The following is a 112,021-nucleotide window of genomic DNA, read 5'->3' on the forward strand; positions in this document are numbered from 1 at the left end:
GCCGCCGCCGACGCGGCCGCCTCCGCCGGCAGCGCCAAGTCCCAGGCGGCCGAGGCGAGGGCGGCAGCGGCCGAGGCCGACGCGGCCGCCGCACGCGCGGCCCGGGCCGCGGCCCTCTCGCAGACCCTGGCGAACCGGGCCTCCGCCGCCGCCGGTGCCGCACGCGACGCCGCCAACAGCGCAGCCGACCACGCGGAGAAGGCCGCGGCCGCGGCGGACGACGCCGCGGCGAACGCGGGCAAGGCGATCGATTACGCCAAGCGGTCCACCGCCTACGCGGAGGCCGCACTGCAGGCCGCCAACACGGCAGCCAACGCGGTCAAGGAAGCCCAGGCCGTGGAACGGGCGGCGCGGGACGCGGAAACCGCCCGCATCGCCGAGGACACCGCGATGGGAGTCGAGGAGGCCCGCCTCAGGGCACAGGCCGAGACCGAGGAAATCGCCCGGGCGGCGAGGGAGCGCACGCAGGCCGACAGGACCGCCACCGACATCAAGGACCTCGTGGCGGCCGCCTCCGAGGCGTTGCGCGGCGGTGACCTGGTCGCGGCCGTCACGGCCGGCCGGAAGGCCGCCGTACGCCTCCTCGACTCACCGGGCACGTGGACGCGCGACGCCGCGGAGTTCGCCCTCGCCGGCGCCGAACAGGACGTCGTCAACTGGATCGACACCGACCGTCTTCTCGCCGAGCAGCAGGACGACCGGGAGACCGTGCTCGCCATCGCCGGGACGGCCGGCTCGGAAGTCGCCGCAGCCGCCCACCGGGCGCTGGCGAGCGACGACCCGAACGCGGCGCGCGATTTCCTCACCCACGGGGTCATCGAAGCCTCCGCCACGCAGAACCGCGTCATGGTGTTCGAGCTCCTGAACCAGAACCCGGGCAGCAACGTCAGGTCCAAGGCCGAGGCGGCCCTGGCCGACGGGAGCGCCGCTGCCCTGCACCGCTTCCTCACCGTCGAACTGGCGGACGCGGTGAAGGTCGACGACCAAGCCGAGGTGTTCGCCCTCCTCTCCGCCGGCGGCCCCTACATGAAGTCGGCCGCGCAGATCGTGCTGGAGGGCCCCGCCCGCATGCGGCGGTACTTCGTCCTCCAGGACAGGTTCAACATCGCCCGCCTGGACCAGGACCACGCCACCCACGTCTCCGCGATCCGCGCCTCGATCGCGCACGCCGCGAAGGTGGCGGCGAAGGCCCTGGAGGACGCGGCGCTGGCCTCCAAGGCTGCGGCCGAGGCCCGTCAGGCCGCGGCAGATGCGAGCACGTGGGCCTTGAAGGCACAGGGCCATGCCGCGGACGCCGAGACCGCGGCGCGGGACGCGAAGACGAACGCGGATGCCGCTGACCTGTCGGCGGCCGAAGCGGCCAAGTCGGCGGCGAGTGCCAAGCAGGCGGCCTCCGCAGCCCAGGTCGCCTCCCGTTCCGCGAACTATTCGATGCGCCAGGCCGTGGCGTCGGCGCGGCAGGCGGCCTCCTCCGCGTCGAGCGCCCAGGCGAGCGCCAGCCAGGCCCGTGCCTCCGCCCTGCAAGCCGGCCAGGACGCGCAGGCCGCCGCCGACGCGGCCACCGCCGCCCGCCTGACCGCCGAAGTCAAGCAGAGGGCCGAGGCCATCGCGAGGGCGAAGCAGGCGGTCGAGGATGCGCGCCAGTACGAGGCGAACGGCACCCATCCCTCGCAGACCACCGCCAACGACACGCCTTGGTACGTGGAATGGGGATTGTGGCCTTCGGACACGGGAAGCGACAAGGACTGGGCGAAGGTCACCAAGCGCTGGTCCACGCTCGCCGGCACGGCCTCGCTCATCACCATGGGGCTCGGTTTCATCCCGACGCCGGCCTCGCCCTTCCTGTTGGGGGCCAGTCTCGTGCTCGGCGGTGTCTCCGTGGCCCTCAAGGGGGTGAGCGCCTATTTCACGGGCCAGGCGTACGGCTGGGACAGCAGCGAGTTCCACACGTCGCTCGGGAAGTTCGTGCTCGGCGGCGTATTCCTCGGGAAGTCCGTCTTTCTCGAGCGGGCGGGCCTGGCCCACACGGTGGGCGGCAAGGTCTCGGAGTTCACGGGTGAAGCGGTGACCACGGTCATCGGCTGGCTGCAGTGGTAGCCCCCTCTACACCTCGGCGTTCACGGCCGCATCGGCGGCCCGCCTCCCTGCGCATGAAAGGAACAACGGAATGAAGCTCGTACGACGCGTCATCGCGACCACAGCGGCGGCCGCGGCCTGCATCACCCTCGCCGTCACCGCGACGCACGCCAGTGAGGCCCCCGCCCAGGGCACGGCCGCGGTGAGCACCGACCTGCCACCGCACGCGGTGGAGGACTTCGCGTACCCGGACGCCGCGAGGATCCAGGCCGAACTGGGCATCACCCTCAAGCGCGGCGACGGGCACATCGTGCTCGCCGACTGCGCCTCGGCCTCCGGGCTGATGGAGGTGTACTCCCGGACCCGGGGCAAGATCTGCTTCCGCGCCACCGGGAAGACCGGCCACCTCAGCCTGGAGGTTCCCGCGGTGTACGGGATGAAGGGCGACGCCACCCACGAGGCCGATGTGACGCTGACCGCCGAGGGCAGCAAGCAGAACGTGACGGTGGCCCCGAACGAGTGGAAGGGCGTGGGCGAGGCCGCCGACCCCGAGCGCCGCGATCACGTCCTCGTCGAGATCACCGTCTCCTCGTAGCCCTCCACCGGCGGCCGGCGGGGACATCCCGCCGGACCGCCGCATGCGACCACCCTTCCGTCCGCCGTCTCGCGCGGCCGGAACGCCCTGACTCGATTTTTCGGAGAACACCATGTCGAACGTACGTCGTCGCAGAGCATGGATCGGCGGCGCCGCCGCCGTCGCCGCGGTGGCCGGAGGCCTGCTGGCGTCGCCCGCCCAGGCCCTGCAGGGAACCCCGGCCGAGGCGGCCGCCCACTCCCACACCGCCGCCATCGTCATCGGCAACGCCGAGCGCGCCTGCACGGGCACCCTCGTGGCCCCCCAGTGGGTCCTGTCCGCCGCGAGCTGCTTCGCCGACGCGACCGGCGTCGTCCAGCCCGGCAAGCCCACGGCCCCCGTCACGGTCACCGTCGGCAGGACGGACCTGACCCAGACCACCGCCGGAGCCACCCGCACCGCGATCCGGCTCGTCCCGCACCCGGAGCGGGACCTCGTCATGGTGAAGCTGGACACCGGCATCGCCAACCTGAAGCCGGCCGTCCTGGCCACCACGCCCGCGGGCGCCGACGAGACCGTGCGGGCGGCCGGCTTCGGCCGGACCAAGACCGCCTGGGTCCCCGACCGCCTGCACACCGCTTCCTTCACGGCGGTCGCCAACGGCTCCACCGACCTCGCCCTGACCGCCACCGGCGACGGGGCCATCTGCCAGGGCGACGCGGGCGGCCCCGTCCTGCGCGAGAAGAACGGCACCCAGGAACTCCTCGCCGTCACCAGCCGTTCCTGGCAGGGCGGATGCCTCGGCACGCCGCCCACCGAGACCCGTACCGGCGCCGTCGCGACCCGCGTGGACGACGTGCGCTCCTGGGTCGCGAGCACGTCGTACGCCGTCCCGGGCGACCTGACCGGCGACAACAAGCCGGACCTCGTCGCGGTCGACGACACCGGCAAGCTGCGCCTGTACCCCGGTACGGGCACCGGCGGCCTCAGCGCGCCCACCATCATCGGCACCGGCGGCTGGTCGGGGGCGTCCGTGACGCACCGCGGCGACTGGAACGGCGACGCCATGGAGGACGTCGTCGCCCGCGTCGGCGGCGAGATCCGCGTCTACCCCAACCTCGGCGACGGCACCCTGGGCGCCCCCATCAAGATCGCCGGCGGTCTGCCCACCACCGCCCAGGTCGTCGGCATCGGCGACACCAACCGCGACGGGAAGCCGGACCTCGTCGTCACGCACACCAACAAGCTCTTCCTGTACCCGGGGGTCGTCGGCACCGCCGCGGCCGTCGGCGCTCCCGTCGTCATCGGCAACGGCGGCTGGGACGTCATGGACCTGAGCGCCCTCGGCGACGCCAACAAGGACGGCCGCCCCGACCTGCTGGCCCGCGACACCCGTGACGGCGTCCTCTACGCCTACCTCGGCCAGCCCGACGGGAAGACCTTCAGCGACCTCAACGAGTTCGGCCGCGGCTACACCGTCGCCAACCGGCCGCTCATCGCCGGCGCCGCGGACGCCAACCTCGACGGCACGGCCGACATGTGGGCCACCGCCGGCGACGGCACCCTCAAGTTCTACAAGGGCGGCACCGACATCCACGGCCCCATCGACGGCCCGAGCACCCAGGTCGGCAGCGGCGGCTGGGGCGCCATCAAGTCCATCAGCTGACCCGGCACCGGGCCCGGCCCGGACCCCGACGGCACCCGCCCACCGGCCCCGGCAGGAAAGTCCTGGCCGAGGCCGGTGGGCGCTGCGTCCCGGTGACGCGGTGCTCTTCGGCACGGATGAAGTCCGTCAACGCCGCGCAGCCGGACCGAGTTCAGCCGGCCACGCCCTGACCGACGTCCGCTGGCACGACCCCCACTTCCGCACCGGCTACGACAAGTGGCTGGCGTACGGGCAGTCCAAGACCGCCAACTCCCTCTCGGGCGTTCGCCCTTCACCCAGGGAAGATCATCACCGGACTCCAGCGGGAGATGACCTTCGAGGAGCAGGCCGAACGCGGCTGGGTGGACGTGCACGGCAACGTGGTCGGCGACGGCTTCAAGTTACCGTCCCAAGGCGCCGCCACCGGTCTGTGGGCAGCCACCTCCCCACTTCTCGACGACCGCGGCGGCCTCTACCTGGAGGACTGCGACGTCGCACGCGTCCTGCGCCGCGACGCCCCGATGGACGACGGCGGCGTACGCCCGTACGCGCGGCCAGAGCCGCCGCCGGCCCAACCGGCTCATTACCGTCTGTCTGTGCTCTGCTGCTGACAGCCCCGGCATGCGTAGGATGCAGGCATGGGCATGGGGAAGATCATTGAGGATCTGGCGGAGGAAGCCGAGCGGCAAATCCGTGATCAGGCGTGGGAGCTGTCGCCCACCGACCGTACCGTCGCCGCGAAAGCCGCCGCCGACCTCCACGCCGCCGTCGGCACCCCGCAGTCCCGGCAAGGCTTGCCCGAGGTCGACCGACTGGAACACCTGCGGGAAGCGCTCGCCGCTGTGGCCATCGCCCTCGCCCACGTCCACGGACGCCTGGCCTGGTTCCTCGGCGCAGCTGCCACCGCGCTCACGCCAGTCCTGCACTGGCGGGCGCTGCCCGCCGGAGGCGGCCCCACCTTCGGCGCCGTCCAGCCGACCCTCCAGGAGTACACGGAAGCGGAAGACGCGATCCGTCGGCTCCAGAGAACCCTCGCCAGTATCAACACCGCCTGACGCCTAGGGCTCGCGGGGGAGCGTCCGTCGCGTTCGGGGAGGGGGTCAGGGTGACGCCGCGTCCTCCGATCGAGCCGATGCTCGCGCAGGCGCGTTGACAGAAGGCGATCACTCCGTGACGAGTAGGCACTCGGCGAGCAGGTCGAGGACGTCGCGCCAGGCTCGCTGCGCGTGCTGGGGGTGGTAGCCGACGCCGGGGACCGTGGGGTGATCGACCGGTGGGTGGTGGAAGGCGTGCAGGGCGCCGCCGTAGACCGTGATGCGCCAGTCGACGCCCGCGGCCTGCATCTCGGCGGCGAACGCGTCCCGTTGCGTGGGCGGCATGATCGGGTCTTCCGACCCGACCCCGGCCCACACCGGGCAGCGAATGCGCGCCGCCTCGCCCGGCCGGCCCGTGGTCAGTGCGTTGACCGTCCCGATCGCGCGCAGGTCGACGCCATCGCGCCCGAGTTCCAGCCCGACGGCGCCCCCGGTGCCGTAGCCGACGGCGGCGATCCGGTCGGGGTCGGTCCGCGGTTCGGCGCGCAACACGTTGAGCGCCGCATGGCCGATGCCCCGCATCCGGTCGGGATCATCGAGCAGCGGCAGGCAACGGGCCAGCATCTCCTCGGGGTCACCCAGATAGCGTCCGCCATGAAGGTCGAAGGCCAGCGCCACGTATCCCAGCTCGGCGAGAGCATCGGCCCGGCGGCGCTCGACATCGCTGAGCCCCATGCCCTCGGGTCCGAGCAGCACCGCGGGCCGGCGGTCGACACCGGCAGGAAGCGCGAGGTGCCCAACCATCATCAACCCGTCGGCCGGGTATTGGATGGTGCGTGTGGTAACCATCGTCATGAGACCGGACGGTAGTGATCAGCGAGCCCGCTCGGGCCATTGTTCACCGCTGGCAGAACAGCCGGGTATGCCTGAAACGCGGCGATAGCTCACAAGGTCTCCCACAACCCCGGTCCCGCGCCAGCGCCCAAACGTCGCCGAGCGGCAGCCGGCGTGGCGCCCCCGCACCCGCCGCAGACCCCGGCGAGGCGGGCCGGCGCAGTGCCGGCCCGCCTCTTGTCACCGGGGCGGGGAAACCCGAAGCGTCAGGTCACACCCCACGACCACGTCCCGTCGGCGGTGACGAGACAGGCGAGGACCACCAGGTCCGCCACGCCCAGCGCGATGCCCAGGCGGGCCCGGCCCGGCCGGGCCGTGTGCCGCCGCAGGGCGAGGACACCGAGGACGACGGCGGCCGGACCGAGGAGCAGGTTCATCACGAGCAGGCCCACCAGGCCGAGGACGAAGGACGCGACGGCCATCGCGTCGCCGTCACGGACGCGGACCCGGACCCGGGTCGCGGCGCGGGCAGGGGACTCGGTCCGAGAGCTCATCGCCGGCCCCCTCGTCCGAAGTGCGGCCCTCCGGGCCGGCGGTGGTCCGAGAAGCGCTCGCGCGCGAGGAAGACGGCGAGCCAGAGGGCGATGGCCAGGCCGGCCACCACGCTGACGGGAACGGGAACGTGAGCCACGGTGCCGAGGACGACCCCGAACACCAGCAACGCACCTATGAGGAAGAGCATGAGACGTCCTCCTGTTCAGGTAACAGTTGTACACTGACTACCCAGTTCAGTTCGCCTCATGCTGGCGCCTGTCGAGGTGACGCGGTTGACTTCACGTCATGAGTCCGCACACCGGGGTCCGCGAGACCCAGCGCCGTCGCACCCGGCGCGCCCTCCTCGACGCGGCCCTGTCCGAGATGGAGGAGCGCAGCCTCGGCAGTCTCGGCCTCAGGGAGGTCGCCCGGGCAGCCGGCGTCACCCCCACGGCCTTCTACCGGCACTTCCGGGGCGTGGGCGACCTGGGAGCCGCGCTGGTCGAGGAGGCGCTGGCGAGCCTGCACGAGACGGTGCGCGGCATCCTCGCCGCGACCGGGGACGCCGAACAGCGCGGTGACGCCGCGGTGCTGCTCGTCGCCGAACTGGTGCGCAGCCGGCCGGCGCACGTCCGTTTCCTGGTGCGTGAGCGCCACGGCGGGGTACCGGCGGTACGCGAGGCCATCGCCGGGCAACTCGACGCCTTCGCCGAGGAGATGGGGGCCGCGCTCGGGGCCGACCCCCTGAGCGAGGACTGGGACGCCGACGACGTGACGATGCTCTCGCGGCTCCTGGTGGACCACATGTTCATGACCGCGTCGGCCTTCCTCGCCGCCTCGTTGCGGGGCGAGGACTGGTCGGCCACCCTCGCCACGGCCCGCCGCCAGCTCCGCCTGATCCATCTGGGGCGGGTGCACTGGGCCGGGTGACGCGGCGGAGCGGCCTGGGGACGCCCTTACGCCGCCCGGTCTCGCGCCGCGTCCGGGTCCGGGGCCACGACCAGGAAGGCGTCCCTCTCCAGGTCCATCACCACGGTCGCCCGCTCGCCCCGCTCCCGGCACCGGGCCGCGTACTCCTCGGCGAGCCAACTTCCGTGCGGATGACCGGCGGGAAAGGAGTCCAGCACCTTCGTAGCGCGCACCGCCACCACCTCCTGAGCGACGAACCGTCCGCAAGGGCCTGTGCCCCGAGCCCCGGGGCCCATGCACGTCACCCGCGAGGCGGCCCCGTTCCGGAAACGGGGGTTTACGGTCGCCGGACGCGAGCAAGAGAGCGTTCACGACCGAGCCGGTACATCGACGAGGAGGTCCCCATGTCGGGTGAACAGAAGGCCAAGGCACACGCCGAGCAGGCCAAGGGCAAGGCCGAGGAAGCCCTCGGCCGCGCCGTCGGCAACGACCGCATGGTCGCCGAGGGCCGTGCCGACCAGGCCAAGGGCGACGCACGTCAGGCCAAGGAGAAGACCAAGGACGCCTTCCGCCACTGATCCGGCGCAGGTGCCCTGGCACGACCGGGCCCCCGACCCCCTCCCCCCGGGTCGGGGGCCTCGCCGTGCCCGGGACACCCCGCGGCCGCCGGCCCCCGCGCCGCGGCTACAGCAGGCGCGCCTCCTCCACGCTGTCCACGACCCGGAAGAGGTCACCGGCCTGGGTCAGGTCGAACACCCGGTTCAGGCGGTGCGGAGTGGGACCGATCAGGACCAGACGTCCCGTACGCAGCAGCCACAGGAGCAGGTTGAGAAGGGTGGAGTCCGCGAACTCCACGCCGGTGACGTCCAGCGCGATCCACCGCACGGCCGCATCACCCACCGCCGCCTCCGCGGCCGCCCGCAGAGGCCCGAGGGTGCCCTGGTCGAACTCACCGGAGCAGATGATGACCCGCACACCGCGCTGGTCGGACAGGACCTCGACCCGCTGCTCCACCAGCCCCACCCCGCATCCGCCGCCGGTCCGGCCCCTCCCCAGGATGCCCACGGCCGGCATTCCACAACCAGCCGGTGGCGGCGGGTGGTTCCCCCGCGGTGAGGGGTACGCCGGCGGCCCGCACGGCCCACCCGGTGCCCCGCCGCGTACGGGAGGCCAGGGTGCGGCCGTCGGCCTGGCGGTGGACAGCACTGACGGCGCCGGCGCGGCGGCGGTCAGAAGCCGCAGGACGCCCGCGCGTCCTGGAAGCGGTCGGGGTGGCGCCGGCGGTACTCGACCAGGGACTGGGCGACCGCGGCGCCTTCGCCCACGGCGGCACCGACGCGCTTGACGGATCCGGAGCGTACGTCGCCCACGGCGAACACGCCGGGCACGCTGGTCTCCATCGGCAGCGCGTCCGGGCCGGCTCCACCGCTGCCGGTCAGCACGTACCCGCGCTCGTCGAGCCTCAGCGCGCCGCCGAGCCACTCGGTCGACGGCCGGCCGCCGATCAGCACGTACAGGCAGTGCGCGGCAACGGTGCTCTCGCCGCCGTCGCGGTCCCGCAGCCTGAGGGCGCTGAGGGTGCTCTCGCCGAGGCACTCGGCGACCTCGGTGCCCAGCAGGACCCGCAGGCCCGGGGTCCGCTCGATGCGCTGCACCAGGTAGCTCGACATCGACGCGCCGAGGTCGGTGCCCCGTACCAGCAGGGTGACGGAGCGGGCGTAGCGCGCGAAGTAGAGGGCGGCCTGTCCGGCGGAGTTGCCCGCGCCCACCATGAACACGTCCTCCCCGGCGGTGGAGGGGGCGTCGGACAGGCACGACCCGTAGTAGACGCCGGAGTTGAGGAGGCGGTCGACGCCGGGAGCCGTCAGGCGGTTCCAGTCCACGCCGGTGGCGACCACCACGGCGGCCGCGGTCACCGAGGCGCTCTCCTCGGTGCCCGCCTTGACGAACTCGACGGTGTGCCCGCCAGCCGCGGTCGGGGTCACGCCGCTGGCCACCCGCGTGGGCTGCCATTCGACGCGGGCCCGGCGGGCCTGTTGCAGGGCACGCTGGGCGAGGTCGCCACCCGTGAGGCCCACGGGGAACCCGAGGTAGTTCTCGATCCGCGAGGTCGTTCCCGCCTGGCCGCCGGGCGCGTCGTCCTCGATGACGACCACGCTCATGCCTTCGGCGGCGGCGTACACGGCCGCGGACAGGCCCCCGGGGCCGCCGCCGATCACCGCGACGTCGTAGTGGGTCCGCTCGGCCGGCCGGATGAGCCCGAGCCGCTCGGCCAGCTCGCTGATCGAGGGGTCCGCCATCTCGGTGCCGTCGCCGAGCCGGACGGTCACCGGGGCGTCGCGCACGTCCTCGTCGGGCAGCCAGCGGAAGATCACGCCGCTGCGGCCGAGGAAGTCGCGAACCGCGTAGGCGGCGGGTGAGAAGCGGCTGCCGCGCACTTCGGCGGTCGGCAGGTCCCCGTGGCAGTCGGCGTTCCAGGTGCACAAGGAGTCGTCGAGCGCGCCCCTGAGGTGCTCGGCCGGGCCGTCGTCGCTCCGGGCGGCGGCCCCGCCGGCCCCCTGGGGCACGGCGTCACCAGTGCGGGCCAGCGGCAGCCAGCGTACGCCGGGGGGCGCGGCACCCGGGTCGGGGGCTTCGTCGGCGAGCACGGCTGCGACGGGCACCTTGCGGTCGGCCAGCGACCTCAGCGCCCGGACCACCTCCGCCGGTCCCGCGACCTGTAGCACGCGGAACGACGTCCGGTACCAGCTCTGCACCAGCTCGGCCGTCTCGTGCCGGCGGAGCGGATCGGGGTCGGAGAGAACGATCACCGGCAGTGCGGCATCGGCCATCAAGGGGTCCTCCAGTGGGTGTCGGGGCGGCTTCGCCCGCCCCGTCAACGAGCGGGAACGCGATACGGATCGGCCCCGCGTGCCGCCGGGGCGGGCGGGGCAGCGGGGGCGGGGAGGCGCCCCCGCCCACCGCTCAGAGGCGGCCGAAGAACTGGTTGCCGCGGGCCGCGTGGTTCTCGCTCGTGTAGTACTCCTTCATCGCGGAGCTGATCTCGTCACGGCTCAGCTGCCCGTCGCCGTCGACGTCCAGCCGGTTGAAGGCCTCCTCGAAGGTCTCGCGGGGCAGGCGGAACATGCCGTGGAGCAGGGAGGTGTACTCCTCGCGGCTCAGCATGCCGTCGCCGTCGCGGTCACCGAGCTCGGTCCAGGCGTTGCTCATGGTCCTGATGCGGTCCCAGATCCGGTTCTGGTCCGTGACGATCCGCGCCCGGAACGCCGACCTGAACTCCTGCCGGTCGACGCCCCCGTCGTGGTCCTTGTCCATCTTCTCGAAGACGGTGTCCCACAACTGCGCCAGGGAGTCCCGGAGTCCGGCCACGGCGTCCGGGGCGTAGCCGAGTGATTCGGCGAGCTTGTCCGAGAGGCCAATGACGTCCGACTTCTCGAGCCGCCCGTCGCGGTCCGAGTCGAACACGTCGAACGCCCGCTCCAGCTTGATGTCCAGAACGCTCACAACATCCCCTTCACTGGGAGTAGTCGTCTCGCTACAGTGCGAGGCGGCCCCAGGAAACCACACGCCCCGGCCCCGCCGCACCGAAGGAGCGGGCCTGGTACGCATTCGGGTGACGAAGCCCGCCACCGCGCCGGGCTCCGAGGCGAAGGGCCCCCATCTGCACGCCGACTCCCCCCGCCGCATCACCGGCACCCCCGCCCGTGCTCCGACTCCGCCGGACGCACCCTCCAGCCCGTCGGCGACGGGCTGTGCTGCCTTGGGCCACGGTCTGGACCTGATGAGCCGCATTGTCAGTGCGGTGCGCTTCACTGTCCGCCATGGAGCTCACGCAAGCGGCCGTCAGCGACCTGTTGGCTCGACTCGGCCCGGGGGACAGCTATGTGTACCTGCCCGGCGATCTGGACCCGCAGGAACTGACCGACCTCCTCGCAGGCAGGTACGGCGTCCCGCGCACCCTCGTCCTCGATGGCTTCACCGATCCGACGGTCGACGAGTCCAGGGGCGCGGCCCTCCTCGTCCCCTTCGAGGACCGCGCCGTGACGCTACGGGCGTGGGCGTACGGGGATCAGTGGGTCGGCACGGGGACGGCGCGGGACGCCGAAGGGACCGAGCGGTCGGTGCTGGTAATCGCTGGCCGAGAGGTGCCCGAAGCCTTGGGTGTCGCTCCGGACGAGGAGGAGGATGAGGGTGAGGACATCGACTGGATGGAGCGGCTCAGACTGATCACCGGCTGGACGCAGTCCGACCAGCGGCCGGACATGGACTGGGTCGAGATGGAGTCCCGCCTGGGCACATCGCTGCCGAGCGACTACAAGCGCATGGTCGAGACGTTCGGCAAGGGCGCCTTCGACGGATTCCTGGGCCTGAACCAGGAGCCGTGGACGGACCTCATGGAAGACGGCCTGCTCATCTGGGCAGGCACGGAGCACGAGAACCTGTATTGCTGGAGGGCCGACGGCGGCGACCCCGACCGCTGGCCTGTCGTGGTCCGGTCCTTCGACGGTGAGGACGTCCCCTTCGACTGCCAAGCCGCTGAGTTCGTCTGCCGCATCCTCATCGACCCGCACCACCCGTTCACGATGGCCCGCTTTTTCGACACTCACTGGTTCATGAACCACGGGTAGCGGCTGACCGACCCCTGCCGCCGACGGCAACGGTGGCCGCAGGTCACGGCGCAGACCTGCCGCCGCCGCATTCGCGGGCCTGATGACGCCGCATCGCGGGCAGTTCGCGCGTGTTGAGCCCCCGCGCCGGAGAACGTCGGTGAGAACTGACGCCGCTGCCGGGCGTCTGGAGTGTCAGTGGCTGCTGAGAACATCGAGTCATGACTGACCGCAATGCTTCGATCACAGCCTACTGGGATGCCGCCGCAGCCGCCTTCGACGACGAGCCCGACCACGGGCTGAGGGCTGACAACACACGCGCTGCGTGGACCCGGCTCCTGCACTCCTTGATGCCGACCGATCCAGTCGACGTTCTCGACATCGGCTGCGGCACCGGATCAGTGTCCTTGCTGTTGGCCCAGGCCGGGCACCGGCCGACCGGGGTCGACCTGGCGCCGCGCATGGTTGAGCAGGCGCGCACGAAGTTCGAGACCGCCGGCCTTGCCGGCCGTTTCCTGGTCGGTGACGCCATGATGCCCCCGACCGGGGAACAGCGGTTCGATGTCGTGCTGTCGCGCCACCTGCTGTGGACGCTGCCCGATCCGGAGGCCGCCTTGCGCGAGTGGGTGACCCGCTTGCGGCCGGGAGGCCGGCTGGTACTGGTCGAGGGGCGTTGGCGTGAGGCAGGCCAGAAGGGCGTCCCGTATGTGGCCGGCGCCGAATCGCTGCCGTGGAACGGCGGAATCAGCGCCGAGGACCTTGCTGCGGCCGTGCGCCCTCTTGTTGCCGCTGTGCGAATCGAGCCGCTCAGCGGCGATCCCGATCTGTGGGGTGGTCCGGTGGACGATGAACGGTATGCCCTGATCGCCGACGTGTGAGGGGCTGAGGAAGGCCAGCCCGCGGCGGCTTCATGTTCGGCGGCGCGGGCGCGGCTGGTGGCGAGGCGATAGGAGTCGGTGCCGATCTCGATGATCTCGCCGCCGAAGACGAGACGGCCGACGATGGCAGCGCAGAGCTCAACGCGGCCGTAGCGGGCGATCGTGCAGGCGGAGCCCGTCGAGCCGGCCGAGCCCGCGCACCCGGCAGCAGGCGGCTGCCGGTGCGCGGTCCGTTCCGGACCCGCTAGGTGACGTACGGGCGGAGCCGGACGAACCCGGCCCGCCCCCGCGGCCGGGCCGCGCCGGCGCGGAACGGGTGGGCGGCCCGCCGGGTGGCCTGCTGCCTTGCGGCACGGCCGGCCCCTCGCAGGAGGGCGTGGACGGCGCGCTGATGGCGTCGGAGTCCGGGCAGTTGGGGCCGGGCGGCGCGACCGCGTACGGGGCGGTGGCCCGCTCGGGCACGGTCGGCGTCTTCCAGCCCGCGCGGGGCCGACGGACCTGCTCCGGCAGGGCCGTCGGCACGGTCCGACCGCCGTGGTCCGGTTCGTCACGCGCCGCCCGGAGCCAGGGATGCGTTCCAGAAAGCGGCGTAGCGGCCGCCGAGGCGCAGCAGTTCGTCGTGGCTGCCTTCCTCCACGATCCGGCCGCCGTCCAGGAAGACGACGCGATCGGCCCGCTGGACGGTCCGCATCCGGTGGGCGACCATCACCACCGTCCGGCCGGCCATCAGGTGTTCGATGCCCTCGTGGACGGCTGCCTCGTTCACCGGGTCCAGCGCCGAGGTCACCTCGTCCAGCAGCACGACGGGCGCGTCCTTCAGCAGTGCCCGCGCGATCGAGACGCGCTGGCGCTCCCCGCCCGAGAGCAGCGCCCCGCCCTCGCCGACACGCGTGGACCATCCACCGGGCAGGCGCTCGATCACCTCGTCCAACCGCGCCGCCGCCGCTGCCGCCCGTACCTCGGCGTCGTCCGCGTCCGGGCGGCCCAGACGCACGTTCTCCTCGATCGTGCCGTCGAAGAGATAGACCTCCTGGAAGACGATGGCGAACTGCGCCGCCAACACCTGCGGGTCGACCGCACGAACGTCCACACCGCCCACGCGCACGGCCCCCGCGTCCACGTCGTAGAACCTCGCGAGCAGCTGCAGGAACGTGCTCTTGCCGGAACCCGAGGGTCCGACCACGGCCAGCCGTTGTCCCTGCGGCAACGACAACGACAGGTCGTCGATCACCGTCCGGTCGCCGCGCCGGAAGGAGACGGACTCGAACTCCACGTCGTGCCGTACCGGCTGGACCGGCTCTGCGGCTTCCGGCAGTGGCTCGGTACGCAACACCGCGTCGAGCCTCTCCAGCTCGTGACGTGCGCCGCGCATCCGGCCGCCGAGGTCCGCCAGGGACAGCAACGGATCCGCGCAGCGGGCGGCCAGCACCAGGAGCGACAGGACCTCCGCCGCACCGATGTCCCCGCCGAGCGCGAGGTAGGCGCCCAGGGCCAGCACCACGGTGAACGCCGTCTGCACCGTGAGCGTCAACCCCACCACGCCGGGCAGCGCCGACAGCGCGGAGCGCCGGGACGCGCGCTCGACGTCCCGCAGCGAGTCGTCGAGCAGCCGGAAGCGTTCGACGGTCCGGCCTCCGGCGCGCAGCACCGGCTGGGCCTGGAGGTACTCGATGACCCGCCCGGTGGCCTCGTGGTCGCGTGCGTGCCGCTCGGCGTCGGCGGCGGCCATCGAGCGGCCGGTCCGGTTCTGGATCACCGCCACGATCGGTACGGCGGCCGCCGCGGCCAGACCGATCTGCCAGTTGAAGGCCAGCATCACGACGACGATCGTCAGGGGGGTCACGCAGGCGGAGATGAACGGTCCCAGCAGGTGCGCGATCGCGCTCATCGCCTGGAGGACGCCGCGGCCGGCCAGGACGGACACCTCTCCGAGGCGGCCCGCGTCGTACCAGCCCAGGGGCAGTCGTGCCAGATGATCGCCGAGACGGTGGTACGTGCCGCGCAACAGCGTGGCCCCGGCATGGAAACCGGACCGGTCGCTGACGTACCGCAGTACCGCGTAGCCCGCGACCGCGGTCCCGAACGCGATCAGCCAGAGCCGGGCGTCTTCGGGCGTGCTGCCGAAAAGGGCCCGCAGCACGGGAACCAGCAGGGCGTAGGACAGGCCCTCGACCACCGCGGTCGCGCTCATCAGGGCCACGGTGCGACGCACCGGCCGGGCGTATTCGCGGCCCAGTACGCGCAGCAGCATTCGGATCATCGGGGCCCGCCTCCTCGAGGTACGTCATCCGGCGTCGCGACCTGATCGGCCGGCGTCGTCCGCCGGGATTGCCAGAACGCGGCGAACCTTCCGGGGCGCGCCAGCAGTTCGGCCGGTCTGCCTTGTTCGACGACCAGTCCTTCGTCCAGCATCACGACGGTGTCGGCGTCGGCGATCGTCTCCAGGCGATGGGCGATGACCAGGACCGTCCGGTCACCCCCCAGCGTCGCCAGTGCCCGGCGCACCGCCTGTTCGGTCTGCGGGTCCGCGAAGGCGGTCGCCTCGTCGAGCACGAGGACGGGCGCGTCGGCGAGCAGTGCGCGTGCGAGCGCGATCCGCTGTGCCTCGCCACCCGACAGACCGGCGTCCTCACCGACCACCGACCGGTATCCGCGGGGCAGCTCGAGGATCCGGTCGTGGATGTTCGCCAGTCGGGCGGCGCGCACCACGTCGTCGAGGTCGGCGTGCGGTACCGCCAGGGCGATGTTGTCCACGACCGATGCACGCAGCAGGCGGACGTCCTGGAAGACGAAGGAGACCGTCCGGTAGAGCTCCCGGCTGCCGAGCTCGCGCAGATCCACACCGCCCAGGGTCACCGAGCCGTGGGTCGGGTCGAAGAACCGCGGCAACAGCTGCACCAGCGTGGACTTCCCGCTCCCCGACGGCCCCACGATCGCGGTGGTCGTCCCCGGTTCGAGCACCAGGTCGACGCCGCGCAGGACCTCGCGATCGGCGTCGTAGCCGAACCGGACGCCCCGCAGTTCCACCCGGTGGCCCCGCGGCGCCACCGGGTGCGCGGGCTCGGGCAGCGGCCGCACCGCGAGCACCTCCCGGATCCGGCCGACGGCGCGGCGGGCCGCCTGCATGTCGTCGAACCCGTGGCCGAGGGCCGCCACCGGAGCGGTCAGGCCCAGTCCGAGCAGCAGGAAGGGCAGCAGGTCGGCCGGAGCCATGCCACCGGTGGTGATCAGAGCCGTACCGCCGATCAGGACGACCGACAGTACGAACGGCGGCGACAGCACCACCTGCACGGCGGCGGCGACGCCGGCGAGCCCGCGCACCATCCCGAGGAAGCTGCCGACGAAATCGTCCACGGCCGTGAGGAACCGACGGTGGGCGCGCCCCGACGCGCCGAACGCCTTGACCACCGCGATGCCCTGGACGAACTCGACGACGGAACTCGAGATCCGTCCCATGGCCGCGTCGAACTCCTCCTGCTCGCGCAACCGGGCCGGGGTCATCATCAGGGGGACCAGCGCCACGGCCAGCACGACCGGTATCAGCGTGATCAGCGTGAGCCGCCAGTCGATGGTGAACAGGTAGACCAGCGACGCCAGAGGAACCACGAAGGCGGAAACCAGCTCCCCGGGGGCGTGGGCGATGAACGGGTGCACGGCGCTGACGTCGTCCCCCACCACCTTGGCCAGCTCACCGGTCCGGCGCCGGGAGAACCAGCCGATCGGTACCCGCCCGAGCCGCGCGGCCAGTCGCCGGCGGAGCGTCAGCTGCACCTGGCCGTCCACGACGTGTCCCAGTCCTGACGAGGCGGCCGTGAACAGAAGCCGGAGGAACAGGCCCGCGGCACCCTCGATCACGACGATCCGGACATGGCCGGCGTCGACCGGGCCGGGTGCCAAGAGGGTGCGCCCCAGCTCGACGACGGCCAGCAGCGGCATCAGACCGGCGAGGGCGCCGATGACCTGTAGCGTCACCACGGCGGCGAAACTCGCGTAATGGGGGCGCAGCAGCCCCGTCGTGCTCTCTTCCGCCGCGCGATCGGCAGCGGGCGGTGGTGCGGACCGCTCCCTGGCCTCGGTGAGGTCGGTGGTGGTCATGCTCCTCCTGTCTTCGTCGATCCCGCCGCGACCCGGGCCCGGAACCGGGCCTGCGGTCATGGGGATGGGTGGGGGAGTGGCGGTGGCCACATGCGTGATCAAGGACGCCCGGGCGTGCCTGTTTTCGGCCGGTCGGGCCGGAACGGTTCGGCGAGCTGGGCGAGGTAGGAGACCGGGTAGTCGGGCTTGGCGGCCATGCCCAGGTCCTCGGAGGTGAACCGCCGGTCCGGGTCGTAGGTGTAGGTGCGCATCGCGTGGTCCCAGACGAGGGTGAACAGGCCGAAGTTGACGTCTCCGATGCCGGCCCATTTCAGGTGGTGGAACCGGTGGCCCTGGTTGAGGGCGAGGACCTTGGTGAGCGGCCCGGTGCGGTAATCGGCGTTGGAGTGCTGGAGCAGTAGCTGGACGGCGACGGCGAAGGCCAGGACGGAGGCGACGTCGAGGGGCATGCCGAGCAGCAGCAGCGGGGTGACGCCCCCGAGGGTCTCGAGGCTCTGGTGGAGGGGGTGCTTCATCAGACCGTTGAAGCCGTAGAAGCGCGTGACGCTGTGGTGGACGGCGTGCAGCCGCCACAGCCAGCCGACGTGGTGGCTGGCGCGGTGTACGAGGGTGATGCCGACGTCGGCGACGGCGACGGCGAGCAGCACCTGGCACCACAGCGGCCAGCTGTCCGGCCACGCCCCCGAGGCCGGTGCGAGCGCGGCGGCCGCGGGTACGACGGCGAGTCCGGCCAGGGTGAACACCTCGTTGACGAACGCGTGGACGGTGTCGCGGCGGCCGTCCCCGCGCGGGGTGTTCCAGGCGGGCAGGTACGGGAGCACGCGTTCGGCGGCGAACGAGCAGCCCACCGCGAACGCCAACAGCACCAGCAGCCACGGTTTCGGGGCTCCGGCGCTCACCAGCCAGATGGCGGCACCGTTGACGCCGAGCAGCATGAAGGGCACGTACGCGTACCGGACCAGGAAGCGAGCGGGGGCGGCAGCGGGCGCCGCGGCGGTCGTTGTGGGCATACCGGCAGCCTCGCGGCCGAGGTGCCCGGCGGGCTTGAACGGATCCGCTACCGGCCCCGCCGCGTATCAGGGCCGTCGGCCGCCGGCGTCCAGTGGGCGGCGGCCAGGGCCTGGGAGGGGGTGATGCCGAACATGGCCTTGCACACCCGGGTCAGGTGGGCGCTGTCCGAGAACCCGGCGGCGTGCGCGGCCTCGGTGGCGTTCGCCCCACCACGCACCGAGACGATCGCGGCCTGCAGCCGCGCCCACCGCACCGCCGCCGGAAACGACCAGCCCAACTGCTCGGCGAACAGGTGCCCCAGCCGGCTCGCCGACACCCCGGCCCGGGCGGCGACCTCGCCCACCCGCACCGGTCCGTCCGCCACCGCGCCCGGCAGCGCCGCCAGCGCCGCTGCGAGGGCCGGATGCCGGGGCTGCCCGGGGGCAGCGGCGCCGAGCCTGTCCAGCGCCCGCAGCACGCCGGCCGCCGACACGGCGACGGGCGGCGACTCGGCCTCGGCGAACACGGACGCCGCGGCGGCCCAGCCGGCCACCCCACCACGGGCCGCGGTGTCGTGCAGGGCACGTCCGGCGGTGGTGTCCGCGTCGAGGTAGACCATCACCCCCATCGGCGGCGGCCCCGGTGCCGGACGCACGCGATGCGTGTGCCCGGCGGGGATGACGGCGGCTCGTACGGGCAGTTCCTCCCGCCCGTCGCTCAGCAGCACTCTGCCGGACCCGCACGCCAGTACCTGTACGGCGGCGTGCGCGTGCTCCCGGGCCTCGCCGATCACCCCGGCCACGACCAGGTGGCCCGGCGCCGCATCGACCTCGACCCGCCACGCGTCGGCACCGCCCCCGGACGACGCCACGGACCCCAGGGTGCCCGTGCTCAAGGCTGCCGCGCCGGCGTGGACACGGGCGGCGCGGTCGGGACCCCGGCGGGTACCCGTACGCCACCACCCGCGGCGGCGCGCGCACGGCGGCCCGCGGGCTCACGGAGCGAACGCGGGACGCCACCGCCCCCGCCGATCCGCGGGCGCCGAGCCACCCCGACGGACCGATGCGGACCGCCGAGGTCCTTTGCCAAGCCCACGCGCGTGATCCCCTCCACCCGTCCTCGTCCGCCCACGAGAGCCGACGACGGCCACGTACGGACCGGCCCCCGCCGGAACACCGGGAGTATACGGAGGGAGCGAGCGCCATCTGCACGCCCTGGAGCCGTCCTCAGCGAGGGCGTCATCGCCGCCGACGGGCCGACGGGCGGGATCGTCGCCGACGAGGAGCTCACCGCCCGGCATCGCCTGGAGCTGCCGTTCGCCTTCGTCCTGAGCTCCCCACCTGACTTTGGTCCGACCGGCTGGATGTGCCGGTGGTTCGTGCCGGGGTGCTCCGCGGCGCGGCGGAGTCGAGGTTATGAAGGGAATCGAACGACATCGGATGGCATTTCGCTATCCGGTCATTCCCGAACATCAACCTCAGGAGTCGCATGATGCGCCCCATCAGAGCGGCCGGCATCGGCACGGCCACGCTGGTCACCCTCCTCGCCTGCACCACCGTCGCGGCCGCCGCGACGGACACCGGTTCCGCCCAGGACAGGGACAAGACCCGGGTCATCACGGTCCTGGGCGAGGTGCAGCAGCTCACCCGCTTCCCCGTCACCCCCGGCAGCGTCTCGCAGGGCGATGAAGTCGTCGTCCGCTCGGACCTCTTCGACGAGGACCACAACAAGGTCGGCGAGACCCACGGCACCTGCACCACCACCCGGGGCGGCGCCGATGAAGCGGAGCAGTGCCTCGTGACCTACATCCTCCCGGGCGGCCAGCTCACCGTGCAGGGCGTGTACTTCAACTACCTGGACCAGGGTCCCTTCGACAACGCGATCACCGGCGGCACCGGGGAGTACAAGAAGGCTCGCGGCTGGGTCCACGCTGACACGATCGCCACGACCCCCAAGGTCGTGAGGCGCTTCACGATCCACCTCGTCTGACGCACCCGGACGTCGCACAACCCCGGAATCCGGCCTTCTCCCCTGGCCTCGCACCATCGGAGCCGGTCGTACGAAGGCCGGCTCCGGCTCCTCCAGCACGCCGCGGAAACCCCCTCCGCGCGCGGGCGGCGGGCCCCCGACCCGGCTGCGTACAACAGCAGTCCAGGCAACTAGTAGAAAAATCAACGTACTTGGGGTTGACCGGCTCAGCTCTACGCGGGTCATCATGCCGCTATGCAGATTCCCCCACGCTTTCTCGCCATCGGCGGCGCGACCGCCGTCGCCGCCGCTCTCCTCGTCCAGCCCGTCGCCGCCGCGGCTCCTTCCGCAGCGGCCTCCGTCTCCGCCAAAGCGGTCGGCAGCATCTGCTCCTCCGCACTGCCGTCCCAGGCGCACGACACCCTCAGACTCATAGACGCGGGAGGCCCCTTCCCGTACCGCCAGGACGGTGTCGTCTTCCAGAACCGCGAACAGGTGCTGCCCAGCCAGACCAGGGGCTACTACCACGAGTACACGGTCATCACCCCGGGCTCCCCGACCCGCGGAGCGCGCCGCATCGTCACCGGCCGGCAGAGCCGGGAGGACTACTACACGGCCGACCACTACGCCACCTTCAAGCGGATCAACTTCGGCTGCTGATCCACCAGGGCCCATCCCCCGTCGGGGCCCGTCGTCGCAGTGATCGCGGGTTGCGGATCACGACGTCGCGATACGTCACCGCGAACTGTCCGATGCCGTACGGCAATTCGTGCAGCCGTCGCTGGGGCAGCAGCGGCTGCACGACCGGACGGCCCTGAACGGGATCGTGCGGAAGCACACGCCGGCGCGGTCGGCAAGAGCCTGCTCGCCCAACCGGCACGGTGCTGTACGGGCGCGGCCACCTCCGCCGCGTCGCGCTCGGCGGGCCGGTGGACGGACTCGGCGGCCTAGGGGGTGTCCGCCATGTCAGTTCGGGAGCCAGAGTCGTAGGCACGCGAGGGTGACCAGGGCTTTGTAGTGGCGGACTCGTTTGTCGTAGCGCGTGGCGAGAGCCTTGTTCTGCTTGAGTCGGTTGAAGCAGCGCTCGACGGCATTGCGGCGCCGATAGACGGCGCGGTCGAGGCGGCACAGATTCTCGCCTCGTCGGAGCCATCCGCTGATTTGGTCCGCACGTTCCGGAATCGTGCAGGCGATGCCGCGTTTTCGCAGGTAGGCGCGAATCTTCCGGGACGAGTAGCCCTTGTCGCCGACCACCCGCCCGGGCCGGGTTCGGGGCCGGCCGGGCCCGCACCGCTTGATGCGGATGCAGGCCATGACCGGCTCGAACTGCATGCAGTCGTTCACGTTCCCACCGGTGATGGTGAACGCGAGGGGCGGTCCCCGGCCGTCGCAGGCGAGATGGATCTTGGTGCTCAGTCCGCCGCGGGAGCGTCCGAGTGCCTCGCTGGTCCATGGCCCCCTTTTCGAGCCCCGGCCGCGTGCTGGTGGTCCCGACAGCCACGTTCTCGCGGATGCCGCGGGCGGTCCGGGCGGAGAAGGACGCGGCCGGTGACATCGACTGGCTGGTGTCGGTCGACTCGACGATCGTGCGAGCCCACCAGCACGCCGTGGAGGGCTTCCGAGGGTGCTTCGGATCGGTCACCATGGAGGTCCGTCGGCGATCCGAGGGTGGAGATGAACGAGGGTGGGGACGTTCTGGACGGGCAACCGGAGCAGGTCGGACCCGCGCCGTGGCTGGCGTTGGCCTGTCTGTTCGGGCTGCTTCTGGCCTCCGTCGTGCTGACGAACTTCACCGGCGAGCTACGGGCGGCACTGTGGGGCGAGTCCGGGACCGTGACCGACGCCAGCTGCCGAACGTACGACAACACCGTGGCCAATGCGGGAACGTCGACGTCCTGCTCGGGCGCCTTCACCCCGGACGACGGTGGCTCGTCGTTCGACGTCCCCGTCGAGGGCGACATCAATGCGCAACCGGTCCACGCGTGGCTGGTGGACGGTACGTCCGGCACCGCGTACGTCTCGCCAACGGCGTGGGCGGGGGTGCTCCCGGTGGGGCTGGCCCTCCTCCTGGCAGGTCTCCCGGCGGCGGTGACGGTGAAGCGCATGCGCGGCAACCACGCACAGCACCCAAGAGAGCCTCTTCAAGGATCAGATCCAGAGTCGAGTGCGTGATCGACGACAGGTACAGCAAGCACATCACCTGGCTCGACATCGACAAGCCGGGCTTCTGGCTACGGGAGCGGCCCGCGGCCCAGAGCCCGGCTCCTCCGTGCGCTCCGTAGCGACGCCGGCCTGCGACAAGTCGTCCGCCAAATACGCCGCTCAGCCCTGCCAAGTGGCGCATTCATCTGCCAACCGAAGCGCTCAGTCACAACCGGTTGTGACCGTGCACCGTATCTGGCACCGATGGACAACTTCGATGCGCACACGACGGCGGCATGGCCGAAGGCAGCGACTCAGCGCAGGAGTCCCGGTTCACGGGTTCCGGCGGCGAGGGTCATCCACGGCAGGGCGTCCATGGCATGCGCGAGTTGGGTGGTGGCGAGAGCGTCGCACGCGTGGTGGAGGTCCTCAGAGGCGGGTTCGTCCGTAAGGCAGAGCCAGCCGATCGCTGCGGCCATGCGGGTCTCGGTGGCCTGTGCCCGGTCTGCCACCGCTCGCGGATCCACGAGACGGTCGGCGGGTGCGTGTGGGCCCGGGTGATCTCGGTGGCGGCAAGGATCAGGGCTGCACGGACCAACACGTAGCGCTCCGTGGTGATCTTGGTGGAGAAGGTGGTTCGGACGGTGTGGTCCGGGTCGGCTGCGGTGGCCAGCGCGTAGGCCGCGTCGATGCGGAGGGTGGGGTCGGGATCGTCGAGAAGGGGGCAGGAGGGTGTGAGTTTCGACAGTGATCGCGGCGCGGGCAGCGGCGACCGACCAGCCTGCGGGGTACCCGGCCACCTCGACACCGAAGTCGTCATAGTCGCCTGGGGCAGGGTGCCGAGGACCGGTGCGGCGGAGAAGGAACTCCTCCCGGGAAGCGACGCCGAAGTACCGGGCACGGCCGGGCCTGACAGTGCGCCAAGGGCAGCGGCACGGCGTGGGTGACGGCCGTCCGCGGCGATGGAGATCAGGAACCGGACGGCAAGGGCGACGGCAGCTCGGCTGTCGTTGGCCACAGCCCGTCCAGCCCGCCCGCCGTTCGGCGAGCGGGGCCGTCGCCGGCGTGCAGTAGGTGAACAGCCTCCCGGACCTCATCGCCGTCCGGGAAACACCCCCAGGGGACAGCGTCGAGACGGAACTCGCGTATGGTCTCGGGCTCGACAGCGGCCACCGCGGCCCGCACACCTTCAAAAAACGGACGTGAGCTGCGCCGGCGGATCCCCGTGCGCGGCGGCGAACACGTGGTGGAGCCGCCGCTGCGCGTCACCGTGCTCGCGCGGAACGCGGCGGGATGGAGCCGCCTGTGCCGTCTGCTGTCCGCCGCATACGCCGGTGCGGCAGACGGGCCGCCGGTGGCGGCCCTTCCCCGAGCCGGAGATCGTCGGCGCCGAGCCGGTGCTCGGCGGGGCGATGCGGCTGCTGCGGCAGCGGTGTGAGGCGGGCATGTTCGCCCGCGGCCTCGACCGCGACCGGCGGGCGGACGAGCAGCTGGAGTACGAGCTCGGCGTGCTCGGGCAGCTGGAGTACGAGGCCTGCTTCCTCGCGGCCGCCCAGGTCGTCGCGGACGTGCGGGCGATGGGGATCCGGATCGCCGCCCGCGGCTCCGGGACCGGCTCGATGGTGCATCACTCGCTTTTCGTAGCGATGGCGAACCCGCTCGATCACTACCTGCTGTTCGAACGGTTCCTGTCCGTGCGGCGCCGGTCCCTGCCGGACATCGACGTGGACGTGGAGTCCGCCCGTCGGCTGGAGGTCTACGACCGGATCATCGAGCGGTTCGGGAGGGAGCGGGTCGCGGTGACCGGGATGCCGAAGACCCACGGCCGCCGAACCAGAGCTGGTCGGCGCCGTCGAGGGCGATTCGGTCGAGGTCGTGCTCGGTCTCGGCGAGCAGAAGGACGCATCGGCGGCAGTGGTCGTCGCGGACCGGGAGGAGGCGTCCGCAGCGGTGGCAGGGGCCGATCGGGTGCGCCCGGCGCCAGTTCAGGCATCGGGCGCACCGCTGATCTTCGTCGTTCGTCCAGGCCAGGCAGGCAGTCGGCGCAGCTGCCCGTCGTCCGTGACATCCAGCGGGGCACGATGCGCGGCCGGGTTGGCGCGAGGAGTCCGGCGCGCTGCAGAGCCAGGAGGATGGTGGGCCGCATCTGTGGGAGGTCGGCGAGGGCCTCAGGGCGGACCAGGTGCTCATCGGGCGGGCGAGAAACGAGTGCGAGGCGGCCCCGCCGCCGGTGTGAACCATCCAAGCCGGTCCGGTCCCACGGGGTTGGCTGCGCGGAGTGGGCTCAGGAGGCGATGCGTTCGCCGGACGGATCGGCGACCACGATCTGGATGTGCGGCGGGCCGTACTTGCGGGCCTTGGAGACCATCTTGGCCACATCGACTTTGTGCCGTGGAACGGATACATACATCGGGGCCGGCATGGCCGGGTTCGGCGGCGGTACGTTCGATCCGGGCGGCAGGGTCATGCCCTGCCGCAACCGCACCCCGATCAAGGCGTGCTCACCGTTCGGGGGCGTTGCCGTGACGAACTGGGTGACATCGCGCCACGGCAGGATCACGTTCCCGACCTGCACTCTGGCCGGGCTGAAGTAGAACAGGATGCGCCGGGAGTCGTACCAGGACGATATGAGCGGGATCGCGAAGACGATCACCGCACCGCCCTTCACCTCGAGCGCCCACCCGAGGAACACAGCGAGGCCCACCACGGCCGCGATCGCCCCCCACAGCCCGAGCAGGTCCTTCGGGGAGGCCGGGCGCGACACCTTGTAGCACTGCCATCGCATACCGCGCCTGGGCCGCCACTCGGGGCCCGCCGGCGCATTCGGATACGGCGAGTTCGGATACGTCATTCCGGATACCTCTGCACTTGGCGGACTGCCTTCGGGGACGAAGATCACTGCCGGGGATCCTAGCGACGTGCGGACGGCCTGGCTTGGACAAAAATGACCTCGCCACTCACTGGGCGAGGGCACCCTCCGCGATGCGAGCCGCCGCCACCTGGCCCGGGGTGGTCCCGGCCAGGGCACGGAACTCTCGATTGAGGTGGGCCTGGTCGTAAAAGCCACAGGAGGCCGTCACCTCGGAGGGACTCGCACCCTTGTGCCCGAGGAGGTGTACGGCGTGACGGAAGCGCAGGACCCGGGCGGACACCTTGGGTGTCAGGCCGATCTGTTCGGTGAAGCGGCGGACCAAGTAGCTCTGGCTCCAGCCCACTTCGGCGGCGATCCGCGCGACCGGGATCGCCCCGTCCGCGCGGGCGAGCAGCCGCCAGGCGTGGCTCACCTCCGGCGCGGGCTCCGGGCCCCGCTCGAGTCGGGTCAGTAACACGAAGTCGAGAAGGTCGAAGCGGGTCGCCCAGTCATCGGTGGCCGCCATGCGCTCCGCCAGCTCGCCGGCCTCGGGACCGAGCACGTCACGCAGTTCGACCGCCCTGTTCGTCAACTCGCGCATCGGTACGCCGAGTAGCCGGTAGGCGCCGAGCGGCGTCAGCTCCAGCCGTATCGCCTCCTGGCCGCCGGGGTGGTCACACAGCCGGGGCCCGTCATCGAGGCCCACGACCAGCGAACCGATCGCTCCGCCTGACGGGCTCGCTTCCCGAAGTCGACGGACCTGGGTGAACGGCTGCCCCAGGTTGATCACCAGGACGGCTCGGCCGGTGGGCACGAGGCGGACCCGAAACGGCGAGGCCACGGCTTCCCAATAGCCGGCATAGCTGTGCAGATACGGCTGCAGCCCGGCGGGCCAAGGCCGCGTCACCCGCCACCGGTCACCCACCCGAGTCATCCCGACTCCGTCGGCCACACTCCTGCTCACAGCACCCGGCACATTTCCCCCTCCCTGAAGGCCAAGACCTCACATCGGGCCAGTCCTTGGCAGAGGGTTATCACGCCCCAGACGTTCGGTCGACAGGCACCCGCCGACGTACCGGGTGGCCACGCTCGGCCCGCTCCTCGCCCTGATCCCCGGGGTCTCGCACACGACCCTGGCGATGGCCCGCGACATCGCCAGCGCCTCCGCATGGACGCTCGCCCCGGACGAGGGCCGACCGGCACGGATCATCCCGGTCGTCGGGCTGGCCGACTGCCTCGTCCTCGCCTTCGCCCTCCCGGCACCGTCGGTGCCTTCCGGCGCCGTGGTGCTGGCCGCCGGAGCCGCTGCGTACGCGGTACGTCGCGCGGTGACCGGCTGGCCGCGGGAGGAAATCGTGGACGGGGCGCTGCTGATGTCGGATCACGGGCAGTTCGGCCCGGACGGCCGGTCCGAACAGCGAAGGGGCATCGATGAACACGGCAGAGCGACAGCCGTGACCGATGTGCTACATCCTGGCGATCAGCGCTCTCTGACCCGGCCGGGTAGCCGAGAGGGATCTCACTCCTCGGCCACCCGGCCGGGTCTGACGGGCTCCGGCGGGATCGCCACGTGCAACGCGGTGACCCGGCTCGGAGCTCAGACCGGGCTCTGTGGGCATGGGGCGAAGTCGTAGTCGGGGAGCAGCGCACATCCAGATCCCTGCCCGCAGCGCGTGGGCGACTCCGGCCGGGTCGATCTCGGAGATCAAGGGCTCCAGACCCGGGTGGTTGTCCGCGAGAGCGGTCAGGACGGGGGCAGCAGGGCTCTGACCGCGGTGGGGAAGGCGCCGATGCGGACTGGGCCCCTCGGGCCGGTGCGGAGGTCGACGAGTTCGGCGGCGGCCTGTTCCAGCCGCTCCAGCAGCGGCACCCCCGCTTCCCGTCCGAGGATGTTGGGCTGCTGCGAGACGGCGGACGGGGTGAAGGACAGCGCTTGGGCGACTGCCGCGATGGTGCCCCCGTAGGAGAGTTCCCTCAGCTCTGAGGGTGTGGGGGCGAGCCGCGGGCGCGAGAACCGGTGCGGCTCTCGGACGGCGGGCGAGGCTGTTCCCCCAGGGGAAGTGGTGCCCGCCCGCCCCGGTGTACCCGGCTGCTGTCAGCTGCGCGCCCGGATGAAGTCCACGAGCCTGCGGGTTTCTCCTCGGGACGTGAAACGCGGCCTTGAAAGTGGCGGTTCCCGGGGTCAGCCTGTGGCGCGGCGCAGGAGTGCTTCGGAGGCGTCCAGATAGCGGTCGCTGTAGGCCGTGTCGAGTCCGGCGCTTGGCCGGATGACCTGGGCTCTGTTGTTGAACATCAGGGCAGTGCGACCGTTGAGGCCGTCGGTGAACAGCAGGGGGACGATCCTCGCCGCGTAGGTCTCCGGGGAGGGGCCGGCCAGCCCGACCACGGCTTCGGCCAGACGGTGCAGGAGGCTGCCCTCCCCCAGGTAGTTGGAGCGGATGTCGGTCTTGATCAATCCAGGGTTCAGGCCGAAGTACGCCGGCCCGGGGAGTCTGCGGTCGCCCGCGAGTACGAGGACCTCGTTGCCGGCGACGGTGTTCATGTGCGCGGCCATCGGTCTGTAGCCGTGCTCGGAGTTCAGGTCCTCGAGCCGGCCGGTGTTGCCGGCCCCCGGTGCTCCCATGATGAACACGCGGGGCTGGGGCGCGCTGTCCAAGGGCGGCCGGTTCCCAGCCTGGGGCTGAGGCCCTGCAGGATCGCGAGGCGGCTGAGGTAGCTGACGGCCATGTCCCGCTCGATGCCTTCGGCGGTTACCTCGCGCGTCTTGGCGGCCATGATGCCCAGCGAGAAGAAGGCGACGTCGTAGGTTTCAGCGGGAAGCTCCCTGCCCAGCCGGACCGCTTCGTGCATCGAGGACAGGTCCGCCTGGACGAAGGTGAGCCGGTCCGTGGCGTGGTCGCGGAAGGTCCGCCCCACCACGGTCACCTCGGCGCCGAGGGCCAGGGCCTGCTGAGCCACGGCTCGGCCCAGGCCGCCCGTCCCGCCGACGACGAGCACCCGCTTGGACGTGAGATCCAGCTGCTCGAGGGAGGGGACGCCGATGGTGGTCGTGCGGTCGACGGTGCCGTTCAGCCGCGCTTTGGGCTTCTTCGGGGCTGCCGAACTGTTGGGGCCAGCGTTCATTGCGGGTGCCTTCGTTCGTTGTGCCGGTTGAGTGTGTCGGGTCAGGGCAGGGCGGGGTAGTCGGTGTAGCCGCGCTCGTCGCCGCCGTAGGTGGTAGCCCGGTCGGGGGTGTTGAAGGGGCCGCCGCGTTCGAGGCGCTCGGGCAGGTCGGGGTTGGCCAGGAACAGGGATCCGTACGCGATCAGGTCGGCGGTGCCGTCCTCGATCAGGTCCAGCTCCTGGGGGCCGGTGGGCTCGGCGCCGGTGAACGGGTTCAGGATGAAGGTGCCCGGCCACTGCCGACGCAGCCGGACCGTCAGCTCGCGGGCCCCGGCGGACTCCATCTGGTGCAGGTAGGCCAGATTCAACGGGACCAGGGCCTCCACCAGGGTGGAGTAGGTGGCCTCGAGATCGTCCTGGTCGGTCTCGGCGATGTCGTTGAAGGGGTTGCCGGGCGACATGCGGAAGCCGACCTTCTCCGGACCGATCGCCTCGACGACTGCCTTCGCCGTCTCCACCGCGAACCGGATGCGGCGTTCCGGGGAGCCGCCCCACGCATCGGTGCGTGTATTGGAGTTCGGGGCGAGGAACTGGTGGATCAGGTAACCGTTGGCGCCGTGCAGCTCCACGCCGTCGAAGCCGGCCGCGACCGCGTTGCGCGCGGCGGCGGCGTAGTCGGCGATGGTCCGGGCGATCTCCGCCTCGGTCAGCTCGCGAGGAGTGACGAAGTCCTGCGGGCCTTGGTGGGTGTAGACCTGGCCGGCGGCCTTGACCGCAGAGGGTCCGACCGGTGTCAGGCCCATCAGGCTCGGGTGGCCCACTCGCCCGGTGTGCATCAGCTGCAGGAAGATCACCCCGCCGCGCTCGTGGACCGCGCCGGTGACCTTCTTCCACGCCTCGATCTGCTCGTCGGAGTGGATGCCGGGGGTGTCCGGGTAGCCCTGACCGACCGCCGACGGCTGGGTGCCCTCGGTGACGATCAGGCCCGCACCGGCGCGCTGACCGTAGTAGGCGGCCATGAGCTCCGTGGCGGACAGGCCGGGTCCGTAGGCCCGGCTGCGGGTCATCGGCGCCATCACGATGCGGTTGGCCAGGCGTGTGCCGGACAGGTCGTAGGAGGCGAAAGCCTTGTTCATGTGGTCGTTCCTCGTTCATACGGGGCCCCTCGCAGGACCGCTGCCATTCCGACATTACCTGCTCGAACAAGTAAAGTCGCCGGGGCATTCCGCCTCGCGTCACTCGACGCAAGAATGGGTGGATTTCGTCCTGAACCTCGCTCGATCCTGGCCGGTCTGGAGCGATAGACTCGGGATATAAGTGTTCGAGCAGTTACATGAAGGAGCGCAGCATCACATGATCGGCCCAGACCCCGAGGCTTCCACGCCTGACGCTGCCGAGGCGGCCGGCATGCCGATGCCACCCTCGGTCCAGGCCGGGCCGATGGCCCATGCGATCTTCCGGGTGGCCCGGCTGCATCGCATGCTCGCCGGGCAGCTCCTTCGCCGGGTCGGCCTTCACCCTGGCCAGGAACTGGTGATGATGCAGTTGTGGGACCTCGGGCCGCAGCGCCAGATCGACCTGGTCCGGCTGCTCGGTTCCGACGCGGCCACCATGACCCGCACCGTCAAGCGGCTCGAACACGCGGGCTTCGTTCGCCGCCGGCCCAGCCCCACCGACAAGCGGGCGACCATCATCGAGCCCACCGAGGCCAGCCTCGCCCTGCGCCACCAGGTCGACGAGGTCTGGGCGGAGCTGGAGGAATGTACCGCCGGGCAACTGTCCGAGGAGCGGCAGGCCGAGGCTGTCCAGATCCTGGAGCAGATCGAGTCGAGCCTGGCCGTCGCCGCGACCCGGCATGCGCAACAGGAGACCGGCGGCCAGGCGGCCTCGCCGACGGGGGAGGCCGGTCAGGTGTAGCCGACGCTCGGGTGCAGGGGCGAGCGGTGCCTCGGCCCGCGTTCCGACAGCCCGTGCCCGTGTCGCGTCGCCGACGTCGTCGTACCGGGGCCGGCCGCATGCGGCCGGGTCTACGGTCTCGCTGAGCCCGCAGACGGCCCGGCGGCGACACCTGGCTGCCGTCGGCCTCGGGGCTTCCCGGCCGGGAGTGCGGCTCGCTCCGGCGTAGGGGAGTGGTGACGTCTTGGACGTGGTGACCGGCGTCTCAGGTGGCGGCGTGGGTGAGGCGGCGGTCGATGTGTCCCCAGTGGTGGTCGAGGTGGTGGAGGGCTCGAGTGCGGTCGCCGGTGGCGCAAGCGGTCAGGAACGGGCCCCAGTCGGCGTCCCCGACACCTGATGGGGACAGGTGGACGCGGTGGGCTCGTTGCCATACGGGCTTGAGGTGGCTGACGGCGTCATGCAGGGGCGGGTTGGCGCAGGTATGGAGGACGGTGTCCCACAGCGCCAGTGCGCAGGCGAGGGCTTCGGCGCCATCGCCTGCGGAAGCGGCGCGGGTGTGCGCTGCGGCGCAGTTGCGCACGGCTTCGACGCGGTCGCCGGTGAGGGGCCAGGGGGCCGTGAGGAGGGCGGTGCGGTAGAGGCCGTGCAGGACGGTCGCGGTGTGCCGGGCCTCGGCGGTGCTGGTGTGGGTGACGTGTGCACGGTCGGGGCCGCTGTACTCGATCAACCTCTGTGAGGCCAGAGTCAGGAGGGCTTCCCGCACGCGAACCTGGGCGACGTCCAGCCGCCGGGCGGTGTCCCCTTCGCCGAGCAGTGTGCCCGGCGGCAGCTCACCGCTGGTGATCTCCACGAGCAGGGTCTCGTGCACGCGTTCGCGCAGTGCGTGGGGATCGTCGGTGCCGTAGTGGGCGTCGAGCGGTGTGCGGGCATCTCGGGGCACGGCGTCCTCGCTGGTGGTGTCGGTCCGTTCGTTTCGGCAGCAGCCGCGGTTCCTCGGGGCGGCTGCCCTGGGCAGGGCGGGCGACGCCCCGCCCCCACCGGTGTTATGCGCTGCTCCTCTCCGTATGCATGGCGTCGTCGCGGTGGGCGGCGAGGCGCTCACCGAGCGGGATGTGCGCGCTGACGCGGTAGCCGCCGGTGCCATCGGGCCCGGCGGTGAGGTGGCCGCCGAGCATGGTGCTGCGCTCGCGCATGCCCAGGAGTCCGTGTCCGGAGCCGGGGGAGGGCGGAGCGGGTGTGGTGGGGGCGGTGTTGGTGATGGCGAGTTCGAGGGCGTCGTCGGTGTGGGCGAGGCGCAGGTGGACGTGGGCGCCCGGGGCGTGGCGCAGACAGTTGCTGAGGGCCTCTTGCGTGATGCGGTAGAGGGCCAGCTGCGCGCCGGGGTCGAGGAGTCGGACAGGACGGCCCGTGATCTCGGTGGTCACGTTCAAGCCGGCGCCGCGCACGTTGGCCACCAGCGCATCGAGGTCCTCGAGGGTGGGCTGAGGGCCGTGGGGGCTTTCGGCGTCGTCGGAGCGCAGGACTCCGAGCATGCGACGCAGTTCGGTCAGGGCGTCCAGTGCGTTCTGCCGGATGCCCGCCAGGTTCTCGGCCAGCTCGGTCGGATTTTCGGTGAGGTGGGGTGCGACCTGGGCCTGGATGGAGATCACCGACATGTGGTGGGCGACGACATCGTGCAGCTCGCGGGCGATTCGTCCGCGTTCCTCCAGCAGCGTGCGCTGTGCCCGTTCCACGGTGGCCAGCGCCGCCTGCTCGGCCAGCTGCGCCCGGGCTGCGCGCCGGCCGCGCAGGGTGGCACCGAGAGCGACAGCGAGCGAGAACAGCACCAACGTCAGGAAGGTGGTGCGCTGGTACCGGCCGGCGTCCGCAGCGAGTTCGATCAGGAAGGGCAGGAGGACGGAGGCGGCGAGGGCCGTGCACGCTGCGGGAGCGCGGACACGCAAGGACAGCAGCAGCAGGACCGCGGCATGTGCGCACAAGCCCGGGATGGTCCACGGCCAGGGCGTGTTTTCAAGGAGATGAGGAGTGCTGGCCGCGGCGGCGATGCCGGCCCCCGTCAGGGACAGCCACCAGGCGGGGGCGGGATGGGCGAGAGCGAGCAGGAGCGCGCCGCCCTGGAGCAGCGCGAGGAGGATGCCGTGGCCCAGGCCGAGCTGGTTGCGGTGGCCGAGCTGATCGCTGGTGGCGATCACCACGACCACAGCGGCCGCGGCAACGCATGCGTGGGGCAGCCGGCCGAGCCGACGGGGCTGACGCAGGGGCGGCAGCGGGTCGGCCCTGAGCGTCAGCAGATCCTGCACCAAGGAGCGCGCACCCGTTCGGAGGGCGTTCACTTCTCGGAGCCGGTCTGCGGGTGGCTCGTCGTTCACGTTCACCTCTATCGAGTGAGGTCGGCCGTCACCGGGGGCGGCGGTGCCAGGCCGGGAGTGGCGTCCATGGTCTGAGCGGTCGGGAGGGAGACTCAACCGACGTTAGGGATGAGGGGCCGTGGTCGGCGTCACCCTGCAGAGCTGCTCTGCTGCGTAGCTCTGAAGTATGACCAGAACAGGGCCGCCCCCGCGCGTGCGCCGGGGCGGCTCTTCAGCCTCCCCGCGCGGATGCCGCCGGTGGGTAGGCGGCTGGTCTCACGGGTCGGGCGTTGCCGTGGGACCGGCGGTGGGGGGCAGGGCGCCGGGGTTGAGATGGGTGACCAGACGGTGGAGGAGGTGATGCACCGAGGCCTGCTCCTGGGGCTCCAGAACCGCCAGTGCCTCTTCATTGACCCGGCGGACCACATCTCGTGCCTGCTCCAGGAGGCGGGAGCCGTCGGGAGTGCTGTGCAGGCACAGGATGCGGCGGTTGGTGGGGTGGGGCGAGCGCGTGAGCAGCCCGCGGTCGGTGAGGCTGGCCACGGCAGAGCCCATCGACTGGGCGGTGATGCCGGCGTGACGGGCGGCGTCGGCGCTGGAGATTCCCGGCTGGCGCTCGGCCCGCTGGAGCGCGTTGTACTGCGCGAGGTTCAGGTCGAGAGCGCGCAGTTCTCTCTCCAGACGGGTGGCCATGGCCTGGGCGAAGTGCCAGGCCAGATAGCCGGTGTGGATGGGTTGCTCGCTCACAGGGACCCCACTTGTAAGGCAACTTATGTTTTACTGCTTCGGTTATCAGTCACCTTACAACTTGTGGACGGTTCTCTTCATGCCAGCCCCCACCCCCCTCCATCTCGCCGACACCCTGCCGGCCACCCACGGGGACATACCCGACCCCGCCCCCGAACCGCATCCCACCTCGGGCCTCAAGGGCGTCCTGCTGCCCGTCGCCGTGGTGCTCGCCATCGGGACGATCTTCGTGAGCGTCTACCTCGCCGCCTTCCACGCTCCCCGCCCGCATGGCCTCCCCGTCGCGGCCGTCGGCACCGCCGCCGAGGCGCACCGCCTGGAAGCCGACCTGGAGCGGGCCCTGCCCGGCGGCTTCGAAGTCCGGCCCTACGCCGACGAAGCCGCGGCCCGCGAGGCGGTCGAACACCGCGAGGTCTACGCCGCCCACCTCCCCGCCCACGGCCAGGGCAGCGGCAAGCTGCTCTACGCCGGCGCCAACGGCCCCTCCGTGACCGGCACCCTGACCGCCGCCTTCGCCCAAGCCGCAGCGCAGCACGGCCCGCCCCCGGCCGGCGAGGACATCCTGCCGGTGTCCGCCGGCGACACCCGAGGCCTGTCGGTCTTCTACGCCGCCTTCGGCCTCGTCCTGGCCGGCTACCTCTTCGGCATGATGACCTACCAGGCCGCGCCCGCCCTGCGCTTTCGCCAGCGCATCGCCAGCCTGACCCTCTTCGGCGCCCTCGGCGGCATCATCGTCGCCCTCCTCGCCGGCGACACCGGTTTCGGCGCCCTCCCCGCCTCCTTCGCCGGCACGGCCGCGGTCACCGCCCTGATGGCCATGGCAGCGGGAGGCGCGACCATGGCCATCGTGAAATGGACCGGATCCGCGGGCGCCGCCATCGCCTCGGTGATCCTGCTGATCTTCGGCAACGCCACCAGCGGCGGCGTCATGCCCCCCTTCTACCTGCCCGACTGGCTGCATCCGCTGTCCGGCGTGCTGCCCGTCGGCGCGGGGGTGCGCGCCCTCCAGGGGATGTCCTACTTCCACGATGACGGCCTGTGGTCCGGCCTCGCCGTGCTGGCCGCGTGGATCACCGCCTGCGTGGCCCTGCTCTACCTGCACGACACCCGCAGCACCCGCAAGGCCCGGCTGCGCACCGCCTGACCCCGCCGGCCCCGCGCTCTGCCGAAGCCCGCGGGGCTTGCGGGACTGCCTGCCCGGCAAGAAGAACACAACGCCTCCCACCGCAAAGTCCGCGCCGGATCGAATGCGTGACCCAGCCCTGTCCCGACCGCGCAGGCCGGGACAGGGCCCGCACAACCGGGCGACCGCAGTACCGGCAAAGGCCGGCCGCCCGCTCCTGCGCCCGGTCGGGCCGGCGGGTGACGCGGGCCCGACGTGACCCCAGCGATCGGCATGAACGGTGCGGACTTCGAGACGCCGAACAGCGGGGCGAGCTGGCGCAGTGTCAGGTCGGTACGCCAGCACGCGCCACCAGGAGCAACCGGGGCACCGCCGGGAGCAGTGGGACACCGCCGGGCCACTCCGCGCGTTCGCCATCCGGATGAGCGCCGACGAGGTGCTCGCGGACACGATCGACTTGCGGTTCGCAGGGGAAGGTGGAGCTCCACGGAGAGCGCTCAGGTCCTGGACGAGCTGCTGCGGGCGGGCGCGGACGGCTCCCAGGGCCTCACAGGCCGGCCGCGGCCTTCTCCCGCAGTGACGCCCAGGCCCCCGCGCTCACCTCGGGGCGCAGCAGCACGTCCGCCGCTGTGCAGGCGAGCGCTTCCGCTGCCGCGAGCAGGACGTGTCGCCCGCGCGGCGACGCGGCCGCGGCGGCGAAAAGAGGCGTGTGGTCGGAGCCGTCGGTGGCGTCCATGATGGCGATGAACGGGTGGATGGCCGGTACGTACGTGCTCACGTTGCCGATGTCGGACGACCCCAGGTACACGCCCGGCTCCGGTTCGGTCAGCTGGATCCCGACCCGCGCCAGGTGCCCGGCGAACCGGCCGGAGAGTTCGGGGTTGTCGCGGAAGTGCTCGTAGCGATCGCCCACCCGCTCCACGGTGACCTTGGCCCCGGTGGCCGTGGCCGTCCCCGCGGCGCACCGCTCCAACTCGCCCGCGAGCTCCTCCAGTGCGGCCGTGGTCGCGCCGCGGAGCCCGAACAGCCCCTCGGCGTAGTCGGGCACGATGTTGGTGGCCCGTCCGCCGTCGGTGATGATGCCCTGGATGTGGGACCCGGACGGGAGCCGGCGGTGCAGCACACCGAGGGTGTTGAACAGCTGGATCAGGGCGCCCAGCGCGTCGATGCCCTCGGTCGGGTTGCCCGTGGGGTGCGCGGCGCGACCGTGGAAGCCCACGCGCACCTGCGCGCTGGCCGTCAGCGGCGCCGAGGACCAGCTGTATACGCCGGGATGCACCATCAAGGCCGCGTCCACGCCGTCGAACACCCCGGCTTCCACCAGCGTGACCTTGCCGCCGCCCCGCTCCTCCGCCGGGGTGCCGACGGCCAGCAGGGAGCCCTGCGGCTCGCCGACAGCGGCCCGTAGGGCGAGGGCCGCCCCCAGGCCGGCGGCGGCGATCAGGTTGTGCCCGCAGGCGTGCCCGAGCCCCGGCAGCGCGTCGTACTCCATGAGCAGCGCCACCCGGGGTCCCCGGCCGCTGCCGGCGGACGCGGTGAACGCGGTGGGCAGGCCGGCCGTCCCGCGGTCGACGCGGAAGCCCTCCCGTGCCAGCTCCGACGTGAGCAGCCCGGCCGCCCGGTGTTCCTCGTACGCCGGCTCGGGGTCGCGGTGGAGGGCCAGGGCGGTGTCCCACAGGCGGTCGGCGCGGGCCGCGACCTCCTGGTGGATCCGGTCGTACACCGCGCCCAGGCCGTCCTCCCGATGGGAGGCGGATGACACCGGGCCGGGGTGGCCGGGCACGGAACGGTCGAGGTGGTCGGGCACGGAATGCCTCCCTGGGGGTGCCGGTCGTTGTCCGTACGTGTTCCACGGCGGCGGCCCCCGATGCGCCGTTCCCCGGCTTCGTATCACTGCCGGTCGGCGCGGGGACTCAAAGCGCCCGGACAGAGTCCGTGCCGGCAAGACGTGCGGCTCCCGGAAGAACCGCGCCCTCAATCGCCTCAAGCACCACCGAGCCGTGGCCACGAGACACGACAAGCTCGCCGTCCGCTATGGAGCAACAGCGCTGGTCGCGGCCACCAACGAGTGGCTGTGGCCTAGCTACCCGGACCGTGAGCGTGTCAGCTTCAAGAAGACATCGCTGCGCGGTCGGCCTCGCTGCGGAGAACACAGAATTCATTGCCTTCAGGGTCCGCAAGGACGGCCCAGCCGGCACCATCGGGTTCCCGGCGATCGGCGACGAGGGTGGCCCCGAGGTCCAGCAGCCGCTCGACCTCCTCCTCGCGCGAGGTCTCGGGGCGCAGGCACAGGTGGATCCGGTTCTTGACCGTCTTCGGTTCTGGCACCTGATTGAAGTACAGCAGCGGGCCCTCCGGCAGCATCACCTCAGTCTCCAGGTCACCCGGTTTGCTCTCCGGATGCAGCGGACAGCCGAGCGCCTCGCTCCAGAACCGAGCCAGCTCATAGGCATCCACACAGTCAACCGCCACGTTCTGCACTACCGAAACCATGCACGAGATCCTGCCTGGAGCTCCGTCCGGTCAGCAAACTGCGGCCAGACCACACCAGCACTTTCGCAACAGGCCCTCAAGGGTGTTGCAGAAGGCTCATCTCCGGGCAATTTTCCGATGGCGACGGTGCCCGGCCCGGGCTGGCTGCCAGGCTGGCTCCGTCTCACCTGTGGGTTGAAAAGCCGCCCACCACACCGGCCGCTTCACCAAGGTGCCCTGGCTCGCGAAGCACCTGCGCGTGCCGACTCCGGCCGACCGGGGGCCGCGGGACACCCGTCGCGGCCGGAACGCAGGCGCCCGTGCCCAGCGACCGGAGGCTGTCGAGCAGGCGCCCGCCGGCTTTGCCGCCCTCCAGAGCGCCGGGAGCATGCCGGGCCAGAGGGCGCAGACCATCAGTACATGATCTACGCAGCCCACAAAGCGGCGTCCGGCAGCACGAAGGCCCCGACCGCTCGGGGAGAAATCGGGGGCCGCGGACTGCACCGGCCCGGCGTGGGGGGCCAAACCAGTGCACGCGTCGCAGGGCACAACGCACCGCCCACCCGCAAGGAAACGTTCCGCGTCAACGCAAAGCGCTTCCCGCCTCCTGGGAGGTGCTCCTCATGCAGCCGCTGCCTACATCTCGGACGCCACGGGCCTGGAACGCCTTCAACACCGCGTACAGGGCGGCCGAACAGCGGCGGTCCGCGGTCAGCGCAGTCGAGCGTATTCCCGAGCGGCTTGTAGTGGGTCCAGCAGGGAGAGTCGAACCTGAGGAAGCCGGTGCCGCCGGCACCACCGTCGCAGTAGGCCGCGGGGTCCGAGGAGTTGAGGAATACCGCAGCCGGGTCGACGTCGATGCCCTGGTACGGCGCGCCGGGGAAGGTCTGCGCTCCGACTTTCAGGCTGTCGTAGGGGCAGCCGGTCGGGGCGCTGTCGCACGGTGCACCGGTGCCGATGGGGTTCGCCCCAGCGTGTGTCGTGTTGTACGCCACCGTCCAGATGACCCTCTCGGGCAGGGTGGTGCCGGCCGGGAAGTCGAACTTCAGCCGGAACGCGAAACCGTTGTGGCAGGTGCCGGTGGCGGTGTTGAACCACCTGCCGCCCGTGGACCGGGCGGTCGTGATGTCGAGCTGGGCGTGCGAGAGCGGCAGCTATGCGGTGGACGAATCCGACACCACTCCGGTGCCGGGTGCCCCTGCACTGACCTCCGCCCCGTGGACCTCTGGAGCCAGGAAACAGCGGCTCCCTGGTCCGTGCTGGCAAGAGGGATGAGGCCGTCACAGGAACCGAAGGTGATCTGCGGACGGTTGCAGATCACTCGGGCATCGGCATCGGTTCCAGGTCGTCGGACTCCCATGCCTGCCACTCACTGCTCTCGTCGCGCTCTCTCGTCCGGCCGACGAGTACAGCCGCGACGGGTGTCCTCTCCGCGGGCGGGCTCGGTGTTCGGCTCATGGGCCGCGGACTACACAGCCGGACGCCGGCCCGACCCGCCCCGCCCCGCCCGGGGGGATTCCCTGGTTCCGGGGTAGGGCTGGCCGCACCCCCGGCCGGGGGGCCGTCGGATGCCCCTGTGATCAACAGCTACGTAGCGTCGTCGTCATGACCCACACCACGACCCGCGCCCCCTTCCGACAGGCCGTGCAGCGCAGGCGAGTGCGCCGGTCCCTGGCCGCCGCGACCGCCGTCGTCCTCACCGCCCTGGCAGCCGCCCCGGCGGTCGCGGCGTCCGAACCCCGCCCAGCCCAGCAGAGCACCGGGCGCGGGGCCCTTCTCGGAGTCACTCCCGTCGCCGACCTGAGCCGGGCCGAGGTGGCCGCGTTCCTCAAGGGCGCCGACATCGACCCGGCGACCGTCCGCCACGGTGTGCGCGGATACCGGCTCAGCTACCGGACCCTGACACCTGGGGGCGAACCGACCACCGCCACCGGCCTGTTGGTGCTCCCCAAGGGCGGCGAGCACCGGCTCGACCTGGTGGCCGACACGCACGGCACCATGGTCCACCGCGACTACGCGCCGTCCGTCGCCGAGGACTTCGGTCTCTACGCGCCCTATCTGCACGCCGCCGCGGGACGCGCCGTCGCCGCCCCGGACTACCTCGGGCTCGGCAAGGGCCCCGGCCTGCACCCGTACATGGACACCGCCTCCTCCGTCTCCGCCTCGCTCGACATGCTGCGGGCCTCCCGCACCGCCACGCGTGCGCTCGGCAGGCCGCTCACCGGAGACGTGTACGGCACCGGGTTCTCACAGGGAGGCCAGGTCGCCATGGCGCTGGGCCGCGAGCTGGCGCGGGGAGCGGACGGGCACTTCCGGCTGCGGGCACTGGCGCCGGTCGCCGGACCGTACGACCTGCAGGGCACCGAGATCCCCGCCCTGCTCGACGGCCGTGTCAACGACATCAGCGGCGTCTTCTACATGTCGTACTTCCTCACCGCGCAGAACCGGCTACACCCCGTCTACGGCAACCCGGCCGACGTCTTCCGGCAGCCGTACGCGGGATACGTGGAGGAACTCTTCGACACCCGGCACACCGAGGAGGACATCGTGACGAAGCTGCCCGGGTCGGTGAAGGAACTGCTGACGGACGGCTTCCACGAGCGGCTGCGGCGCCCGGACGGCGGCCTGCTGACCGCGCTCAAGATGCAGGACGGGACCTGTGACTGGAAGCCCGACGTTCCGGTACGGCTGCACAGCGCGGCCGGTGACACGGACGTGCCGATCGCCAACTCCCTCTCCTGCGCGGCCGATCTGGCACGCAACGGTGTGACAGCCCCCGTGGTCGACCACGGGAAGGCCGACCACAACGGGTCCTTCAAGCTGGCAGGGCCGCAGATCGTGCACTGGTTCGACACTCTCGCGCGCGGCTAGGCTCGTCCGGTCGATCACGTCCGAAGCCAGATGATGAGGGTTGCGGCGGTGGCCGGTGCCGAGGTAGACGTAGCTGCGCCTCTTCGCCGGCTCCCGGCTAAGAGGCGCAGCGGGCACGGGGGTGCTGGGCCTTCTCCGCTGACGGCTGCCTGCCCTGTCCGGGACCACGCCCCCGCCGCGGCTGCGGTCGCGGCTCGAGGGCCTCCCAGGGTCGGGGCTCCAGCGCGCGGTGGGATTCCGGGCTCGGCACGCTGTCCTTGCACTGGCGCTGCAAGAGCGTTGAAGCGCTGAAAGGTAGCGGTCGGACGCCCGGGGCGTCCACGCCCTTCGCGATCCCATCTCGCCGGCCAGGCGGGGCTTGGTGGCGAAGGCCACCTCGTCGGGTATTCCGGCGCCCGGCGACGCTCGAGGTCGGTGCACCAGGAGTGCTCGGGCAGGTAGAGCCGACGGTCGATCAACGCCCTCCCCGCCGGGTGGCATAGGCGAGGCGTACTGCCGCTGAACGCCCGCCGAGGCAGAACCCCAGGTACCTCCGGAGACGGGGTAGCGGGCGGCCAGGCGCGCCGAGGACATGGCATTGCAGCAGGCCACGGCATCGAACACACCCAGGTGCCGCTGCAACTCACTCGTGCCCGAAGGCCCCGACACCGCGCCCATCACTCGCTCCCCAACCACACTCCGGCAGACGTACCGGCGCACCGTTTGCGAACAAAGCGACGGAACAGGGACCACACCCGGATGAGCCAGAGACGGCAACGTGCTACCCAACCCTGCAGGAATAGCGCTGCCCACGAATCGATCAGCGGTTCGGCCTACCGGGCTGGGGCTGCCCGGCGGGTGGGGACGCTCGCACGGGCGAGGACGGACAACTCGAACGGGCGGAGCGCGTCGGTACGTTCCCACTCCGCAGGGGTGATCGTCTCGCGCTGCCGGGCGTACTCGATCGGCTGGAGCCGGTGCTCAAGCAGGAGGGCGTTCATCTGCTCGATGCTGAGGAACGTTTGCCAGGGCTCGCCCTGCTCGGCCGCCGCTGCCATGACCAGCTCTGCATAGGACTGGCCTGCCTCGTCGCGGAGTCCGGCCGGGAGGAGGTGCTCCACGATGAGCTCTGTGCCGGGTGCGAAGCCGCTGATGACGGCCAGGGTCTGCCTGATCGCCTCCGAGGTCAGGTACATCGTGACCCCGAGCCAGCTGACCAGCGCGGGTCGGCCCGGGTCAAAGCCGGCCCGCACGAGGTGATCGGTGAGTGACCGGGCCGACTCCTTCTCGAAGTCGACCGGGACGAGGAAGGCGGACGGTGGCGCCGGTGTCCCCGTCTCAACCAGCAGCGCCCGCTTCCAGTGCTGGGTCGTCGGCTTGTCCACTTCGAACACCCGTACGCCGTCGGCAAGTTCCGACCGGTAAGCGAAGGAGTCCAGCCCCGCACCGAGGATCACGTACTGGTCGACGCCCCGGCCGGCCAGCTCGGCCAGTCGGTCCTCGGTGAAGCGGCTGCGGGTAACGGCCGTCGTCCGCGCGCCGGACAGGACCGGGTGCCCAGGATAGGACCGGTGGTAGCCGAGGAGTTCTTCGGCACGCTCACCCAGGAAGGTCTGTGCCAGGGTGTCGGCGAAGATCGAGGGAGTCTCGTCGACGAGGAGGTGTGCCGCGCGTGCTGCGGCCGACATGAGAGCTGTCTGGCTGGGCTGTCCCTTGTTCATCATGATGCCGGACATTAGTCCGGAAATCTGACAGTATATCAAAAAAATAAAACTTTTGGAAGCGCTTCCGGGTTCTGTTTTGGTAACGAATGCGCTCCTTGCGATCCCCGGAACAACCTGCGGGTCAGCAGCCACTAGCTCGGGACGAACGAGGGTCACCTCCAGCAAGTCCCGCTGCGGTCAACTGCATGCCCGTCCGGCGCGGCCGCCACACGGTCAACGGCAAGCTCAGATTCTGATCAAGAAGCTTGTAGGGCCGAACGGACCAGGGCCGCGCCGTGTCGACTTCGGTAGCGCACAGGGAGGTGCCAGGTATGGCGCTCGACAACGGTGGCGCCCAGGCCAAGACCCTGGGACAGCGCGTGGCCGACAGCCATGCCATGGAGGTCGCATCCAGGGTCGGGCTCTGCGCCCGGGGAGTGATCTACGTCTTGGTAGGGCTCCTCGCCGTACGGATCGGATTCGGCGGTGACAGAAGGACTACACCGCCCGAGTGCTGGAACTGCCCTATGGCCGGGTCCTCGTCGGCGTGTTCGGTGCCGTGCTGGCCATCGTGGGCGTGGTGATCGTGGTGCGCAGCCTGCTGCGGAAGTTCGAGAAGAACCTCCGCACGGAGCGGATGAGCCAGCCGACGCGGCGTATCGTCGCGGCCCTGGGCATCATCGGCGGCGTGGCGTGCGGGGTGGTCGCGGTGGCGACCGGCCTGTTCAGCCTCCTGGCCGCGGTGCGCTTCGACGCCGGCCAGGCAAAGGGCCTGGACGAGACGCTGCGCTCGTTCGCTGACACGCCGGCCGGGCCCGTGCTGCTGATCGCCGCCGCGGTGGGCCTTCTGTTGTTCGGCCTCTACTCCTTCTGCGAAGCCCGCCGGCGCATAGCCCCGGAACACGACGCCCCGGCGGAGCAGCAGGTCAGGAGCCACGGTGCAGGCTGACAGACCGGTGCGTGGCCATGGCGACGCTACGCGCATCGCCCTCGACGGAAGTGGCGCTCAGCGCGTGAACGCGGCCTCCCCCTGGCCGCGCCGGAGGCGCAACGGCGCGGTCACCGCATTGCGGCTGACCATGGACACGCATACGACGGGAAGCCGCCGAGAGACGACGCCACCGTCCTGTGCCTCGACTGGCACGGCCCTGAAACCGGAGCCCCTCCGCACGAATGCCCCGACAGAGATCTGACCGGCTTCAACGTCGGGGGTGGGCTCGATGTGGACGCGGGTGGGGAGGTGGTTGACCAGCAACCACCCCCAACCGCCGGTTCCGTCCGTGTGAGGCTGCCGGGGGGTGGGGGCTGGTGTCCGTGACACAGATTTCGAGGTGATCCCCGTGCAGTTCCAGGTGCAGGGTGCAGGGTCCGTCGGTATGCCGGATCGCGTTGGTGATGAGTTGGCCCCGACCAGTAGGACGCCGTCGGCTTGGGCTGAGTAGGAGGCCTCCTGGGTGGCGTGGTGGAGGAAGTCGCGGGTGGCGTCGCGTACTGCTGTTGCGGAGTGGCCGGTGCGGGGCACAGGCTGGTTGAGGACGGTTGTGACCATTGCGCCTCCTTGCGCCGGTGGACCCGCAAGGCGCCTGTCCTTTTATGGCCTGTTTGGCCTCTCTACGGCTGAAAGCCTCGTTCTGCCCCCAAGCAGGGGTTTTGTATGCGAGCGTGCTGGGTCGACGATGACGGCGGCCGTTCGGCGCAGCCGGGATGGCGGAGCGTCCGGAGGAGGGCGAGGGTGGCTGCTGTGCCGGCACTGGCGCCTGCGCATTTCCTCGTTCTCCTCAGGAGCCCCCATGCCCGAGCGCAACACCGTCCTCCGCAGCATGCACGATGTGGGCCTGGCCGCGTGGTTCGGCGGGTCGCTGATGGGCGCGGTCGGCCTCAACGGCGCGGCCAAAGGCCACAGTGACAGCTGGCGTGACAACGCCCGGATCGCCAGCGTCGGCTGGGCGAAGTGGACGCCCGTCAACGCCGCGGCGATCGGCGCCCATCTCGTCGGCACCAGCGGACTGCTCGCCGCGAACGCTTCCCGGGTGGCGACCCAGCAGGGGGTGGCCGCCTCCACTCTGGCCAAGACCGTCCTGACCGGCGCCGCCCTGGCCGCCACGGCCTATGCCCGGATGCTGGGCAAGAGGATCGAGCTCGCCTCGTCGATGGACCCGCAGGACGCCGAGGAGGCGGCCGGCTCCTTCGACACCGGCAAGGCGGAACGGCGCCTGTCCTACGCGCAGTGGCTGGTACCGGCGGTGACCGGTGGCCTGCTGATCCTGGGCGCCCTGCACGGAGAGCAGCAGCGCCCGGCCGAACAGGCGCGGGGCATGTGGCAGCGTGCGCGCGACCTGTCGCCGCACATGCCGTCCGGCGACCACTGGTACTGGTACCACCAAGGCGCCTGAGGGCAGCTCCGCTGCGTCGCCGGCCTCTACGCTGTAGTTCATCGTCCGGGAGCAGGCGGTGTTGTCCTTGACGGCTGTGAGGCGTCGGTGAGAGCGGCGCCGTGGGCGGCGTCGCGCTCGGAGTTGGCGACGCCGTGCCAGACCAGGCACATGACGGTCGCGTCGTCGTCGAGGTGGCCGTGGCCGGCGTCGACGATCGCTTTGATGAGGGTGCGGGCCGCTTCGCGGGGGTGCAGTGCGCGGGTGCGGATGATCAAGTCCGACAGGTCGAGGTTCTCGGCGTTGCGCTCGAGCATGCCGTCGGTCAGCATGACCAGCCGGTCACCCGGGCGGAGGTCCAGCGTGTGCACCCGGTAGGTGTTGGCCTGCGATGTCTGGGCACTGAGGCCGAAGGGGAGATCGACTTTCGGGAGGATCTCCTGGACTGCCCCGTCGCGCATCCGCAGCGGCCAGGGATGCCCCGCGTTGACGAACTCCGTCTCGCCGTCGATCAGGCTGATGCGCAGCAGCTGGCCGGTGACGTAGCCACTGCGGCCGTGATCGCGCATGGCCAGGTCGGCCTGGCGGGCCTGTTCCGCGAGGTCGGCACCCGCCCGCCGCGCCCGCCGTAGGGCGCCCACCGCCAGCGTGGCCAGCAGCGCGGCGTCGACGTCGTGACCCATGGCGTCGGTCACGGAGAGCTGGACCGTATCCCGGTCGACCGCGAACTGTGCCGCCTCGCACGCCAGCGACGCCGGGAGCAGCCGGTGCTGGATCTCCGCGGCCAGACTCAGCGGCTTGGTACGCCGGCCCCACTGGTACACATCGGTGTGGGACCGGTTCGCGATGACGATGTACGCCAGCGCGTGCGCGGTCTCGCCGATCCCCCGCATGACCTGCGCGCTCGGTGCCGCGGGCAGGGACAGTTCGAGGAGCCCGACGGCATCCCCACGGTTGGTCACCGGGGCGACGACCCGCACCAGCTCACTCCCGCCCCTGCCGTCCACCCTCGGCCGCTGGCTGCGGATCACGTCGTCGTACAAGGTGCCCCGCAGCCGAATGCGCGGGCCGGCTCGCCAGACTCGACGCTGCCCGCAGCCCCCAGCCGCACGACCGAACTGCCGGAGAAGTCAGTGATCAGAAAGACACCGACGCGGCCCCGAGGTGCTCCTTGAGCAGGCGCGCGACCACGTCGAGTGACTCCACAGGTGCCGCGGCCTCGGCCGCTTCCAACGTCCCCGCAAAAGTCATTGCCCTGCCCCGCTGACTTCCCCCCACGGGAGGGCGAGAGACTTGCCCGTCGTCAGGCTCTCCTGCGGTCACAGCGACCCCTAGCTGCTTGCTGCCGGCCGGGACTCCGTCCCGGATAACGCGAAAATCCGCGCCGAGGCGGCACCGGACAGGTCGTATCGCACCACGAGCCCCCGGAGACCCAGCCTGCACAGCATCAGCCGCAGGACGGGAGCCCGGTCAGGGGCGCGCGGGTTCGACGTGTACCGCGGGCGCGGCTCCGCACCACGACAGCGGGGGACTGCCGGCGCCGCATCAAGAGCCCGGGCCCGGCCAGGACCCCGTCAGCGCTGCGCGATCGGCACGCACTGGCCGGCGCCGGCGGACTGCTCGGCGCAACGCTGCCGGTGTCATCACCCAGCAAGGTGGCGCCGCCTCCACCCGGCCAAGACCGTCCTCACCGCAGCCGCTCTCGCCGTCACCGCGCCGGCCCGCTGGGCAAGAAGCTCGAGCTGGCCTCCGTCGGCCTTCCCCGAGCGCAGAAGAAGCCGAACGCCAGCTTTCCCACGCTCAGGGTGCGGCCCCGCTCCCCCGGGCAGTCTGCTGGTCCTCATGGCAGAGGACGGTGGCGTCGTCTTTGGGCGGTCGGCTGTCGTAGGCGCCGGTGACCGCGCCGACCAGGGTGCGTATGACCTCGCGCGGATGCTCGGCTGCGGTCTTGCGGAGCAGAGCGGGCAGGTCGACTATTTCAGCGTCGCGTCTTGCATGCCGCCGGTGCGGAGCAGGAGACGGTCACCGGGGCGCAGGTCGAATTGTTGCATCTGGTACCCGCCCTGCACGGCGACGCCGAAGGGCAGGGCCACGGCCAAGCGCAGGACGTCGACCCCCACGCCCTCGCGCAGCCGCAGCGGCCAGGGGTGGCCTGCGTTGACGAGCTGGGCGCCGGGCCCGTCCAAGGCGATGCGCAACAGCTGGCCGGTGGCGAAGGTCGGGCGACCTTGGTCGACGAGGGCCTGGTGGATCCGGCGGGCCTGTTCGGCAAGGTCTGCCCCGGCGCGGCGGGCGCCGCGCGAGGCGTTGACCAGCAGGGTGGCCATGAGCGGGGCATCGACGTCGTGGCCCATGGCGTCGGTGACGGACAGGTGCAGGGTGCCGTTGTCGAGGCTGTAGTCGTAGGTGTCACCGGCGATCGGAGGCCGGGACCAGGGCGCCGGCGAGGGTCAGCCGGGCCGATCAAGTCTGCCGGACCGGGTCGGTCCTACGGGCGCGGGCGCTCAGACCGCCGGCGTAGGCGTCTACGGCTTCACACGGGTGGGAGTGGGGGTGAGACCGACTTGGGCGACCGCTGCCGCCTGCTCGCAGTGGCTTCGCCTCAGCGGCAACGCCGTGTCGGCCATGCCGCCGCCCGGTCGCCGGGGGAAACGGAACGGAAAGGGCGGACCGAGGCGTACGTCGATCCCGTTATCCCGGGTATGCGGTATGGGGAGCACCACCCAGGTGCCAGGTGGAGCCTCGCGGATAGGACGGGCTCCGCCCGTGCCCTGGCCTGCTCCCCCTCAGACGGAACGGATAGTGACTCCTGATCATGAATTCCTCCCAGTCGGTGCGGCCTCCCATACGGGCGGATTCGGGGAGCGACTTCGCCCGGCTCTCCCGGAAGATCCAGGAGGCCGGACTCATGGCCAGGCGCCCCGGATACTACGCACTGCGCATTGCGGCCGTGACGGCCCTGTACGCCGCCGGGTGGACGGCGTTCGTCTTGATCGGCGACAGCTGGTGGACGCTGTGGGTGGCCGGTTTTCTGGCCTTTGTGTTCGGGCAGGTGGCGCTGCTCGCGCACGACGTCGCCCACCGGCAGGTCTTCCGGCTGCGCAAGGGCAGCGAGGTGTCCGGGCGCGTCGCCGGCAACCTCGGTATCGGCATGGGGTACGGCTGGTGGCAGGACAAGCACACCCGCCACCACGCCAATCCCAACCACGAGGACCTCGATCCCGACCTTGACCCGGACATCCTCGTCTGGACGCAGGACCAGGCCCGCGCGGCCAGGGGACTGCCGCGGCTGCTCGGCCGCTCGCAGGCGTTCCTCTTCTTCCCGCTGCTCACGCTGGAGGGGTTCAACCTGCACGTGTCCGGGATGCGGTCGCTGTTCGACCGCTCGCTCAAGCACCGCATGTGGGAAGGGGCCCTGCTCACTGCGCACCTCGCCGCCTACCTCGGCACGCTGTTCCTGGTGCTACCGCCCGGCATGGCAGTCGTCTTCCTCCTCGTCCACCAGTGCCTCTTCGGCATCTACCTCGGCTCGATCTTCGCCCCGAACCACAAGGGCATGCCGATCCTGCGAGGCGCCGACCGTCCCGACTTCCTGAGGCGCCAGGTCCTCACCTCCCGCAACGTGCGCGGAGGCCGGTTGACCGACATCGTCCTCGGCGGTCTCAACTACCAGATCGAGCACCACCTCTTCCCGAGCATGCCCAGCCCGCACCTGCGCAGGGCCCGCACCATCGTCCGCGGGTATTGCCAGGAGCTCGGGGTCAGCTACGCGGAGACCAGCCTGATCGACTCCTACCGGCAGACCCTCGCCAGCCTCCACGCGGCTGGAGCCCCGCTGAGAAGGCCGCGGACCACCTGACGCCGGCGCATCCAGCCGGCACGCGGGAGGCCAGCCGGTACGCGGGACACCGTGGCCGGAGTCAGGGGTGCGGCCGAATCGCCCATGCCGACGCTGGAGCGCGCAAGAGGGCCGCGCATGGGCGGTAGCGTCATGACCCACCTGTGTCCGCTGCGCCCGGTCCGACCGCTGGGTACCGCAGCGGGCCGGTCTGGCCCGGTTTGCTCTCTGGGTCCCAGCATGGCGTGGGCAACGGGCCGATCCGGGTCCTCTTCGGCCGACTGGGCGTTCACTGCTCATTCGGTCCTGGAGACCGACGCGAAGCCGCAGCCCGCCATCCGCTACGACGTCGGCCGAGTCCTGTCTGGCGGCGAGTTCATCAACGGGGTTTGTGATGAGGCCCGTCACCGCGTTCGCGCATTCTGGTGCGGTGCACGGTGGTGCGCATCGTGGTGCGGTTGCGGTGCCGGCGGTGGTGCCCATCCGACGGGCGCGGTGCGCACCACCGCCGTCCATGATGCGCACCACCGCCGTCCACGATGCGCACTACACGATCGAGAGGCGCACCGGGTGCGCACCGGACGGTGCGGGGTGGGCAGCGAGGGCCTGGCCCACTGCGACGGCCTCCAGCTGGCGCAGGCTTCGCGGGGGTGGCCGGGTCGGGCTGCTCGGCCGGCAGGTCGACTTCGGCTCGGAGGGGTGACGTGGAGGCTGGCGGATCGTTTCAGCGGATGTGAATGACAGATTCCGTTTGTTGGGGGGCTCCCGTGGTCCGGCCCGCGTCGGCCTGCTCGGCACTGGCCTGCCGCCCCCGGCCCTCGCCTGGGTCCCGAGTCGGCGTGAGTGGGTGCTGTGATGGGCCGGTCCTTCTACTGGTGTCGCTCCTGCCTCCAGCCGCTCTACGCCACCAGTTCTCTCGCGGTTCCGGCCGGGCGGGACTGGGAGATCGACCATCAGCAGCCGGGCGATTGCGCCAACGGGCACCTGATGCCCCTGGCCGGCACTGCCGCTGTCCCTGAAGACCTGCCCGACGCTCCGCGGGTGCTGCGCGTCTTCGGATCCTGAGCACTGGCCGATGCCGCCCGGGGGAGGCGCAGTCGCCGCTGGTTACGGCCCGCCATCGCGTCCGGTGTGGGGTCGTACCAGAGAAACGTTCCGGCGCCGAGAGGTTTAGCCGATACGGGGGCGGGCGCCGGTTGGGTTTCGGATTCGCCGATCTACGACGCCCTTGAGCGGCAGTGGCTACAGCAAGGCCGGGCGGTGGCAGGCATCGGGCCGGGGTGGAGACCTGTTCCGTCGCGGCTGACCGAACGAGCGTCGAGATTCACCGCCGGCTTCGGAACGAACTCCCCCGCAGGACTGCCGGCAGAGGGCCTGCATCGTCCGGCCGCGCGTCCGGTCTCCAGCGCATGACGTCGAAAGCGCCGGAGCTCTGCGCACCCCAGGCGTGCCCTTACCGGTCGTCCGATCCGGACACAGGCGTCTTCCGCGCGTGACGGTGGCTTCCTGTCGTGGGGTCGCCGTTTTGCATGACCCATCAACGCGAGCTTGGGGCCCGGCCCAGGATCCGGCACCGTCGGTGGCAGCCGGCCCGGCCGGCCGCCTGCATCAGAGCGGGCGCCCCCGACGTCGGCCTAGAGCCATACGGCGTTCCGCTTCTGTAACTCCTTGTCGGCGCGGGGGCAGTCCCAACGTGCGTACGACTCCAGGTCCCGCAGGACGTTCTCGGAGCGGTTCGGGTGGGCCACCGCGGTCACGTCGGCACCTCTCTCACCCGTACCACTCAGCTGCGGCTGCTCTCCCTGGTGCGGTCGGCGCCGCCGACATCCGGAGCGGAAGCGGCCCGGGCGGTGGGGGCGGGCAAGGCGCCCACCGCCGGGGATCCGCCTCCGCCCCGGGGCCGCGCCCACCGGCGCCCCAGCGTGACCTTCGCCTCCGCGCGGGCCGCGGGCGGGCACCTGCACGGAGGCCCCGCCGGCGAGAACCTCACGCCCCGCGGAGTGGCGGAACTCCAGGCGGCCCTGAGGCCACCGCCGGCACCCGGGGACGGGCGCCGGCGCAGCAGTTCTGCGGGTTCACGACATGTACGTCCTGCTGGACGGCCTGCTGAGCCTGGAGGGCGAGCTCGCCAAGGGCTCGTACACGAAGGTCGGGAACACCCGCGCGGTTCAGGCCACCGCCGGCGGGGACAGGGCGGCTAGCTCGCCGTCTCCCTGGCGGGCACCCCGTACCCGCTGCTCCTGGAGCGCGCCGGGGGCGCCGGCCGGGTCGAGCCGGCGGAGTGGGGCCAGGCCTTCCCGCTCGATCCGCCCGCCCAAGACCAGACCGGTGGACTACGGCTCCCAGCTGCCGGCGACGAAAGACAGCGAGACCAAGGGCGTCGGGCAGGGCTCGAACCCCGCCAAGTCGTAGCCCGGCCCGCCCGTCGCGCCTCGTCGGCGGCGACGCTAGCGCCTGGTCTGCTGGAGACCCCGGTCCGGCGAGCCGGCTTCCGCATACCGGCGGTGGGCAGGGGCAGGCGTTGACCGATGGGTGAACAGCACGACGAGGCGATGGGCTGCTGCATGCGAAGCGTGGGCGTGGAGGAAGAACTGCTGCTGGCGGACGCGGAGACGGGGGAGCCGCGAGCCGTGGCGGGAGCCGTTCTCGCTGCGGCCGACCGGGCCGGAGCCGGCCCGGACCGGGCCGCCGAGGAGGGGGAGGAGCCGAGCCACACCTTCGAGGCGGAGCTCCAGGAAGAGCAGGTGGAGTTCGCCACGAAGCCGGTGACGGAGATGGGCGAGCTCCACGAGGAGATCGTCCGGTGGCGCGCGGAGGCCGCCAAGCACGCGGCGACGGCCGGCGCGGTCGTGGCGGCGCTCGGCACCTCCCCGCTGGCCGTCCGGCCGTCCCTCTCCCCGGGCCACCGCTACGACTGGGTGTCGCGCCAGTTCGGCATGACCGCCCAGGAGCAGCTGACCTGCGGCTGCCACGTCCACGTGTCGGTGGAGTCGGACGAGGAGGGCGTCGCCGTACTGGACCGCATCCGCCCCTGGCTCGCCGTACTGACGGCGATGAGCGCGAATTCCCCCTTCTGGCAGGGCGAAGACACCCGCTACGGGAGCTACCGCAGCCGCGTGTGGAACAGGCTCCCCGCCGCCGGCCCCGTGGACGTCTTCGGTTCTGCGGACCGCTACCACGCGGAGGTCCAGGCCATGGTGGACTCCGGTGTCCTGCGCGACAAGGGCATGATCTGGTTCGACGCACGGCTCTCCGCCTCCTACCCCACGGTGGAGGTCAGGGTGGCGGACGTCTGCCTCGACGCGTCCACGCCGGTCCTGCTGGCCGCCCTCGTACGGGGCCTGGTGGAGACCGCGGCTCGGTCCTGGAAGGCAGGCGAGCCCGCGCCGCGGGTGAGTACGGGACTGCTTCGGCTCGCCTCCTGGCAGGCCGGCCGCTCGGGCCTCGACGGCCCGCTGCTGCACCCCGAGACCATGCGGGAGACCGCGCCCGCGACGGCCGTCGAGGCGCTGTACCGGCACGTCGCCGACGCGCTGGCCGACGCCGGCGACGAGGAGTTCGTACGGGCCGGCATCGCGGGCCTCCTGGAGCACGGCAACGGGGCGCGCGTCCAGCGGGCCCTGCTCGCCTCGGAGGGGAACCTGGCCTCGGTCGTCCGGCACTGCGCAGGGCGGACCACGGAGGGGTGACCCGGGTCGGGCAGGATCGGAAGAAGACGCCCTAGGTGTGCTGTCTCGGGACGTTGGTGACACGCGTGCTGGGTTCTTGGAATGGGTGAGGGCCTTCTGGCTGGGTGGGGATTGCGACATCTGCACCTAGCTCAGGAGGCCCTCGTGGTCCACCGAATGCCGCGCTGACCGAGACCGGACGTCTGCGTCTTGCCCGTTGTGTCAAGAAACTGGGCCGGATCCCCGACGGCGGCGGCCACAAGACCCTCGGACGGGCCGAAGGCAGCCGCAACAAGACCGGCACCGGCTGGGCCTACCTCCACACCGCCCTGGACGACCACAGCCACCTCGCCTACACCGAGGACCTGCCCGATGAGACCGCCGCCACCTGCGCCGCCTTCCTGGCCCGCGCCACCGCCTGGTTCGCCGGCCGGGGCATCACCGTCGAACGGGTCCTGACCGACAATGCCTCGGCCTACAGCAAGAACACCTGGCGCGACACCTGCCGCGACCTGGGCATCCAACCACGCTGGACCCGGCCCTGGCGCCCGCACACAAACGGCAAGGTGGAGCGCTTCCACCGCACCCTGCTCGACGAATGGGCCTACCACCGGCCCTACACCTCAGACCACCAACGCCAGGAAGCGTTCACCGACTGGATCCACTGGTACGACTACCACCGACCCCACACCGGCATCGCAGGCCAAACACCCGCCAGCCGCGTCACCAACCTGCCCGGACAACACACCTAGGCCGTCTCGTGGGGATCTTGCCAGGCCAGCAGGATCCCCAAAGACGACCCGGGGCGCGGAGAGAGAGGTTCCGGCGCCGAGCCGGTGCCGGAAGGCTTGACGAAGGCCCCGGGAGTCTCAACATCCCGGGGCCTCCACTTCGCTGACCTCCCCGCTCAAGCGACGGGCCGGGCATCCTGTCACGCCCAGTCCACGCCCAGACCCCGCGGCGCGTCCAGCTGGTCGAGGGTGAGTTTGTCGCGTCGGCTTTTGGTGTTGGAGACCCACACCCCGAGCTTCATCACCACCAGCTCCGCCTCGTCCTCGACCGCGACCTCCTCGGTGGGCGCCTTCCCGCTCGACCCACTGCGGCAAGGCGCAGCAGGAGCTGTACGGATCATCGGGTGGCCGGTCCCTTCAGTCCCAGCCGGGCCGGGCGTCGGCGCCGCGCCTGCTCCGGGGTCGCCGCGTACGGCTCGATCGGCGCGGCGAGCGGGGACAGGGCCTGGAAAGGCTGCTCGGCCCGGTGCGCCCACTCGGCCGCGGACGCCGTGAGCTCCCAGCCGGGGGGCCCGACGCGCCCCCGCGGGAGGTCACCGGACCCGCGTCTGGTGGCACAGCGCGGCCACGGAAGTTCTCCGGTTTCCCGCGCCCATTCAGCGGGGCCGCTGCCGCGCCACTCGACGTGAATGCATGCCGGTCGGCAGTGAGAGCCCTGTGGTGGGTGGAAGGGGGAGGACAAGCGGCGAGAGCACCTACTGGGCGTGGACGGTGCGGTACGGCGGCGCTGAGATGACGTATGTCGGGCTGTCGGAGTGCCGGGGTGTTGCCCGACCCTGCTTGCCGGGTGCGCTGCTGCCCGGGCTCTTGGAAGATGTGGGCCGTCGCTATCCCCACCTACGCGGCCGGGACCCTGAGGACTGGTCGGCGTCGAGCTGACTAGGGACCAGTTCAGGGCGAGGCAGGCCCAGGTACTGCGCGAGATGGTCGACGCTCCGGCGCCGGGACTGCGGGTGCCGCTCACGACGATGGTGGGCATCGTGGTGGGTGTGTGTCTCCTGGTTGTTGCAGGGTTCCTGCCGGGAGGCTCTGGTTCCACCCGGCCGCTGTCCGGAGTCGGCCTCCTCTTCTGCATCGCCGGCGGGCTCTCCCTGCTCCGGCCAGCATCCGACCCACACCACGCTCAGGCCTGCGTGCTCTCGGCTCGCAGGCCGCCGATCCGAGCCTTGCGCGCGTTCGTCAGGAGCCAGGGTTCGGGTCGAAAAGATCGCCCTTGTCCTCGACCTCTTTCCATTTATCGGCGTCCGGGAGAGCTGCGCGCTGTTCGCTGATGCCGGGCCACTTCTCGGCGTAGGTGGCGTTGAGCTCGGTGTATTTGGCCCACTTCTCGGGCACTTCGGTCTCTTCATAGATGGCGCTGTTCGGGCATTCAGGCTCGCACGCTCCGCAGTCGATGCACTCCTCCGGGTGGATGACGAGCATGTTCGCGCCCAAGCGGAAGGCGTCGACCGGGCAGACTGCCACGCAGTCGGTGTACCGGCACCTGATGCAGGGTTCAGTTACTACGTAAGCCACGGGCACTCCCGGTTCGACGTCATGTGGTGGGTGCCAGCGTCCTGTCCCGGCGACATCCAGTCACTGCTGTACACATTTTGTGACCGCTTGTAGTCGACTTTGCGCGAGTGATGGAGCGGTCGAAGCGGCGCCGTCATACGCCACTCCCTGAGCCGGCCCGGCGGGCGCGGTGTTGGCGCACGAGAGCGGCGTGCATGCGTGCTACGGCAGCGCGGTCCGGTACGTGATAGATGCGCGCGTCATGGCCGTAGTTGTCGAGCAGCTGCTGACCCACGGCCATCTTCTTGTCCAGGTCCTTGCCGCAAGCCATGAACAGTCGGCGATAGTGGGCCTGGTACTCCGGGCGGCTCTTCTTGCGGCTGGGCGCTGCGGCCGCGGGTTGTCCGAGACCTGCGACGCATGACGCGACGAGGCCGCCGAACGCGACCCGGAGCACTAGGCGGCGCGTCGGTTCAAGAGTCATGCACGGAAAGTAGCAGATCGACTACGCACGATGACGCTGACCGCAGGCGGAATAGGTACTCAGCCCTCGCCTTCCTGGTGCAGAGAAGGTGGCACCGGGCGCAGGGTCCGGTCTGGGACGGTGTCCAGGTGACGGGGACGGCCTGGGGCGTTGTGGTGGTCTGCTCGGTCATGCTGTGGCCTCCCGTCCGGCAGGGGTGTGGGCCAGGGCGGCGCACCGCAGCTCGACGCCGCCGGACCGCCATCCGACGGGCTCGCCCCAGTAGGGGTGGGTACACAGGCGGGTCGACAGAGCGATCAGCCGGCGCCGCGGCACTGTGGTGCCGACCTCGGCGGGGGCCTGGGCGAGGTCGGCTGGCGGGTGTTGCAGCCGTCAGCCGGAACGTCACCGGCATTCCAGTGCTTGAAGGCGGTGCGCTGGTAGCCGGTACGGTCCTCGGTCGCGAGCGGCAGCGCGGACACCGCCAAGGAGGTGCTGCTGACTGAGGCGGGTGGTCTCTCCGGAGATCGGGCCGGGCTGCACCCTGACCGGCGGGGTGGGGTGGTCGTACTACGACGACACCACCGTCACCGAGGCGTCCAGGCTGGACATCAACCACATGGTTCCCCTCGGGGAGGCGTGGGACAGCGGGGCCTCGCAGTGGACGGCGAAGCGGCGTGAGGCGTACGCGAACGACCAGGGCCAGCCTGCCTCGCCGGTCGCGGTGACGGCCCGCTCGAACCGCAGCAAGGCGGACCAGGACCGGACGCAGTGGTTGCCGCCGTCACCGGATGCGCTGTGCCGGTACGGCGCGGAGTGGACCGCGACGAAGCTCCGCTGGGGCTTGGCGGTCGATGAGGCGGAGCGGGAGCGGCTGTGGGAGATCGCGGCCGGCCGCGGCGGCACCGACGTGCAGTTCACGCCCGCCCCCTAGGCCAGTACGTGAGCAGGGCCGCCACCGCGCCCGGGGTGGCGGCCTTTCCCATGCCCGGGCCCAACGCGCCGGGTCCGGCTCCAGGAGAGCTATGCGTGGCCGGTGGCCACCGGCCGTGACCGGCTGCCCTCGGCAAGCCGCCCGGAGGCCCGTCTGGGGCATGAGCCTGCCCGGGTTCCGGCTTCCGGTGGTCTTGTGGGTGGCTGGTTTCGTTCCGCTCGTGCGAGTGAATGCGGCATGAACTTACTTTCCGGCGCTAAAGCTACCGAGAGGGAAAACCCTTCCCAAAAGCCCCGAGTGGTACATCGGATTGTCGAGTGTGGAGGTAACAGGTATGCAGGCGAAGTGGGTGCGGGCGGCCGGGATCACGGCGGCAGGAGTGTGCCTGGCCGGGCTCGGCCTGGCCGGCGGGGTAGCGATCGCGGCGTCGGCGGGTTCCCAGGCCCCTTACGCGCGGGCTGGCGCCCTGGTCAACGCCGACGGATCGATCGTCCACTCCAAGCACGTGGCTTCCGTGACCAAGCCGGCGCCCCACAACTTCTGCGTCGAGGTCGACGACGAGAACATCGACCTGTCCAAGGCGCTGGTGACGGCAACGCCCCGCGACGGCATCAGCACGAGCATCCGCGCGGTCTCGGGCGGCTGCGCGAACGGCAAGGGTGTCCTGGTCGGCACCTACGACAACAACAACCGTGGAAGGGCCGAAGGGTTCTACCTCGCCGTGCTGTAGCCAGCCGCTCCTTATGCTGCGGCCCGCGCGGACAGCTGCCGCGCGGGCCGTTCAAGAAGGGGCCGACCGGCCCTCCTGTAACGCCCCGTCCCGGCTCGCGGTGGAGGCCTTCCAGGACGGCCGCCGGAGGCCGGCTGTGGGGAACGGGGCGCTGGAGGCGGCGCGCCCGCGCTGAGCGGTGGCCGGGGTGTTGGCGATGTTGCGAACCCCGGCGTGCCGTCAGCCCTGCGCGTGCCGGTTGCCGTTGCTCTGGTCCGAGGCGTTGGTGTCGGTGACGCCGCTCTTGATACCGAGGGCGTTGAGGTTGTTCAGGGCATCGATGTTGTTCAAGGTGTCGGTCACGACCGAGGCGTGGGCGGGGGCGGCCAGGAGCAGGGGGAGGGCGGCGGCGAACGCGGCGGCCCTGCGTGCGGTACGAGAAGACATGCCTGATCAACGCATCCGGTTGATCACAGGACACGTGGGGTCGGCGACACGCGCTCCCGGTGACCTCGCCGATCAGCTCACCACGGTACGTCGCACGCTTCACCGCCGACGGCCGGCCCCCGGCCGTGTCCTGGCGGCCGAGCGGCTCGTGCGGTCTTCGACGGAAGCCCGGCCCATCACTGGCAGGGGCGGCGCGTCTCGCCAACCGCGACTTGACTTGGTGCGGTGAAGCTTCTTGTTTGCGGTGAACGGGATGTCGCGGCCCTGCCGTCGCGGCCGGGCCGGCCCACAGTTGCGCAATCGGGGGTCTCTCATACCGCGAGCAGCACGTGGTGGCCGGAGCGGCCCTCGGGAAGGCGCAGGGTGTGGGGGAGGCGGGGTTGCCGGGGGAATGCCCGTCGGGCTGTCTGCAGGGAGTGGACACCACCTCGTCCAGCCGTTCGCGGCACCCTGGTGCTCCGCCATCCGGTGCCAGAGGGCAGGACCCAGGCCCCGGGGGTCGCAACGTCCCGGGGCCTTCCCTTGTGGGGCGGCCTACGAAGTATCCGTCTGCGTCGGTCCAGTAAGTCTTGTCGGAGGTGTAGATGTAGGTGCCGTCGTAGGTCCAGCTGTAGGTGCTGCCCTCACCGTTGCGGGCCCCGCAGCCGTACAGGCGGGTGGTGGAGTCGGAGGCGATCACCGGGGGGACGATGCCTTCCTTTGCCGTGGCCTTCAGGTATTTGTCCAGCGCGGCGACGATGCGCTCGTCCTCGCTGGTGTTGTACCAAATGTTGGTGAGGCGGATGAGGCCGTCTGGGTGGACCTTGCAGAAGGCGCACCTACGGTGCCAGTCGTGCAGATCGTCCAGCGGGATGGCGGCCAGGGCGGCGGCGGCGCGGCGCTCCTTCACTTCGGGCAGCAGCTTCTCGGCGCGCTCACGGCCTGTTGGGCGCGCGGGCCGCGCTCCAGGCGCTGGAGCACTTCCGTCGTCTGCTTGTCGATCCCCGCCCGAAGCGCCTGCTGCTTCTCCGGGGAGAAGTTCATCAGCCACTCTTCCCGCATTTCCTCGGATAGGCGGGAGAATTCGAACACCTCGCGCTGGCTGGGGATGGTGCCCTCGATGATTCCCAGTCGGTAGGCGCGCAGCAGGGTGAGGTCCTTGGCGCTGGGAGGGTTTTCCTCGGCGGCCCCTGCCTCCACCTCGGCGTCCGCGCCCGCCCGGGCTTCTGGCTGGCTGCGTGAATCCGCGCCTGCAACGCATCAGCTCGGCTGTGCAACATGGGCACCGCAACGCGCCTACGCGTTGCACCTCGCGCTGCGCCTCACTGTCAGCCGGTATGCCAGCAGAAGACCCCGGGCACTGTCGTGACAGCGCGGGGTCTTTCTGTGTCCTTCGTCGTGCGCCGTGCCGCCGGGGCGGTGAGGGGGTTACGGTTCCAGGGCCAGGGCGATGCCGACCTGATGGCCACCCGCCTTCGTCGTAGCTGCCGGCGCAGCCTCTCCGTCGGCTCCGTGGGTTCGGACTCCAGCTCCACAGGCTTGTTCTCTTCCGGCATGCCACCGTTCCTTCCGCTCACGAGGACGTCACTGGAGAACACACGCTACCCACCTGGCAACCCAGAAACGCGCGTCCCAGCCCAGGGCGCATCTCACTTGCGGACAGCGGTGTCACGCCCAGTCCATGCCCAGTCCATGCCCAGCTTCACGAGCGAAGCGAGCTGGTCGGCGGTGAGGTTGTCGCGTCGGGTTTGGTGCTGGTGATCCATACGCCGAGATTTACGATCAGCGGCTCAGTCTCGCCTTCGACCAGCTGCGGCGCGGGCAAGGCGACGGTCTTCGACGGGGCCAAGCTCCGAGTGCAGATCAAGCAGTCCCGCCAGGCACCGACGCTGTGGTGTGGAGCGGGACTTCCCCGGCCTGGAGGGCCGGCTGGAGGGCAGCACGTCCAACGGGACACGCAGCACCGACCGGACCCCAACCACCAGCCACCGCGCCGGTGCCGGGGCCCTGGCGGACTCGATGCTGCTCTTGGACTGGCAGGGCGACGGCCGCGGCTACCAGCGCCACGCCTACACCGCCTCGCCAACCGTCTGACCTGGCTGGCTTCCGTTCGGTCGGTGGGGTCGGGCACGTCCTCCTGGCCGTTGCGGAGGATCGGCAGCAGGACCTCGGCGGCGTCGCACCCGGTGCACGCCGCCGTCCCGGGCCGCGCGAGGGCATCGAGGGCCGCCACCCTGGTGCCCAGCGGGCGCGCCCGGTCGGTTGCCAGCCGGCATCCCTCGGCCTTGACGGTGGCGGCCCCGCCGGGGGTGCGGCTGTCCAGCAGCCAGGCCCACCGGCCGGCGGGCGCCGCCGCCGACGCGGGCTGGCGGTGCTTGGGTAGGGACGCATGCCGCCCCCGAGCCGCACGGGGCCGCCAGACTGGCTCCGACGGCCCCGCCGTGCCCTAGGACGGATGATGCCGCTGCCGCCCTGCCCGGCAGCCCGCGGTTGTCCTGCTCTGTGGCTCTGTTCACGAGTTTGAGCTCTGGATCGACTTCCGTGAAACGGCGCCCGCTCGCCAGTGAACCGGTGAAGGCTCAGGCTGGCAGCGAGACCAGGTGGTCGCCTGGGATTCCGGCCAGGCCGGGCGTGTAGTAATCGCGGATGCCGTCGGCCCACGAGGTCACCGTGATCCGGTCGCTGGCGTCCGGACCGAACGCGTCGAACAGCGCGTTGATGTTCGGCACGTCGAAGCCCCACGCGGTCATCAGGGCGAGGAAGCGGGGCCGTTCGATCAAGCCGTCGCCGTCCGGGTCGCCGAGCGTGGCAAGCGCCTCGGCGAAAGCGTGAATGGTGGGACCGAACCGCTCCGGGTTGAGTACGGAGGCTTCGAACTCCTTGGGGCTGATCACGCCGTCACTGTCGGTGTCCAGTGCGCCCGCCAGTACGTCCCACCAGCGGCGCATGCTGTCGGCCAGCGCCTGCCTGGCCTCCGGTGCCGAGTCCGTGGCGGCGGCCAGCACCCTTTCGGCGTTCAGCTCGAAGTCCTGGCTGTCGAGCACCCCGTTCTTGTTGGCGTCGAGCAGCTTGAAAATCAGAGCGGCACGCTGAACGGCTTCGTTTCGCATGGATGGCTTTCTCTTGACGGTCGACCTGGGCCAGGGTTCTGGTCAGGCCTCGGACCTGGGCGTCCTGCACGCCCTGGGCCGAGGGTCTCCCACCCTCGGGCGCAGTCCGCCGGCAATTCTCCTAAAGCAGGGATCCGTCACCCGATAGTACGAATTGATCGGATGAGATTCCGTGGCCGGGAATGCGTCGCTCCAACGGAGCCGAGGGTGCACTGACGTGCGTCAACGCGCGATGCTCCACACCGCGTTCAGCGGATTCCAGCAGCTTGGGAAGTGCGGCGCGAGCCGCCGTTCCTACGATGCCCGAGTAGCCACCGAACGCCCTCGCCACACAGCGAGTGACAAGTGCCGCTGCCGCGAAACCCGGTCACCGCGCGGCACTGCTCCAGGAACCGGCCGGACGGCGAAGCATTACCCGCTGGCGGCGAAGAGCAAGGAAACGGAACCACAATGACGTATCGCAACGCACCCGAATTCGGCGCGGACGGACGTGATCGGGAAGTCGGTGAACAGTACGGCGATGTTCTGGGACACCAGCGTCCCGGCGAGCGGGTCCGCCTCGACGCGATTGCCCGCACGTTCGACGCGCAGACCCGACAGCGGCTGGAGGCCGTCGGGGTCGCGGCCGACTGGTCCTGCCTGGAGGTCGGCGCGGGCACCGGCACCATCGCCCACTGGCTGGCCGGACAGTGTCCCCGCGGACGGGTCACCGCGACCGACCTGGACGTGACGCTCGTCCAGGAGCCGGTTCCGGGCAATCTGACGGTGCTGGTGCACGACATTGCGAACGACACCTTCTCCGAAGGGTCCTTCGACCTCATCCACGCGCGCGCCGTTCTGATGCACCTGCCCCAGCGGGAACAGATCGTCGCACGGATGCTGGAATGGCTCGTCCCCGGCGGCGTGCTCGTGCTGGAGGAACTGGTCCACTTCCCCCGTCACGGACTGCCCGCCGCCTCCCCGTTCCGGCGGGTCATCGACGCCTGGTGGGACTTCCTCAGCGCCTCGTTCGGCATGGACGACGCCTGGGGCGGTCGCGCACCCCAGGTCATGCGCGACGCCGGCTACGAGGACGTACAGGTCGCAGCGGACCTGCCGGCCTTCCATGCGGGATCGCCGATCGCCCAGTTCTCCCGACTGACCGTCCTGTCGGTCGCACCCCGCCTCATCGCCGCCGGAATGCTGAGCGAGGCCGATGTGCGCGCAGGCCTGGAGGAGATCGACGACCCCGGGCACCTCTCGTTCCCCATCGCCGTCATCGCCACCTCCGGGCGCCGACCCGGAAGCTGAGGCGCAACTGAAGGGGTCTGCCGCACGAATCGGGTGACATCCGTTAGCGTGCCGTGCGCCATCCGCAGGTGTCTGGTGTGCGTGACCTGCCAGGTGTCCGATGCGGGCGAGCCTGGCCGCCGGACCGCCACGGAAGTTGAGCCGGAACCCGTTCTCGAGAACAACGCCAGACTCTGGAAGTGGGGCGACTGCGGGGGAGGCTGCGGGGGGATGGTGGTCGGGCCGCGGGTGGAGCTGATGCTGGCGCAGGCCGCGGAGCGGCTGCCGGGGCCGGCTGTGCTGTGGTCGGGGGTGGCCTTTGAGCAGAAGTTGGACGGGCACCGGGCGCTGCTCTTCACCCGGCCGGCCCCGGCGGTTGGGTGCTGCTTCAGACCCGGCACGGGTCCTTGGTGCAGGACCGTTGGCCGGGCCTGGTGGCGGCCGCCGAGCAGCAGTTGCCGCACGGCCTGGTCCTCGATGGCGAACTGCTCGTGTGGGATGCGGAAGCGGGTCGGCTGTCGTTCGAGGCGTTGCAGCGCCGCGCCGCGGCCCGCGGCCGCAGTGCCGCCGGCCTGGCAGCGCGGTGGCCGGCCTACTTCGTGGCCTTCGACGTCTTGCAGCAGGACGGGGTGCAGCTCTTGACGCACCCGTACTCGCAGCGGCGCGCGCTGCTCGAGGACCTGTTCACCACCCGTGCCCTGACGGCCCCGTGGACGCTGTGCCCGATGACGACGGACCTGGCCACGGCGGGGGAATGGCTGGAGTCCTGGAGGGACGTGTCGGGCGTCGAAGGCATCGTGATGAAGCCCCTGACCAGCCGCTATCGCCCCTCGTACCGCGGGTGGACCAAGATCCGCCGCCGGGACACCACCGAAGCGATCATCGGCGCGATCACGGGCACCCTGACCCGCCCGCAGCTGCTCGTCCTCGGCCGCCACGACCAGGACGGCCGGCTGCGCGCGGTCGGCCGCACGGTGCCCCTGCGCCCGGACGCCGTCCGGCAGGTCGCCGAGCACGTGGTCGCGGCCGGTCCTGGGCATCCGGGGGCCGGGGTCACGTTCGCCTCGGCGTGGGGGAGCCGTGAGATCCTGGACGTCACGCTGGTCCGTCCGGACCTGGTGGCGGAGGTGAGCGCGGACAGGTCCATTGACCAGGGCGTTTCCGGCACCCGCTCCGGTTTCAGCGGATCCGTCTGGACGTGACGGTGGACGACGTCCCGCCCTTCGGCCGGGGGTTGGCCACGGCTGTCGGCTGACCGCCCCGCCACGCGCTGGCGAACCGGTTCCGCGGGGGCCGGCACCGATGGGTGCCGGTCCCCGCTTCGTGCCCTCCGCAGAGGTGAATCCGGGCCTCGCGTACGCGTAGGCGGCTTGTGCGGTGTGCTTCCAACTCACGTCGCGATCAGGGCTATTGACAGCTAACAAGATCTTTCCCGCATGTCTCCGGCGCGGCCTGATCGTCGGGCCGCCAATGTGCCATCGGAGTGCAATTCATGGGGCGTACGGTACGTGAGAGCTACGACGAGAACCAGGCCGCGGGCTGGCTGCGGGTGCCGTTGGCGGCCTGGCGGTGGGCGGTCGGCACGGGCCTGGTCCCGCCGGCGGACGCCGGCCCGGGGGTGTGGCCGCGGGCGGTGGTGGAGGCCGCCGACCCGGAGCAGGTCCGCGCGGCACTTCGGGGCCCGACCGGGGCCGGGGTGGCGGCGGACCGGCTGACGCAGGCCCTGGGGGAGCCGTTGCGGTGCCAGCCGCGGGTGACCGCGGCGGCGGTCGGCCACCTGGCCCGAGCCGGCCTGCTGGTCCGCCTCGGCGGGGAAGCGGCGTGCCCCGACGTCCACCCGGACCAGGTGGCCGCCCTCGCCCGCCGCCGCCTGCCGGCGCTGCTCAACCGCCACGTCCCCGGGTGTGAGTAGTTGACGTACAGGAAATCCCGGTGAGAACGATCATGGCCCGGCCGGTGCGAGCGCACTGACGCGGTTCTCGTACTCGCGTCGAGCAGCCCGTTCGGGCCCAAGGCGGCTAACGATCCGCCGGACGTACCTCTCGCGGCGCCGGCCAGGGCGGTGTTCACCGGTGCCCAGGTGAGCCGGGCGGTCGCCAGGCGTGAGCCATAACTGTCGTCAAAGGATGGCGAGCTCAAGCGGTCAGCGCATCACTGCTGTTCAGGAGGTCAGCGTAGACCTCCGCCGGGGTGCGGTAGCCGTGTGTCTTGCGCGGGCGGTGGTTGAGCTCGTGGGCGATGGCGTCCAGGTCGGCCTGGCTGAACGTGCGGAGGTCCGCTCCCTTGAAGCTCGAAGCCCTGTGCAGCCCGAGCAAGCCCCTCTCAAGCCGGTGGCATGCACTCAACCCGCCCATGCTGGTACTGGCCGTTCATTACGGACGCACCTTGGTGTTCACCCTCACCTCCTCGACCAGCGAAACCGAGATCGAGGCGGCCGTCAAAGCCAGCTACACCGGCTTCGCCGGAGCCAGCGCCGAGGCGAAAGCCCGCTACCAGTCAGTCCTCAAGAACTCCTCGATCCAGATCATCGCCCAAGGAGTCGACGTCGACGTCCTACGCGAACTTGCCAACGGATCGATCGCCAAGATCTTCGACAAGACGCACAAGTTCAAGGAGTACGTGCCTCTTGGCTACACGCTTGCCACGCTCAAGGGCGAGGTGACGAAGATGAGCGAGGCAACGGAGTACGACGCCGTGAGCTGGGGAGGCATCCGAGTGGAACTGGAGATCCCCTCGATCTGCCTGGGCATGGCTACCACTCAAGAGTTCGACATCACTATCAACGGCACTGTCTACAAGGCGAAGAAAAACCAGCCGGCCAAGGTCACCCGGACCTTCGAGAACGACGGGACGGGACCCCCATTCCATGTCACCAGCCTTAAGGGCTCGGGCGTCGACTGGAAGCTCGGACCCTACGATCTCAAGTGGTTCCAAAACGGCCCCACCTACTCCGGAAAATACCCGGCAGGCGAGGAGCTCGCGACGTCGATGACGTATACAGCAAGGCGGGGATAAAGCCGGATCTCAACGCGGTTCGATGACGTCGGGCAGGGAGGGGCGATACCGCTCGCAGTCGCCCCGTCGCAGTTCCCCCGCGTAGCGGTTCTCGCGCGCCCCCACCATCGGCGGGACGCACGTCGACGTGGAGGGGGAGAGGCAGGCGATCTCAGCGCAAGTGCTGTACCGATGTTCTCCAAGGTCGTCGCTCCAAACGGGCGGACGACATCGCAGACCTGCAACCTTCCGCCCGCGACACTGTGCCCCGCCGTACGACACGGCGGGGCACCTCCGCCCGGACCGTCGCCTCCGCGCTCATACGACGCGAGGGACTCCGCGTCCAGGGCCTCTGAAACAGCGATCGACCTTGCGGGGCTACTTCGTCGGGCCGTTGAGGTTCAGGTTGAGTTCTTTGGCGATCTCAACCATTTCATCGGTGATTTTGGCACCCACTCCCGCGTCTACGACTTGGCCCGCAAGGTTGCTCGCCCCGTTGATGGGTTGAAGGACACCATCAGTGGGCCCGTCAGACGGGCCGAGACTGGTGGTCCCGTGTGTGTCTCCAGCCATTTCGATTCCCTTCCACGTCGACTTACGCCTGAGTGCGACAAACGGGGCTTCTCCGTCATGTCACTCCGGCCTTCTTTTCATCCAAGGGGCCGAACCTGGGCTTCGCCATGCGAGGCGCCGACGATCACCTGTCTGGCGGTGCACGCGGTGTACCCCGCCCGCCTTCCGCTGGAGGTATCAGCGATGACGTTCCTGCGAGTGGCAGGCGCCTCTTCCCGTGTTACTCAAACGTCGTCGGGCGACCCTGCCTGTCGAACACCTCCGTCCCAGCCCGCGCCTGATCATGCGCCGGGTTCGCTCCGGAGTGCGCTCCGCTGGTCGAACGAGGTGATGCTGCAATGGGCATATGCCGGGGAAGGGACGAAGTGCACCGCCGGACGCTCGGCGGGGCCAGTCCGCGGGACGGGCCAGCCGCGATCATCGCCCGTCCGCTTCCTCGACCAGAAGGGACACCTGCCATGCCCAGCGCTTTCGGCGACATCCAGATCGGCCCGTACAACGTGATGCCCCCGGACTACAAAGGCCACAACGCACCCCCGTACACCGCACCCGAGACGATGTACCTCGACCACATGCCCCACACCTACTACAACCCCTGGACCGGCCCCGAGATCTACTTGGGCTGGTCTCCGGACTTCACCCTCAAGCAGGTGAAGGAGTACTACCCCCTGTCGGAGGCGTACGCGGAGCTGGCCAAGCAGACCAAGGACGGCCGCAAGCAGTGGGACAACGAGCCCTTCGACGAGAAGAAGGTCGCCGTCGTCCACGAGACCTGGAAGGAGAGGCACCTCGGCCAGGCATTTGAACCCCCCTACCGTGACTTCGCCGGCTTCAATGGCAACTGGGTGGTCTTCGCCGGGAAGCTGGTGGGCAGCGCGCCGAAGGTGTGCGGGGGCAATACGTGGCAGGGCCCGGTGACCAAGCACTACAGCGACAGTGTCCGGGTGTCGGTCACCAGCACCACCACGCAGGGCTGGGAGTTCGGGCTGACCGCAGAGGCCGGTATCGACGCCAAGGGCGCCAGCGTCAAGCGCGGGTCCTCCTTCCGCTGGTCCAAGACCACCAGCGAGTCCACTGAGGTCACCAAGCAGCACGATGAGGACACCACCCTCCCCCTGAAGGAGAACCAGTGGGGGCGCCTGGACATCCGCATGTGCGCCGGCCTGTATGCCGGGTACGTGGCCTACCGGGGCATCGGCGATGGCTCGGGCAAGTTCGGCATCTACCCGATGCTCGCTCCCGTCCACGTGCCCGGCTTCGGCTCCGTCGTCGCCGAACACACCATGCTCGCCACCAGCAGCCAGCTCTCCCCCGAACAGATCGACGCGCTGAAGGCCGTCGCTGCCTACGAGGAAGCCGCTGAACGCGTCGCACAGGCCGACGGCCAGCTCACCGACGCCGACCTCGACCACCTGCGCACCTCCTGGGCCGAAGCCCAACCCCACCTCCCCACCCCCATCACCATCGCCCCCTGACCTGCCCCTGCATGGTCATGTCCGTCAGGGTGATCCTTTGCCTGCTTCCGTGCGCCCGTGACCGTGCGGTCCGGGGGTAGGGCCGGATACCGGCTCACTCCTGCACGGCGCCGTCGTCGTCCTCGTCCAGCTCGATCGCGTCCGGGTCGCGCAAGGGGCGCAGGGCGCCGGCGGCCGGGACGCTGGCGGTGAAGCTGTAGCGTCCCAGCAGGTTCAGATTGCGGTGCTTGAGCGGGGACAGGCGGGCGATGTCCTCGTCACGGATCTCGTGGCCTTCTGCCCGGAGCTGGGCGATGGCGGCGTCGATGTAGCGGGTCGTCCAGAGCACGATGGCGTTGAGGACCAGGCCGAGCGCGCCGAGCTGGTCCTCCATGCCGTCGCGGTACGCCTGGTGGATGGTGCCGCGCTTGCCGTGGCACACGTCCCGGGCGAGCTTGTGGCGGGACTCCTGCACGGTGAGCTGGCGGTTCATCTGACGGCGGTAGGTGTCGTCGACCGGGTCGACGACGCGCAGCAGGTGCTCGGTCTTGGCGATCCGGCCGTATTCGGCGAACGCCTGCCCCAGTGGGGTGGGGCGGCCCTCACGGCCGAACATGCGCAGCAGGTCGTAGGCGCGGACCTGGTTGGTGACCAGGGAGCCGGCGACCTTCAGCATGTCCGGCCAGTGCGTGATCACCTTGTTCAGGTTCACGCGGTTGCGGGCCAGGTCCTCCAGCGCGCCGTAGTGGCCGGTCTCGACGCCGGGCATGGTGGCCCGCCAGAACCGCTGGTCGTCCAGGTCGCGGAACCGGGGGCTGAAGTTGTAGCCGAGGATCTTGAACAGGCCGAACACCATGTCGGAGTACGAGGCGTTGTCGGTCGCCACCATCTCCGGCTTCACGCCGCCGTCGAGGTTCAGCAGCGCGTCCAGGATGTGCAGGGAGTCGCGCGGGGTGCCGGGGACGACCATCTGCCCGATGCCCGCGACCTGGTCGTTCACGGCGTTGAGCCAGGTGATGCCCCGCTTGAACCCGAAGTACTTCGGCGACGGCGCCGAACTGATGGTGCGGACAGGGACGACGAACCGCAGTCCGTCCACCGAGGCGAGCAGGCCCTCGCCCCAGAACTTCACGATGGGCACCGCAGCCTGGGCGGCGATCAGCGAGGCGTTCGCCGCGGCGATGGTGTCGGCGCGCAGGTAGTACTGGTCGACGTGCACGAGCCGGGCCCGGGTCAGGGCCTCGTAGCCGGGATTCACCACCGGGGCCAGGCCGATGTTGCACGCCTCGGACACCAGCAGCGCGACCACCGACGTGGGCAGGTCCTTCATCCGCGTTCAGCTTCACCCGCCCGTCGTCTTGCATCTCGATGGACACCTTCGCCGCCGGCCCCGCCTCCTGAAGCCGCTCGGCGAGCTGCTTCCACCCGGCGTCCAGACCCCGCACCAGCTCCGCCAGGTGCTCGGTGACGGCCATGTCCAGGCTCAGCCCGGCCAGGACGTCCTCCTCGACCGCGTCCCAGTCGGGCCCGTCCAACAGGCGGGCGCGCGGGTTGGACCAGCGGTGCGAGGGCGAGGCGAAGACGTCGCGGTTGTTCAGGGCCCGGTGCAGCTGCTCCAGCACGCACACCACGTACGCGTCCCGGTCCACCGCACCCTGCGGCAGATCGGGGTTGGCATACACCGCCTTGCGCCACGCCGGCGGCACGAGCCTGTCGTCCACCTCACGCGGCAGCAGCGGCTTGACGCCCGTCTTCCGCCGCGCCAGCGCCGGAAGACCGCGCACCCCGGCCAGGACCCGCTTGCCCGCGCTCGCCGCGTCCAGCGCCTTCGACTCGCCCAGCAGCGACAGGAAGGGGCGGACCGTGGCGTACCGGTTCGTGAGCGCGGCCCGCAGGGCGATCTCGGCCGAGTTCTCGTCCTCGGGCACCAGCGAGACGGCCGTGGCCGCCGCGGTCATCACGGCGGCGCGCGGGGCAACCTCTTCCACCGCAGCCCACAGCGCGGCCACGTCCAGCTCCGCGTCCTGTTCCTCGACCAGCTCCAGTTCCTCGAACAGCACCTTCGCGGCCCGCGCGAGCACCCGCGACGCCTTCTCAAGCTGCGGCAGCGTCGACAGCCGTTCCTTCTCCGTCTTCCGTTCCGCCGTGTTCAGCAGCCGGGTGGCCATCAGGACCTGGAAGAGGTCCAGGGCCTCATCGATCGCCTTCGCCTCGAGGTGCCGCATCACCGCGGTGAGCATCGCCGTGCGCTTGGGCTCCGCCGCCCGCTCCAGCAGCGGCGCCTTCGACCCCAGCGCGTACCGGGCCAAAGCAGCCATCCGGTTCGGCGGGACCTGCGACAGCCTCAACCGCCCCAGCCGGTACGCGCCGATCTCTTCCACCCGCTCCAGCGCGCGGGCGAACGCCGTGCCCGTCGTCCGCGTCGGTGGCCGGCGCAGCCGCTCCAGCTCCGAGAACCGTGAGCCCTCCGGCGTCTTCAATGTCGCCACCAGATCACCGGGCAGCGCCGGGTCCGCGCGGCGGGCCGCTCCCGCGACGGTGGCGTGCAGCCGCTTGTCCGCGACCTTCCGCACCTCCGACACCTGCCGGGCCAGCACGCTCACCCCAGGCAGCAGCACCCGGTTGCGGCGCAGCCAGCCCACCGCGTGGTCGAACAGCGCTTTGGGGCCCTCGGCGTGCGTCCAGGCCCGGCCGTGCAGGAACGTACGGAACCGCCGCGACCACTCCGCATCGTCGTACTCGTGGTACTCGTAGGCGTCCCGGATCTCCCACGCGTGCTCGTACGCCGTCTTCGACCGCTCGGTGTACCGCTTCACCACCGACGCATCCTCGATACCGAGCTGCGCGGCCAGATGCTCGACCACCGACCACGGCGCATCCAGCGGATCGTCCGGGAGAAACCGGCCGATGTAGCGAACCGTGCACATCTGGAGCGCGAAGCCCAGCTGGTGGTGCGCGGAGCGTCGCCGGGCGATCAGATCGCGGTCGACATCGTCCAGGAAGAAGAACCGCTCCAGCTCGGGGCGGGTCGGTTCCTCGGCGCACTTCCCGTACGCCTCAGCCTGCTCATCAGTCAGAAACTCCACTGGCACGAGCGGACCGTAGCCAGCCCTGGCGCCCGTCCGGCGATCTTTCCGCGAACCCCAGCGGAGCCTCCAGCCGGTGTGCTAGCCGACCATGATCATTCTCAGCGCCAACGACTGTACCGATGTTCCCCGAGGCCGGCCAAGGGCTCGCACCTGTTTAGGCCTCGGGCGGGAGGCTCTCGTCGTGGGCATCCGCCTTTGAGGTGCCGGGGGCGGGGAGGCACTCCATGAGTAGTTGGCTTCCCTGCGGGCTCACCGGGTGGAAGCCCGCCTTGGCCCAGGCCCGGATGGCGTGGGTGTTGGACGCTTCTGGGTCGACGGTCACTCGCGTCCAGCCCAGAACCGTCTGGAGATGCCGGACGAGCGCGCAGGCGGCGTCGGGTCCGAGGCCTCTGCCCTGAGCCTGGGGCAGAAGGACCATGTCGATGCCGCCCTGGCGGGGGCCGTCGGGCGCGTACTGGACATAGCCGACCGGGATGGTCTGGGCGAGGATCAGGAAGGACTCCACCTCGGGGCGGCGTCTTCCTGTGTACTTCGCGGCGACTTCCTCGCGGGTGAGGGCCTGGCCGCCCCAGTTCCGCACGAATTCGGGGTCGGCGAACCAGCGGGCGAGCAGAGGCAGGTGTGCCTCGGTTGCCGGGGTGAGGCAGGTCAGATCGCCTGCGATGACGCCGTCATCCGGCTTGCCGTGCATTGCTGTGCCTCTTTCGGCGGGGGTTCTTCCGGGTTCATTGTCCCAAGAAGAGGGCGTCCTGGGTGGCTTGGAAGCGGTAGGACTCGGTGCCGGTCTGGATCAGGGTGCAGCGGAAGGTGATCCGGTCGGCGATGGCCGCGCAGAGACGGGCGTCGCCGAAGGTCTTGTCCCATTCGGGGAAAGGGGAATTCGTGGCGACCGCGGGCTCAGCCCATACCCCCGCGCAATCCGATGGCGCGACGCAGCTCCGGCGTCAAGAATCGCCGGATGCATGAAGTGAAGCTGTCCGACGGGATCATCGCTCTGTCTCCCCTGTGCTTGGACGATGCCGAGGCGCACCTCGCGGGGGAGGATGAGCCGCTGGTTCGCTGGCTCAGCGGCGGTCCCGGCACACGCGAGGGCGTGGAAGCGTACATCCGCCACTGCCGGGAACAGTGGGAGACCGCCGGGCCACTCCGCGCTTTCGGCATTCGGGTAGGCGCCGATGAGACGCTCGCGGGGACGATCGACCTGCGGTTCGCAGCAGAGGGCTTGGCTCCCAGCCAGGTGAATGTCGCCTACGGCCTCTACCCGTCGTGGAGGGGGCGCGGCCTGGCCACCCGCGCGGTCCTCCTGGTCTCCCAGTACGCGGCAAGTGAGGGCGGGAAGGAGGCAGTGATCCGGGTAGAGCCGGAGAACGCCGCATCTGCCGCAGTCGCCCAGCGGGCGGGGTTCATCCCCGGCAAGCACACGCACGGCGAGGACGGGACACGTCTCGACTGGTACATCCGGGACCTGTGCATCGAGGCTCAGTGACGACCCCGCTGCCCCCAAGCCGACATGAGGGCGTTTCGCAACGCGCGACCAGCGATTAGGGGACAAGCCTTAGGCGACCTGCGTCGGCACCGGTTCCCTTCACGGTGACCGCAGCTCACCTCGCTCCGCTCGTCGTCGGCGTAGGTGAAGCCGGTGACGTACGGATGTCGGTCGGTGAGTCGTTTCGGTCCAGGCCGGGCACGGAGCCAGGGTCTGCATCATGCACACGACGTTGTCCTTCGCGGAGCAGGTCGAGGCCGCCCTCGGCCACCCGCACCGCCCATGTCCCCGTCGGCGTCCTCCAGGCCGCCGTCGCCGTCGCCCTGGCCGCCGAGTCCCTGGCGCAGGACCAGCACACCCGGGCCGCAGCCGGGGAGACCGTAGCAGCACTCCTCAACGCCATGGACAACCTCTGTCCCAACCGGCCGACGCAGCCGGGCAGGCGGACAAGACCAGCTGCTCCGCGCCCGCGCCCGGCGCCTCCCGTTGGGTACGCTGCTGCACCCCTCACCTGCACCCCACTTCTCCGCACTCCACGACCCCGGCCGCAGAACCTCTGCCCCCCTACTGCCTAAAGTCTGGGAACTCACCGGCCGTTCCAGGGCCGGTGACCTGCGGAGATACCTGATGAGTGAGGAACAATGTTTCCCCCATGCATCCCCTCTGGGAATCCCTTCTTGGATCCCCCGATGCATCCCCTCCTTGTCTCCCCCCTGAGTTCCTCGGCCGGGGCCGGCGGGCGCCTGTACGGTCTTCGCCGTGCCGAATTACGAGTCGGCGGCGGGCTCGTGGGCTGGGGCGGAACCGTGGTTCTCAAACGCGCGGGTTGCATCCGTGGGCGACCAGAGCGTCGGCGTAGCCGTGGCTCCAGTTTGCTCTGAGATGACGGGAAGAGGGTTGGGCGCTGTGCTGTCAGGTGACACTGAGCCTTTTCCAACCTCAGGTTGAGGCGTGGTGAAGGACAGAACGGTCTTCCCGGGCCGGCTCCGACCACCCGTGGACCGGCACGGGGGCCGGGTGACGGCCCCGGCTAAGGCCGTCACCCGGTAGCGGCGTCCGATCTCAGCGCCGGGGGCGGTCATGGGTGCGCCCCGCACGGGCGCTCGTTCCTCGTGGCTCCATCACCGATCCGCTCACGCCCGTCCGCTCACGCCGGAGCGGACGGGCCCGGGAGCGTTGCAAGGTCGGCCAGGACGCGGGCCGCCGGCGCCGGGTCGGCCAGCCACTTCAGGTGGCTGCTCGCCAGCGTGCGGACGTCGTACGGGTTGTCCGGCGTCAGCGCGTCGCCCTCGCGGATCAGACGGTCCTGCAGGGCGAGAGGCAGGCTCGTGTCGTCGGCCAGGCGGATGTAGGTCTTGGGGATGCGGCCCCAGGTCGCGGCCTCGGCCCGGTCGGCGGAGCTGCCGACGTCCAGGTTCTCGTCGGGCTGGAAGGTGTTCAGGAAGGTGAGGAACTGCTCGTCGGTGCCGTCGGCGAAGAAGGCCGCCTTGAGCGCGGCGAGCACCTCCGGGTTCGCGGTGCGGAAATTGACGCGGAGCAGGCCGAGCTCGGCGGGGTTTCCGGCCAGCACCGAGGCGAGGGCGGTGAGGTCGACCGTGGCCATCTCCGGCTGGGCGTAGTAGTCGTTGACGTCGAGGTCGACCGGGCACCAGGCCGAGACGTAGACGATGCGGTCGATCAGATCCGGGCGGGCGTTGGCCGCGGCCGTGGCGGTGACACCGCCGCGGCTGTGGGCGAGGAGGATCACGGGGCCGTTCCGCTTGGCCCGTTCGAGGATCCCGATCAGGTGCGCCGCGTTGTCGGCGAGCGTCACGCCCTTGATCGAGCCGGGTGCGGTGGCGAGCCCCCCGGGGTCCTGAGGTGCCTGGTAGGCGCGGGTGAAGGTCGCCTGGAACCCGTGGCCGGGCAGGTCGACGGCGACCGAACGGTGCCCGAGGAGGCCGAGCTCCGCCTGGAGGGGCGCGAAGGAGAAGGAGTTCGCGAAGGCTCCGTGGACCAGTACGAACGTCGGTTGCATCTGTGTATTCACTTCCGGGTATTCACTTTTCGGTCGTCATGACAGGTGTCTCACGCAGGACCAGGCAGAGGAAGCCGAAGCTGTCCCGGTACCCGTGCAGCCAATGCGAACGCTGAGCGGTAGCTGTCTCCAGCACCTGGGCGCCCGCCGGATCCGCCGGGTGGTCCAGCGCCCAGCCGGCCAGCGAGCCCCAGCAGGCCCACTCGTAGGCGTCCAGCTCGCTGCGGGTGCTGACATGACCATGGACAGGGGTCCAGCCGTCGGCGACGACGCGGTCCACCGTGGTCGCCAGGTCGTCGAGGTCACCGAACGCCTCGACCGCCGCCGGCGAAGGGGCGCGGTCCCAGAACGACTCGCCGATCAGGACGCGGCCGCCGGGGGCCAGGTGCTTGCGGGCCGCCGCGAGGGTGGGGAGGAGACCGCCGAAGGCATGCGTGGCGCCGATACTGATCACCACGTCGAACGGCTGCTCGGAGACGAAGTCCGCGGCCTCCTGGTGGTGGAGGACCAGGCGCTCCTCGACCTCGAGTTCGCTCGCTGCCCGACGGGCCCGGGTCAGCGCGACCTCGGAGACGTCGACGCCCTCAGCGTGCAGGTGCGGGCGGGTCGCCAGGGCGCGCAGAAGCCATTCCGCGGTGCCGCATCCGAGGTCGAGCACGCGCTCGTCGCCCTGCGGGAGGGCGCGTTCGAGCAGCGCGCCGACCGAGTCGTCGTCGAGCGGGGCCTTGATCGGGTGGTCGGCGTGCGCGATGTCGGAGATCTGTTCGCGGCTCACCGGTGCGGCGGGTGCCGTGTCAAGGAGTAGTTTCGCGGCCACCGCCGTTCCGTCGCCCCGGACCGTGCCCGCGACGGCCTTCGCTCTGGCTGCGGTCTCGGGAGCCAGCGCCGTGCTGAGCGCGGCCGACAGGGACTCGAAGGTCGGGACCGGGCCGTCGTGGGCCGCGCCGATGCCCAGTGCGGCGACCTGGGCGGCCCAGTGCGGCTGGTCCACGAACTGCGGCACCACGACCTGGGGCGCGCCGGCCCGGGCGGCCGTCGTCGTGGTGCCCGCGCCGCCGTGGTGGACGACGGCGGCCACCCGGGGGAACAGCGCCTGGTGGTTGAGGTCACCGACGGCGAAGCAGTCGTCCGCGTCGTCGACCAGGCCCAGGTCGGCCCAGCCGCGCGAGACCAGTACGCGCCGGCCCTGCGCGCGGACCGCCTCGACGGTCACGCGGGCGACGTCCGTCGCGGCACGCATCGGCATGCTGCCGAAGCCCACGAACACCGGCGGTGTGCCGGCGTCCAGGAACTCCTCCAGGTCGGTCGGCAGCGGGCGCTCGTCCGGCAGGATCCACGCGCCGGTCTGCACGAGTTCGAGGTCCGTCAGCTCCTGCCACGGCCCCAGGACCGGATCCGCCGCCAGCCACGGCCGGTCGCCGAAGACGTGGTCGCGGACGTTGTCCACCGGCGGCAGCCCGATCTCCGCCCGGTGGGCGTTGAGCGGCGCGAGGTACAGCGCGTTCACCTTCCGGACGTCCAGGTCCCACAGCGCCCGGTTGTCGGTCATGTCGATGCCGTCGGTGGAGATCTCCGGGCCCGGCCGTGACCCCGGCGGATAGTTCGTTGACGGCATCTCGAACGGGTGGAAGCAGGCGTACACGTAGCGGATGCCCAGCTTCTCGGCCACCGACCGGGCGCCGGCCGGCATCAGGCCGCTCGCCACCAGCACGTCGCATCCCTCGGCCGCCGTGGCGACCGTGCCGAAATGCTCTGCGACCAGCTCGGCCGTGAACTCGGTGGCGAAGTCGGGAGACGGCGGTGTGCCGGTCACCAGCGGGCGCACCGGCCGGCCGAACGGCACGTGTTCCACGCCGACACCGGCCAGCAGCTGGGCGAACTCCTCGTCCGGAGGCGCGCACACCCGTACCTCCGCGCCGAGTTTCCGCAGCTGTGCCGCGAGGGCGGCCGGCGGCATGATGTCGCCGCGTGACCCGTAGGCCATGATCAGCACACGCATGTTCGTCGTTCTCTTTTCTGTGTACTCCGGCCTCGGCCGGTGATGGTGCGGGACGGCTCCGGTTCGCTCCGGAAGCCGCCGGGAGACGGGCTGGGCTGGTGTGCGGCGGCCGCGGTCACCGGGCCCAGGGAAGCTCGCGGTTGCCCTCGGTGCCGGGAACCGAGGCGACTCCGTCGGAGCGCATCGAGACGTGGGCCTCGGCCCGCTCCGGGGCGTGGATCCGGCGGACGAGGGTCGGCGGCAGGATCAGGCTCTGGCCGGCCTGCACCTTCTCGGTGCGGCCGTCGCAAATCACCTCCAGCGCGCCCGCGGTGACCGTCCAGACCTGCTCGCGGCTGATGGAGTGCTCGGGTCCGGTCGCACCGGCTTCCATCACGACCGTCCAGTGCTGAGTTCGGCGCTGCCGCGGCTGGGGGCGGCGAGGCCGGTCATGGTGGCGTTCGGGGAGACGGTGACGTCGTCGGCCGAGGGAGTGATCACCTGAACGACGGTGCCTTCGCTTCCGCCTGCGCTCCCGTTCCCGTCCGCGCCGGGACCGGGAACGGCCCATTCGACAAGCTGGACGACGATCCCGTTGGGGTCGGTCATCTGGAACAGCCGCTCACCCCAGGGCTCTTCCCGCAGGGGCATGGTGATGGGGGCGCCCGCCGCGCGCAGCCGGGCCTCCTCCGCGGCGAGGCCGGTGACCGTGAGCGCGACGATCAGCCCGCCCGCCTCCTGGTCCCGCTGCTCGGCGGGTAGGACGTTGGTCCCCTTGCGGAGCAGGACGATGTCGACGGCGGCGCCCTCGCGGGTCAGCGAGCAGAAGCCGTCTTCGGCCATGGCGACTTCGTAGCCGAGGTGAGTGCGGAAGAAGTCGCGGGAGGCGTCGACGTCGGCGACGGTCAGGGAAAGGGTGGATGCGGACACGTGCATGACAGCTCCTGGGAAGGTGTGCGCTGTGGTGAGTGAGGAGTGGGGGCGGTACGGGGATCAGGCCGCGGGTACGTCGAGCTGGAACTCGCGGGTGCGCCGGTAGGAGCGGAACCCCAACCGGTGGTTGACGGCCAGCATGTGGACGTTGTCCTCGGCGTTGTCAGTCTCGATCTCGACGACACCGGGGTGCTCGGCGCGCAGCCTGCGCACCATGGCGGCCTTGAGCCACAGCCCGAGGCCATGGCCGCGGTGCGCGGGCACAACCGCCGTGTCGTACTGCTGCGCCCGGGGCGCCGCGCCCTGCGGGAGCAGGATCTCGGTGTATCCGGCCATGGCGCCGTCGTCGTGGACGGCGGCGAGGGTCAGCAGGGTGTCGCGCGCGGTCGGCTATCAGCTGGGCCATGGCCCGTACCCGGTCGGCGTCCCAGTGCTCGGTGCCGTAGTCCAGGTCTCCGGTGGGCATGTCGTTCATCGCGTTCTTGGCAGTGGCGAAGGCGGCGGCGAGGTCGGTGGGCACCGTGCCGGTCCAGCCCGTCAGCCGGTAGCCGGCGTGCTCGGCCTCGGCAGTCTGGAGAACGGCCTCGTCCAACTGGTCCAGGTGCAGGATCAGATGGTTCAGGGCCAGTGCCTGGCGGAAGTGCCGCTCTTCGCAGAAGGCTTCGCCCGGGCTGTCGGCCGCCGTTTCGACGATCAGGCTGCGCCGGTCCTCGGCCCGGCAGGCCGCCACGACCGCGGACAGCAGAAGGGAGCCGGTGCCCAGGCGCCGGTGTGCGGGGTCGACGTGGAGTTCCAGTTCGGCCAGGTGATCCCGCCCCGGCGAGGTGAACAGCCGCAGGCCCGCGACTCCGACCGGGCTGCCCTCCGCCCTGGTGGCCAGCCAGGTCAGCCGGTGGCTGTTCAACGTGGGCTTGGTGAGTTGGGCGTGGATCTGCTCAGGGCCGGGAGGCGGTACGTCCGGCAGGTCGTGAGCCATCGAGGCGGCGACGACCCGGTGCCAGGCGGCAGCGTCGGCGGCCGAGACGTCGTGGAGCGGGGTGAGGCGGATGTGCTCGGACAAGGGGATGACTCCAGGATTCTTCCGGGGGAACGTAAGTCCGGGTTTCGGACGTTGCGCAGGCATGCTGTGCGCACGACTGCGGGGCCGGAGAACCACCCACGGATGGCGTCGGGCCCTGCGACATCGGCCGACCCGACGCTCTGCGGGGCGCGGCATTCGGTGTCAGTGCGTCGGGGCGGTGCCAGGACTCCAGCGGTCCAGGACGGTGTAGACCGGGGCCCACTCGGCGGTGTAGGCGGTGCGGACGGATGCGGGCAGGGGAGCGAGCAGCTTCGCCGCTGTCCGCTCGTCGGTGCCGTCCAGCAGCCACGGCAGCATCAGCGGTGCGTCCGGGTAGATCAGCTGGGCTTGGACCTGACGGAAGCGGCCCCAATGCTCGGCCGTCAACGCCCGCCGGACCAGCGGCAGGGCCGCGTCCTCCTCGTGCTTGAGGTGCCCTGCCAGGCCGGTGGCCAGTGCGTCGATCAGTATGCCCAACCCCAGCTGGTCGACCTCGGGCTCGGCGAGCGCCGCGTCGATGGCCTTGATCAGCGGGACGATGGCGGCGTGTTCGGCCTCCATCGCCTCCAGAAGAGCCAGGTCCTTCGGGCGGCCTGCCAGACGTCCGCGCAACACCGGCCACAGGGCCTCGTCCTCGGCCGTGTGGTGGGCGTGGAGAGCCTTCTTGAACAGCACCCATCCGGCGGTGGCCGGTAACTGCCCGGGGTCACGGTCCGCGCCGGTGGTCATCCGGTCCAAGTGGGCCAGCTCCCGGCGCAGGGCATCGTGCATCGCGTACATCACGGTCAGGTCGAAGGCATCGCTCATGGCCGGCGTCGGCTCCAGGACACGCTGGCCGGTTCACGGACCGCGATGGTGCGGCAGTCGAACATATTGGTCACGCCGATCGACAGGATCAGGGCGGACAGCTGCTGCTCGTCGAAGTGCGCGGACAACTGCTCCCACAGCTCGTCCGGCACGGCGTCCCGCACCGCGTCGGGTACGGCGTCCGAGGCCAGGTCGGCCAGCCGCGTGACCTCCTCGGCCAGCTCCAGCGCGGCCCGCTCGGCATCGGTGAAGAACGGTGCCTCCCTCCAGGCGGCCACCGCCGCCACCCGCTCGTCGCTCTCGCCCGCCCTGCGCAGGTTCCGCACGTGAGTGTGCACGCAGTCACCGCAGCCGTTGACCTGGCTGGCGCGCAGAGCCACGATCTCCGGCAGCTGCTCGGAGAGGGCGCCCTGGTTGACCGACTTGAAGTAGCTGCCGATGCTCGTGAGCGCGTCCGGCAGGACGAGTGCCGGGTCCTTCACTCGTGATTGCATGCCCTCAACCTTCCTGCGGGCCGCAATGATGATCAATGTAAACTTCCGCGCGGTTCGATAACCGCTGGGTTATCGACGGGGGGCTGGGGGGCCGGTGGAGCTGCGGGACATCGAGATCTTCCTGGTGCTGGCGGAGGAGCTGCATTTCGGCCGGACGGCACAGCGGCTGCACGTCTCCCAGGCGCGCGTCAGTCAGGCCATCAAGAAGCAGGAGCGGCGCATCGGCGCCGAGCTGTTCACCCGCACCAGCCGCAAGGTGTTCCTGACGGAGGTCGGCCGACAGTTCCGCGACGATCTCCAGCCGGTCTACGCGGGCCTGCACGAATCGCTGGAGCGCGCCCGGCTTGCTGCCCGCGGCATCACAGCTCAGCTCCGCGTCAGCATGATGCCGTTCAACATGGCTGATCTGCACCCGTACTGGACGGCGTTCCGCGCGCGGAATCCGCAGTGCGAACTCCAGATACGCCTGGAGACCTTCAACGATGTGTTCGGCCGGCTGCGTTCCGGCGCCACGGATGTCCTTGTCGTCTGGCTGCCGGTGGAAGAGCCGGACCTCACCGTCGGTCCGACCTTCTGCACCGACTCCCGGGTCCTGGGCGTGCCCTCCAACCACCGCTTCACGCAACGCGACTCCGTTCCGCTGGAGCTGCTCGCCGAGTTCCCGCACGCCACCGCCCTCGACGTGCCGGACTATTGGGAGGACAGCTACCTGCCCTTCCACACCCCGCGAGGCCGGCGGATCGAGCGCATCAAGACGGCGGACAATTCCGACGAGCTGGTCAGCCTTATCGGTATGGGCGACATCATCCACACGTTCCCTAGCCATGTCACCAGGTACTGGGGCATGTCCCACATCCGGTGGCTGCCCATCCCCGAGATCGGGACCTTGACCTTCGCCCTGGTCTGGCGGACGGAAGCCGAGAACGACCTCATCCGTGCCCTGGCCGACACGGTGCGAGATCTCGGCGTCTTCCACTTCTGACGCAACCTGCGGCGCGGAACTCCGCTTCGGAACCGGTCCGCCGACCAAGATCACCCAAATCCGCCAGGAGCTTCGCGTGCTTGCCTACCCGTCGTCGATCGACCTGTCCAGCCGCACCCTGCGCTTCCTGACCCAACGGCTGCGTGCCCGGCAGCGAGGGATCGGGACCCGATGGCGACCTCTGCTCGTCCTTGCCCACCTGCGGTGCGGGGACACCTACGCGCGGCTCGCCGCCGGGTTCGGCATCGGCGTCGCGACCGTGTACCGATACATACGTGAGGTGATCGACGTCCTGGCCGCCGCCGCGCCGCCCCTGACTGAGGCGATGAAGACCGTACGGACGAAAGCCTTCGTGATCCTGGACGGCACCATGCTGCCGATCGACCGGATTGCTACCGACGCCCCGTACTACTCCGGCAAACACAAGCGCCACGGCATGAACGTCCGGGTCCTCACCGATCCGTTCGGCCGACTGCTGTGGCCTCGCCGGCCTTGCCCGGATCAACCCATGACCTGACGGCCGCACGGTTCCACGGCATCATCGACGCGCTCGCCGAGGCCGACGTGAAGTGCTGGGCGCCTGCCTTGCTGCGGTAGCGCTCGCCGTGGATCCGCAGGCCCCGGGCCAGAGCGCGGTTCAGCCGTTGAGGCGGTGGCAAGGCCGCGTAGGAGTCGGCGGCCCGGTCGAAGTCGTAGTAGCCCACCAGCACACCCTTGCCGGTGTGCAGCCCGTGGGAGGGGTACCAGATCTGCCGGATATCCAGATCGGTCGTGGTGATACCGCCGTAGATCCGTTCTGTGGTCTCCCACCATCGGTCGGCGTATTCGATACCCAGCTTGCCCGCGGATGTCAGGCGTGCGGTGGACAGGGCGTTGCGTACCCGGCGGTCGAGGTTGTGGGTGATGCCGGACCACAGGTGGGGCGGGAGGGCGGCCACGCAGAAATCCGCCCGCACGTGATGGTCCTGTCCCCTGACGTCATGGTCCACCGCTTCGACGCCGTCCTCCCGGCTGGTGAGCTGCCACACCCGGGCCTGGCAGCGGACCCTGTCGAAACCGATGGCCCCCATCAGCGTCAGGATGATCCCGTCCGCTCCACCGACGACCTGAAAGAGGGCCATGGCCTGCTCACACCCCACCCCGAAACTGAAAGCGTGCCCTGAGGGGCCCTCGAGATCCATCGGTAGCGCCGACGGGGCAGTACCCGGCGTCCCGGGTGCGCTGGCTTCCCGGCTCAGATCGTGGTCGCAGGCGGCGCCGAACCGGCGGAGGTATTCCAACAGGAAGTAGCGCTCGTGTCTGTGAGGTGGGCATCCAGCCTGTCCTGGTTAGAGACCTTGGCGAGGAGTTCGTGGACGTATCCGAGGGTGTCCGCGTTCGCTGCGCCGCGCCGCACCGGCTTGCGGCCTCCGTCTGCGCCGTCGGCGGCCTGGGCTGCATGCGCGCGGTATCCCGCACACATCTCCACGGGTACGGCAAGCTCGCGGCAGTAGTCCATGGGCAGCATCCACTGGGCGAACCGGGCGGCACCAGCCTTGAAAAACTGGCCCGGCGAGAAGTGGGCGCGCTGGACGAACCCGCTGCTCTCCCGCTCCACGGTGCCTGCCCGGACCGTCCAGTTCCTGCCGCCCGGGCGGTCCTTGGCTTCCAGGACCACACAATCGTATCCGGCCTTGCCTAGCTCATACGCAACGGTGAGGCCTGCAACTCCCGAGCCCAGGACGAGGACGCTGGGAGCGGCCCGGCCTGTCACTGACAGGTCCGCGCGGGCAGGTGCGCGGAAGGGGGCGCTTTGTGGGCCAGGCATCAGTCCCAGGGCGCTGAGCTAGTCAGGGCCGTTCCCGGACCGGTGCGGGCCCCTACCGCCTGCACCACCTTTCTCCGGGTGACTGGCTCTGATGTCACTGCATCCTCCGATACAGGCCGGTCCCGGCCTTGGGGGAACATCGGTACAGCCGTTATCGGTGAGATTGATCTTGCTGGCTACTCGGTCTCGGCGAGCTGGAGGACCTGGTCCTGGAGACGCTGCCGGGGGTCGGCTTCCTCCGGCATGAGCGGGTCATCCGGACGCCGGATGCGGACTCGGCGGGGACGGGGGATCGTTCGGTCGCTGGGCTGCGTCTGGCTCGCTGGTGCGCTGGAAGCGGCTGGCCCGTCCACCCACTCGCCCCGGGACGCAAGACACCCGCCGCGAACTGCCGGGCGTGCAACGAGACCGGGCACACCCACACTGACTGCCCCTGCCAGGCAGCCGGTCGGTGGTGCCACGGATTTCATGCGGCCACCCTGGACTACGACCGTATCGAGCAGTGGTGGGGAGCTGACTCTGCTTTTGGTGTAGGCGTAGCCTGCGGCCCCGCAGGGCTGGTCGTCATCGACATCGACGCACACGAAGGGGCCCTACCACCACGTGACCGGGTGCTCCCAGGCATCCCGATCGGCGAGCACGTTGACCTGTCGGGCATGACTACCGGCTTTCACTCCCTGGCCGTACTTGCAGCGCTCAGGGGCGAGTCCAGTCCTGCCGAGGACGCTTCCACCCTCCGGGTCCGCACGCCTTCCGGAGGCATGCGTCTGGTACCGCGCCACCGACGGCCGACGCTGGCAGTGCTCCACCGGCTCGGGCAAGCGTGGGCTGGCATGGCAGGTCGACGTACGAGCCCATGGGGGATACATCATTGCGCCCGGGACAACCACCACCGCCGGCACCTACACCCCCGTCGGCAAGGAACGTCGGCCTGCTCCACTGCCCGCCTGGCTTGCCCAAGAACTCCAGCGCACCGGGCACCTGCCGGCCCCGCACATCCCTGCGCCGCGGCCGGTGCCGCCCCGTGCCCAGCAGGCCGTCCTCGCGGCCGGCGGTGGCCTTGACCAGACCTCACGTCTGTTGGCCGCACTCCTGACCGAAGTCGCCGCCTGCTCCCAAGTGACGGAAGGTGCCGGATTCACGGAAAAACTGAACCGCGCGGCCTACACCCTCGGCGGCCTCGCAGCCGCCGGCCACCTGACCGTCGCCGCAGCCGAGGCAGGCCTGAGGGAGACCGCGGAAGCGGCCCGCCCCGGCCAGACACATCGCACCGAACAGATCATCCGCAGCGGCATGGCCGCCGGCGCCAAGCGCCCCCTGCACCTCGGAGGACGCCGGTGACCCCCGTACCCGAAACCGAGGGTGTCCTCTTCGACTTCGACCCCGAGGCGATTGCCGCGCAGATCCTGGCACAGGTCACACCAGCACCCGCACCCCTGCCCGCTCAGAGCGCTGGCCAGCAGGCGCTCGACGGCCGGGACCTGGATCACGCATCTCCTGCCGGACTCCTTCCCGACACCCTCAGCGACCGCGGCAACGCGAAGTTGTTCGTACGCCTCTACGCAGGTGACTACCGGCACGTCCCAGGACTGGGCTGGTACCGCTGGGACACCACCCGCTGGCAGGTCGACGAGGACGACACCGTCGTTTGGGCCGCCGGCGACCTGGCGGAAGCCATCGCCACCACAGACCCGCGCGGCATTCACAGCAACCAGGCTCTCCAGAAGCACCGACGTAGAGCTCTGTCCACCTCCGGCATGAACGCCATGCTCACTCAGGCCAAGTCCGCCCCCGGCATGGTCCTGCGGGCGGAACTCCTCGACGCCGACCCCTATGCGCTGTGCACCCCGGCAGGCATCGTCGACCTGCGGACCGGACTGATCCGCACCCCCCGTCCCGACCAGGACTTCCACTCCCGCTCGACGTCCACCGGCCCCAAGGCGCAGCCCACCCCGCGATGGAACCGCTTCCTCACCGACACTTTCGGCGACGACGCCGAAGGCCGCGAGATGATCGACTTCCTGCACCTGATGCTCGGCTACTCCATCACCGGTGACGTCGGCGCCCAGGTCATGCCCTTCCTGTTCGGATCAGGCAAGAACGGCAAGTCCGTCCTCCTGGACGTCCTGATGAAGCTGCTGGGCGACTACGCGGACGCTGCCCCGCCAGGCTTCCTGATGGCCCGCACCTTCGACGGCCACCCCACCGAGCTCGCCGAACTCCACGGGCGACGCGTCATCGTCTGCTCCGAGGTGAAGCCCGGCGACAAATTCGACGAGGCCCGCGTCAAGCTCCTCACCGGCGGCGACCGCATCAAGGCCCGCCGGATGCGCCAGGACTTCTTCTCCTTCGCGCCCACCGACAAGCTCTGGCTGATCGGCAACCACCGCCCCGAAGTCGGTACCGGCGGCTTCGCGTTCTGGCGGCGCATGCGCCTGGTCCCCTTCGAGAAGGTCGTCTCCGACGACCGTAAGATCGACAACCTCGCCGACATCCTCGTCACCGAGGAAGGCCCCGGCATCCTCGCCTGGCTCATCGACGGAGCCCGCCGCTACCTCGTCGGCGAGAAGGACTTGACCGGCCCCGAGCCGGTCCGCATCGCGACCACCGCGTACGCGGAGACCGAAGACCACACGGGCCGATTCTTCGAGGAATGCTGCACCTTCCACAGCGACCACCGGGCCGAGCAAGCCCGCCTCTACAACGTCTACCGCACCTGGTGCCAGATTGAAGGCGCGCCCACCATCTCCTCCCGCGCGTTCGCGGCCCGGGCACGCGAACTGGTTGGCCTCGCCTCACCCAAAGAAATGATCTTGTCCAACTCCAAGAAGTACTACCCCGGCATCGGACTGCTCGCCGAAGAGGAGAACGCATGAGCTCGCTCATCTCCGACGACGAGATCCACCACGAAATCGACCTCGTCTGGCTCGAGGACGTCACCGCCCTCGACTACGTCCGCCAGAGCCTGGACCGACTGCCCACCCGCCGGGGCAAGCCGGCCTATCACCGCGACGGCCGCCTCGTCAGCTACGCCCAGCTCGGCCCGGACGCCAAGCCCTCGCGCTCCAGCGGAACCTTCCGACGCCGCGTCTTCTGGCTCCTGCCGCACGACCGCGACACCGCCCCGGACGGCCTCTACGCCTCCGGAGCCCCAGCCGAGGCTGTAGACCCGACCACCCTTTCCGCAGGCAGCAAGGGCAGGAAGACCGAGCGTTCCGAGCGCCCGGTGCCAGCCGCCCAGACGTGATGGACATCATCCCGCCATGGTGGCCGGATGATGTCGAAAGTTGAGTCGCTTCGGTCGCTGTCGTGCGGCTGATGGGCCTCTGATCTGCGACTTTCCGTAGCGACTCAAGGAAAGGAGAGTCCCTTGTGGCCAGCCCGGGTTAGGACCAGCCCCTGGGTGACGCTGTGCCGGACACGTCCCACTGCGAACGGCGTGCCCTCCGCTGGCCACAGCCGGTGTGGGCGAGCGGCGCGAGCTCGCCCACGGTCGCCACTGGCGGGTCGCCGGTGGCAGATCCGTTCACCGACCAGATCAGGTTGGTGTCCGAGCGCTGCGGCACCTGTGACTTCCGGCCCGGCAACCGTGGCAACCTCACTTCCGGCCACCTGGCCGCCCTCATCGCCGGACGAATCGACTCCAACCGACAGAGCGCGGCCGTTGAGCTCGTCGCCTATCTCGCGCTGAACCCCGGCGCCGACCACCACGCGATCGATGACGCGCTCTGGCCGGGCCGCCTGGTCAACAAGCAGATGCGCAACGCGACGATCTCCCGCACCGGGTCGTGGCTCGGCAAGAACGAGGACGGCGAGGCGTACTTCCCGCGGGTCCAGGACGCCGGCGACAGCCGCTATCGCCTCGCCTCTGCCGTCCGCTGCGACTGGCGGAACTTCCAGCACTTGGCCCGCACCGGCCTCGCCCGCCACGACGAGGACGGCGAGCTCGCCCGGCGCAGGGCTCTTGGGATCGTTCGCGGCCGCCCCTTCGCCGCCATCGACCCCCAGCGCTACGCCTGGGCCGAGCCGGCGGTGCAGGAGATGGTGTCGGCCCCGCCCTGAACGTCCGACTGTCCGTCGGGCGCACCGGAGTCTGCTGGGACAACGCCCTCGCCGAATCCTTCTTCGCCACCCTCAAGAACGAACTCGTCACCCGCTGCCGGTGGCACACCCACGCCGCCGCCAGAACCGCGATCTTCGACTACATCGAGGGCTGGTACAACACCCGACGACTGCACAGCAGCCTCGGCTACCGAAGCCCAGCCGACTACGAGAACCGCCCAACAGCCTGACCGACACAACCAACCTGTCCGCCAAACAGGAACAAGCCCACGTTTATCTGGGCACCGCGACAGCAGCAGCCCTCACTATCTGGCTCCGGTCCTGATCAGGGCCAGTCCTCGGTGATGGGGTACATGTGGGCGTAGGGATCTGGCTCGCCTGTAGAAGGATCCAGTCCGGCCCTGAGCCGTCGATGTTGCTCTCGCCAGCTGACGAATGTGTCTGTCTGCTTCCAGAGCGACGCATCGCCGAGTGGGCAGGCCTCGAACTGGCCCAGCATCATGCGGGTAATGAACTGGACCATGTTGCAGTTGAACAGGGCCCACGGCGACTCGCCCCACGAGTGGTGCCGGCGCCAGGCTATGACAGGCCACTTGTCCGGATCTGGGTCGTTCATAAGCCAAGCCATCTCGTTGGCGTTCATTCCAGAGCCCCAGGGCAGGATGGCATCGGCACCCAACGTCACGTCTGGGACTCCTCCGTCTTCCTCCCAGAGCCCGCGCAGGCCGACCGTCATGCCTCCGATGTGACACCCTTCCCACCCGCGCACGTCGCTCGGGAGCGGAGGCAGAATGACGAGCTCTCCGATATCGCCCACGCCGTACGTGTCCAGCAGAGCCTTGTAGTCACTCGGCAGCTTGGCGCCTAGCGCAGCTTCGGCCGCAGCCCAGTCGATCTGCTCGCCTCCTGCGAAGTCTGCCGGCACGAGGTCGAGCAGTACCGCGACGTCGGGATGAATACCCATGATGAAGCCCCTTGAGGTCAGTGGTCAGCAACCTTAGTTGTGTGGGCTGACACCGTTGCCCTGTAGTCAGGTCCCCAGAGCAGCCAACGTGTTCAACATGGGAAGCCAGGACTGTGACCACCGAACACCGCTGGGAGAAACCCTCAATGGGACGACCTCAGCAACCACCACGGCCGGACCAGGCGAGCACGCCCCATACCGCCCAACACCATGATCGGCCGGACAGCTCCTAGTCCCGGTCGAGGGCCAGATCGGCTGGTTCCGCCGCAACCACCTGGTCCCCGTCCCCGAAGTCGACACGCTCGCCGAGCTCAACGCGATGATCGACCGGTGGGACCACGAGGACGACGCCCGCCGCATCCGCTCCCGTCCTCGCACCATCGGCGAGTACTTCGCTGCCGAGCAGTCGCTGTTGGTGCCCTTGCCGGAGGAGCCGTTCGAGACGGGCCGGCTCTCCACTCCGCGGGTCGACCGCTACAGCCAGATCTGTGTCCGGATGAACCGCGACTCGGTGCCGGTCCGCCTGATCGGGCGGACTGTCCGCGTCATGCTGCACGCCTCTGAGCTGGTGGTATACGACGGCCGCGAGGAAGTCGCCCGGCGCGAACGGCTCATCACAGTCCTCAGCCGTCCCGGCGGCATCGAGGCGGTCCTCCTCGGCGGCGAGTTCGTCGCCGGCGACCCCGCCGCCTTCCGTACGGGCCCGGGCGCGGGTACGGATACGGGCGCAACCGACGGCAGCCCGGCCAAGGCCGCGGCCGACGGCAGCCCTGGGCAGCGGCTTCCCGGCGCTGCTGCGCAGCACCTCCCGGGAGCCGGCCCTGACGGACACCGAGGGACTGGAGGCGGTGGAGCGGATGGTGCACCGGATGCTCGACATGATCCTGCTGCTGCGGCGCCACGAGGACGTCACCGGAGAGGCCGTCCTGCAGTTGGATGACCGCAACGAACGTGTCGTGCGGGTACGCACGCACTGAACCGGTGGCCGGATATGTCCACATGTCAAGACTGGTACGGATCACGGTGCCCAGAGTGGCCTTGGGCGGGTTCCGTCCGGCTGTTGGAATGATCACGCGAAGTACGCGCGGCAAGTGAATCGGGAGAACCTTTTGAAAGCCCCAGCACTGAGCGCAGGCCGTAAGCCGTCCGGATCGGCTGGAACGGCCCGCTTCTGCGCCGTCGCGGCAGCGGTCGACCCCGCTGCCCTCGGCGTCCTGCTCGACGAGCGGCGCCGGGAACTGGCGCGACGGTCCGACGTCGAAGACGTGTTCGCGCGCGCAGCCGAGGTCGCGCGGGTCTACGCCCGGTGGTTCGAGGCCCAGGGCCACACCTGTCCGCTGCCCGGCCAGATCGCCGCGGCCCGGAGCAAGGGCCTGCCCTCGATCATGCCGACCGTCGACACGCTGCTGTATGCGGAGCTGACCACCGGGGTACTGATGGGCGTCCAGGACGCGGATGCCATCGACGGCGAACTGCGCTTCGACTGGGCGTGCGAGGGCGAGTCCTTCACCGGGTTCCGCTCCACCGTCACCTGTGTCCGCGACGAGCCCGTGGTACGGGACGCGACGGCGATCGTGGCCTCGGTACTCCAGGGCCCCGATCGCCGCACCAGCGTCACCAAGAGCTCCCGGCACCTGGTCTTCACCGTGTACGACGCCCCGGGGCTGCCCGCCGAGGCGTTCGACGCGGGGGTGGGTGTGCTGCGTGAACTCCTCACGGCGGCCGGGTCCGAGCCCGAGGTATCGGAGGTGCTCCTGTGAACGGTGTAAGCGCGGCCGAGTGCGAGCGGCTTTCCCAGGACCCGCTGCCCAGCCGCCACCAGCGCCGCATCCTCATATCCGCCGATCCGGACGGCACGTCCACCGGCCCGGACGACGCTGGACCGGCCGACCTCCAGCGGGCCGCGGCCCGCTGGCAGCGCCAGTACGTCGGCGGGGTCTACGTCCGCGTACCGGGTGACGCAGCCAGGCAGAACGCCACCGTCGCCGGGTTCACGGCCGCCGGGTGCACCCTGCAGGCCATCCACTTCTACCGGCCCGCGGACGTCTCCGCGCTGTCCTTACTGGCAGGGCGCATCGACGCCCTGCCCCTGGACGCGGAGTTCGACCCATTCCGGGCGGCGGAGCTGGTGCTGCTCGGAGCGACCGACGTGGTCGGCCCCTATCCGCAGCGGGACATGGACGCGGCACGTTCCGCGGCCGCGTACGTCAACAGCCGGCTCGGTGAGGGCGTCCTGGCGTTGCCCCTGTTGACCCGGGTGCCGGGAACCACGGTCACGGCCGGGGGGCCGGAGGGGCCCGCGGCCCCGGGTCGGGCCGCGCTGGAGGACCACTTCGCCGACACTGCGCGGGCGCTGGCGGCCGAGGCCGAGAGCCGGCTGGAGGTCTTCGACGCACTGGACCGCTTGCCGGGCGGCGGGGACGCCCTGCCCTTCTCGGCGGCCCTCGCCGGCGAATGACCCGGCGCACCACCGACCACACCGTTTGAAGCGTCACCAGCGATCCGGGGGGAACCGCGATGCGCGCCACGACCACCGCCACCACTACGACGACTCTGCGCGCCGTACTCGATTTCGACCTGGCCGACTACGTCCGCCACGCCCGCGCCGCGGGCCGCGACCACCTTGACCCCGGACTGCGCGCCTGGATGGCCGAGGCCTACGAGGACATCGTCGTCCTCCTCGCCCTGGACCGTGACCGGCTCACCCGTCAGGAGCGGGCCGTGCTCCGCTTGGCCGAGCTCGTCTTCCAGGCGGAATGGAAACTGGCCCTCCCCGACGGCGAGAGCCCCCAGGAGGTCGCCGCCCGTGGCGGCGGTCCCCTGGACCGGCGCGGCAAGCGCTACCAGCCCTACGGCAACGTCCGTCTCCTCAACCACGTCCTCGGCACCCGCGCCCACGTTCCCGACGGAGCCGTCGAGCGGGCCTGCTGGCAGGCGATCCGCGCCACCGCCGCGGGCTGGCGGGCGTACGAACAGCGCACCGTCGAGGGCACCGAGAAGTGGGCCCAGGACGTCCTGCCCAGCGCCGCGCAGCTCACGGAACGCATCGCGCGGCTCGGCTCGCTGATCTCGCTGACCGCCGGGCGCGCCCCCGCGCTGCGGCCCGCCTCCGTCGAACCGCCCCGCCACTGGCAGGATTACCTGCTCCCGCACGGCCGCGCCGACATCCTGGAGCACCTGGCCGTCCTCCCGCAGACCACCCAGCACGACGAGGTCACCTTCCTGCGGGTGATCCACCTCGTCGAGGCCACCACCTGGGGCGTGCTCGCACGGGTGATGTCCGCCGCCGAATGGCTGCGCGCTGGGCAGTGGGAGTACGCCACCGAGTGCCTGGAACGCGCCGCGACCATGGCCGCCGCGCAGACCGAGGCGCTGCTCGTGCTGCGCAGGACCATGCCCGTCGAGCACTTCCACGGCTTCCGGGCGGCCACCGGTGACGCCAGTGCCGTCCAGGCCTTCCCCACCCAGCTGCTCCACATCCACCTGCTCGGAGTTCACCCCGAGAAGGTCGAGGCACTCGGAGAGGCCACCGAGAACTCCTATGTACTGATGCACCAGAACCCGGACTTCGAGCCGTTGCGGAGCCTGCTGCGCAGGGTACCCGACGAAGGGTCCGGGCAGCGGGTACTGGACGCGGCCCACCGCCTCGACCAGGAACTCTTCGCCTGGCGGAAGGTCCACTACGGGGTGGCACTGCGTTACCTCTCACCGGGGGCAACCGGCTCGGGCGGCACCTCTGGCGCCCCGTACCTGCGCGGCTTCTACCAGGACCGGCTGTTCGACGCCGACCGCACGCTGCTGCCGCAGCACCGCGCGGCGGGGACGGCCGTGCTCGATCCCTGGATCCGGGCCCGCTCCGCGCTGTCTCCCTTCAACTGACTGGAAGGGGAACGCCGTTCGTCCGGGGAGGCGCACCGTGCGGGATCACTCCTCGTACGCCTCCCCGATGCGTCGGATCGCCTCCGAGATGCCCGACCGCCCCATGGCCGTGTACCCCAGGACCAGACCGGGCAGAGCGGTGCCCGGCCGGTCGTAGAACACCCGGCCGCCCTTGACCAGGACGGACCGCGCCAGCGCCCGGGCCACCAGCCGCTCCTCATCCGCGCTTTCCGGCAGCGTCGCGAACACGTGCAGCCCGGCCACCGGACCCACCAGCGTCGCGGCCGGCAGGTACCGCTCCAGGGCCTGCATCAGGGTCCCGTGCTGCGCCCGGTAGCGCGTCCGCATCCTGCGCAGGTGACCGTCGAGCAGCCCGCTGCGCAGGAAGTCCGCGAACGCCAGCTGCATCAGTCCGTCGCCACCCAGGTCCCGCCTGACCCGGACCATCTCCGTCACCCGCGTCAGCTCGGGCGGCAGCACCAGCCACCCCAGCCGCAGACCGGGCGCGAGGAGCTTGCTCGCCGTACCGGCGTAGATGATCCGCTCGGGGCTCACGGGCTGCATCGCGAGGTGGCGGCCGCGGTGGTCCAGCCACAGCCCGCCGTCGTAGTCGTCCTCGATGATCCAGCCGCCGGTGTCCTGCGCCCAGCGCACCAGCTCCTGCTTGCGCTGCTGGGACATGGGGACGCCCAGGGGGAACTGGTGCGAGGGCGTGACCAGCACGGCCCGCACCCCGCTGGCGTAGAGCGGTTCGATCTCCACGCCCTCCGCCCCCACCGGCACCGCCACCGTCCGGATGCCGTTCTCCTCGATGAACTGACGCTGCCGGTCGTGGCTCGGGTCCTCGACCGCCAGCCGGTGCACGCCCAGTTCGACCAGGGCCGCGCAGATCAGCCCCAGACCGTGCGCGAACCCGCCCGTCACCATGGTGTTGTCGGGGTGCCCCAGCACACCGCGCACCCGGCCGAGGTAGGAGATCAGCTCCGTGCGCAGCTGGTCGACACCGAGCAGCGGCGGATAGCCGAGCCCCTGGTAGCGGGCCGTTTCCACCGCCCGCTGGTAGGAACTCGTCCACTCGCGGTGCGGGAAGGTCACCGCGTTCGGCGTACCCGGCAACAGGTTGAACCGGGCCGGGGGCACCGTCCGGTCCACCAGCACCACCGGCTTCCTGATCCGGGTGTCGGCATGGGCTGCCACCCGCGTCCCCGACCCGCGCACCGACTCCAGCAGCCCCTCCCCGGTGAGCTTCTCGTACGCCTCCACCACCACGCTCCGGGACACCCGGAGGTCCTCGGCGAGCTGACGGCTGGACGGCAGCCGGGAACGGGGCGCCAGCCGGCCCTGTTCCACCTGGCGGCGCAACTGGTCCGCGATCTGGGCGCCCAGTGGCTCGGGCCCGTCCCGACGGACCTCTAACACGACGTGCCACGTCATGGAATCCCCCTGTTCAAACGTGTGTTGCGTCAGTCACGAACTTACAGGTGGACTGCGATTGGTCCGGTTCGGAGCCGGTCAACTGGTCTGGCGTGGTGTCACCTGGATTCGCAGACTGTGTTCTGTGACAGCCCGCGAACTGACGACGACCTGGCCGGACCTGCTCGATTCCCTGCTGGACGGGCAGGACCTGGCGGCGGCCGAAACCTCCTGGGCCATGGAACAGGTGATGACCGGCGGGGCGACCTCCGCCCAACTGGCCGCGCTCCTCGTCGCGCTGCGGGCCAAGGGGGAGACGGCCACCGAGGTGCGCGGCTTCGTCGACGCGATGCGCGCCCACGCCGTGCCCCTGGACGTGCCGGGCCCCACCGTCGACGTCGTCGGCACCGGCGGCGACCGCGCCCGTACGGTCAACATCTCCACCATGGCCGCCGTCGTGGCCGCCGCGGCCGGGGCGCGCGTCGTCCAGCACGGCAACCGGGCCGCCTCCTCGTCCTGCGGGTCCGCCGACGTCCTGGAGGCGCTGGGCGTCCGGCTCGACCTGCGGCCCGAGGACGTGGCCCGGACCGCCGCCGAGACCGGCATCACCTTCTGCTTCGCCCAGCGGTTCCACCCGGCCCTGCGCCACGCCGCCCCGGCCCGCCGGGAACTGGGCATCCCCACCGTCCTCAACCTGCTGGGCCCGCTGACCAACCCGGCTCGCCCCGCGGCCCTCGCGGTCGGTACGGCTTTCCCCGACCGGGCCCCGCTGCTCGCCGAGGTCCTCGCGCACGGCGGCGGATCCGCACTCGTCTTCCACGGCGACGACGGTCTCGACGAACTCACGGTCACCACGACCTCCCGGGTGTGGAGCGTGTACGGCGGCGAGGTGCGGGCCGAAGCCTTCGACCCTCGCGACGTGGGCATCGCCCCGGCCCCGGCCGAGGCCCTGCGCGGGGCCGACACCGCCCACAACGCCCGGGTGTCCCGCGCGCTCTTCGCCGGGCGGCGGAGCCCGGTACGGGACGCCGTCTTGCTCTCCGCGGCTGCCGCCCTCACCGCGCTGGCCGCCGTGGAGGACCCGCGGGTGGCCGCTCTCCCCTTCACCGAGCGGATCGGGGACCAGCTGGAACGGGCCGCCGAGGCCGTCGACTCCGGCGCGGCCACCGCCCTGACCGGCCGCTGGGCCGAGGTCTCGGCCAAGTTCGCGCCCTGACCCGGCGCCCCCGTACCCGTAGCCATTCCTCCGCGCGCCTTGCGCTCCGCGACGACCGGCCGTCGCACGGCCCGCGGCACGCAGCCGTTCCCGAACCGAAAGGTGACCCGATGCCCTCCTCGTTGCCGTTCCCACCCTCGTCGGACGCCCCCGGCCCCGATGTCCGTCCGCTGCTGATCCTGATCAGTCCCATGGACCAGGAGACCCGCGGCCACCTGCTGGAATCCGTGGCGCACGAGCACCGGATCTGGCTGTTCTCCGACCGGGAGCCCGGCTGGGAGGCCCCGTTCATCACCGGGCACACCCTCGTCGACACCCTGGACGCCGAGGGCATGACCCGCCACGCCGGTCCCGTCGGCGCGGACGCGATCCTGTGCTGGGACGAGACGCGCATCCTGCCGGCTGCCCGGGTGGCCCGAGCCCTCGGTCTGCCCGGGCTCACCCCGGAGGCGGTACTGACCTGTCGCGACAAGCACCTGACCCGTCTCGCGGTGGCCGCGGCCGGCGGCCCCCAGGCCCGCTCCACCGCCGTGTCCACGCTGGACGAGGCGTACGCGGCGGCCGCTCGGACGGGCTACCCCGTCGTGGTCAAGCCACGCGCGCTGGTCGGCAGCACGGGCACCCGCATGGCCCGCACGCCCGAGGAACTCGCCGCGATCTTCCCCGGCATCCGCGGGACCACCATGGTTGAGGTACGCGAGCGCTTCGAGCAGCCCGTCCTCGTGGAGGAGTACCTCGACGGCCCCGAGATCAGCGTCGACGCCCTGATCTGGGACGGTGAGGTCACGCCGCTCTTCGTGGCCCGCAAGGAGCTGAGCCCGCCCCCCAACTTCGAAGAGGTGGGCCATGGCGTCGACGCCGCCGACCCGCTGCTCGCCGACCCCGAACTGCTGAGGGTACTGACCACCGTGCACGCCGCCGTCGGCATCACCCGCGGCTGGACGCACTCGGAATGGCGCCTCACCGCCCGCGGCCCGGCCCTGGTCGAGGTCAACGCGCGCAGCGGCGGCGACTTCATCTCCTACCTCGGCCTGCTGGCCACCGGATGGAACGCCGGCCTCGCCGCCGCCTCCCTGGCCCTGGGCAAGCACCCCGAAGAGGGCGCCGCCCGGCACGGCGCAGCCGCCGTCCGCTTCCTCTACCCCGAGGTGGAGACCGTCGTGGGCCGGGTCACCATCGACCGGGACCGGCTCCCCGCCGCCATCGAGATCGCCCGGGTCGTCGCCCGGCCCGGTCACATCCTGGAACTCCCGCCCGCCTCGCACACCGGCCGCTACGCCATGCTGGTGGCCGCCGCCGACACGGCGAACGCCTGCCGGGCGGCCCTGGACGCGGCCGAGGACGCCGTACGCCTCGAAGCGGCTGCCCCGGTCACCGCAGCGCGATGAGCGTGGACGAGGGCACGCGGAACGCCGCCGGGATGGAAGCGGTGGGCATCGCGCGCACCTGGCGCGAAGCCCCCCTGCCCGTCAAGGCGGTGATCGCCGGGATCATGGTGAACCGCCTGGGCGGCTTCCTCCAGGTGTTCCTGGTGCTCTACATGGTGGCGGGCGGCTTCCCCGTGGTGCGGGCGGGCTTCGCCCTCGCCGCACACGGCGCCGGCGCGGTCGCCGGGATCCTCCTGGGCGGCTGGCTCGTCACCCGGATCGGCGTCCGGGCCTCGATCGTCTCCTCGATGACCGTCAACGCCGTCCTCACCGCGGCCCTGCTGTATGCCCACTCCTACCCGGTACTGCTGCTGCTCGCCGCGGGCACCGGCGCGGCGAGCCAGGTCTACCGGCCCGCCTCCGCGGAGCTGGTCAGCCGCCTGACCAGCGAGCAGCGCCGCGTGATGGTCTTCGCCATGTACCGGCTCGCCACCAACGTCGGCACCACCGCCGCCCCGCTGATCGGGGCGCTGCTCGTCGCCCACTCGTACGCCCTGCTCTTCTGGGCGGAGGCGGCAGCGGCCCTGGGCGTCGCCGTGCTCGGGCAGCGGCTGCTCCCGCGCGACCGGCCCCCGCGCGGTACGGCCGCCCCGTCGGCGCGGCCGCGGGGGACCGGCCCCACCGGCTACCGGGCCGTGCTGCGCGACCGGGGTTTCGTCCTGTTCCTGCTGGCCATCTTGGGCTTCTCCGCCGTCTACACCCAGTACCTGTCGACGCTGCCGCTCGCCGTGCGCGCCCACGGCTTCGACGTCTTCGTCTACGGCGTGCTCGTCGCGGTCAACGGGGCCATCGTCATCCTCTGCGAGCTGCTGGTCACCCGGCAGGTGCAGCGCTGGCCCGCCCGGGTGACGAGCATCGCCGGGATTCTGGCCGTCGGCGCGGGCCTGACGGTCTACGCCCTGCCGCTGGGCCTCGCCGGACTGGTGCTCGCCACCGTGGTGTGGTCCGTCGGCGAGATCATCGGCTCCCCGACGATGACCGCCTACCCCGCGCTGGCCGCGGCTCCGGAGGATCGCAGCCAGTACCTCGGCGCCTCGCAGGCGATGTTCGGCGTCGGCTCCGCCGTGGGTCCCGCCGCCGGGGTCGCCGCGTGGGCCTTGATGGGCGACGCCGTCTGGCTGCTGTGCGGGGCCGTCGCGGTGCTCGCGGCGCTCGCCGCCCACTTCGGGATGCCGGCCTCACCGCGCCGTACGTCCCCTTCGCACAAGGAGAGTTGAGAGAACGTGTCACCGGTTCCCCGCAGAAGCGTACTCACGGCGGCCTCAGGAACGGCTCTGACCGGAGCGCTGCTCCTCGACGGATTCGCCGCCCCGCCCGCCCGGGCCGATGCGCCGTCGCCCGATCCCGTACCGCCGGCCCCGGCCGCCGCGGAAGCCGGCGAGCAGGTGTCCCTGCGCTTCACGGACGCCACCAACGGCGCCGCCACCGCGACCGCCGGCGGGGATCGGATCGTCGCCGAGGTGCAGGGCGTCCTGTGGGCGGTGCCCCGGGACGGCTCTGCCGCCACCGCGCTCACCCCGCCGGATCTGGAGCCGAACCGGCCGGTCTTCTCGCCCGACGGCCGCCAGGTCGCCATGAGCGCCTACCGGGACGGGGCCTTCCACATCTGGCTGATGCGGGCGGACGGTTCCGGTCTGCGCAGGCTCACCGACGGCGCCTGGGACGACCGCGCGCCCGCCTGGTCGCCGGACGGCCGCACCCTCGCCTTCTGCTCCGAGCGCGGCGGTGACCCCGTCGCCGGCACCCCGTACCGCATCTGGACGGTGTCCGTGCGCGACGGCGCCCTGACACAGATAACCGGCCGCCCCGGCCAAGACGGGCCCGGACAGGACCGCCCGTGGGAGGACTTCGACCCGGCCTGGTCCGCCGACGGCTCCCGGCTGCTGTTCGTCCGCGCGGGCTGGATCGCGCCCGCGCTGACGGCCCGTACGCTCGTGTCCGCCGCGGCCGACGGGAGCGCGGCGCGCGTCGAGCACACCACCGCCGAGGGCAACCTGCTGACGCCCGCCGTCTCCCCAGCGGGGCGCACCGCGTGGCTGCGGAGCACGCCCGGGCCGCCGAAGACCGAGGCGATGGCCCTGTTCGTGGACGGCCGGCAGGTGGCGCTGGACGCCGAACTCGCGCCCGCCCCGCCTCGCTGGATCGACGACGAGCAACTGCTGCTGACCGTCGGCGGCCGCTTTCGGGTGATCCGCCCGCACCGCGACGACCGGGGGCGCGAGATCGCCCTCGACGCCACCCTCCGGGTCCGCCGGCCCCGCTACACGGTCAAGGAGTACGCGCTGGAGGCCGAGTCCTCCCGCCCGGTGCGCGGCATCCACCAGCCGAGCCTGTCCCCGGACGGGCTCGGCATCGCCTTCGCCGCGCTGAACGCGCTGTGGGTGGTGGGCGTCTCCGGCGGCTCCCCGCGCAAGATCCTGCAGAGCCCTCCCACCGCCTACGTCCAGGGCCCGGTGTGGTCCCCCGACGGCCGCGCGCTGATCTGGACCGACGACCGGGACGGGCTGGGTGCGGTGCGCCGCCGCGAGCTCGACGGGGGAGCGGAGAGCGTCCTCGCCCCCGGCGGCCGCGTCCACGGGGTGCCCTCGCCGGACGGGACCCGGCTGGCCTGCCTGGATATGGCGGGCAACCTGCTGGTGCGGGAGCTGTCAACCGGCGCCGAGCGGGTGCTGGCCGCCCCGCTGGGCGGCGGCGGGCTCCCGGGCCGGCCGAGCTGGTCACCCGACGGCCGCTACCTCGCCCTCTGCGACCGCAACCGGCTCAACTTCCGCTTCCGTGAGGGCCACAACCTCATCCGTGTCGTCGACACGCACACCGGCGCGGCCCGCCTGTACGGCCTGGCCCCGCACGTGTCCCTGTCCGACCGGTACGCCTCGGGGCCCGTATGGTCACCGGACGGACGGGCGCTGGCCTGCGTCAGCGAGTCCGCGCTGTGGCTGCTTCCGGTGGGCCCCGACGGCGCCCCGGCGGGCGAGGCCCGCCTCCTGACGGAGGAACCGGCCGACCACCCGTCCTGGTCGGGGGACTCCCGGACGCTGCTCTACCAGTCCAGCGGCCGGCTGCGGCTGCTCGGCGTCGACGCCGCGGGTGCGCCCGCCGGAGCCCCGCGCACCGTGCCGGTGTCGCTGACCTACCGCCGTCCCACCCCCGTCGACACGGTCGTGCACGCCGGACTGTTGTGGGACGGCACCGGATCCGCGCCGCGCGCCGACGTGGACGTCCTCATCAGCGGCGGCCGGATCACCGCCGTCGAACCGCACCGTCCGGGTCGCGCCGCCGTCCGTACCGTGGACGCCTCCGCGCGTACGGTCCTGCCCGGCCTGTGGGACTCGCACGTGCACCCCTGGCAGTACACCTACGGCGCCCGCCAGGGCGCCCTCCAGCTCGCGTACGGCATCACCACGGCCGTCTCCCTCGGCGGCTTCGCCTACGAACAGGCGCGGCTGCGCGAGGACATCGCCGCGGGTTTGCTGGCAGCGCCCCGGCTGCTGGCCACGGGGGAACTGCTCGACGGCTCGCGCGTGGGCTACAGCATGGGCCGCGCGCACCGCACCGACGAGGGCTTCGCCCGCTCCCTGGCCCGCGCGGACGCGCTGGACTGGGACTTCGTCAAGACGTACGTGCGCGCCCCCTACCGGCAGATGGCCGCGGCCGCCCGCCACGCGCACCAGCGGCTGGGCGTGCTGAGCGGTACGCACCTGTGCGCCGCCGGGATCCAGTCCGGGATGGACCTCACCACGCACCTGCTGTCGACCGACCGCGCCGAGTACGGGCACGGAGCGAGCGCCGAGGGCCACACCCACCAGGACACCCTGGAGATCTACAACCGAGGCCGCTTCGACCTAATCGCCACCCCGTTCACCGCGATGGCGCTGATCGGCGCGCACCCGGAGGTGGCGCAGGACCCGCGGGTGACGGCGATGATGCCGCCCTGGGACGTCTCCGTCGTCCAGGGGCTGGCGTCCCGGCCGCCGACGGACGGTGAACTGGCCGTACTGGAACGCGAGGTCGACGCCTACCGACGGGTGGCGCGCGGCGGCGGCAGGCTGGTACTGGGCACCGACGCGCCACTGTCCCCGGTCGGACTGCACCTGCACATGGCCATGCGCGCCCTGCACCGGTACGGGCTCTCGCCGGCCGAGGTGCTGACCACGGCCACCCTGACGCCCGCCCGGGTCTTCGGGGCGGACCGGCACCTGGGCACGGTGGAGCGGGGGAAGCTGGCGGACCTCACCCTGGTCGACGGCGACCCCTTCGAGGACTTCGCCTCCCTCATCCGTACGGCCGGTGTCGTGCGGGGCGGGGTCCTACACGAACGGGCCGCGCTGGAAGGGGCCTTTGGCGGTCCGCGGACGGGCCGGATGGCCGCCCTGGCGGCGCCTGCGGGCGGCTGGGCGGCGGTCACCGAGCAAATGGTCAAGGACGGCTGCTGCGAGGACCACCGCATCAAATGATGGCGCCCATGCCGAGCAACAGCCCCCAGTCCCTGACCGAGATCCGCTCCCTGATCGACGCGCTCGACGTGGAGCTGGTCGACCTCCTCGCCCAGCGCCAACGGCTGGTGCGGGCGGCGGCGGGCTTCAAGGCCGACGAACGGGCCGTACGCGCCCCCGACCGGGCGGAGCGGGTGATCGCGGCGGCCCGGGCCAGGGCCGAGACCGCGGGGCTGGCCCCCGAGGTCGCGGACGCCGTCTGGCGGGCCATGGTCGGGGCCTTCATCGACCTCGAACTCACCGAGCACCGCGGCACCACCGCGCCGTAGCGAGCGGAACAGCGGCGCGCGGGACTCAGGGCCCCACCGGGTCCCTTGCGAGAGTGATGGATGAAACGCGGCGTCCGGACCGGAGGAGTCCCCGCCGAGCCTCCGAGGGATCACAACGACGGTAGCCCGTTGGCGCTGATCCAGTGCCTGGAGGCCCTCATCGCCCCTACGGGGGGTCACAACTACGGGCTGGACGCTCCGGCGCCGCACTCGTCGCAGTCCTCATCGCCCTCTGAGGGGTCACAACAGCGCGATGCCGCGCCAACTGGTGGAGTCGAAGATCCGGTCCTTATCGACCCTCGGCGGGATCACAACGGGGCGTGGGCGTAGTTGATGGCCGCTGCGAAATCGGGAGCGGGTTCATCGGCGCCGGGGACTGGGGCATCACGGAGCGCGGCGTCTGCACGGACAAGAAGGCGCGGGGCGAGATCGTCCTCTTCCTGACCCCGGACATGAAGGCCTTCCAGCAGGCCGCCAAGGACAACGCCGCGAAGCTGGTCGCCGAGGGCCGGGACAACACCGACCTCGCCAGCCGCACGGTCGTGGGCAAGACCTTCGCCCTGACCGCGCTCAAGACCGCCACCGCCGTGTCCCTGGTCGACCCGCCCAACTCTGACCTGCGCATCCTGAGCTGCAACCCCGACGTCTTCGTGCCGGAGGGGTTCAAGAAGGAGAAGGCCCTGGTCGAGGGGTGCTTCCTCACCGACTACGTCAACAGCCCCGACGGCCAGGGCAGTCCCCACCGCGGGGCGGTCCGCGACCCCTCCACCGAGGGAGCCGCGAAGCCGGGCCAGCCGTCCACCGGCAGCCTGGGTTTGCCGAGCGCTGGCAGCATCGCCGAGCTGAAGAAGCTCGTCAGCCCGCACACGGTCGACTGCACGAGCATGAAGGTCACCGACGAGCAGGTACAGTCGATCGACTACATGCCGGTCGTCGACGGCCCCGCGAGCGCTTGGGGCGTCAAGCAGCGAGCGGTCTGCGGCCAGCTCGGCGGGGAGCGGCGCGCGCACAACCTGAACTGGCTGGACACCGTCTCCGACATGAAGACCCTCCAGACCAAGGCCAAGGCGGCGCAGCCGGCCGACCTGAAGGACGACGGGCGCCTCAAGGCCACTGCGAGCAAGCTGCTGGTCGGCACGAACATCGCCGTGGAGACCAACAACGCGAACGTCCGCCGCGGGCTGTACCAGCTCCGGTTCCTGTACCTGAACTGCGAGTGTTCTGTCCGTGCGGAGTTTGTTCGTTACGAGACGGTGTGTGGTGTTCTTCTAGTCCGCGCGCTCCGCGTCGGCACGGCAGTGGCCAGTGCCTGCGCGGAGAGCTCTGCGTCGGCCGCGTTTCCGGGCTCAGGCCACCGGCACGACCGGGGCGATGACGCTGCTCGCGTCACCGCCCTGGAGGTGTCCCAGCGAGCCCGCGACGCCCTCGTGCGGTACGCCGAGCGGCATGGCGCTGACCTTGTCGAGGCGCGCGTACTGCTCGTCGGTGAGCTGGACGTCGAGGGCTGCGAGGTAGCTGTCGAGCTGGGAGAGGTTGCGCGGGCCGATGATCGGGACCAGCGTGGCCGTAGCAGGTCGATGTCGACGGAGGCGACCATGATCTTGCGGTGTTGCCGGTCTGGGAGATGTCCGGCCGGGGGGCGGCGCCGAGGGCGAACTTGGTGGCCAGGACGAAGTGCTCGCGGTCGGCGGAGACCAGCTTGCCGGTCAGCTCCTCCGACTCGCCGAACTGGTAGCCGTCGGCGCTGTCGAGGAAGGTGCCGCCGGCCTCGGCGAACCGGTCGAAGATCCGGCGGGCCTCGTCGGGCTCGGCGCCTGCCCCCAGCCGGTGCCGAAGTTCGCGGTGCTGAGCGCGTACTCGGACACGCGCAGTCCGGTCCTGTGACCGACGGCCGTGTAACGCATGAGATGTCCTTGCCTGAGGGGTGGGAAGGCGGTCGCGCCGGGGTGGAGGGGGGAGCGTCAGCCCGCGGTCGGCTGGGGTGCCGCGGACAGGCTCTGCTTGACGTACCGGCTGGTCTCGTCGGCGAGGATCTCGGGCAGGCCGGCCTCGATGCCGTCCAGGGCCTGGGCCGCGACGTCGGCGGCGGCGACCTTCTGATCGGCGGGCACGCCGGCGGCCATGTCGGTGTCCATGTAGCCGACGTGCAGCGCCGAGACGGTGATCCGGCGCGGTGCCAGCTCCTCACGGGTCGCGTCGCTCAGCGCCCAGGCGGCGGCCTTGGAGGCCGCGTAGGAGCCGAGCTCCACCTCGCCAGCATTCTGATTTGGATTCGACCTTGACAGAAGAGGCAATGCTAAGGAGCAGAACCTTGGCCTACGAGCCTGTCTGGCTTTGCATGCCTCGCACGACCTCTGTGGCGGTTTTCTGCGCGTCAACGTTTTTACTGACGCCCTTCTCCACCGAGTTCATGAAGTTGCTGCCGGTTGCGGAGCTCACGGACACATCCCTGGGGATGGCATCACCGGGGTTCAGAAGGCCCTTGGTTTGGCACTTCTCGATAGCCTTCTTCTGAACCTCCGGCGGCTGATTCTGCAACCAGCTCTTGAGGTCTTCGGGGAGGAGATCCATCAGCTGATTCAGGGTGAAGTCCTGTGCCATGAACTGTGCTCCTTCGGTCGGATTGGTTGGTCAGAGCTCCCGGCCTCTGCGTGGCCACCCGAGGGCAACTACACGGGCGTCAGCAGCGCAGGTTCCTTAGTACTCGGCCGTGACCGAGGTCGGATCGAACACGTCGCCGTGTTGGCCCAAACGGGGCCGGTATTCACCGGAGAGGTGATCTGCCACCGGCCAGCACCAAGGAGACACGCCCTAGCTCCGCACCGAGGGCCACGAGATCTGTGACGAGGATGCCGCCCGGCTCTCCCCGCTCAAGCACCGCAATCTGAACTTGCTGGGACGCTACAGCTTCACCGGCAGCGTCCCGGCCGCCGGCGTCCTGCGCCCGCTGCGCGACCCGGACGCGATCGAGCTGGACGAGGACGACGACGGCGCCGTGCAGGAGTGAGGCGGTGTACTGCGCTACCCCTGGCCGTCTCGACGTAGACGGCTGCGCTGAACTCTTCGCTCAGGCGGGGAACATGGCACCGACCGCTGCCTCGAGGCGCGCGTGTTCCACGGCCAGGGCGCTGTACTGGCCGTCGCTGTTCACGTCCACAGCGGCCTGCTCCAGTGCGGTGCCCACCCGGCTGTACTCGCTGATCAGAGCGCGCTCGATCTCCGAGAAGGCGTTGGAGGGGGCGCTCATCCGGTAGACGGCGACGGGTGAGACGAAGCCGGGGACGTGAACGATGCCCCGGACGGGGTACATCTCGATCTTGCCGGTGCGGGAGTTGTGGAAGGCGAGCCAGCCCTCGTAGACGCCGGCGCACAGCCTGACGTCCATCCTGGCCCATTCGTTCTTCGGGATGGTGATGCCGCTGGTCTCCGTGTGGGTCTTGGTGACCTCGGTGGTGTTCGTCGTGGTCTTGGCCCACTTGACCGACAGGGACCGCTTGACCTCTGCGCCCTTGAAGTTCACGCCGGCTTCTGCGGTGAGGCCGACTTCCCAGCCTTCCTGGGTGCTCTGCGAGACCGAGATCGTCGTCGTCTCGCTGTACTCAATGGTCTTCGCGCCCTCCTCAGGAAGCGTCGCCGTCAGGTGCGGCGCCACCCCCACCAGATCCCCCACGAACGCCATGGGCTGCTTGCGTTGCGCGTCCGCGGCCATAACGCCAGCCGCGATCATGTCCTCGTCGAAGAGCATGGGTAGCTGGATGATCTCCATAGCACTCAAGCCGGCCGGCTTGTCCTGCATGGAGTTGTTGACCTCGCCGACGTTGCTCTTGTCGAAGTCCTTGCCAGCCCAGTGGCCCTTGGTCTCCGCGGCCAGCCTGGTGTAGGCGTCCTCAAGCTTCATGGTCTTCTCGATGTCAGCGCGGGTGGCTACGGGGTCGAAGCCGGGCAGCTGTTCCTTCCGCTTGCCTTTGCGCACGGGCTCGAAGGCCCACTTGTGCACGATGGTGGTGGGTGCGTTGAAGGGCGGCTTCTTTGAGTCCCTCGGCAGGCAGTTGATACTGCCGATGAGAATGTCACCGAACTTGCTGTAAGGCTCTGGCATGAGCGATCTCCCGACCTCCTCTGGCAGGACTGCTTCCTGCGGTGACCATGGAGTACCGGGCACCCCTCATTACGGAACAGACCGGGAGCGGCCCTCACCCGGACAGCCCTCGGCGTTCACCGGCGAAACGATCACTGCATCCCACCATCCGGCCGGGCGCACGAGAGGGGCGCATTAGGGGACTGCCGCCGTGCAGCAGAAGGCCGGTAGGCCCTGGTCTGAAAGGAGGCACGGCAGGTCGTCGACTCGGCTCGGTACGGCAAATGGGGGTCGCGATGAGGTAGGAGCACACCGCACAGGTGGCGCCGCGGCCGCGCCGACTCCCAGCATGCGCACAGGCCCGGACGGGCGGTACGTGGGAGCTGGGGCAATTTTGCGGTCCCGCCAAAGGGGTCGGCCAGCCTTCCGGCGGATTCGGGCGCGCACCTAGGCCGCTCCATCGCCGCCCCCGCCCGCGACCACGGCGTCAGCCGCGGCGTTCCGCACCGCCGTCGCCGGCCTCCTGCCCGACCACATCCCCTTCAGGGAGGACGCGCCCGCCCCGGAGCTGCCGGTCACGCTCGACATGCCGGGCAAGGTCGCCGACTTCCTCCGCACCGCCGAGCTGGAGCCCGCCGAGCGGGCGGCGCTCGACCAGGGGGTGACCGTACGGCGAGGCCAGGGCTACACCCTGGGCGTCACCGCCGTCCCGGCCGTGCACCACCGGCTCCTCGCCCGCTGCCAACCGCTCGACGGCCGCGAGGGCGCCCCGGCGCTCCCGGCTCAGCGCAAGGCCCGCCGCGAGTACGAGAACCGGGTCAACACCCTCGCGCCGACCGGACCATGATCGTTCTCACCGGTAACCGCTGTACCGATGCTTCCCGAGGCCGGACACGGGGGCTGTGAGGTCAGCCGTTGGCCTTGTCCACGGCGGGCTTGATCTTGTTCGCGTGGTCGACCATGTCCTGCGTGATCGTCCCGCCCGGGCCGGCCTTGATGATGCTGCCGACAAGGCTGCCCACGGAGTCGGTCACGCCACCCAAGGTGCTGGTAGCGGCGGCGCTGAACTTTCCGACAGAGGAGGTGCCGACGCCGAGATCTTCGGTCACGAGTGTTCCTTACGTCGTTTTGGCACGTGCCCCCTGGGAGGAGGTGGCACGGTCGGGCCCTGTCGCCCTACCCCCGCAGGTCACATAGCTGAGCCGTTGAACGCCGGAGACCACCCGCACGGAGTATCAGGACCAGCTGCTGTGGTCGGAGTGTCTGCCCATCAGTCACGTGCGACGGGTTCCGCTGCCTCGGGGACTTCCACTACCCGCCCACAAGGGGCGGGGGTCCCTCGTCGCGGGCCGTGATCAAAGTTGCTCTTCGGCCGCTAGCCAACCTTGATCGTTCTCAGCGCCAACGGCTGTACCGATGTTCCCCGAAGCCGGGGTTCCTCTTCGGGGGCGGTTTCGAGCCCTGGCCGTGTCGCCCCCGGTGGTAGCGGCATTGAGCGGGCATGAACATCATCAAGCGCGTGGCGGTGGCCGCGCTGGCCGTGGTGGCGGTGGTGGCACCGGCCGCTCCCACCGCGACGGGAGCGCCGGCCTACCGGTGCGCGTCCAGTACGCAGGACATTGATGACAGCAGCTATGACGGGCCGTGGCCGGACAATTGGAAGATCACGGTCAAGCGTGCGCGGCCCGCTGCGGGTGCACCGTGTACGCGTACGCCGAGGCGAAGTGGGACGGCACCGCGTTTCGCGAGGCGGATGACTCGACGATCTTCGACGGGGCCAAGCTGCGCTTGCAGATCAAGCAGTTCCGCCAGGGCACCGACCCCGTGGTGATCGAGCGCGACTTCACCGCGATCGAGGACCGGTTGGAGGACAGCACCTCGAGCGGCAACTACAACGGCCACTACCGAACCCCGACGATCAGCCACGGGGCTGGCCCCCGAGCCCTGGCCGATACGGTGCTGTTCCTGGACTGGCACGGCGACGGCCGCGGCTACGGCCGCCACGACTACACCGCCTCACCCACCGTCTGACCCGGAGCAGCAGTGTGTGTCGTCATCTCTCGCCGGGTGGCGGCCCGCACTGCTGCGCTCACTGCTCGCCGGAGTCGGGACTCCACACAGCCGGCCCGCCGCCGCACCACTCGATCAGCAACGCGTCGTCCAGGCGGGCGTCGTCGGGGTCGAGGCCGGCCCGGCGCAGGAACTCCAGGAGGTCGGCGGGGCCGAGGGCGCGGCCGAGGATCTCGCCGTCGCAGCGGACGCGGCGTCCGCCTTGGGCGTCGGGCGGGTAGACGACCACGCGCACGGCAGGGCTCATTCCTTCACGGTGGGGGTGGCCGGTCATTCCAGCGCTCCCAGGATGGTGTCGGGGCGGCAGGCCGGGCAGGCCTGTACGCCCTCGGCGAGGGCGCGCCGGGCGAGTTCGGCGGTGGCGGGCTTCAGCGGCGGCGGGTGTCCCAGCAGCTGCCGGCGTGCACCCGCGCAGCCGGCCGGCCCGTGCCGATCCCGTACTCGATCAGCCACTCCGGAGGCGGCGGCGCAGGCCTTCGCGCAGCCTCCAGCACCGCGTGCTTCTCCTCGGCGGCTATCCAGTCGCGGGTGCGCTGGAGATCTTGAAGCTGGACGCGTTCGAGGAAGCGCAGGAGGTCCAGCCGCGGGCTGTCGGCCGGGGGTGGTGCGGACATCGCTACGTCCCGTACTGCGCCGCCCGCGCTTGCCTGCATGCAGGGCACAAGGGGGAGGCGCCTACCCCGTAACGGCAGGTGGGAGCGTGGCAGCGCGAGCAGGGTCCGGTCTGGCTGGGCGCCCAGGTGACAGGCTGGGGTCTGCCGGGCGCGGGCGCGGGGGTGGTCACGGGGTGCTCCTGGGGCGGTGCGGAAGCCGATATTCCCAGTAGAGCGCATGTTCGATTTTCTGGCCAAGTGATCGCCCGCACCGCGCCACCCGGTCACTGTCCCGTGATCGCCCAGATGGTCCACACGCTCGCGAAGGAGGTGATGCTCCTCAATGAGCAGGTTGCCGAGCTCGACAAGCTCATCGAGGCCCGGTTTCGCGACCACCAGCACTTTGAAGTGATCACCAGCATGCCCGGCCTCGGCATCATCCTCGGCGCCGAGTTCCTGGGCGCCACCAGCGGCGACATGGCCGTCTTCGGCACCCCCGACCGCCTCGCCGGCTTCGGCGGCGTCGCCCCGGTCCCACGCGACTCCGGCAAGATCAGCGGCAACCTGTGACGCCCCCAGCGATACAACCGTTGGCTCCAGCGCGTGCTCTACACCTCCGCGCTGTTCAGCATCCGACGGTCCGAAGAGTCCCGCAGGTTCTACGACCGCAAACGCGCCGAGGGCAGGCGCCATACCCAAGCCGTCCTGGCCCTCGCACGCGGCCGCGTCAACGTCCTCTGGGCCCTCCTCCGCGATGGACGGTGCTCCGAGGCCGGGCCACCGGAGCCAGTCATGGTATGAGGTCTGTGCTGCGATCTGTGATGCCGGGCAACCCAGTCGCCAGGCCTTGAGTGCTTGAGGCAGGATCAGGTAGATCGACATCGGGGGAGACGCACCAATGATCACCGCCACCCAAGGAGTGGAGATCACTTCGTCGTGCCCAGCCTGTGGTGGCGTGCTGGTCCGCGACGTCGGGCAGTTCATCGAACGGGGACAGCTCCGCTGGGGCATCGAAGGACGGTGCCAAGCCTGCTCCAACGGGTGGTGCGAGATGGGGGTCGGCCCAGCTCCCGAAGAGATCAGGCAGGCACTGCTGGCCCAGCACGGGTTTGCTCGGCTTCGCCTGGCAGCTGAGACCAATCTCGTTCCCGTGTTGCGAGCCCTGCGCGAGATGCGCCACCTGTCACTGGGCGAGGCCCGGCTGACGGCCGCCGAGCTGAGTGGAGGGGGCCTGGTCGGCACGTCCGTGGAAATGGCGCATCTGGCAGAAGGGCTTCGCAAGCGGTCCGTCTCCACGACCCTCGTTCCGTCGCCCGACTGACCGCCCGCGAAGCACTCAGCGGGTTGACAGACAGCATTAGGAATCGCTGTCACAGGACAGTCACCCGCCTGCATTCGGCCGTACGGCGTCCGCCGCCAGGCCGTGCGGCCCGGCGCGCCCCAGGGTTGAAAGTGGGGGCCGGCGGATGGTGTGGAGGTGCGGGGACGTGGTGCTGCGGCCGCCGGTCGTGCCGATGCTGGCGCAGGCCGCCGAGACGATCCCGGCCCCGCCCCGTACCGGTCCGGGCCTGGCCTACGAGCTGAAGTACGACGGCCACCGGCTGCTCATCTTCACCCCCTCCGAGCCGGGCGGGCGGGTGCTGCTCCAAACCCGCCGCGGCGCCCTGGTCCAGGACGCGATCCCCGACCTAGTGGCCACCGCCGACCAGCTGCCCGCCGGCCTGGTCCTCGATGGCGAAGTGCTCGCCTGGGACGTGGAGGCCGGCGCCCTGTCCTTCGAGGGTCTGCAACGCAGGGCCGCCGCCCGAGCCCGCAGCGCGCCGGCCCTGGTGGCCCGCTGGCCGGCCCTCTACGTCGCCTTCGACGTCCTTCAGGCCGACGGCGCCGACCTGACCGCCCTCCCGTACGCAGAGCGCAGGCGACGCCTGGAAGTGCTGTTCGCCGCCCGCGCCCTGACCTCCCCGTGGACGCTGTGTCCGATGACCACGGACCTGGCGACGGCGGCGGACTGGCTCGAGTCTTGGACCGACGTCGCCGGTCTCGAAGGCGTGGTCGCCAAGCCCATGGGTGCGTCATATCAGGGCGGCCGCCGCGCCTGGACCAAGATCAAAAGACGCGACACCACCGAAGCCGTCATCGGTGCCATCACGGGGACCCTCGCCCGCCCGCAGCTCCTCGTGCTCGGACGCTACGACCACGAAGGCCGGCTGCACACGGTCGGCCGTACGGTCACGCTGCGCCCGGAGCAGGCCCGCCCCGTCGCGGAGCGCCTGGCCCCGGCCAGCCCTGGGCACCCATGGGATGGTGTCCAGTTCGCGGCGTCCTGGGGCTCTCGCGACGTCCTGGACGTGACCCTGGTTTGCCCCGACCTGGTCGCCGAGATCAGCGCAGACCGCGCCATCGACCGCGGCGGGGTGTTCCGCCACCCGCTCCGCTTCAAGCGACTGCGCCTGGACGTGACGCCCGTGGATGTTCCCGGTTTCGGGGTGGGTCCGGCACCAGCCGTCGACTGACCGCCCTCACGCGCTGCGGGACGGGCTTGGGCGCCGGAGCGGACGTGATGCAGGTCGCATGGAGCAGGGTTGCGGGGCTAAGGGGGCGGTGGTGTAGCGCGTGCGCGGGTTCCATGTATCGGCGTTCTGACCTGCGGTGATGTGGGAACTTGCGGGGCTAACCCCTCGCTGTTCCACAGTGCGGATCACGTCTCCGGCCGGAGGCGTGATCCGCATTTTCGCGCAAGGGAGTTACCTGGCATGAGCACGTCACAAGCAGGTGGGGAGTCGACGGGTGGGGGGTCCGGGCGGGAGCCGGCCGGACCCGCCGAGGAGCCGGCCCCGCGGCGCCGCCGGCCCGCCGGACGCCGGGTGGTGGGCCGGGTGGTCGCAGAGGTCGCCGTTGCGGCGGCGCAGGTTGCGGTGTCCGTATGGGCGCCGGAATGGTCGGACGTGGCGCAGAGCGTGGCCGACGCCGTGGAGGTCGCCTTACGCCTGCGCCAGGGCCGCGGCGGGCGGCCGCGCCGCTAGCCCTGTTTGCGGGTTCCCGGGCCGCCCGCCAGCCCGGGAACCGGGGAGTTCCGCGGCGGCGGGAAGCCGGCCCGCGGTCCCCCGCAGGGGTGATTTTCTCCCTCGCGTACATGTAGGCGACTTATGCGGCGTATGCCCAACTCCCCCCAGAAACAAGTCTATTGACAGCAATGGGGATCTTTCGCCATGTTTCCGGCGCGGCCCGGTGGTCGGCCGCCTGATGTGCGATCGGAGTGCGATTCAGATGGGGCGTTCGGTACGGGAGAGCTAGGACGCGTACGCGGCGGCGGGTCGGCTGCGGGTGCCGGTGGCCGCGTGGCGGTGGGCGGCGGGTACGGGGCTGGTCCCGCCCGCCGACGCCGGCCGGGGGCTGCGGTCGCGGGCGGTGGTGGAGGCTGCCGACCTCAAGCCCTCGGACCCCGCCTGCACAACGTCAGCACCGCATCCCACCACCACGTCTTTTGTCCTGGCGGGCTCACGAAGAGGCACTCAAGCCGACGGGGAACGGCTGACCAGACGCCCGTTGAGGACGACCTCCAGCCAGGTGTAGCAATCACCTATCCACAGCCCGACCTCCGCCCCACACTCCGCGCAGGCCAGATTCGGTCCTTGGTGCCCGCCCGGCCCGCAGCAGCCGCCCCAGCGGCTGAGGATCTTCGTGGTACCGACCAGGTCGTCTGGGCTCAACAGCAGGTCCACCCCTGGCCCGTGCCCCGCCCGGGACATTCCGAAGCCCTTGGGCAGCGAGCCCCAGGTGATGCGTCCAGGCTGCGGGTCACGGGCGAAAGTGCCTGCCGCCATCCTGGGCGGGCAGGGCTCGACAGGAGAGTCGAGCGGTGTCCATGCCTCGCCCTCTGCCGGCGGGTGGACCTCGCGCACCGGCGCGGACAGCCGGGCGCTGCACACGGCGCAAGAGAAGACCTCGGCACCAGCAACCTGCATGTCATGTCCCTCGTCCTTCGGTGCCGACGAAGCTACCCCACGTCACTGACACACCCCAGCCGCTACCGATCCGATTGCGATAGGCACTAACCGCTCCGTCTGTCAGGTGTCGTACTCACCGTTCCACGGAGCCGAGAACCCCAAGCCATCGGGATTGAGCTCAGCCCAGTCGTCCTCGCCGTCCCCGTCCTCGGCATGGCACTCCGTGATCAGGCCGAAGACAACACCATCAACGGTGAGCTGGAACGGCCGGATCGCGATGTCGCAGTACTCATGCTCTGCGAGGCTGGCGAGGCCGGCGGCCAGTCGGGCTTCTGCGCGGGCAACTACAGAACGCTCGTCACGCGGACGCTTCATCTGCTCTGCCCAAGTACCGGCGCACCAGATGTCAGACACCTGATGGTGCCCGTCGTGGTCGAACTTGTGGAGCACTGCGAAGAGCCGCTTCTGCTCCTCCCAGCCGTCCCCCATCGCGAACCCATCTGGGAAGGCATAGGTGACCGAAGCCAGAAACTGGCCGCCGCTGAACCGGCCGATGGTGCTCGTTCGATAGTCCGGCTCATGGGCAATAGGGATGATCTCGGGGACAGCCATGCCCGCACCTTAAGCACCAGGTGAGCCCCGCCTCTCATTGGGTCCGAGATTGGAAACAGGCACTGAGCTTGTTCTTTAAGGTCGGACCCGCTGGCGAGATGTGGCCGCGGGTTACCAACCGCCCCGAGCAAATCCGATGGCACCGACAACCTCCGGCGACAAGACTGCACCGGTGAATACCCTGCCACCGCCGCCCGGCCCGCTCCTCCTGCCGGTACGAGACCCGCGCGCCCGCGACCTCGTTCTCGACTATGCGGAGATGCACGCTCTGGTTGCCGACCTGGTTCTGCCCGGCGGCGCGTCGATGTACGTCATGAGCGCGTTGGAAACTTCCCGCGAGCTCATTCGGCACTCCTACTACCGGTACGAGTTCGCCACCGTCGCCGTCACACATTCCCTGTTCGCCCTAGAGCACGTCCTCGCTGAGCGTCTAGCCACGAACGAACCGCTCCACGTCCTCATCGAGCGGGCCACCGACGCCGGGCTCATCACGGCCGAGCTCGCCATCGAACTCGACCGCAGCCGACTGCTCCGCGACAACCTCACGCAGGGCGCCGAGTCAAGTGCCGCCCTCCGCCCGATCCGGGCCGTCGCAATGCTGCGTGCCGTCTTCGATGCCGTCTCCCTGCTCCTTTGCCCACCGTCCGCGGCAGAGACGACAGCCCCCGACGTGGGCGGAGCACAGCCCGAAGACGGACTCGCCCGGCTGTGGGAGGACCACCTGCGCGCATTGTTCCCCGACGGCTTCCGCGGCGTGGACTTCGATGGCGTGGACCTGGTCCTCCTGGACGCCGACGTCGCCGGCCTCGTGCAGAGGGAGCTGAAGGGCGGGCTCGACGGCAGTGGCATCGCCTACCTCTGGGGCTGCATCGCCGACCTCGACAAGATCGTTCCTCTGATCAACGAGGAGTACTGCGCCTCCTACTTTGCGAATCTTCGGACGATGGCCCAGGTCGCAGCAGCGCCCTACGTCCCCACCGCGACGTGACCACCGAGGTTGAAACAAGCGGCCTCCCATGGCCTCGTCAGGGTCTGGCCCGGTTCCGTTCGATGATGCTCTCGGGTCGCTTGACCGTTTTGCCCACGTCGTAGCGGGTGGCGGGTCGCTGGTTTTTCGAGCCGAGGGGTCCGCCGGGGCCGGGCCGGGTGGGTTTGGGTGCAGGGGCCGGACAGGGCAGGTGGGGGCGGAGGTTTCTGAACCCCCGGCGGACCCGGGCCGGGGTGAGCTTGTTCGGTTCCACCGGTCTCTCCCAGGGGCGGCGGACGTCCTCCGCGAGTGGCCGGGCAAGACGGAGCTGAGTGTGCGCTACGACGATCAGCCACGTCCAGCGGTCTGTCGCTTCCGGGGTACGGAGCTTCGGGCGGGTCCAGCCGAGCGTCTGCTTGATCATCCGGAACGTGTGTTCCAGGTCGAATCTCCGGAGGAACGCCTGCCAGCGCAGATCGACATCAGTGCCGGTCATTCCGGTGGCAGAGGACCACAGCCAGAGCGGAAGCGGGTCACCGCCGCCGGGTAGGCGGTCGACCTGCAGGCGGATCAGCGTTCCCTCGATGATCGGCAGTTCGCGGTCGTGGTCGATCCAGGCGGAGCGGGTGGTGAGCCTCGGGTGGAGACGATCCCAGGCCATCGCTTGTGCGGTGCCGTAGCGGTCGGTGACCTGGACGGTCGCCGCATCGGGCTCGCCCCAGGTCTCGGGTATGGCGAAGCGGAACTCCTTGCCGTGCTTCGGCGGCCGCCCTCCTCGGGGATAGGCGTTGGCGTATTCCAGCTGTGTGGGTGTGGGCCGGCGCATGACGCGGTCCGAGCGCATCCGGCCCAGGATCTCGACGGGCAACCCGTCGAGAAGGTGGGCCATGTGCGGAGCGTCGTAGCCGGCGTCGAAGACGACGAGGATGTCCGGATCGCCCTCGCGCCACCGACCGCCGGCGATGAGGTCTTCGACCACGCGGCGGACTTGGACGCCGGTGACCTCGGCGACGTCGTCCTCGGGTCCTAGCCGGACTGCGTCCAGCAGCTGGCACCAGGAGGTGCGGCCTGATTCGAGGGCGGCGACGAACGAGTACGGCCAGCCGGGAATCATCAGGTGCTGGTCCCGGCCTCGGCCGAAGGTGTGGCAGAACAGGCGATCCGGGCTGCACTCGGCGTCGGGTCGCAGCCAGTTGGTCACGTCCACGGCCAAGACGAGTCGGTGGTCGGCGGCCTGTGGCTGCGGCAATGTGGCAAGCATCCGCCGCAGCCGGCCGACGTCGATACGGCCTTCGTTCAACGCCGCGTATAACGCGCCGTGCCCTCGACGATGCTCGGGCAGCAGTGTCAGATCCACCGGCGTCCTCACCGGCCCGTCCGCACACAGCAGGGCGTCCGTTAGCTCGAACAGTTCGTCGCCATACGCGCGCAGGCACGCGTAGAAGTCATCTCGGAAGTGCGACGCCACAGCGCGGGCGGCCCGCCCGGCATCGTGATGCAGCAGACTCATTCCCCCACGGCCTTCTTGCTGGTCAAGTGCCTCTTTCGTCGGAGCACAGGATCAGGCGAAGGCCGTGTTCAGGTCCCCAGAATCCACGTATGAGCGATCACGTTCGGGCCATCGTTCGAGGTCAGACCATAAAGCACAAGCTGAGGGAGTCAGCGAGCTTGAGGAGCATCCCCGTGCGTTGAGTCCGTCGACGTCGTGTTCCGTTGAGTACCTGGTTGTGCTCGTCCGGGACCGAGTGGATGGCGCTTGGGCTTCCCTACCTGGCGGCGGCGCGGTGGGAAGCCTCGCTCTTGATCTGGAGCAGCGCGTTGTTCATGAGGTTGCAGTGCGCGAAGACCGCTTCGGGGTCGTCCGATTCCTGAAGGGCGGTGAGCGCGGTGTAGACGGCGAGGTGG

At 70.7% G+C, this 112,021-nt stretch carries 99 protein-coding genes and 24 pseudogenes (1 of these 123 cut by a window edge); 56 read left to right on the forward strand and 67 right to left on the reverse strand.

The genetic code is table 11. The features are described 5' to 3' along the window. The 5 genes and pseudogenes from AB0D45_RS10260 to AB0D45_RS10280 form a co-directional block, all read left to right on the forward strand. On the forward strand, positions 1–2,097 hold a 2,097-nt coding region (locus AB0D45_RS10260; RefSeq protein ID WP_362456821.1), incomplete at its 5' end, for an ALF repeat-containing protein. A 70-nt stretch (positions 2,098–2,167) separates the two neighbouring features. Further along, a complete protein-coding gene (locus AB0D45_RS10265; RefSeq protein ID WP_362456824.1) occupies positions 2,168–2,671 on the forward strand; it encodes a hypothetical protein in 504 nt (167 codons plus the stop codon). A gap of 112 nt (positions 2,672–2,783) precedes the next feature. Next, complete coding sequence (locus AB0D45_RS10270) at positions 2,784–4,316, forward strand: FG-GAP-like repeat-containing protein (protein ID WP_362456827.1); 1,533 nt, start codon at positions 2,784–2,786, stop codon at positions 4,314–4,316. Between the two features lie 148 nt (positions 4,317–4,464). After that, positions 4,465–4,846 (forward strand): annotated as a pseudogene (locus AB0D45_RS10275) (oxidoreductase); the annotation flags it as partial. An 87-nt stretch (positions 4,847–4,933) separates the two neighbouring features. After that, positions 4,934–5,350 carry a hypothetical protein gene (locus tag AB0D45_RS10280; protein ID WP_362456830.1) on the forward strand — a complete coding sequence of 139 codons (417 nt, stop codon included), beginning with the start codon at positions 4,934–4,936 and terminating at the stop codon, positions 5,348–5,350. Between the two features lie 108 nt (positions 5,351–5,458). Here the strand turns inward: AB0D45_RS10280 and AB0D45_RS10285 are convergent, their stop codons facing one another. The 3 genes from AB0D45_RS10285 to AB0D45_RS10295 all read right to left on the reverse strand — a co-directional run bounded on the left by AB0D45_RS10285 (position 5,459) and on the right by AB0D45_RS10295 (position 6,905). Continuing rightward, positions 5,459–6,184, reverse strand: coding sequence for a dienelactone hydrolase family protein (locus AB0D45_RS10285; protein ID WP_362456833.1), 726 nt, complete (start codon positions 6,182–6,184; stop codon positions 5,459–5,461). 245 nt (positions 6,185–6,429) lie between these two features. After that, on the reverse strand, positions 6,430–6,717 hold the full coding sequence (locus tag AB0D45_RS10290) for a DUF4190 domain-containing protein (RefSeq protein ID WP_361602843.1): 288 nt from the start codon (positions 6,715–6,717) through the stop codon (positions 6,430–6,432). After that, entirely contained in the window at positions 6,714–6,905 is a 192-nt protein-coding gene (locus AB0D45_RS10295; protein ID WP_362456836.1) for a hypothetical protein, read from the reverse strand. Before AB0D45_RS10295 ends, AB0D45_RS10290 begins: the two co-directional genes overlap by 4 nt. 98 nt (positions 6,906–7,003) lie before the next feature. On the opposite strand from AB0D45_RS10295, the gene AB0D45_RS10300 reads away from it, so the two are divergent. Next, positions 7,004–7,627 (forward strand): TetR family transcriptional regulator, encoded by a 624-nt coding sequence (locus AB0D45_RS10300; RefSeq protein ID WP_362456839.1) that lies wholly within the window; start codon positions 7,004–7,006, stop codon positions 7,625–7,627. A gap of 26 nt (positions 7,628–7,653) precedes the next feature. Here the strand turns inward: AB0D45_RS10300 and AB0D45_RS10305 are convergent, their stop codons facing one another. After that, on the reverse strand, positions 7,654–7,902 hold the full coding sequence (locus tag AB0D45_RS10305) for a hypothetical protein (RefSeq protein ID WP_362456841.1): 249 nt from the start codon (positions 7,900–7,902) through the stop codon (positions 7,654–7,656). 108 nt (positions 7,903–8,010) lie between these two features. On the opposite strand from AB0D45_RS10305, the gene AB0D45_RS10310 reads away from it, so the two are divergent. Continuing rightward, positions 8,011–8,184: a CsbD family protein gene (locus AB0D45_RS10310; protein ID WP_361602855.1), complete on the forward strand. Its 174-nt coding sequence runs from the start codon at positions 8,011–8,013 to the stop codon at positions 8,182–8,184. A gap of 106 nt (positions 8,185–8,290) precedes the next feature. Here the strand turns inward: AB0D45_RS10310 and AB0D45_RS10315 are convergent, their stop codons facing one another. The 3 genes from AB0D45_RS10315 to AB0D45_RS10325 all read right to left on the reverse strand — a co-directional run bounded on the left by AB0D45_RS10315 (position 8,291) and on the right by AB0D45_RS10325 (position 11,110). Then, positions 8,291–8,671 carry an STAS domain-containing protein gene (locus tag AB0D45_RS10315; RefSeq protein WP_362456844.1) on the reverse strand — a complete coding sequence of 127 codons (381 nt, stop codon included), beginning with the start codon at positions 8,669–8,671 and terminating at the stop codon, positions 8,291–8,293. 164 nt (positions 8,672–8,835) lie between these two features. Then, on the reverse strand, positions 8,836–10,437 hold the full coding sequence (locus tag AB0D45_RS10320) for an NAD(P)/FAD-dependent oxidoreductase (protein WP_362456846.1): 1,602 nt from the start codon (positions 10,435–10,437) through the stop codon (positions 8,836–8,838). Between the two features lie 133 nt (positions 10,438–10,570). After that, entirely contained in the window at positions 10,571–11,110 is a 540-nt protein-coding gene (locus AB0D45_RS10325) for an EF-hand domain-containing protein (protein ID WP_361602864.1), read from the reverse strand. Positions 11,111–11,427: 317 nt separating this feature from the next. Between AB0D45_RS10325 and AB0D45_RS10330 the strand changes: the two genes are divergently transcribed. Continuing rightward, entirely contained in the window at positions 11,428–12,234 is an 807-nt protein-coding gene (locus AB0D45_RS10330; protein ID WP_362456849.1) for a hypothetical protein, read from the forward strand. Between the two features lie 200 nt (positions 12,235–12,434). After that, positions 12,435–13,091 (forward strand): class I SAM-dependent methyltransferase, encoded by a 657-nt coding sequence (locus AB0D45_RS10335; RefSeq protein ID WP_362456851.1) that lies wholly within the window; start codon positions 12,435–12,437, stop codon positions 13,089–13,091. A gap of 547 nt (positions 13,092–13,638) precedes the next feature. Here the strand turns inward: AB0D45_RS10335 and AB0D45_RS10340 are convergent. The 4 genes from AB0D45_RS10340 to AB0D45_RS10355 form a co-directional block, all read right to left on the reverse strand. Continuing rightward, the gene (locus tag AB0D45_RS10340) at positions 13,639–15,351 is read right to left on the reverse strand and encodes an ABC transporter ATP-binding protein (RefSeq protein ID WP_362456854.1); all 1,713 of its coding nucleotides are present in this window, start codon (positions 15,349–15,351) and stop codon (positions 13,639–13,641) included. Beyond that, a complete protein-coding gene (locus tag AB0D45_RS10345) occupies positions 15,348–17,186 on the reverse strand; it encodes an ABC transporter ATP-binding protein (RefSeq protein WP_362456857.1) in 1,839 nt (612 codons plus the stop codon). Before AB0D45_RS10345 ends, AB0D45_RS10340 begins: the two co-directional genes overlap by 4 nt. A 98-nt stretch (positions 17,187–17,284) precedes the next feature. Next, positions 17,285–18,196: a sterol desaturase family protein gene (locus AB0D45_RS10350; RefSeq protein WP_362456860.1), complete on the reverse strand. Its 912-nt coding sequence runs from the start codon at positions 18,194–18,196 to the stop codon at positions 17,285–17,287. Positions 18,197–18,243: 47 nt separating this feature from the next. After that, positions 18,244–19,047 (reverse strand): helix-turn-helix domain-containing protein, encoded by an 804-nt coding sequence (locus tag AB0D45_RS10355; RefSeq protein ID WP_362456863.1) that lies wholly within the window; start codon positions 19,045–19,047, stop codon positions 18,244–18,246. A gap of 620 nt (positions 19,048–19,667) precedes the next feature. Between AB0D45_RS10355 and AB0D45_RS10360 the strand changes: the two genes are divergently transcribed. Continuing rightward, on the forward strand, positions 19,668–20,165 hold the full coding sequence (locus AB0D45_RS10360) for a hypothetical protein (protein ID WP_362456865.1): 498 nt from the start codon (positions 19,668–19,670) through the stop codon (positions 20,163–20,165). A gap of 234 nt (positions 20,166–20,399) precedes the next feature. Next, entirely contained in the window at positions 20,400–20,804 is a 405-nt protein-coding gene (locus tag AB0D45_RS10365) for a ribonuclease domain-containing protein (RefSeq protein ID WP_362456868.1), read from the forward strand. 306 nt (positions 20,805–21,110) lie between these two features. Here AB0D45_RS10365 and AB0D45_RS10370 read toward each other — a convergent pair. Next, positions 21,111–21,581, reverse strand: a pseudogene (locus tag AB0D45_RS10370) (IS5 family transposase); the annotation flags it as partial. Between the two features lie 231 nt (positions 21,582–21,812). On the opposite strand from AB0D45_RS10370, the gene AB0D45_RS10375 reads away from it, so the two are divergent. After that, positions 21,813–22,316 (forward strand): hypothetical protein, encoded by a 504-nt coding sequence (locus AB0D45_RS10375; RefSeq protein ID WP_362456870.1) that lies wholly within the window; start codon positions 21,813–21,815, stop codon positions 22,314–22,316. Between the two features lie 284 nt (positions 22,317–22,600). Here the strand turns inward: AB0D45_RS10375 and AB0D45_RS10380 are convergent, their stop codons facing one another. Beyond that, on the reverse strand, positions 22,601–22,798 hold the full coding sequence (locus AB0D45_RS10380) for a hypothetical protein (protein ID WP_362456873.1): 198 nt from the start codon (positions 22,796–22,798) through the stop codon (positions 22,601–22,603). Between the two features lie 852 nt (positions 22,799–23,650). Here AB0D45_RS10380 and AB0D45_RS10385 point away from each other — a divergent pair. Further along, positions 23,651–24,109: pseudogene (locus AB0D45_RS10385) on the forward strand (DNA polymerase III subunit alpha); the annotation flags it as partial. A 461-nt stretch (positions 24,110–24,570) separates the two neighbouring features. Here the strand turns inward: AB0D45_RS10385 and AB0D45_RS10390 are convergent. Both AB0D45_RS10390 and AB0D45_RS10395 read right to left on the reverse strand, forming a co-directional pair. Beyond that, a complete protein-coding gene (locus AB0D45_RS10390; RefSeq protein ID WP_362456875.1) occupies positions 24,571–25,137 on the reverse strand; it encodes a hypothetical protein in 567 nt (188 codons plus the stop codon). A gap of 106 nt (positions 25,138–25,243) precedes the next feature. Further along, positions 25,244–26,071: an AraC family transcriptional regulator gene (locus AB0D45_RS10395; protein WP_362456878.1), complete on the reverse strand. Its 828-nt coding sequence runs from the start codon at positions 26,069–26,071 to the stop codon at positions 25,244–25,246. A gap of 145 nt (positions 26,072–26,216) precedes the next feature. Here AB0D45_RS10395 and AB0D45_RS10400 point away from each other — a divergent pair. Further along, a pseudogene (locus AB0D45_RS10400) lies at positions 26,217–26,468 on the forward strand (amino acid permease); the annotation flags it as partial. Between the two features lie 413 nt (positions 26,469–26,881). On the opposite strand, the gene AB0D45_RS10405 reads toward AB0D45_RS10400, so the two are convergent. From AB0D45_RS10405 to AB0D45_RS10420, 4 genes are all read right to left on the reverse strand, one after another. Continuing rightward, positions 26,882–27,007, reverse strand: coding sequence for a hypothetical protein (locus AB0D45_RS10405; RefSeq protein ID WP_362456880.1), 126 nt, complete (start codon positions 27,005–27,007; stop codon positions 26,882–26,884). Positions 27,008–27,319: 312 nt separating this feature from the next. Beyond that, on the reverse strand, positions 27,320–27,760 hold the full coding sequence (locus tag AB0D45_RS10410; RefSeq protein ID WP_362456883.1) for a hypothetical protein: 441 nt from the start codon (positions 27,758–27,760) through the stop codon (positions 27,320–27,322). Then, positions 27,715–28,260, reverse strand: coding sequence for an SDR family NAD(P)-dependent oxidoreductase (locus AB0D45_RS10415; protein WP_362456885.1), 546 nt, complete (start codon positions 28,258–28,260; stop codon positions 27,715–27,717). The genes AB0D45_RS10410 and AB0D45_RS10415 overlap by 46 nt, the downstream gene beginning before the upstream one ends. A 41-nt stretch (positions 28,261–28,301) precedes the next feature. After that, positions 28,302–29,375: an alkene reductase gene (locus AB0D45_RS10420; protein ID WP_362456886.1), complete on the reverse strand. Its 1,074-nt coding sequence runs from the start codon at positions 29,373–29,375 to the stop codon at positions 28,302–28,304. A 277-nt stretch (positions 29,376–29,652) separates the two neighbouring features. Here AB0D45_RS10420 and AB0D45_RS10425 point away from each other — a divergent pair, with 277 nt between their 5' ends. Continuing rightward, entirely contained in the window at positions 29,653–30,156 is a 504-nt protein-coding gene (locus AB0D45_RS10425; RefSeq protein ID WP_362457052.1) for a MarR family transcriptional regulator, read from the forward strand. 244 nt (positions 30,157–30,400) lie between these two features. Here AB0D45_RS10425 and AB0D45_RS10430 read toward each other — a convergent pair whose 3' ends face one another. From AB0D45_RS10430 to AB0D45_RS10440, 3 genes are all read right to left on the reverse strand, one after another. Next, the gene (locus AB0D45_RS10430) at positions 30,401–31,075 is read right to left on the reverse strand and encodes a GntR family transcriptional regulator (protein ID WP_362456888.1); all 675 of its coding nucleotides are present in this window, start codon (positions 31,073–31,075) and stop codon (positions 30,401–30,403) included. A gap of 103 nt (positions 31,076–31,178) precedes the next feature. Further along, on the reverse strand, positions 31,179–32,435 hold the full coding sequence (locus AB0D45_RS10435; RefSeq protein WP_362457055.1) for a histidine kinase: 1,257 nt from the start codon (positions 32,433–32,435) through the stop codon (positions 31,179–31,181). 324 nt (positions 32,436–32,759) lie between these two features. Continuing rightward, entirely contained in the window at positions 32,760–33,230 is a 471-nt protein-coding gene (locus AB0D45_RS10440) for a MarR family transcriptional regulator (protein WP_362456889.1), read from the reverse strand. Between the two features lie 79 nt (positions 33,231–33,309). On the opposite strand from AB0D45_RS10440, the gene AB0D45_RS10445 reads away from it, so the two are divergent. Next, positions 33,310–34,374 (forward strand): ABC transporter permease, encoded by a 1,065-nt coding sequence (locus tag AB0D45_RS10445; protein WP_362456892.1) that lies wholly within the window; start codon positions 33,310–33,312, stop codon positions 34,372–34,374. A 225-nt stretch (positions 34,375–34,599) separates the two neighbouring features. Here the strand turns inward: AB0D45_RS10445 and AB0D45_RS10450 are convergent. The 3 genes and pseudogenes from AB0D45_RS10450 to AB0D45_RS10460 form a co-directional block, all read right to left on the reverse strand. Beyond that, positions 34,600–34,700: pseudogene (locus AB0D45_RS10450) on the reverse strand (IS5/IS1182 family transposase); the annotation flags it as partial. 200 nt (positions 34,701–34,900) lie between these two features. Then, positions 34,901–36,085 (reverse strand): amidohydrolase, encoded by a 1,185-nt coding sequence (locus AB0D45_RS10455; protein ID WP_362457058.1) that lies wholly within the window; start codon positions 36,083–36,085, stop codon positions 34,901–34,903. 377 nt (positions 36,086–36,462) lie between these two features. Then, on the reverse strand, positions 36,463–36,846 hold the full coding sequence (locus AB0D45_RS10460; RefSeq protein WP_362456895.1) for a VOC family protein: 384 nt from the start codon (positions 36,844–36,846) through the stop codon (positions 36,463–36,465). A gap of 1,584 nt (positions 36,847–38,430) precedes the next feature. Here AB0D45_RS10460 and AB0D45_RS10465 point away from each other — a divergent pair. After that, positions 38,431–39,696: an alpha/beta hydrolase gene (locus tag AB0D45_RS10465; protein WP_362456898.1), complete on the forward strand. Its 1,266-nt coding sequence runs from the start codon at positions 38,431–38,433 to the stop codon at positions 39,694–39,696. A 525-nt stretch (positions 39,697–40,221) separates the two neighbouring features. Here AB0D45_RS10465 and AB0D45_RS10470 read toward each other — a convergent pair. Both AB0D45_RS10470 and AB0D45_RS10475 read right to left on the reverse strand, forming a co-directional pair. Next, a pseudogene (locus tag AB0D45_RS10470) lies at positions 40,222–40,353 on the reverse strand (amino acid permease); the annotation flags it as partial. Positions 40,354–40,508: 155 nt separating this feature from the next. Then, a complete protein-coding gene (locus tag AB0D45_RS10475) occupies positions 40,509–41,363 on the reverse strand; it encodes a class I SAM-dependent methyltransferase (protein WP_362456900.1) in 855 nt (284 codons plus the stop codon). 526 nt (positions 41,364–41,889) lie between these two features. Here AB0D45_RS10475 and AB0D45_RS10480 point away from each other — a divergent pair. Next, positions 41,890–42,327, forward strand: coding sequence for a DUF1206 domain-containing protein (locus AB0D45_RS10480; protein WP_362456902.1), 438 nt, complete (start codon positions 41,890–41,892; stop codon positions 42,325–42,327). Positions 42,328–43,168: 841 nt separating this feature from the next. Continuing rightward, complete coding sequence (locus AB0D45_RS10485; protein ID WP_362456905.1) at positions 43,169–43,771, forward strand: hypothetical protein; 603 nt, start codon at positions 43,169–43,171, stop codon at positions 43,769–43,771. A gap of 38 nt (positions 43,772–43,809) precedes the next feature. Here AB0D45_RS10485 and AB0D45_RS10490 read toward each other — a convergent pair. Continuing rightward, positions 43,810–45,001 (reverse strand): annotated as a pseudogene (locus AB0D45_RS10490) (PP2C family protein-serine/threonine phosphatase). A gap of 549 nt (positions 45,002–45,550) precedes the next feature. After that, positions 45,551–46,198 (reverse strand): annotated as a pseudogene (locus AB0D45_RS10495) (PP2C family protein-serine/threonine phosphatase); the annotation flags it as partial. A 367-nt stretch (positions 46,199–46,565) separates the two neighbouring features. Between AB0D45_RS10495 and AB0D45_RS10500 the strand changes: the two are divergent. Beyond that, on the forward strand, positions 46,566–47,609 hold the full coding sequence (locus AB0D45_RS10500) for an acyl-CoA desaturase (RefSeq protein ID WP_362456907.1): 1,044 nt from the start codon (positions 46,566–46,568) through the stop codon (positions 47,607–47,609). 1,613 nt (positions 47,610–49,222) lie between these two features. On the opposite strand, the gene AB0D45_RS10505 is transcribed toward AB0D45_RS10500, so the two are convergent. Further along, entirely contained in the window at positions 49,223–49,345 is a 123-nt protein-coding gene (locus AB0D45_RS10505; protein ID WP_361608006.1) for a hypothetical protein, read from the reverse strand. 325 nt (positions 49,346–49,670) lie between these two features. On the opposite strand from AB0D45_RS10505, the gene AB0D45_RS10510 reads away from it, so the two are divergent. From AB0D45_RS10510 to AB0D45_RS10520, 3 genes and pseudogenes are all read left to right on the forward strand, one after another. Further along, positions 49,671–50,000, forward strand: a complete 330-nt coding sequence (locus AB0D45_RS10510) for a hypothetical protein (RefSeq protein ID WP_362456910.1) — start codon at positions 49,671–49,673, stop codon at positions 49,998–50,000. 152 nt (positions 50,001–50,152) lie between these two features. Further along, positions 50,153–51,277 carry a glutamate--cysteine ligase gene (locus AB0D45_RS10515; RefSeq protein WP_362457061.1) on the forward strand — a complete coding sequence of 375 codons (1,125 nt, stop codon included), beginning with the start codon at positions 50,153–50,155 and terminating at the stop codon, positions 51,275–51,277. Positions 51,278–51,477: 200 nt separating this feature from the next. Next, a pseudogene (locus AB0D45_RS10520) lies at positions 51,478–52,008 on the forward strand (integrase core domain-containing protein); the annotation flags it as partial. 179 nt (positions 52,009–52,187) lie between these two features. Here the strand turns inward: AB0D45_RS10520 and AB0D45_RS10525 are convergent. From AB0D45_RS10525 to AB0D45_RS10540, 4 genes and pseudogenes are all read right to left on the reverse strand, one after another. Beyond that, positions 52,188–52,388 (reverse strand): hypothetical protein, encoded by a 201-nt coding sequence (locus tag AB0D45_RS10525; protein ID WP_362457067.1) that lies wholly within the window; start codon positions 52,386–52,388, stop codon positions 52,188–52,190. An 838-nt stretch (positions 52,389–53,226) separates the two neighbouring features. Beyond that, positions 53,227–53,562, reverse strand: coding sequence for a ferredoxin FdxA (gene fdxA / locus AB0D45_RS10530; RefSeq protein WP_093879326.1), 336 nt, complete (start codon positions 53,560–53,562; stop codon positions 53,227–53,229). Positions 53,563–53,695: 133 nt separating this feature from the next. Continuing rightward, complete coding sequence (locus tag AB0D45_RS10535; protein WP_362456914.1) at positions 53,696–54,025, reverse strand: hypothetical protein; 330 nt, start codon at positions 54,023–54,025, stop codon at positions 53,696–53,698. Between the two features lie 356 nt (positions 54,026–54,381). Beyond that, positions 54,382–54,495, reverse strand: a pseudogene (locus AB0D45_RS10540) (HNH endonuclease); the annotation flags it as partial. On the opposite strand from AB0D45_RS10540, the pseudogene AB0D45_RS10545 reads away from it, so the two are divergent. Together AB0D45_RS10545 and AB0D45_RS10550 are read left to right on the forward strand one after the other, a co-directional pair. Next, a pseudogene (locus AB0D45_RS10545) lies at positions 54,482–54,938 on the forward strand (HNH endonuclease family protein); the annotation flags it as partial. The pseudogenes AB0D45_RS10540 and AB0D45_RS10545 sit on opposite strands and share 14 nt — an antisense overlap. A gap of 334 nt (positions 54,939–55,272) precedes the next feature. Beyond that, on the forward strand, positions 55,273–55,668 hold the full coding sequence (locus AB0D45_RS10550) for a hypothetical protein (RefSeq protein WP_362456917.1): 396 nt from the start codon (positions 55,273–55,275) through the stop codon (positions 55,666–55,668). 219 nt (positions 55,669–55,887) lie between these two features. Here AB0D45_RS10550 and AB0D45_RS10555 read toward each other — a convergent pair whose 3' ends face one another. Together AB0D45_RS10555 and AB0D45_RS10560 are read right to left on the reverse strand one after the other, a co-directional pair. Beyond that, positions 55,888–56,094, reverse strand: a complete 207-nt coding sequence (locus tag AB0D45_RS10555; RefSeq protein ID WP_362456920.1) for a hypothetical protein — start codon at positions 56,092–56,094, stop codon at positions 55,888–55,890. Between the two features lie 885 nt (positions 56,095–56,979). Continuing rightward, complete coding sequence (locus AB0D45_RS10560) at positions 56,980–57,273, reverse strand: hypothetical protein (protein WP_362456923.1); 294 nt, start codon at positions 57,271–57,273, stop codon at positions 56,980–56,982. A 696-nt stretch (positions 57,274–57,969) separates the two neighbouring features. Between AB0D45_RS10560 and AB0D45_RS10565 the strand changes: the two genes are divergently transcribed. Beyond that, the gene (locus tag AB0D45_RS10565; protein ID WP_362456926.1) at positions 57,970–58,167 is read left to right on the forward strand and encodes a hypothetical protein; all 198 of its coding nucleotides are present in this window, start codon (positions 57,970–57,972) and stop codon (positions 58,165–58,167) included. Positions 58,168–58,246: 79 nt separating this feature from the next. Here AB0D45_RS10565 and AB0D45_RS10570 read toward each other — a convergent pair. Next, positions 58,247–58,399, reverse strand: a pseudogene (locus AB0D45_RS10570) (DUF6233 domain-containing protein); the annotation flags it as partial. A gap of 253 nt (positions 58,400–58,652) precedes the next feature. Further along, positions 58,653–59,183 carry a calcium-binding protein gene (locus AB0D45_RS10575; RefSeq protein ID WP_362456929.1) on the reverse strand — a complete coding sequence of 177 codons (531 nt, stop codon included), beginning with the start codon at positions 59,181–59,183 and terminating at the stop codon, positions 58,653–58,655. Between the two features lie 450 nt (positions 59,184–59,633). Here AB0D45_RS10575 and AB0D45_RS10580 point away from each other — a divergent pair, with 450 nt between their 5' ends. The 3 genes from AB0D45_RS10580 to AB0D45_RS10590 all read left to right on the forward strand — a co-directional run bounded on the left by AB0D45_RS10580 (position 59,634) and on the right by AB0D45_RS10590 (position 62,364). Next, complete coding sequence (locus tag AB0D45_RS10580) at positions 59,634–60,473, forward strand: methyltransferase domain-containing protein (protein ID WP_362456932.1); 840 nt, start codon at positions 59,634–59,636, stop codon at positions 60,471–60,473. 389 nt (positions 60,474–60,862) lie between these two features. Continuing rightward, a complete protein-coding gene (locus tag AB0D45_RS10585) occupies positions 60,863–61,654 on the forward strand; it encodes an ATP-dependent DNA ligase (RefSeq protein WP_362456935.1) in 792 nt (263 codons plus the stop codon). 290 nt (positions 61,655–61,944) lie between these two features. Continuing rightward, positions 61,945–62,364: a hypothetical protein gene (locus AB0D45_RS10590; protein ID WP_362456938.1), complete on the forward strand. Its 420-nt coding sequence runs from the start codon at positions 61,945–61,947 to the stop codon at positions 62,362–62,364. Positions 62,365–62,587: 223 nt separating this feature from the next. On the opposite strand, the pseudogene AB0D45_RS10595 reads toward AB0D45_RS10590, so the two are convergent. Next, positions 62,588–62,737 (reverse strand): annotated as a pseudogene (locus AB0D45_RS10595) (IS30 family transposase); the annotation flags it as partial. A 67-nt stretch (positions 62,738–62,804) separates the two neighbouring features. Between AB0D45_RS10595 and AB0D45_RS10600 the strand changes: the two are divergent. Both AB0D45_RS10600 and AB0D45_RS10605 read left to right on the forward strand, forming a co-directional pair. Next, positions 62,805–63,467, forward strand: coding sequence for a thiol-activated cytolysin family protein (locus AB0D45_RS10600; protein WP_362456941.1), 663 nt, complete (start codon positions 62,805–62,807; stop codon positions 63,465–63,467). Positions 63,468–64,477: 1,010 nt separating this feature from the next. Beyond that, positions 64,478–65,494 (forward strand): hypothetical protein, encoded by a 1,017-nt coding sequence (locus AB0D45_RS10605; RefSeq protein ID WP_362456944.1) that lies wholly within the window; start codon positions 64,478–64,480, stop codon positions 65,492–65,494. Positions 65,495–65,588: 94 nt separating this feature from the next. Here AB0D45_RS10605 and AB0D45_RS10610 read toward each other — a convergent pair. The 3 genes and pseudogenes from AB0D45_RS10610 to AB0D45_RS10620 all read right to left on the reverse strand — a co-directional run. Next, positions 65,589–68,565, reverse strand: a pseudogene (locus AB0D45_RS10610) (Tn3 family transposase). Positions 68,566–68,716: 151 nt separating this feature from the next. After that, positions 68,717–69,253 carry a GNAT family N-acetyltransferase gene (locus tag AB0D45_RS10615; RefSeq protein WP_362456947.1) on the reverse strand — a complete coding sequence of 179 codons (537 nt, stop codon included), beginning with the start codon at positions 69,251–69,253 and terminating at the stop codon, positions 68,717–68,719. Between the two features lie 34 nt (positions 69,254–69,287). Then, positions 69,288–69,440 (reverse strand): annotated as a pseudogene (locus tag AB0D45_RS10620) (ATP-binding protein); the annotation flags it as partial. An 80-nt stretch (positions 69,441–69,520) separates the two neighbouring features. Between AB0D45_RS10620 and AB0D45_RS10625 the strand changes: the two are divergent. Beyond that, positions 69,521–70,048: a GNAT family N-acetyltransferase gene (locus AB0D45_RS10625; RefSeq protein ID WP_362456950.1), complete on the forward strand. Its 528-nt coding sequence runs from the start codon at positions 69,521–69,523 to the stop codon at positions 70,046–70,048. 1,147 nt (positions 70,049–71,195) lie between these two features. Here the strand turns inward: AB0D45_RS10625 and AB0D45_RS10630 are convergent. The 9 genes and pseudogenes from AB0D45_RS10630 to AB0D45_RS10670 form a co-directional block, all read right to left on the reverse strand. Further along, positions 71,196–72,065 (reverse strand): alpha/beta fold hydrolase, encoded by an 870-nt coding sequence (locus AB0D45_RS10630; protein WP_362456953.1) that lies wholly within the window; start codon positions 72,063–72,065, stop codon positions 71,196–71,198. A gap of 22 nt (positions 72,066–72,087) precedes the next feature. After that, on the reverse strand, positions 72,088–72,840 hold the full coding sequence (locus tag AB0D45_RS10635) for a class I SAM-dependent methyltransferase (protein ID WP_362457064.1): 753 nt from the start codon (positions 72,838–72,840) through the stop codon (positions 72,088–72,090). Positions 72,841–72,852: 12 nt separating this feature from the next. Beyond that, positions 72,853–74,064 (reverse strand): annotated as a pseudogene (locus AB0D45_RS10640) (glycosyltransferase); the annotation flags it as partial. A gap of 115 nt (positions 74,065–74,179) precedes the next feature. Beyond that, on the reverse strand, positions 74,180–74,437 hold the full coding sequence (locus AB0D45_RS10645; protein WP_362456956.1) for a cupin domain-containing protein: 258 nt from the start codon (positions 74,435–74,437) through the stop codon (positions 74,180–74,182). After that, complete coding sequence (locus AB0D45_RS10650; protein WP_362456958.1) at positions 74,437–74,979, reverse strand: VOC family protein; 543 nt, start codon at positions 74,977–74,979, stop codon at positions 74,437–74,439. Before AB0D45_RS10650 ends, AB0D45_RS10645 begins: the two co-directional genes overlap by 1 nt. Positions 74,980–75,036: 57 nt before the next feature. Beyond that, a complete protein-coding gene (locus AB0D45_RS10655) occupies positions 75,037–75,312 on the reverse strand; it encodes a GNAT family N-acetyltransferase (protein ID WP_362456960.1) in 276 nt (91 codons plus the stop codon). A 349-nt stretch (positions 75,313–75,661) separates the two neighbouring features. Next, positions 75,662–76,192 (reverse strand): annotated as a pseudogene (locus AB0D45_RS10660) (GNAT family N-acetyltransferase); the annotation flags it as partial. A gap of 6 nt (positions 76,193–76,198) precedes the next feature. Further along, positions 76,199–76,843: a hemerythrin domain-containing protein gene (locus AB0D45_RS10665; protein WP_362456962.1), complete on the reverse strand. Its 645-nt coding sequence runs from the start codon at positions 76,841–76,843 to the stop codon at positions 76,199–76,201. Then, positions 76,840–77,337, reverse strand: a complete 498-nt coding sequence (locus tag AB0D45_RS10670) for a carboxymuconolactone decarboxylase family protein (RefSeq protein ID WP_362456964.1) — start codon at positions 77,335–77,337, stop codon at positions 76,840–76,842. The genes AB0D45_RS10665 and AB0D45_RS10670 overlap by 4 nt, the downstream gene beginning before the upstream one ends. A gap of 94 nt (positions 77,338–77,431) precedes the next feature. Here AB0D45_RS10670 and AB0D45_RS10675 point away from each other — a divergent pair, with 94 nt between their 5' ends. The 3 genes and pseudogenes from AB0D45_RS10675 (at position 77,432) to AB0D45_RS10685 (ending at position 79,482) form a co-directional block, all read left to right on the forward strand. Next, the gene (locus tag AB0D45_RS10675; protein ID WP_362456967.1) at positions 77,432–78,319 is read left to right on the forward strand and encodes a LysR family transcriptional regulator; all 888 of its coding nucleotides are present in this window, start codon (positions 77,432–77,434) and stop codon (positions 78,317–78,319) included. A gap of 76 nt (positions 78,320–78,395) precedes the next feature. Continuing rightward, positions 78,396–78,898 (forward strand): annotated as a pseudogene (locus AB0D45_RS10680) (transposase family protein); the annotation flags it as partial. Between the two features lie 143 nt (positions 78,899–79,041). Beyond that, on the forward strand, positions 79,042–79,482 hold the full coding sequence (locus AB0D45_RS10685; RefSeq protein ID WP_362456969.1) for a hypothetical protein: 441 nt from the start codon (positions 79,042–79,044) through the stop codon (positions 79,480–79,482). Between the two features lie 71 nt (positions 79,483–79,553). Here AB0D45_RS10685 and AB0D45_RS10690 read toward each other — a convergent pair whose 3' ends face one another. After that, positions 79,554–80,126, reverse strand: coding sequence for an FAD-dependent oxidoreductase (locus AB0D45_RS10690; RefSeq protein WP_362456972.1), 573 nt, complete (start codon positions 80,124–80,126; stop codon positions 79,554–79,556). 314 nt (positions 80,127–80,440) lie between these two features. Here AB0D45_RS10690 and AB0D45_RS10695 point away from each other — a divergent pair. The 5 genes and pseudogenes from AB0D45_RS10695 to AB0D45_RS10715 form a co-directional block, all read left to right on the forward strand. Further along, positions 80,441–81,467 (forward strand): annotated as a pseudogene (locus AB0D45_RS10695) (bifunctional DNA primase/polymerase). Continuing rightward, complete coding sequence (locus tag AB0D45_RS10700) at positions 81,464–83,002, forward strand: phage/plasmid primase, P4 family (protein WP_362456974.1); 1,539 nt, start codon at positions 81,464–81,466, stop codon at positions 83,000–83,002. Before AB0D45_RS10695 ends, AB0D45_RS10700 begins: the two are co-directional and overlap by 4 nt. Beyond that, on the forward strand, positions 82,999–83,373 hold the full coding sequence (locus AB0D45_RS10705) for a DUF6009 family protein (RefSeq protein WP_362456976.1): 375 nt from the start codon (positions 82,999–83,001) through the stop codon (positions 83,371–83,373). The genes AB0D45_RS10700 and AB0D45_RS10705 overlap by 4 nt, the downstream gene beginning before the upstream one ends. Before the next feature lie 266 nt (positions 83,374–83,639). Next, complete coding sequence (locus tag AB0D45_RS10710; protein WP_362457070.1) at positions 83,640–84,188, forward strand: hypothetical protein; 549 nt, start codon at positions 83,640–83,642, stop codon at positions 84,186–84,188. A 2-nt stretch (positions 84,189–84,190) separates the two neighbouring features. Beyond that, positions 84,191–84,418: pseudogene (locus tag AB0D45_RS10715) on the forward strand (integrase core domain-containing protein); the annotation flags it as partial. A 95-nt stretch (positions 84,419–84,513) separates the two neighbouring features. On the opposite strand, the gene AB0D45_RS10720 reads toward AB0D45_RS10715, so the two are convergent. Next, positions 84,514–85,152, reverse strand: a complete 639-nt coding sequence (locus AB0D45_RS10720; RefSeq protein ID WP_362456978.1) for a hypothetical protein — start codon at positions 85,150–85,152, stop codon at positions 84,514–84,516. A gap of 229 nt (positions 85,153–85,381) precedes the next feature. After that, positions 85,382–85,957, reverse strand: coding sequence for a hypothetical protein (locus tag AB0D45_RS10725; RefSeq protein WP_362456980.1), 576 nt, complete (start codon positions 85,955–85,957; stop codon positions 85,382–85,384). Between the two features lie 304 nt (positions 85,958–86,261). Here AB0D45_RS10725 and AB0D45_RS10730 point away from each other — a divergent pair, with 304 nt between their 5' ends. The 3 genes from AB0D45_RS10730 to AB0D45_RS10740 are packed head-to-tail and all read left to right on the forward strand — an operon-like array spanning position 86,262 to position 89,031. Beyond that, the gene (locus AB0D45_RS10730) at positions 86,262–86,912 is read left to right on the forward strand and encodes a phenylalanine--tRNA ligase beta subunit-related protein (RefSeq protein WP_362456983.1); all 651 of its coding nucleotides are present in this window, start codon (positions 86,262–86,264) and stop codon (positions 86,910–86,912) included. Beyond that, positions 86,909–87,610: a hypothetical protein gene (locus tag AB0D45_RS10735; RefSeq protein ID WP_362456985.1), complete on the forward strand. Its 702-nt coding sequence runs from the start codon at positions 86,909–86,911 to the stop codon at positions 87,608–87,610. The genes AB0D45_RS10730 and AB0D45_RS10735 overlap by 4 nt, the downstream gene beginning before the upstream one ends. Before the next feature lie 59 nt (positions 87,611–87,669). After that, entirely contained in the window at positions 87,670–89,031 is a 1,362-nt protein-coding gene (locus AB0D45_RS10740; RefSeq protein ID WP_362456988.1) for a hypothetical protein, read from the forward strand. 45 nt (positions 89,032–89,076) lie between these two features. Here the strand turns inward: AB0D45_RS10740 and AB0D45_RS10745 are convergent, their stop codons facing one another. Then, positions 89,077–90,465: a PLP-dependent aminotransferase family protein gene (locus AB0D45_RS10745; protein WP_362456990.1), complete on the reverse strand. Its 1,389-nt coding sequence runs from the start codon at positions 90,463–90,465 to the stop codon at positions 89,077–89,079. Positions 90,466–90,589: 124 nt separating this feature from the next. Here AB0D45_RS10745 and trpD point away from each other — a divergent pair, with 124 nt between their 5' ends. The 5 genes from trpD (at position 90,590) to AB0D45_RS10770 (ending at position 97,849) form a co-directional block, all read left to right on the forward strand. Next, positions 90,590–91,660 carry an anthranilate phosphoribosyltransferase gene (gene trpD / locus AB0D45_RS10750; RefSeq protein WP_362456993.1) on the forward strand — a complete coding sequence of 357 codons (1,071 nt, stop codon included), beginning with the start codon at positions 90,590–90,592 and terminating at the stop codon, positions 91,658–91,660. A gap of 191 nt (positions 91,661–91,851) precedes the next feature. Continuing rightward, positions 91,852–93,048 (forward strand): ATP-grasp domain-containing protein, encoded by a 1,197-nt coding sequence (locus tag AB0D45_RS10755; protein ID WP_362456996.1) that lies wholly within the window; start codon positions 91,852–91,854, stop codon positions 93,046–93,048. Continuing rightward, positions 93,045–94,304 (forward strand): MFS transporter, encoded by a 1,260-nt coding sequence (locus AB0D45_RS10760; RefSeq protein WP_362456998.1) that lies wholly within the window; start codon positions 93,045–93,047, stop codon positions 94,302–94,304. Before AB0D45_RS10755 ends, AB0D45_RS10760 begins: the two co-directional genes overlap by 4 nt. Before the next feature lie 6 nt (positions 94,305–94,310). Continuing rightward, complete coding sequence (locus AB0D45_RS10765) at positions 94,311–97,541, forward strand: amidohydrolase family protein (protein WP_362457001.1); 3,231 nt, start codon at positions 94,311–94,313, stop codon at positions 97,539–97,541. A gap of 8 nt (positions 97,542–97,549) precedes the next feature. Next, positions 97,550–97,849: a chorismate mutase gene (locus tag AB0D45_RS10770; RefSeq protein ID WP_362457003.1), complete on the forward strand. Its 300-nt coding sequence runs from the start codon at positions 97,550–97,552 to the stop codon at positions 97,847–97,849. Between the two features lie 706 nt (positions 97,850–98,555). Here the strand turns inward: AB0D45_RS10770 and AB0D45_RS10775 are convergent. The 4 genes and pseudogenes from AB0D45_RS10775 to AB0D45_RS10790 all read right to left on the reverse strand — a co-directional run bounded on the left by AB0D45_RS10775 (position 98,556) and on the right by AB0D45_RS10790 (position 100,450). Continuing rightward, positions 98,556–98,744, reverse strand: coding sequence for a hypothetical protein (locus AB0D45_RS10775; protein WP_362457006.1), 189 nt, complete (start codon positions 98,742–98,744; stop codon positions 98,556–98,558). Between the two features lie 803 nt (positions 98,745–99,547). Further along, positions 99,548–99,814, reverse strand: a pseudogene (locus AB0D45_RS10780) (aldo/keto reductase); the annotation flags it as partial. Continuing rightward, a pseudogene (locus AB0D45_RS10785) lies at positions 99,811–100,092 on the reverse strand (SDR family NAD(P)-dependent oxidoreductase); the annotation flags it as partial. The pseudogenes AB0D45_RS10780 and AB0D45_RS10785, both read right to left, overlap by 4 nt. A gap of 73 nt (positions 100,093–100,165) precedes the next feature. After that, positions 100,166–100,450 carry a hypothetical protein gene (locus AB0D45_RS10790; protein WP_362457009.1) on the reverse strand — a complete coding sequence of 95 codons (285 nt, stop codon included), beginning with the start codon at positions 100,448–100,450 and terminating at the stop codon, positions 100,166–100,168. A gap of 214 nt (positions 100,451–100,664) precedes the next feature. Here AB0D45_RS10790 and AB0D45_RS10795 point away from each other — a divergent pair. Further along, positions 100,665–100,856: pseudogene (locus AB0D45_RS10795) on the forward strand (hypothetical protein); the annotation flags it as partial. A 60-nt stretch (positions 100,857–100,916) separates the two neighbouring features. On the opposite strand, the gene AB0D45_RS10800 reads toward AB0D45_RS10795, so the two are convergent. Next, a complete protein-coding gene (locus AB0D45_RS10800; RefSeq protein ID WP_362457012.1) occupies positions 100,917–101,948 on the reverse strand; it encodes an ETX/MTX2 family pore-forming toxin in 1,032 nt (343 codons plus the stop codon). Positions 101,949–102,513: 565 nt separating this feature from the next. Here AB0D45_RS10800 and AB0D45_RS10805 point away from each other — a divergent pair. After that, on the forward strand, positions 102,514–102,774 hold the full coding sequence (locus AB0D45_RS10805) for a hypothetical protein (RefSeq protein ID WP_362457015.1): 261 nt from the start codon (positions 102,514–102,516) through the stop codon (positions 102,772–102,774). A 61-nt stretch (positions 102,775–102,835) separates the two neighbouring features. Here the strand turns inward: AB0D45_RS10805 and AB0D45_RS10810 are convergent, their stop codons facing one another. Further along, positions 102,836–103,036 carry a hypothetical protein gene (locus AB0D45_RS10810; protein ID WP_362457018.1) on the reverse strand — a complete coding sequence of 67 codons (201 nt, stop codon included), beginning with the start codon at positions 103,034–103,036 and terminating at the stop codon, positions 102,836–102,838. A 592-nt stretch (positions 103,037–103,628) separates the two neighbouring features. On the opposite strand from AB0D45_RS10810, the gene AB0D45_RS10815 reads away from it, so the two are divergent. Further along, positions 103,629–103,958, forward strand: a complete 330-nt coding sequence (locus tag AB0D45_RS10815; RefSeq protein ID WP_362457020.1) for a hypothetical protein — start codon at positions 103,629–103,631, stop codon at positions 103,956–103,958. Between the two features lie 58 nt (positions 103,959–104,016). Here the strand turns inward: AB0D45_RS10815 and AB0D45_RS10820 are convergent, their stop codons facing one another. Then, positions 104,017–104,244 carry a hypothetical protein gene (locus tag AB0D45_RS10820; protein ID WP_362457023.1) on the reverse strand — a complete coding sequence of 76 codons (228 nt, stop codon included), beginning with the start codon at positions 104,242–104,244 and terminating at the stop codon, positions 104,017–104,019. 121 nt (positions 104,245–104,365) lie between these two features. After that, the gene (locus AB0D45_RS10825; protein ID WP_362457025.1) at positions 104,366–104,611 is read right to left on the reverse strand and encodes a hypothetical protein; all 246 of its coding nucleotides are present in this window, start codon (positions 104,609–104,611) and stop codon (positions 104,366–104,368) included. Between the two features lie 273 nt (positions 104,612–104,884). Here AB0D45_RS10825 and AB0D45_RS10830 point away from each other — a divergent pair. The 4 genes and pseudogenes from AB0D45_RS10830 to AB0D45_RS10845 form a co-directional block, all read left to right on the forward strand. Beyond that, positions 104,885–105,391, forward strand: a pseudogene (locus AB0D45_RS10830) (transposase); the annotation flags it as partial. Positions 105,392–105,488: 97 nt separating this feature from the next. Then, positions 105,489–105,911: a hypothetical protein gene (locus tag AB0D45_RS10835; protein ID WP_362457028.1), complete on the forward strand. Its 423-nt coding sequence runs from the start codon at positions 105,489–105,491 to the stop codon at positions 105,909–105,911. A 166-nt stretch (positions 105,912–106,077) separates the two neighbouring features. Continuing rightward, positions 106,078–107,103: an ATP-dependent DNA ligase gene (locus AB0D45_RS10840; protein ID WP_362457029.1), complete on the forward strand. Its 1,026-nt coding sequence runs from the start codon at positions 106,078–106,080 to the stop codon at positions 107,101–107,103. A 240-nt stretch (positions 107,104–107,343) separates the two neighbouring features. Then, the gene (locus AB0D45_RS10845; protein ID WP_362457032.1) at positions 107,344–107,613 is read left to right on the forward strand and encodes a hypothetical protein; all 270 of its coding nucleotides are present in this window, start codon (positions 107,344–107,346) and stop codon (positions 107,611–107,613) included. A 267-nt stretch (positions 107,614–107,880) separates the two neighbouring features. On the opposite strand, the gene AB0D45_RS10850 is transcribed toward AB0D45_RS10845, so the two are convergent. Both AB0D45_RS10850 and AB0D45_RS10855 read right to left on the reverse strand, forming a co-directional pair. Continuing rightward, on the reverse strand, positions 107,881–108,021 hold the full coding sequence (locus AB0D45_RS10850; protein ID WP_362457035.1) for a hypothetical protein: 141 nt from the start codon (positions 108,019–108,021) through the stop codon (positions 107,881–107,883). Positions 108,022–108,657: 636 nt separating this feature from the next. Further along, complete coding sequence (locus AB0D45_RS10855; protein ID WP_362457038.1) at positions 108,658–109,149, reverse strand: hypothetical protein; 492 nt, start codon at positions 109,147–109,149, stop codon at positions 108,658–108,660. A 136-nt stretch (positions 109,150–109,285) separates the two neighbouring features. Here AB0D45_RS10855 and AB0D45_RS10860 point away from each other — a divergent pair, with 136 nt between their 5' ends. After that, complete coding sequence (locus tag AB0D45_RS10860) at positions 109,286–110,137, forward strand: hypothetical protein (protein ID WP_362457041.1); 852 nt, start codon at positions 109,286–109,288, stop codon at positions 110,135–110,137. A 37-nt stretch (positions 110,138–110,174) separates the two neighbouring features. Here the strand turns inward: AB0D45_RS10860 and AB0D45_RS10865 are convergent, their stop codons facing one another. Both AB0D45_RS10865 and AB0D45_RS10870 read right to left on the reverse strand, forming a co-directional pair. After that, positions 110,175–111,626 (reverse strand): NF041680 family putative transposase, encoded by a 1,452-nt coding sequence (locus tag AB0D45_RS10865; RefSeq protein ID WP_362457044.1) that lies wholly within the window; start codon positions 111,624–111,626, stop codon positions 110,175–110,177. A gap of 256 nt (positions 111,627–111,882) precedes the next feature. Further along, a protein-coding gene (locus AB0D45_RS10870) for a hypothetical protein (protein ID WP_362457046.1) crosses the window boundary here: on the reverse strand, positions 111,883–112,021 show its 3' portion. It continues 35 nt past the right edge of the window; only the last 139 of its 174 coding nucleotides appear in the window; its start codon lies beyond the right edge, outside the window; it ends in the stop codon at positions 111,883–111,885.

This window comes from Streptomyces sp. NPDC048352 (genome assembly GCF_040651895.1).
GTDB lineage: Bacteria > Actinomycetota > Actinomycetes > Streptomycetales > Streptomycetaceae > Streptomyces.

Bases quoted from the DNA above. Each gene is read 5' to 3' on its own strand.
- AB0D45_RS10265 (WP_362456824.1), top strand. From the start codon at position 2,168: ATGAAGCTCGTACGACGCGTCATCGCGACCACAGCGGCGGCCGCGGCC.
- AB0D45_RS10270 (WP_362456827.1), top strand. From the start codon at position 2,784: ATGTCGAACGTACGTCGTCGCAGAGCATGGATCGGCGGCGCCGCCGCC.
- AB0D45_RS10280 (WP_362456830.1), top strand. From the start codon at position 4,934: ATGGGCATGGGGAAGATCATTGAGGATCTGGCGGAGGAAGCCGAGCGG.
- AB0D45_RS10285 (WP_362456833.1), bottom strand. From the start codon at position 6,184: ATGACGATGGTTACCACACGCACCATCCAATACCCGGCCGACGGGTTG.
- AB0D45_RS10290 (WP_361602843.1), bottom strand. From the start codon at position 6,717: ATGAGCTCTCGGACCGAGTCCCCTGCCCGCGCCGCGACCCGGGTCCGG.
- AB0D45_RS10295 (WP_362456836.1), bottom strand. From the start codon at position 6,905: ATGCTCTTCCTCATAGGTGCGTTGCTGGTGTTCGGGGTCGTCCTCGGC.
- AB0D45_RS10300 (WP_362456839.1), top strand. From the start codon at position 7,004: ATGAGTCCGCACACCGGGGTCCGCGAGACCCAGCGCCGTCGCACCCGG.
- AB0D45_RS10305 (WP_362456841.1), bottom strand. From the start codon at position 7,902: ATGGGCCCCGGGGCTCGGGGCACAGGCCCTTGCGGACGGTTCGTCGCT.
- AB0D45_RS10310 (WP_361602855.1), top strand. From the start codon at position 8,011: ATGTCGGGTGAACAGAAGGCCAAGGCACACGCCGAGCAGGCCAAGGGC.
- AB0D45_RS10320 (WP_362456846.1), bottom strand. From the start codon at position 10,437: ATGGCCGATGCCGCACTGCCGGTGATCGTTCTCTCCGACCCCGATCCG.
- AB0D45_RS10330 (WP_362456849.1), top strand. From the start codon at position 11,428: ATGGAGCTCACGCAAGCGGCCGTCAGCGACCTGTTGGCTCGACTCGGC.
- AB0D45_RS10335 (WP_362456851.1), top strand. From the start codon at position 12,435: ATGACTGACCGCAATGCTTCGATCACAGCCTACTGGGATGCCGCCGCA.
- AB0D45_RS10340 (WP_362456854.1), bottom strand. From the start codon at position 15,351: ATGATCCGAATGCTGCTGCGCGTACTGGGCCGCGAATACGCCCGGCCG.
- AB0D45_RS10345 (WP_362456857.1), bottom strand. From the start codon at position 17,186: ATGACCACCACCGACCTCACCGAGGCCAGGGAGCGGTCCGCACCACCG.
- AB0D45_RS10350 (WP_362456860.1), bottom strand. From the start codon at position 18,196: ATGCCCACAACGACCGCCGCGGCGCCCGCTGCCGCCCCCGCTCGCTTC.
- AB0D45_RS10360 (WP_362456865.1), top strand. From the start codon at position 19,668: ATGCGCCCCATCAGAGCGGCCGGCATCGGCACGGCCACGCTGGTCACC.
- AB0D45_RS10365 (WP_362456868.1), top strand. From the start codon at position 20,400: ATGCAGATTCCCCCACGCTTTCTCGCCATCGGCGGCGCGACCGCCGTC.
- AB0D45_RS10390 (WP_362456875.1), bottom strand. From the start codon at position 25,137: ATGACGTATCCGAACTCGCCGTATCCGAATGCGCCGGCGGGCCCCGAG.
- AB0D45_RS10395 (WP_362456878.1), bottom strand. From the start codon at position 26,071: ATGACTCGGGTGGGTGACCGGTGGCGGGTGACGCGGCCTTGGCCCGCC.
- AB0D45_RS10410 (WP_362456883.1), bottom strand. From the start codon at position 27,760: ATGGGAGCACCGGGGGCCGGCAACACCGGCCGGCTCGAGGACCTGAAC.
- AB0D45_RS10415 (WP_362456885.1), bottom strand. From the start codon at position 28,260: ATGAACGCTGGCCCCAACAGTTCGGCAGCCCCGAAGAAGCCCAAAGCG.
- AB0D45_RS10420 (WP_362456886.1), bottom strand. From the start codon at position 29,375: ATGAACAAGGCTTTCGCCTCCTACGACCTGTCCGGCACACGCCTGGCC.
- AB0D45_RS10425 (WP_362457052.1), top strand. From the start codon at position 29,653: ATGCCACCCTCGGTCCAGGCCGGGCCGATGGCCCATGCGATCTTCCGG.
- AB0D45_RS10445 (WP_362456892.1), top strand. From the start codon at position 33,310: ATGCCAGCCCCCACCCCCCTCCATCTCGCCGACACCCTGCCGGCCACC.
- AB0D45_RS10460 (WP_362456895.1), bottom strand. From the start codon at position 36,846: ATGGTTTCGGTAGTGCAGAACGTGGCGGTTGACTGTGTGGATGCCTAT.
- AB0D45_RS10465 (WP_362456898.1), top strand. From the start codon at position 38,431: ATGACCCACACCACGACCCGCGCCCCCTTCCGACAGGCCGTGCAGCGC.
- AB0D45_RS10475 (WP_362456900.1), bottom strand. From the start codon at position 41,363: ATGTCGGCCGCAGCACGCGCGGCACACCTCCTCGTCGACGAGACTCCC.
- AB0D45_RS10485 (WP_362456905.1), top strand. From the start codon at position 43,169: ATGCCCGAGCGCAACACCGTCCTCCGCAGCATGCACGATGTGGGCCTG.
- AB0D45_RS10500 (WP_362456907.1), top strand. From the start codon at position 46,566: ATGAATTCCTCCCAGTCGGTGCGGCCTCCCATACGGGCGGATTCGGGG.
- AB0D45_RS10510 (WP_362456910.1), top strand. From the start codon at position 49,671: ATGTACGTCCTGCTGGACGGCCTGCTGAGCCTGGAGGGCGAGCTCGCC.
- AB0D45_RS10515 (WP_362457061.1), top strand. From the start codon at position 50,153: ATGCGAAGCGTGGGCGTGGAGGAAGAACTGCTGCTGGCGGACGCGGAG.
- AB0D45_RS10525 (WP_362457067.1), bottom strand. From the start codon at position 52,388: ATGATCCGTACAGCTCCTGCTGCGCCTTGCCGCAGTGGGTCGAGCGGG.
- AB0D45_RS10535 (WP_362456914.1), bottom strand. From the start codon at position 54,025: ATGACTCTTGAACCGACGCGCCGCCTAGTGCTCCGGGTCGCGTTCGGC.
- AB0D45_RS10550 (WP_362456917.1), top strand. From the start codon at position 55,273: ATGCAGGCGAAGTGGGTGCGGGCGGCCGGGATCACGGCGGCAGGAGTG.
- AB0D45_RS10555 (WP_362456920.1), bottom strand. From the start codon at position 56,094: ATGTCTTCTCGTACCGCACGCAGGGCCGCCGCGTTCGCCGCCGCCCTC.
- AB0D45_RS10575 (WP_362456929.1), bottom strand. From the start codon at position 59,183: ATGCGAAACGAAGCCGTTCAGCGTGCCGCTCTGATTTTCAAGCTGCTC.
- AB0D45_RS10580 (WP_362456932.1), top strand. From the start codon at position 59,634: ATGACGTATCGCAACGCACCCGAATTCGGCGCGGACGGACGTGATCGG.
- AB0D45_RS10590 (WP_362456938.1), top strand. From the start codon at position 61,945: ATGGGGCGTACGGTACGTGAGAGCTACGACGAGAACCAGGCCGCGGGC.
- AB0D45_RS10600 (WP_362456941.1), top strand. From the start codon at position 62,805: ATGCTGGTACTGGCCGTTCATTACGGACGCACCTTGGTGTTCACCCTC.
- AB0D45_RS10605 (WP_362456944.1), top strand. From the start codon at position 64,478: ATGCCCAGCGCTTTCGGCGACATCCAGATCGGCCCGTACAACGTGATG.
- AB0D45_RS10615 (WP_362456947.1), bottom strand. From the start codon at position 69,253: ATGCACGGCAAGCCGGATGACGGCGTCATCGCAGGCGATCTGACCTGC.
- AB0D45_RS10625 (WP_362456950.1), top strand. From the start codon at position 69,521: ATGCATGAAGTGAAGCTGTCCGACGGGATCATCGCTCTGTCTCCCCTG.
- AB0D45_RS10630 (WP_362456953.1), bottom strand. From the start codon at position 72,065: ATGCAACCGACGTTCGTACTGGTCCACGGAGCCTTCGCGAACTCCTTC.
- AB0D45_RS10645 (WP_362456956.1), bottom strand. From the start codon at position 74,437: ATGGAAGCCGGTGCGACCGGACCCGAGCACTCCATCAGCCGCGAGCAG.
- AB0D45_RS10650 (WP_362456958.1), bottom strand. From the start codon at position 74,979: ATGCACGTGTCCGCATCCACCCTTTCCCTGACCGTCGCCGACGTCGAC.
- AB0D45_RS10655 (WP_362456960.1), bottom strand. From the start codon at position 75,312: ATGGCCGGATACACCGAGATCCTGCTCCCGCAGGGCGCGGCGCCCCGG.
- AB0D45_RS10665 (WP_362456962.1), bottom strand. From the start codon at position 76,843: ATGAGCGATGCCTTCGACCTGACCGTGATGTACGCGATGCACGATGCC.
- AB0D45_RS10670 (WP_362456964.1), bottom strand. From the start codon at position 77,337: ATGCAATCACGAGTGAAGGACCCGGCACTCGTCCTGCCGGACGCGCTC.
- AB0D45_RS10690 (WP_362456972.1), bottom strand. From the start codon at position 80,126: ATGCCTGGCCCACAAAGCGCCCCCTTCCGCGCACCTGCCCGCGCGGAC.
- AB0D45_RS10705 (WP_362456976.1), top strand. From the start codon at position 82,999: ATGAGCTCGCTCATCTCCGACGACGAGATCCACCACGAAATCGACCTC.
- AB0D45_RS10720 (WP_362456978.1), bottom strand. From the start codon at position 85,152: ATGGGTATTCATCCCGACGTCGCGGTACTGCTCGACCTCGTGCCGGCA.
- AB0D45_RS10740 (WP_362456988.1), top strand. From the start codon at position 87,670: ATGCGCGCCACGACCACCGCCACCACTACGACGACTCTGCGCGCCGTA.
- AB0D45_RS10745 (WP_362456990.1), bottom strand. From the start codon at position 90,465: ATGACGTGGCACGTCGTGTTAGAGGTCCGTCGGGACGGGCCCGAGCCA.
- AB0D45_RS10755 (WP_362456996.1), top strand. From the start codon at position 91,852: ATGGACCAGGAGACCCGCGGCCACCTGCTGGAATCCGTGGCGCACGAG.
- AB0D45_RS10760 (WP_362456998.1), top strand. From the start codon at position 93,045: ATGAGCGTGGACGAGGGCACGCGGAACGCCGCCGGGATGGAAGCGGTG.
- AB0D45_RS10770 (WP_362457003.1), top strand. From the start codon at position 97,550: ATGCCGAGCAACAGCCCCCAGTCCCTGACCGAGATCCGCTCCCTGATC.
- AB0D45_RS10790 (WP_362457009.1), bottom strand. From the start codon at position 100,450: ATGGCACAGGACTTCACCCTGAATCAGCTGATGGATCTCCTCCCCGAA.
- AB0D45_RS10800 (WP_362457012.1), bottom strand. From the start codon at position 101,948: ATGCCAGAGCCTTACAGCAAGTTCGGTGACATTCTCATCGGCAGTATC.
- AB0D45_RS10805 (WP_362457015.1), top strand. From the start codon at position 102,514: ATGCCGGGCAAGGTCGCCGACTTCCTCCGCACCGCCGAGCTGGAGCCC.
- AB0D45_RS10820 (WP_362457023.1), bottom strand. From the start codon at position 104,244: ATGAGCCCTGCCGTGCGCGTGGTCGTCTACCCGCCCGACGCCCAAGGC.
- AB0D45_RS10825 (WP_362457025.1), bottom strand. From the start codon at position 104,611: ATGTCCGCACCACCCCCGGCCGACAGCCCGCGGCTGGACCTCCTGCGC.
- AB0D45_RS10835 (WP_362457028.1), top strand. From the start codon at position 105,489: ATGATCACCGCCACCCAAGGAGTGGAGATCACTTCGTCGTGCCCAGCC.
- AB0D45_RS10845 (WP_362457032.1), top strand. From the start codon at position 107,344: ATGAGCACGTCACAAGCAGGTGGGGAGTCGACGGGTGGGGGGTCCGGG.
- AB0D45_RS10855 (WP_362457038.1), bottom strand. From the start codon at position 109,149: ATGGCTGTCCCCGAGATCATCCCTATTGCCCATGAGCCGGACTATCGA.
- AB0D45_RS10860 (WP_362457041.1), top strand. From the start codon at position 109,286: ATGGCACCGACAACCTCCGGCGACAAGACTGCACCGGTGAATACCCTG.
- AB0D45_RS10865 (WP_362457044.1), bottom strand. From the start codon at position 111,626: ATGAGTCTGCTGCATCACGATGCCGGGCGGGCCGCCCGCGCTGTGGCG.